General features: G+C 34.6%; 103 protein-coding genes and 1 other RNA gene (1 of these 104 running past the window's edge). 58 read left to right on the top strand and 46 right to left on the bottom strand.

The window, feature by feature from the left end:
• From CF599_RS07020 to CF599_RS07010, 3 genes are all read right to left on the bottom strand, one after another.
• Positions 1-877, bottom strand: partial view of an efflux RND transporter periplasmic adaptor subunit gene (locus CF599_RS07020; protein ID WP_121965328.1) — the 5' portion only. The gene continues 329 nt to the left of window position 1, outside the view; 877 of the gene's 1,206 nt are visible here — the first part of the coding sequence; it begins with the start codon at positions 875-877; its stop codon lies off the left edge, out of view.
• 10 nt (positions 878-887) lie between these two features.
• Positions 888-5,237 (bottom strand): CusA/CzcA family heavy metal efflux RND transporter, encoded by a 4,350-nt coding sequence (locus CF599_RS07015; RefSeq protein ID WP_121965327.1) that lies wholly within the window; start codon positions 5,235-5,237, stop codon positions 888-890.
• A 140-nt stretch (positions 5,238-5,377) separates the two neighbouring features.
• Positions 5,378-5,722 (bottom strand): hypothetical protein, encoded by a 345-nt coding sequence (locus CF599_RS07010; protein ID WP_121965326.1) that lies wholly within the window; start codon positions 5,720-5,722, stop codon positions 5,378-5,380.
• Positions 5,723-5,981: 259 nt separating this feature from the next.
• Here CF599_RS07010 and CF599_RS07005 point away from each other — a divergent pair, with 259 nt between their 5' ends.
• The gene (locus CF599_RS07005; protein ID WP_121965325.1) at positions 5,982-7,382 is read left to right on the top strand and encodes an NAD-dependent succinate-semialdehyde dehydrogenase; all 1,401 of its coding nucleotides are present in this window, start codon (positions 5,982-5,984) and stop codon (positions 7,380-7,382) included.
• Positions 7,383-7,437: 55 nt separating this feature from the next.
• Here the strand turns inward: CF599_RS07005 and CF599_RS07000 are convergent, their stop codons facing one another.
• Both CF599_RS07000 and CF599_RS19490 read right to left on the bottom strand, forming a co-directional pair.
• The gene (locus CF599_RS07000; RefSeq protein ID WP_121965324.1) at positions 7,438-7,914 is read right to left on the bottom strand and encodes a hypothetical protein; all 477 of its coding nucleotides are present in this window, start codon (positions 7,912-7,914) and stop codon (positions 7,438-7,440) included.
• A gap of 89 nt (positions 7,915-8,003) precedes the next feature.
• The gene (locus tag CF599_RS19490; protein ID WP_158221771.1) at positions 8,004-8,159 is read right to left on the bottom strand and encodes a hypothetical protein; all 156 of its coding nucleotides are present in this window, start codon (positions 8,157-8,159) and stop codon (positions 8,004-8,006) included.
• Positions 8,160-8,405: 246 nt separating this feature from the next.
• On the opposite strand from CF599_RS19490, the gene CF599_RS06995 reads away from it, so the two are divergent.
• From CF599_RS06995 to CF599_RS06955, 9 genes are all read left to right on the top strand, one after another.
• Positions 8,406-8,735 carry a helix-turn-helix transcriptional regulator gene (locus CF599_RS06995; protein WP_121965323.1) on the top strand — a complete coding sequence of 110 codons (330 nt, stop codon included), beginning with the start codon at positions 8,406-8,408 and terminating at the stop codon, positions 8,733-8,735.
• Between the two features lie 66 nt (positions 8,736-8,801).
• A complete protein-coding gene (locus CF599_RS06990) occupies positions 8,802-9,287 on the top strand; it encodes a DUF6428 family protein (protein ID WP_121965322.1) in 486 nt (161 codons plus the stop codon).
• A 4-nt stretch (positions 9,288-9,291) separates the two neighbouring features.
• A complete protein-coding gene (gene arsB, locus CF599_RS06985; protein WP_121965342.1) occupies positions 9,292-10,314 on the top strand; it encodes an ACR3 family arsenite efflux transporter in 1,023 nt (340 codons plus the stop codon).
• 837 nt (positions 10,315-11,151) lie between these two features.
• The gene (locus CF599_RS06980) at positions 11,152-11,955 is read left to right on the top strand and encodes a bifunctional 2-polyprenyl-6-hydroxyphenol methylase/3-demethylubiquinol 3-O-methyltransferase UbiG (RefSeq protein ID WP_121965321.1); all 804 of its coding nucleotides are present in this window, start codon (positions 11,152-11,154) and stop codon (positions 11,953-11,955) included.
• Positions 11,956-12,015: 60 nt separating this feature from the next.
• On the top strand, positions 12,016-12,585 hold the full coding sequence (locus CF599_RS06975) for an AAA family ATPase (protein WP_121965320.1): 570 nt from the start codon (positions 12,016-12,018) through the stop codon (positions 12,583-12,585).
• Positions 12,560-13,078 carry a GNAT family N-acetyltransferase gene (locus tag CF599_RS06970; protein ID WP_121965319.1) on the top strand — a complete coding sequence of 173 codons (519 nt, stop codon included), beginning with the start codon at positions 12,560-12,562 and terminating at the stop codon, positions 13,076-13,078. The genes CF599_RS06975 and CF599_RS06970 overlap by 26 nt, the downstream gene beginning before the upstream one ends.
• Before the next feature lie 25 nt (positions 13,079-13,103).
• On the top strand, positions 13,104-13,664 hold the full coding sequence (locus tag CF599_RS06965) for a Crp/Fnr family transcriptional regulator (protein ID WP_121965318.1): 561 nt from the start codon (positions 13,104-13,106) through the stop codon (positions 13,662-13,664).
• Positions 13,665-13,727: 63 nt separating this feature from the next.
• A complete protein-coding gene (locus tag CF599_RS06960) occupies positions 13,728-14,060 on the top strand; it encodes a multidrug efflux SMR transporter (RefSeq protein ID WP_121965317.1) in 333 nt (110 codons plus the stop codon).
• 15 nt (positions 14,061-14,075) lie between these two features.
• Positions 14,076-14,609 (top strand): DUF4269 domain-containing protein, encoded by a 534-nt coding sequence (locus tag CF599_RS06955; protein ID WP_121965316.1) that lies wholly within the window; start codon positions 14,076-14,078, stop codon positions 14,607-14,609.
• A 227-nt stretch (positions 14,610-14,836) separates the two neighbouring features.
• Here CF599_RS06955 and CF599_RS06950 read toward each other — a convergent pair whose 3' ends face one another.
• Positions 14,837-15,316, bottom strand: coding sequence for a hypothetical protein (locus CF599_RS06950; RefSeq protein WP_121965315.1), 480 nt, complete (start codon positions 15,314-15,316; stop codon positions 14,837-14,839).
• Between the two features lie 166 nt (positions 15,317-15,482).
• Here CF599_RS06950 and CF599_RS06945 point away from each other — a divergent pair, with 166 nt between their 5' ends.
• Together CF599_RS06945 and CF599_RS06940 are read left to right on the top strand one after the other, a co-directional pair.
• Complete coding sequence (locus tag CF599_RS06945) at positions 15,483-17,444, top strand: ATP-binding protein (protein ID WP_121965314.1); 1,962 nt, start codon at positions 15,483-15,485, stop codon at positions 17,442-17,444.
• A complete protein-coding gene (locus CF599_RS06940) occupies positions 17,437-18,069 on the top strand; it encodes a response regulator transcription factor (RefSeq protein ID WP_121965313.1) in 633 nt (210 codons plus the stop codon). The genes CF599_RS06945 and CF599_RS06940 overlap by 8 nt, the downstream gene beginning before the upstream one ends.
• 45 nt (positions 18,070-18,114) lie before the next feature.
• On the opposite strand, the gene CF599_RS06935 is transcribed toward CF599_RS06940, so the two are convergent.
• From CF599_RS06935 to CF599_RS06900, 8 genes are all read right to left on the bottom strand, one after another.
• Positions 18,115-18,843: an FAD-binding oxidoreductase gene (locus CF599_RS06935; protein ID WP_121965312.1), complete on the bottom strand. Its 729-nt coding sequence runs from the start codon at positions 18,841-18,843 to the stop codon at positions 18,115-18,117.
• 296 nt (positions 18,844-19,139) lie between these two features.
• On the bottom strand, positions 19,140-19,997 hold the full coding sequence (locus CF599_RS06930) for an AraC family transcriptional regulator (protein WP_121965311.1): 858 nt from the start codon (positions 19,995-19,997) through the stop codon (positions 19,140-19,142).
• A gap of 115 nt (positions 19,998-20,112) precedes the next feature.
• Positions 20,113-20,316, bottom strand: a complete 204-nt coding sequence (locus CF599_RS06925; protein WP_121965310.1) for a hypothetical protein — start codon at positions 20,314-20,316, stop codon at positions 20,113-20,115.
• A 135-nt stretch (positions 20,317-20,451) separates the two neighbouring features.
• A complete protein-coding gene (tpiA, locus tag CF599_RS06920; RefSeq protein ID WP_121965309.1) occupies positions 20,452-21,207 on the bottom strand; it encodes a triose-phosphate isomerase in 756 nt (251 codons plus the stop codon).
• A gap of 1 nt (position 21,208) precedes the next feature.
• Positions 21,209-21,790: a TlpA disulfide reductase family protein gene (locus tag CF599_RS06915; RefSeq protein ID WP_121965308.1), complete on the bottom strand. Its 582-nt coding sequence runs from the start codon at positions 21,788-21,790 to the stop codon at positions 21,209-21,211.
• 24 nt (positions 21,791-21,814) lie between these two features.
• On the bottom strand, positions 21,815-22,891 hold the full coding sequence (locus CF599_RS06910) for an ABC transporter permease (RefSeq protein WP_121965307.1): 1,077 nt from the start codon (positions 22,889-22,891) through the stop codon (positions 21,815-21,817).
• A 12-nt stretch (positions 22,892-22,903) separates the two neighbouring features.
• Positions 22,904-24,004, bottom strand: coding sequence for a BT_3928 family protein (locus CF599_RS06905; protein ID WP_121965306.1), 1,101 nt, complete (start codon positions 24,002-24,004; stop codon positions 22,904-22,906).
• Positions 24,005-24,033: 29 nt separating this feature from the next.
• Positions 24,034-24,579 carry a DUF1599 domain-containing protein gene (locus CF599_RS06900; RefSeq protein ID WP_121965305.1) on the bottom strand — a complete coding sequence of 182 codons (546 nt, stop codon included), beginning with the start codon at positions 24,577-24,579 and terminating at the stop codon, positions 24,034-24,036.
• Positions 24,580-24,704: 125 nt separating this feature from the next.
• Between CF599_RS06900 and folP the strand changes: the two genes are divergently transcribed.
• Both folP and CF599_RS06890 read left to right on the top strand, forming a co-directional pair.
• A complete protein-coding gene (folP, locus tag CF599_RS06895) occupies positions 24,705-25,529 on the top strand; it encodes a dihydropteroate synthase (protein ID WP_121965304.1) in 825 nt (274 codons plus the stop codon).
• Positions 25,526-26,134, top strand: a complete 609-nt coding sequence (locus tag CF599_RS06890; protein WP_121965303.1) for a hypothetical protein — start codon at positions 25,526-25,528, stop codon at positions 26,132-26,134. Before folP ends, CF599_RS06890 begins: the two co-directional genes overlap by 4 nt.
• Before the next feature lie 112 nt (positions 26,135-26,246).
• Here the strand turns inward: CF599_RS06890 and rlmH are convergent, their stop codons facing one another.
• From rlmH to CF599_RS06855, 7 genes are all read right to left on the bottom strand, one after another.
• On the bottom strand, positions 26,247-26,720 hold the full coding sequence (gene rlmH / locus CF599_RS06885; RefSeq protein WP_121965302.1) for a 23S rRNA (pseudouridine(1915)-N(3))-methyltransferase RlmH: 474 nt from the start codon (positions 26,718-26,720) through the stop codon (positions 26,247-26,249).
• A 146-nt stretch (positions 26,721-26,866) separates the two neighbouring features.
• Positions 26,867-27,556, bottom strand: a complete 690-nt coding sequence (locus CF599_RS06880) for a hypothetical protein (protein ID WP_121965301.1) — start codon at positions 27,554-27,556, stop codon at positions 26,867-26,869.
• Positions 27,553-28,164 carry a hypothetical protein gene (locus CF599_RS06875; protein ID WP_121965300.1) on the bottom strand — a complete coding sequence of 204 codons (612 nt, stop codon included), beginning with the start codon at positions 28,162-28,164 and terminating at the stop codon, positions 27,553-27,555. The genes CF599_RS06880 and CF599_RS06875 overlap by 4 nt, the downstream gene beginning before the upstream one ends.
• Entirely contained in the window at positions 28,161-28,814 is a 654-nt protein-coding gene (locus tag CF599_RS06870) for a hypothetical protein (protein WP_121965299.1), read from the bottom strand. Before CF599_RS06870 ends, CF599_RS06875 begins: the two co-directional genes overlap by 4 nt.
• Before the next feature lie 22 nt (positions 28,815-28,836).
• Positions 28,837-29,472, bottom strand: a complete 636-nt coding sequence (locus CF599_RS06865) for a hypothetical protein (RefSeq protein ID WP_121965298.1) — start codon at positions 29,470-29,472, stop codon at positions 28,837-28,839.
• An 11-nt stretch (positions 29,473-29,483) separates the two neighbouring features.
• Positions 29,484-30,125: a hypothetical protein gene (locus tag CF599_RS06860; protein ID WP_121965297.1), complete on the bottom strand. Its 642-nt coding sequence runs from the start codon at positions 30,123-30,125 to the stop codon at positions 29,484-29,486.
• A gap of 20 nt (positions 30,126-30,145) precedes the next feature.
• On the bottom strand, positions 30,146-30,481 hold the full coding sequence (locus CF599_RS06855) for a PadR family transcriptional regulator (protein ID WP_121965296.1): 336 nt from the start codon (positions 30,479-30,481) through the stop codon (positions 30,146-30,148).
• 169 nt (positions 30,482-30,650) lie between these two features.
• Between CF599_RS06855 and CF599_RS06850 the strand changes: the two genes are divergently transcribed.
• Entirely contained in the window at positions 30,651-31,082 is a 432-nt protein-coding gene (locus CF599_RS06850; protein WP_121965295.1) for a hypothetical protein, read from the top strand.
• Positions 31,083-31,259: 177 nt separating this feature from the next.
• Complete coding sequence (locus tag CF599_RS06845) at positions 31,260-31,841, top strand: hypothetical protein (RefSeq protein ID WP_121965294.1); 582 nt, start codon at positions 31,260-31,262, stop codon at positions 31,839-31,841.
• A 240-nt stretch (positions 31,842-32,081) separates the two neighbouring features.
• On the opposite strand, the gene CF599_RS06840 is transcribed toward CF599_RS06845, so the two are convergent.
• A complete protein-coding gene (locus CF599_RS06840) occupies positions 32,082-32,972 on the bottom strand; it encodes a Fic family protein (protein WP_121965293.1) in 891 nt (296 codons plus the stop codon).
• 288 nt (positions 32,973-33,260) lie between these two features.
• Entirely contained in the window at positions 33,261-34,229 is a 969-nt protein-coding gene (locus CF599_RS06835) for a hypothetical protein (RefSeq protein ID WP_121965292.1), read from the bottom strand.
• Positions 34,230-34,378: 149 nt separating this feature from the next.
• Between CF599_RS06835 and CF599_RS06830 the strand changes: the two genes are divergently transcribed.
• The 6 genes from CF599_RS06830 to CF599_RS06800 all read left to right on the top strand — a co-directional run bounded on the left by CF599_RS06830 (position 34,379) and on the right by CF599_RS06800 (position 39,567).
• On the top strand, positions 34,379-35,029 hold the full coding sequence (locus CF599_RS06830; protein ID WP_121965291.1) for a hypothetical protein: 651 nt from the start codon (positions 34,379-34,381) through the stop codon (positions 35,027-35,029).
• A 9-nt stretch (positions 35,030-35,038) separates the two neighbouring features.
• On the top strand, positions 35,039-35,665 hold the full coding sequence (locus CF599_RS06825) for a hypothetical protein (RefSeq protein ID WP_121965290.1): 627 nt from the start codon (positions 35,039-35,041) through the stop codon (positions 35,663-35,665).
• A gap of 166 nt (positions 35,666-35,831) precedes the next feature.
• On the top strand, positions 35,832-36,236 hold the full coding sequence (locus CF599_RS06820) for a DUF2262 domain-containing protein (protein WP_121965289.1): 405 nt from the start codon (positions 35,832-35,834) through the stop codon (positions 36,234-36,236).
• A gap of 117 nt (positions 36,237-36,353) precedes the next feature.
• On the top strand, positions 36,354-37,397 hold the full coding sequence (locus CF599_RS06815) for a hypothetical protein (protein WP_121965288.1): 1,044 nt from the start codon (positions 36,354-36,356) through the stop codon (positions 37,395-37,397).
• Positions 37,398-37,472: 75 nt separating this feature from the next.
• On the top strand, positions 37,473-38,864 hold the full coding sequence (locus CF599_RS06810) for an aminopeptidase P family protein (RefSeq protein ID WP_121965287.1): 1,392 nt from the start codon (positions 37,473-37,475) through the stop codon (positions 38,862-38,864).
• A gap of 235 nt (positions 38,865-39,099) precedes the next feature.
• The gene (locus CF599_RS06800; protein ID WP_254050252.1) at positions 39,100-39,567 is read left to right on the top strand and encodes a hypothetical protein; all 468 of its coding nucleotides are present in this window, start codon (positions 39,100-39,102) and stop codon (positions 39,565-39,567) included.
• A 36-nt stretch (positions 39,568-39,603) separates the two neighbouring features.
• Here CF599_RS06800 and CF599_RS06795 read toward each other — a convergent pair whose 3' ends face one another.
• On the bottom strand, positions 39,604-39,774 hold the full coding sequence (locus CF599_RS06795; protein ID WP_254050251.1) for a hypothetical protein: 171 nt from the start codon (positions 39,772-39,774) through the stop codon (positions 39,604-39,606).
• A gap of 715 nt (positions 39,775-40,489) precedes the next feature.
• Between CF599_RS06795 and CF599_RS06790 the strand changes: the two genes are divergently transcribed.
• The 9 genes from CF599_RS06790 to hisIE all read left to right on the top strand — a co-directional run bounded on the left by CF599_RS06790 (position 40,490) and on the right by hisIE (position 49,166).
• Positions 40,490-41,716, top strand: coding sequence for a DUF6051 family protein (locus CF599_RS06790; RefSeq protein ID WP_121965285.1), 1,227 nt, complete (start codon positions 40,490-40,492; stop codon positions 41,714-41,716).
• A gap of 543 nt (positions 41,717-42,259) precedes the next feature.
• A complete protein-coding gene (hisG, locus tag CF599_RS06780) occupies positions 42,260-43,117 on the top strand; it encodes an ATP phosphoribosyltransferase (protein ID WP_121965284.1) in 858 nt (285 codons plus the stop codon).
• Between the two features lie 15 nt (positions 43,118-43,132).
• Positions 43,133-44,425, top strand: a complete 1,293-nt coding sequence (gene hisD, locus CF599_RS06775; protein ID WP_121965283.1) for a histidinol dehydrogenase — start codon at positions 43,133-43,135, stop codon at positions 44,423-44,425.
• Complete coding sequence (gene hisC / locus CF599_RS06770; RefSeq protein WP_121965282.1) at positions 44,415-45,479, top strand: histidinol-phosphate transaminase; 1,065 nt, start codon at positions 44,415-44,417, stop codon at positions 45,477-45,479. Before hisD ends, hisC begins: the two co-directional genes overlap by 11 nt.
• The gene (gene hisB / locus CF599_RS06765) at positions 45,451-46,542 is read left to right on the top strand and encodes a bifunctional histidinol-phosphatase/imidazoleglycerol-phosphate dehydratase HisB (protein WP_121965281.1); all 1,092 of its coding nucleotides are present in this window, start codon (positions 45,451-45,453) and stop codon (positions 46,540-46,542) included. The genes hisC and hisB overlap by 29 nt, the downstream gene beginning before the upstream one ends.
• Positions 46,539-47,117, top strand: coding sequence for an imidazole glycerol phosphate synthase subunit HisH (gene hisH, locus CF599_RS06760; RefSeq protein ID WP_121965280.1), 579 nt, complete (start codon positions 46,539-46,541; stop codon positions 47,115-47,117). The genes hisB and hisH overlap by 4 nt, the downstream gene beginning before the upstream one ends.
• Positions 47,114-47,827 carry a 1-(5-phosphoribosyl)-5-[(5-phosphoribosylamino)methylideneamino]imidazole-4-carboxamide isomerase gene (gene hisA / locus CF599_RS06755; RefSeq protein WP_121965279.1) on the top strand — a complete coding sequence of 238 codons (714 nt, stop codon included), beginning with the start codon at positions 47,114-47,116 and terminating at the stop codon, positions 47,825-47,827. The genes hisH and hisA overlap by 4 nt, the downstream gene beginning before the upstream one ends.
• Positions 47,821-48,573: an imidazole glycerol phosphate synthase subunit HisF gene (gene hisF, locus CF599_RS06750; RefSeq protein WP_121965278.1), complete on the top strand. Its 753-nt coding sequence runs from the start codon at positions 47,821-47,823 to the stop codon at positions 48,571-48,573. Before hisA ends, hisF begins: the two co-directional genes overlap by 7 nt.
• A complete protein-coding gene (gene hisIE / locus CF599_RS06745; protein WP_121965277.1) occupies positions 48,570-49,166 on the top strand; it encodes a bifunctional phosphoribosyl-AMP cyclohydrolase/phosphoribosyl-ATP diphosphatase HisIE in 597 nt (198 codons plus the stop codon). Before hisF ends, hisIE begins: the two co-directional genes overlap by 4 nt.
• Before the next feature lie 164 nt (positions 49,167-49,330).
• Here hisIE and CF599_RS06740 read toward each other — a convergent pair whose 3' ends face one another.
• Positions 49,331-50,590, bottom strand: a complete 1,260-nt coding sequence (locus tag CF599_RS06740) for a LuxR C-terminal-related transcriptional regulator (RefSeq protein WP_121965276.1) — start codon at positions 50,588-50,590, stop codon at positions 49,331-49,333.
• Between the two features lie 1,861 nt (positions 50,591-52,451).
• Here CF599_RS06740 and CF599_RS06730 point away from each other — a divergent pair.
• The 6 genes from CF599_RS06730 to CF599_RS06700 all read left to right on the top strand — a co-directional run bounded on the left by CF599_RS06730 (position 52,452) and on the right by CF599_RS06700 (position 65,877).
• Entirely contained in the window at positions 52,452-58,241 is a 5,790-nt protein-coding gene (locus CF599_RS06730) for a DUF11 domain-containing protein (RefSeq protein WP_121965274.1), read from the top strand.
• Between the two features lie 32 nt (positions 58,242-58,273).
• Complete coding sequence (locus CF599_RS06725) at positions 58,274-60,793, top strand: hypothetical protein (protein WP_121965273.1); 2,520 nt, start codon at positions 58,274-58,276, stop codon at positions 60,791-60,793.
• A 266-nt stretch (positions 60,794-61,059) separates the two neighbouring features.
• Complete coding sequence (locus CF599_RS06715) at positions 61,060-61,689, top strand: hypothetical protein (protein ID WP_121965272.1); 630 nt, start codon at positions 61,060-61,062, stop codon at positions 61,687-61,689.
• A gap of 23 nt (positions 61,690-61,712) precedes the next feature.
• Positions 61,713-62,960 carry a gliding motility-associated C-terminal domain-containing protein gene (locus CF599_RS06710; RefSeq protein WP_121965271.1) on the top strand — a complete coding sequence of 416 codons (1,248 nt, stop codon included), beginning with the start codon at positions 61,713-61,715 and terminating at the stop codon, positions 62,958-62,960.
• 10 nt (positions 62,961-62,970) lie between these two features.
• Positions 62,971-63,903 (top strand): type IX secretion system membrane protein PorP/SprF, encoded by a 933-nt coding sequence (locus CF599_RS06705; RefSeq protein WP_121965270.1) that lies wholly within the window; start codon positions 62,971-62,973, stop codon positions 63,901-63,903.
• A 15-nt stretch (positions 63,904-63,918) separates the two neighbouring features.
• On the top strand, positions 63,919-65,877 hold the full coding sequence (locus CF599_RS06700; protein WP_121965269.1) for an OmpA family protein: 1,959 nt from the start codon (positions 63,919-63,921) through the stop codon (positions 65,875-65,877).
• 1,079 nt (positions 65,878-66,956) lie between these two features.
• Here the strand turns inward: CF599_RS06700 and CF599_RS06695 are convergent.
• Positions 66,957-68,156 carry a pyridoxal phosphate-dependent aminotransferase gene (locus CF599_RS06695; RefSeq protein WP_121965268.1) on the bottom strand — a complete coding sequence of 400 codons (1,200 nt, stop codon included), beginning with the start codon at positions 68,154-68,156 and terminating at the stop codon, positions 66,957-66,959.
• Between the two features lie 208 nt (positions 68,157-68,364).
• On the opposite strand from CF599_RS06695, the gene ccsA reads away from it, so the two are divergent.
• The 4 genes from ccsA (at position 68,365) to CF599_RS06675 (ending at position 77,303) form a co-directional block, all read left to right on the top strand.
• The gene (ccsA, locus tag CF599_RS06690; protein ID WP_121965267.1) at positions 68,365-71,538 is read left to right on the top strand and encodes a cytochrome c biogenesis protein; all 3,174 of its coding nucleotides are present in this window, start codon (positions 68,365-68,367) and stop codon (positions 71,536-71,538) included.
• 1,002 nt (positions 71,539-72,540) lie between these two features.
• Positions 72,541-74,259, top strand: a complete 1,719-nt coding sequence (locus CF599_RS06685) for a hypothetical protein (RefSeq protein ID WP_121965266.1) — start codon at positions 72,541-72,543, stop codon at positions 74,257-74,259.
• A gap of 26 nt (positions 74,260-74,285) precedes the next feature.
• On the top strand, positions 74,286-75,974 hold the full coding sequence (locus CF599_RS06680) for a hypothetical protein (protein WP_121965265.1): 1,689 nt from the start codon (positions 74,286-74,288) through the stop codon (positions 75,972-75,974).
• 18 nt (positions 75,975-75,992) lie between these two features.
• Positions 75,993-77,303, top strand: a complete 1,311-nt coding sequence (locus tag CF599_RS06675; RefSeq protein WP_121965264.1) for a hypothetical protein — start codon at positions 75,993-75,995, stop codon at positions 77,301-77,303.
• A gap of 110 nt (positions 77,304-77,413) precedes the next feature.
• On the opposite strand, the gene CF599_RS06670 is transcribed toward CF599_RS06675, so the two are convergent.
• Entirely contained in the window at positions 77,414-78,106 is a 693-nt protein-coding gene (locus CF599_RS06670; protein ID WP_121965263.1) for a Sir2 family NAD-dependent protein deacetylase, read from the bottom strand.
• A gap of 42 nt (positions 78,107-78,148) precedes the next feature.
• Between CF599_RS06670 and CF599_RS06665 the strand changes: the two genes are divergently transcribed.
• Complete coding sequence (locus CF599_RS06665; RefSeq protein WP_121965262.1) at positions 78,149-78,832, top strand: RNA methyltransferase; 684 nt, start codon at positions 78,149-78,151, stop codon at positions 78,830-78,832.
• A 79-nt stretch (positions 78,833-78,911) separates the two neighbouring features.
• Here the strand turns inward: CF599_RS06665 and CF599_RS06660 are convergent, their stop codons facing one another.
• From CF599_RS06660 to murQ, 4 genes are read right to left on the bottom strand one after another with little or no spacing between them, the layout of a single operon-like run.
• Complete coding sequence (locus tag CF599_RS06660; protein WP_121965261.1) at positions 78,912-79,709, bottom strand: TerC family protein; 798 nt, start codon at positions 79,707-79,709, stop codon at positions 78,912-78,914.
• Positions 79,710-79,730: 21 nt separating this feature from the next.
• On the bottom strand, positions 79,731-80,114 hold the full coding sequence (locus tag CF599_RS06655) for a DNA topoisomerase IV (RefSeq protein WP_121965260.1): 384 nt from the start codon (positions 80,112-80,114) through the stop codon (positions 79,731-79,733).
• Position 80,115: 1 nt separating this feature from the next.
• On the bottom strand, positions 80,116-80,349 hold the full coding sequence (locus CF599_RS06650) for a DUF6095 family protein (protein ID WP_121965259.1): 234 nt from the start codon (positions 80,347-80,349) through the stop codon (positions 80,116-80,118).
• On the bottom strand, positions 80,349-81,167 hold the full coding sequence (gene murQ, locus CF599_RS06645; protein ID WP_121965258.1) for an N-acetylmuramic acid 6-phosphate etherase: 819 nt from the start codon (positions 81,165-81,167) through the stop codon (positions 80,349-80,351). Before murQ ends, CF599_RS06650 begins: the two co-directional genes overlap by 1 nt.
• Before the next feature lie 222 nt (positions 81,168-81,389).
• Here murQ and rnpB point away from each other — a divergent pair.
• An RNA gene (gene rnpB / locus CF599_RS06640) (RNase P RNA component class A) lies at positions 81,390-81,704 on the top strand.
• A 67-nt stretch (positions 81,705-81,771) separates the two neighbouring features.
• On the opposite strand, the gene rsmD is transcribed toward rnpB, so the two are convergent.
• A complete protein-coding gene (gene rsmD, locus CF599_RS06635) occupies positions 81,772-82,341 on the bottom strand; it encodes a 16S rRNA (guanine(966)-N(2))-methyltransferase RsmD (RefSeq protein ID WP_121965257.1) in 570 nt (189 codons plus the stop codon).
• Positions 82,338-83,129 carry a DUF3822 family protein gene (locus tag CF599_RS06630; RefSeq protein WP_121965256.1) on the bottom strand — a complete coding sequence of 264 codons (792 nt, stop codon included), beginning with the start codon at positions 83,127-83,129 and terminating at the stop codon, positions 82,338-82,340. Before CF599_RS06630 ends, rsmD begins: the two co-directional genes overlap by 4 nt.
• A gap of 131 nt (positions 83,130-83,260) precedes the next feature.
• Here CF599_RS06630 and CF599_RS06625 point away from each other — a divergent pair, with 131 nt between their 5' ends.
• The 3 genes from CF599_RS06625 to kdsB all read left to right on the top strand — a co-directional run bounded on the left by CF599_RS06625 (position 83,261) and on the right by kdsB (position 86,664).
• Positions 83,261-84,694: an ATP-dependent RecD-like DNA helicase gene (locus CF599_RS06625; protein ID WP_121965340.1), complete on the top strand. Its 1,434-nt coding sequence runs from the start codon at positions 83,261-83,263 to the stop codon at positions 84,692-84,694.
• A 208-nt stretch (positions 84,695-84,902) separates the two neighbouring features.
• On the top strand, positions 84,903-85,811 hold the full coding sequence (locus tag CF599_RS06620) for a DUF4822 domain-containing protein (RefSeq protein ID WP_121965255.1): 909 nt from the start codon (positions 84,903-84,905) through the stop codon (positions 85,809-85,811).
• A 100-nt stretch (positions 85,812-85,911) separates the two neighbouring features.
• On the top strand, positions 85,912-86,664 hold the full coding sequence (gene kdsB / locus CF599_RS06615; protein WP_121965254.1) for a 3-deoxy-manno-octulosonate cytidylyltransferase: 753 nt from the start codon (positions 85,912-85,914) through the stop codon (positions 86,662-86,664).
• Between the two features lie 86 nt (positions 86,665-86,750).
• On the opposite strand, the gene CF599_RS06610 is transcribed toward kdsB, so the two are convergent.
• Positions 86,751-87,830, bottom strand: coding sequence for a hypothetical protein (locus tag CF599_RS06610; protein ID WP_254050250.1), 1,080 nt, complete (start codon positions 87,828-87,830; stop codon positions 86,751-86,753).
• 306 nt (positions 87,831-88,136) lie between these two features.
• Complete coding sequence (locus CF599_RS06600; RefSeq protein WP_121965252.1) at positions 88,137-89,210, bottom strand: branched-chain amino acid aminotransferase; 1,074 nt, start codon at positions 89,208-89,210, stop codon at positions 88,137-88,139.
• A 260-nt stretch (positions 89,211-89,470) separates the two neighbouring features.
• Between CF599_RS06600 and CF599_RS06595 the strand changes: the two genes are divergently transcribed.
• The 6 genes from CF599_RS06595 (at position 89,471) to CF599_RS06570 (ending at position 92,710) form a co-directional block, all read left to right on the top strand.
• Positions 89,471-89,980, top strand: coding sequence for a DUF4920 domain-containing protein (locus tag CF599_RS06595; protein WP_371514456.1), 510 nt, complete (start codon positions 89,471-89,473; stop codon positions 89,978-89,980).
• 2 nt (positions 89,981-89,982) lie between these two features.
• The gene (locus CF599_RS06590) at positions 89,983-90,444 is read left to right on the top strand and encodes a hypothetical protein (RefSeq protein ID WP_254050249.1); all 462 of its coding nucleotides are present in this window, start codon (positions 89,983-89,985) and stop codon (positions 90,442-90,444) included.
• The gene (gene mnmD / locus CF599_RS06585; RefSeq protein WP_121965251.1) at positions 90,441-91,106 is read left to right on the top strand and encodes a tRNA (5-methylaminomethyl-2-thiouridine)(34)-methyltransferase MnmD; all 666 of its coding nucleotides are present in this window, start codon (positions 90,441-90,443) and stop codon (positions 91,104-91,106) included. Before CF599_RS06590 ends, mnmD begins: the two co-directional genes overlap by 4 nt.
• Positions 91,107-91,373: 267 nt before the next feature.
• Positions 91,374-91,592, top strand: coding sequence for a hypothetical protein (locus CF599_RS06580; RefSeq protein ID WP_121965337.1), 219 nt, complete (start codon positions 91,374-91,376; stop codon positions 91,590-91,592).
• 142 nt (positions 91,593-91,734) lie between these two features.
• Positions 91,735-92,127, top strand: coding sequence for a DUF4377 domain-containing protein (locus tag CF599_RS06575; protein ID WP_121965250.1), 393 nt, complete (start codon positions 91,735-91,737; stop codon positions 92,125-92,127).
• A gap of 4 nt (positions 92,128-92,131) precedes the next feature.
• Positions 92,132-92,710 carry a GNAT family N-acetyltransferase gene (locus CF599_RS06570; protein ID WP_121965249.1) on the top strand — a complete coding sequence of 193 codons (579 nt, stop codon included), beginning with the start codon at positions 92,132-92,134 and terminating at the stop codon, positions 92,708-92,710.
• 67 nt (positions 92,711-92,777) lie between these two features.
• On the opposite strand, the gene CF599_RS06565 is transcribed toward CF599_RS06570, so the two are convergent.
• Positions 92,778-93,338 (bottom strand): AraC family transcriptional regulator, encoded by a 561-nt coding sequence (locus CF599_RS06565; protein WP_121965248.1) that lies wholly within the window; start codon positions 93,336-93,338, stop codon positions 92,778-92,780.
• Between the two features lie 423 nt (positions 93,339-93,761).
• Between CF599_RS06565 and CF599_RS06560 the strand changes: the two genes are divergently transcribed.
• Positions 93,762-95,282, top strand: a complete 1,521-nt coding sequence (locus tag CF599_RS06560) for an NAD(P)H-hydrate dehydratase (RefSeq protein WP_121965247.1) — start codon at positions 93,762-93,764, stop codon at positions 95,280-95,282.
• Positions 95,283-95,353: 71 nt separating this feature from the next.
• Here the strand turns inward: CF599_RS06560 and CF599_RS19715 are convergent, their stop codons facing one another.
• Positions 95,354-95,950: a hypothetical protein gene (locus CF599_RS19715; protein ID WP_216821870.1), complete on the bottom strand. Its 597-nt coding sequence runs from the start codon at positions 95,948-95,950 to the stop codon at positions 95,354-95,356.
• Between the two features lie 187 nt (positions 95,951-96,137).
• Positions 96,138-98,963, bottom strand: coding sequence for an FAD-binding and (Fe-S)-binding domain-containing protein (locus CF599_RS06550; RefSeq protein ID WP_121965246.1), 2,826 nt, complete (start codon positions 98,961-98,963; stop codon positions 96,138-96,140).
• A 1,060-nt stretch (positions 98,964-100,023) separates the two neighbouring features.
• On the opposite strand from CF599_RS06550, the gene CF599_RS06540 reads away from it, so the two are divergent.
• The 4 genes from CF599_RS06540 to guaB all read left to right on the top strand — a co-directional run bounded on the left by CF599_RS06540 (position 100,024) and on the right by guaB (position 104,261).
• Positions 100,024-101,043, top strand: coding sequence for a quinone-dependent dihydroorotate dehydrogenase (locus tag CF599_RS06540; RefSeq protein WP_121965244.1), 1,020 nt, complete (start codon positions 100,024-100,026; stop codon positions 101,041-101,043).
• 9 nt (positions 101,044-101,052) lie between these two features.
• Complete coding sequence (locus tag CF599_RS06535; RefSeq protein ID WP_121965243.1) at positions 101,053-101,679, top strand: LysE family translocator; 627 nt, start codon at positions 101,053-101,055, stop codon at positions 101,677-101,679.
• A 186-nt stretch (positions 101,680-101,865) separates the two neighbouring features.
• Positions 101,866-102,732, top strand: a complete 867-nt coding sequence (locus tag CF599_RS06530; RefSeq protein WP_121965242.1) for a hydroxymethylglutaryl-CoA lyase — start codon at positions 101,866-101,868, stop codon at positions 102,730-102,732.
• 56 nt (positions 102,733-102,788) lie between these two features.
• Complete coding sequence (gene guaB, locus CF599_RS06525; RefSeq protein ID WP_121965241.1) at positions 102,789-104,261, top strand: IMP dehydrogenase; 1,473 nt, start codon at positions 102,789-102,791, stop codon at positions 104,259-104,261.
• 200 nt (positions 104,262-104,461) lie between these two features.
• On the opposite strand, the gene nhaC is transcribed toward guaB, so the two are convergent.
• The 7 genes from nhaC to CF599_RS06490 form a co-directional block, all read right to left on the bottom strand.
• Positions 104,462-105,922, bottom strand: a complete 1,461-nt coding sequence (gene nhaC, locus CF599_RS06520) for a Na+/H+ antiporter NhaC (RefSeq protein WP_121965240.1) — start codon at positions 105,920-105,922, stop codon at positions 104,462-104,464.
• Between the two features lie 205 nt (positions 105,923-106,127).
• Positions 106,128-106,901, bottom strand: a complete 774-nt coding sequence (locus tag CF599_RS06515) for a hypothetical protein (protein ID WP_121965239.1) — start codon at positions 106,899-106,901, stop codon at positions 106,128-106,130.
• Positions 106,902-106,938: 37 nt separating this feature from the next.
• Positions 106,939-107,760, bottom strand: coding sequence for a 5'-nucleotidase, lipoprotein e(P4) family (locus tag CF599_RS06510; RefSeq protein ID WP_121965238.1), 822 nt, complete (start codon positions 107,758-107,760; stop codon positions 106,939-106,941).
• A gap of 185 nt (positions 107,761-107,945) precedes the next feature.
• A complete protein-coding gene (gene cysK / locus CF599_RS06505; RefSeq protein ID WP_121965237.1) occupies positions 107,946-108,881 on the bottom strand; it encodes a cysteine synthase A in 936 nt (311 codons plus the stop codon).
• A gap of 23 nt (positions 108,882-108,904) precedes the next feature.
• A complete protein-coding gene (locus CF599_RS06500; protein ID WP_121965236.1) occupies positions 108,905-109,732 on the bottom strand; it encodes a serine O-acetyltransferase in 828 nt (275 codons plus the stop codon).
• 542 nt (positions 109,733-110,274) lie between these two features.
• Complete coding sequence (locus tag CF599_RS06495) at positions 110,275-112,089, bottom strand: chloride channel protein (protein ID WP_121965235.1); 1,815 nt, start codon at positions 112,087-112,089, stop codon at positions 110,275-110,277.
• 75 nt (positions 112,090-112,164) lie between these two features.
• Positions 112,165-112,767, bottom strand: a complete 603-nt coding sequence (locus CF599_RS06490) for an ACP phosphodiesterase (protein ID WP_121965234.1) — start codon at positions 112,765-112,767, stop codon at positions 112,165-112,167.
• A gap of 97 nt (positions 112,768-112,864) precedes the next feature.
• On the opposite strand from CF599_RS06490, the gene glmM reads away from it, so the two are divergent.
• Positions 112,865-114,253: a phosphoglucosamine mutase gene (gene glmM, locus CF599_RS06485; RefSeq protein ID WP_121965233.1), complete on the top strand. Its 1,389-nt coding sequence runs from the start codon at positions 112,865-112,867 to the stop codon at positions 114,251-114,253.
• Between the two features lie 79 nt (positions 114,254-114,332).
• Here glmM and CF599_RS06480 read toward each other — a convergent pair whose 3' ends face one another.
• The gene (locus tag CF599_RS06480; RefSeq protein WP_121965232.1) at positions 114,333-115,016 is read right to left on the bottom strand and encodes a TIGR02117 family protein; all 684 of its coding nucleotides are present in this window, start codon (positions 115,014-115,016) and stop codon (positions 114,333-114,335) included.
• Between the last annotated feature and the right edge of the window lie 327 nt (positions 115,017-115,343).

Below are 115,343 nucleotides of genomic sequence, written 5' to 3'. Positions count from 1 at the left end.
TCTCTATATTAGCGTGAGCAATGACTGTCTTCGTACCAGGTTCAAAAGATTTACCGATGCTAAAGATCGTAGCTGTTACCTCTGATTTATTAATATTCGTAAAGTTAAAAGAGACCTTCTGACCTACTTTTATATAAGGCAAATCTTTCTCATAGACCATTAAATCTAAGTGTATCTGAGAGTTATCTACTATCGTGAATAGTGATTGCCCTGCCATAATGTTAGTTCCTATCTTCACAGGGATGGTAGCGATATTACCAGTGATAGGAGATACTATTCTCAGTGACTTAGCTCCTTTAGAACTTGTGACTAGGCTTAATCTATTGCTTAGAGACTGATATCTTGCGCGTTCTATGTTTAGCTCAGACTTCGTCTTTTGGAACGTCTTTTCAGAGTTTACGTTTTCGGCTCTTAAGGTCTGTTGGCGTTTAAACTCAAGCTCTAGGTACTCTAAAGTGTTTTTAGAGATGGTATATTCCTCTTGTAGCTGAATGTATTCAGGGCTATCTATCATTGCTAGAGTTTGTCCTTTCTTTACATAATCACCTAAGTTCACATTGATGTTCGTGATTGTACCGCTTAAGAATGAAGATACATCTGCTTGACTCTGAGCAGGTAATTCTGTGTTACCGTTAATGCGGATGACATCGCTTAGATTCTTTTGAGCTATTTGTCCTAATTGTATTTTAGAAGCAGTGTATTGAGCTTGATTAAGTTCTACTTCTTTTACTCCAGACTCTTCTTTGCCTTCATTCTTAGTAGTACTCTCTGTTTTTTCGTTCTCGTGATCGTGACCAGAATGATCTTCCTCAGCATTCTTACAACTAAACAATAAGATACTTGTCGCTATTGAGATAAATATAATTGACTTTTTCATTTCTCTGATATTATTGGTTTACTAAATAATGTAGGGTATTATGACTTAAATTGTACTGTAGGATAGCATCTAAGTAGTTCATTTGAATAGTTAGTGCTGTTTCTACAGATTGAATATATTCTACATAAGAGATATCCCCATTATTATATGATTTCTTTGCGTGATCCTTGATAAGAGCGGCATTCTTTAACGCATTCTCTTGATAGTAATCGATTACTTTCTCTTGCGCTTTAATAATGTCAAATTGCTGTTGTACACTTTCCGTTAATTGTTTGTGTAAATACTCTTTTTGTACAGTAGCTTGTTCTACCTCATATTTCATCGCTTTAATCTTTGAACTTTGACTTCCAAAGAAGATAGGTATTGAGATACCCACTGTATAGCTAGGTACGCGTAAGTCCTTGCCATAAGTAGTAGGTAAGCCATTACTTCCTGTATAGGTACCTGAGTCAGATTTTATATTATACCCCAAAGAGAAATCAGGTAATAAGTTAGATTGTTCTAGCTTTCTGTTTGCCTCTATTGTTTCTATTTCTTTCTCTGCTAATTGGATCGTATTGTTTAAGTTTAGGTCAAACGCTTTCTCCGCATCGTGCTTGTCATAAGCTATCGCAGGGCTAGTAGGGATAAAGTCTTCTTCTAAATTCAGCAATGCTTTTAGCTTAGATGTTTCGTTGTTGATGATTGTTTTATTCTGAGTAATCATCACTCTTAGCTCTTGTTCTTTAGCAGAAGCCACATTGCTTTCCATTAACGTCGTTTCTCCTGTCTGATAACGCAACTTGGCAGATCTAGAGAAGTCCTTTAATAAATCAGCTTGCTCGTTTAATAACACCTCTTTCGATAGTGCATATAATAAGCTTTCCCAAGCTTGTTTGACAGCATACTCTGTGATAATCACTGTTCCTTCTTGTTGTAAAACAGCTGTTTCGTATGCCTTATTTAGCACTTGTTTTTTCTTCCCGTAAGTAAACGGAGAGAAAGACTGTGAGATAGATAATGTGATATCTTTTTTCTCTTTTGTATCTAAGTAACCAAAGCCTGTTGAAATATCTGTTTTGGCCAAGTCAAAGCTTGTATTGGTCATTTGCTTTTGAGCTCTTGTATTTAACTCAGCAGCCTTGATTCCTTTATTGTTGTCAACGCTTAATTGTAAAGCATCTGCCAATGTCAATCTTCTTACTTCTTGCGCTTGTACACCTAGTCCGATTAGCAATAATAGCGTAGAAGCAATGATTGTCTTGTTCTTCTTTCCTAATCTTAAACCTCTTTCTTCATAGTAATAGATAATAGGTAAGACGATTAAAGTAAGTAGCGTAGCAGACATTAATCCACCGATTACTACAGTTGCTAACGGTTTTTGTACTTCAGCACCTGCACTTGTACTCAGTGCCATTGGTAAGAATCCTAAGGAAGCCACCATAGCGGTCAGTAATACAGGGCGTAGACGTATCTTAGTTCCCTCTATAATTCTTTCGTATAAATCCATACCTTCCGTTTTTAGTTGATTAAACTGTCCTATTAGTACGATACCATTTAGTACAGCTACACCGAATAATGCTATAAATCCTACCCCTGCAGAGATACTAAATGGCATATCTCTCATCCATAAGGCAGCTACACCACCGATAGCAGATAGTGGTATCGCAGTAAAGATCATTAGCGACTGTTTTACTGATTTAAAAGTGAAATATAATAAGACGAATATTAACATCAAGGCTACCGGTACTGCTACCATAAGTCTGTTAGTCGCTTCTACTAAGTTTTCGAATTGACCACCATACGTGATAAAATATCCATCAGGCATATCTAGTTTCTGATCTAGTATAGTCTGAATGTCTCCAACTACACTTTTTACATCTCTTTCTCTAACATTAAATCCAAGTACTATACGTCTTTTACCATCTTCTCTACTGATCTGTTGAGGACCATCTTCATAATCTATATTAGCGATTTGCCCTAGTGGTATTTGTTGCCCATTGGCTAATGGGATAAACATATTTCTAAGGTTATCTATATCTTGTCTAGAGTCTTGGTTTAGGCGTACTACTAAGTCAAATCTCTTCTCTCCTTCATAAACTACACCTGCCGTTTCTCCTGCAAAACCTGCTCTAACGACTTGGCTGATCTCTGATATCTTTAATCCATATAAGGCTAGTTTATCTTGATCATATTTAATCGATATCTGAGGTAATCCTGTTACGCGTTCTAGTTTAGTACTCGCTACACCAGGCACATTAGCAATTAGGCTATTGATCTCAACACCTAGACTCGCTAAGCGATCTAAGTCATCTCCGAATACTTTAATAGCCACATCACTTCTGACCCCTGTCATTAACTCGTTAAAACGCATTTGGATAGGTTGAGAGAATTCTGTACTTACGCCAGGTATTTCTTCCAAAGCTTCTTCCATTAATTGGATTAACTCTTCTTTAGTCTTAGCAGATGTCCATTCCTCTTTTTCTTTTAAGATAACGATCATATCCGCAGCTTCCATAGGCATAGGATCTGTCGGTATCTCAGCACTACCTATCTTTGAGATAACCATCTTCACCTCAGGGAAGCGGTCTTTTAATATCTTTTCGGCTTTAGTAGTTGTCTCTATTTCTTGTGATAGTGAACTACCAGAAGAGATAATCACGTGAGTCGCTAAGTCTCCTTCATCTAGGGTAGGGATAAACTCTCCACCCATACGTCCAAAGACAAATAAAGCAAAGGCAAATAACCCAAAAGCAATAGCCAATACAACTCTCTTCGCTTTAAACGCTCCTTCTAATAAGGGCTTATACCAGCTATATAATTTGTCTATAATCTTATCACTAAAGTTAGGTTTCTCTTTACCTGCTTTCTTAGATAAGAATAGGGCAGAAGCCATCGGTACATAGGTTAATGAAAGGATAAATGCTCCTAGGATAGCGAATGATACAGTCATCGCCATCGGGCCAAACATCTTACCTTCTATCCCTGTCAACGCGAGGATAGGCAAGTACACGATAAGGATGATAATCTCTCCAAAAGAGGCACTTGTTCTGATCTTAGAAGAAGCCCCATATACCTCATTATTCATTTCCTCTTGGGTCAACGTTCTATTCTTGCCTATATGGAGACGATGGACGATGGCCTCTACGATAATAACAGCCCCATCGACTATCAATCCAAAGTCAATAGCTCCTAAACTCATTAGGTTACCACTAACGCCAAATAACTTCATCATCGAGATAGCAAATAATAGGGCAAGTGGGATCACTGAGGCTACGATAAGCCCTGCTCTCCAGTTACCTAATAAAAGTACTAAAACGAATACTACGATTAAGGCTCCCTCTATAAGGTTAGTCTGTATGGTGCTAACCGTTTTATCGATTAGTTTAGTTCTATCAATAAATGGCTCTATAGACACTCCTTCAGGTAGGGACTTCTCTATCTGAGTCATACGCTCTTTTACTGCTTTTACTACTTCTTGTGTATTGGCATCTTTAAGCATCATCACCATTCCGCTGACATCTTCTCCCTTTCCATCTTTGGTTACAGCGCCATAGCGGATACTACTACCGATACGTACCTCTGCCACATCGCGTATAAGTACAGGAGTACCATTATTAGTCTTCACGACGATGCGTTCTATATCTTCGATGCTTTTGACCATACCTACACTTCGGATGAAGTAAGCATAAGGTTTCTTATCAATATAAGCACCTCCTGTATTTTCGTTATTTGCTTCTAGCGCTGAGAATATCTCTAGGATAGAGGTATTCATACTGTTTAGTAAATCAGGTTTGACCGCTATCTCATATTGTTTAAGTTGTCCACCTAAAGTGTTTACTTCTGCCACTCCTTTAACGCCAACTAACTGTGGCTTGATAATCCAATCTTGTATTGTACGCAGATCCATACTGTTGTATTTATCTTCATATCCTTCTTTAGGATATACTACATACTGATAGATCTCTCCTAGTCCTGTACTTACAGGAGCTAGCTCGGGTGTACCTACACCTTTAGGGATGACTTCTTCTGCTACTTTAAGCTTCTCTGATATCTGAGCACGAGCCCAGTATATATCAGTGTTCTCTGTGAATACAACTGTGATAACACTAAGCCCAAATCTACTAATCGAGCGTAGCTCTGTAATATTCGGAATAGGTTTTACCGCTTGTTCTATGGGGTAGGTGATGAATTGTTCTACTTCTTGTGTCGCTAGTGTAGGCGATGAAGTGATAATTTGTACTTGATTATTGGTTATATCAGGCTGTGTATCCATTGGTAAATTCATCAAAGAATATGTCCCAAGAGTGATTAACCCTAGAACAAATAGTCCAATGATAAACTTATTGCGGATACTAAAATGTATGATCTTATCTAACATAGTAGTATTAGTATTTAGAAATTGTTTATTGATCTGTTTTGATAAATGGTTTGTAGAGACCTCAAAACGGCAAGTAATATATAGGTATGCTTATCTGTCCTCTATTAGAAGACAAAAAACAAAACAGATATATAGTAAGATTAAGCTACCAGCTTAGGAGGCTGCCATATAGGGTATTCCATCTTAATGATAGAGTCCTTATAAGGCTGAGGTGTTTTGTGAATATCTTTAGTAGATATAACGTCTATGACATCAATAACATCTGCTACAGTAAGAGATACTGCACAACAAGAACAACTACACAAAGGAGAACATACATCTAAATGATCAATATTAGTATCTGCCTGTGTAAGTGATGTTAGGTGAATAGATTCTGTATGCTGAGAAACAGGCATACCAACATAGCTATCCGCACAAGGATAGAAACTTATCGCTATAAAGACTAGCGAAAGAAGTATGTTTAATATGTTGTTGAACTGTTTCATTAGGACAAATATAGCGCAAATGCGTTTAATGTTAAAATGTATTTGGTTTATATCTATTTCTTTGCAACACTGTTGCACACCTAAAATGGTGTATTTACTAGATACGATAGTATTAAGAGAGAATTATATGAAAATGTTTGAATTGTGTTATTTATAGAACTTTTTGCTTTATTCGGTTATGACTATTAGTTTTAAGATAAGTTTATAACTTACTGATTTTTAATTTAGTATATTAGACAGAACTAAAAAATAATAAATTATGAGTAATCAAATAAAATCAAGTATTAAAACAATCAGCCCTACAACAGGGAAAGAAGTAAAAGTATATCCAGTAATGTCTGCTGAAGAAATAGACAAGATTCTTGCAAAAGCAGATAAGAGTTTTAAAACTTGGGGAAAAACTACAATCAAAGAACGAGCTGCTATCATCCATAAAGTAGCAAATACGTTTAGAGAACGCAAAGTAGAACTAGGTTCGCTTATCACGTTAGAGATGGGTAAATTACTAAAAGAGGGAATAGGAGAGGTACTTCTATGTGCTGATATCTTTGACTTCTATGCTGATAATGCAGAGACATTCTTAGCTGATGAGAAGATCAAGACTCCCCACGGAGAAGCTTTTATTAGCAAAGAACCTATAGGAACTATCTTAAGTGTTCAGCCTTGGAACTTCCCGTTCTACCAAATCACTCGTTCTGCTGCACCTAACTTAATGGCAGGGAATACAATGGTGTTAAAGCACGCTTCTAATATCCCTCAATGTGCAGAGATTATGGAAGTCATCTTTAAAGAGTGTGGATTACCTGATGGTGTGTATACTAATCTATTCGTACCAGGAGCATCTGTCGAAGCGATTATTGGTGACCCAAGAGTAAAAGCTGTTGCTTTCACAGGTAGTGAGCCTGCTGGATCAAGCGTAGCTGCCGCAGCTGGTAAACACATTAAGAAAACAACACTTGAATTAGGAGGTAGTGATGCATTTGTAGTATTAGATGATGCAGATGTTAATAAAGCAATTAAAGGTGCTGTAGAAGGTAGATTATGGAATGCAGGTCAAGTATGTGTATCTCCTAAACGCCTTATCGTAGATAAGAAATTAGCAAAAGCATTTATCGAAGGAGTAACAGAGCAAGTTAAGAATGCTAAAGTAGGTGATCCTATGTTAGACGATACGCAAGTTGCGCCATTAAGCAGTGAGAAAGCTAGAGAAGATGTACTTAAGCAAGTGAATAGAGCTGTAGAACAAGGAGCTAAATTGGTGTACGGTGGGCATAAACTTGACAGAGACGGATGGTTTATGGAACCAACTATCCTAACAGGTATCAAAAAAGGAATGGATGCGTATAGCGAAGAGATATTCGGACCTGTATTTATGATTTATGAAGTAGAGAACGAAGCAGAGGCTATCGCATTAGCTAATGATACAGAATACGGATTAGGAGGAAGTGTATTCACAGAAAACAAAGAACGCGGTATCAAAGTTGCTCGTCAGATAGTGACAGGTATGGTGTACATTAACCACGTAACGGGTATCTCTCCTGAGCTTCCATTCGGTGGAGCGAAGAAGTCAGGGTACGGTCGTGAACAAGCGAAGTACGGTATCCACGAGTTTATTAATGAGAAACTAATCAGAGTTACTGATATAGATCAAGCATATTAGTAGTAAGTATTTTAAATGTTGGGAAGAGTCGTCATATATATGGCGACTCTTTTTTTTATAGTGTTGGAATGATTGTATTAGTGATGTAATCTACTATAATTTCCTTTGTGACTAAAGTGTTTTTTCGATTAATCACAAGATAAATACTTGCTGTCTCACTATCGATATGTTCAAAGTGTAATGGGTTAAAATACCTTGAAATATACTTTTTGTAGACTAAGTATCTCTTTGTGTTGCTGAAGGTATTGTCAGGATTCATCTTATCTCTTTCATCGTCTTTATGTGCTCCTAAAAAACCAAATGAGGCAGCCTTATTATCTTCACTAATACGGATAGCAATTTGTAAGATTGTATTCATTACAAGAAAGAAATTCTTGACATAGTCACTTGAGGAGATGTTTAAATGACTGTGTTTTCCGAATGTTGTATTTGTATATTTATTAGGTGAAAAGCGTTCTGATTTTAAATAGAATTTAGCGATATAAATATTGTTAGGATATTCATACAAACTCACTAAATACACTTGATTCAATATCGTGCTTTTAAATTTAAAAAGGAGGTAATATAGTTTTTCGTCATAATCATAAGTGCGATGTATGAATGAAAAACTATAGTAATTCATTAGAATGTAATGAACTGATATTTACTGCTTCTATTCTGATTGACTTCAGCTTCAGTTAATACTTTAAACGTGTGACTAACTAAAGCAATATCCACCTTTACTATACCTTTATCGGATAGTTTATTGGTTTTTATATTTGTCTTAGTTGCTTTCATAGTGATTTACTAATTATCTAATAATAAGATAGATTGCTTTGTACAAAGGTAATTAAAATTTTGTATTTATTTAGAAGAGTGGAAAATATTGTAAGTAATTCTCAATGTTATCTGAGTATATTTTGAAAAGTTAAAGAGGATGAGTTGTCATTTATAGTAGTAATGTTAAATGACAGATTTATCCCTTATTTTCTTTGCTATCTAAATAATACATCGTAATATTGCGATGTATTAAATAAGGAGACTATGGGAGTTACGAAAGCAGAGTTATTTAGTGAGAAAAAGAATCGCTTAGCCAATATGTTTAAGGTGTTAGCGCATCCGGCGCGTTTGGCGATATTACAGTATATCATTAACCAAAAGGCGTGTATCTGTAATGATTTAGTAGAGGAGTTAGGTCTTGCGCAGGCGACTATCTCTCAACATCTAAAAGAGCTAAAGAACAGTGGCATCATTAAGGGAAGTATAGAGGGCAAGTCAGTATGTTACTGTATTGATGAGGTGGTGTGGAATGAGTTTGCACAAGAGTTTGGTTTATTCTTCGCACAATCAATTCAAAAGAACGAATGCTGTTAGGGCATTTTTTTAAATAAACGTATCGTAATATTACGATTCGTTAAGTAATAGTAAAAATAGAAAAATATGAAATTATCAGAGGTAAAACAGGCATTAACAACAATGCAAAACGTAGTGTTTCAGTTAGAAGATGGAAGTACAGTTCCCGCACACTTTCACATTACGGAAGTCGGACAGGTCGACAAGAACTTTATCGACTGTGGAGGTACTATCCGCAAAGAGCAGAAAGTAAGTTTCCAACTGTGGATAGCAGAAGATTATGATCACCAACTTAAAGCAGAGAAATTACTGCATATAATAGAGTTGTCTGAGAGATTATTAACTATCCAAGATGCTGAGGTAGAAGTAGAATATCAACAGTCAACTATCGGCAAGTATAACTTGGCATTAGATACGGCGAATAACGCATTTATATTGACTAATACACTTACAGTTTGTTTAGCAGAAGATGCATGTGGTATACCAGTGTCTAAAACTAAAGTTGCGTTGTCTTCGCTTAGTGAAACGTCTTGTTGTACTCCTAATAGCGGTTGTTGCTCTGATGAGAAATAAGCGAATGAAATTCTTAGATCGCTATCTGACCCTTTGGATATTTATAACGATGATTATAGGTGTGGGAGTAGGGTACTTTTATCCAGCTATACAAGATGTTATGGCCTCTGTCACGATAGGAAGTACCAATATCCCATTGGCGATAGGGTTAATCGTGATGATGTATCCTCCATTGGCAAAGGTTGATTACAGTCTGTTGCCTAAAGCGTTTAAAGACAAGAAGGCATTGACTTCCTCTTTAGTCTTGAATTGGGTAATAGGGCCTGTCTTAATGTTCATATTAGCTATCTTATTTTTGCGCGATCAGCCTGATTATATGATCGGTGTTATCCTAATCGGATTGGCAAGATGTATAGCGATGGTCTTGGTTTGGAATGATTTGGCAAAGGGAAATAAAGAGTATGCAGCTATGTTAGTAGCCTTAAATAGTGTATTTCAAGTATTGTTTTACAGTGTGTATGTTTGGTTGTTTATCAATGTCTTACCTGCCAAATTAGGTATAGCGAACTATGCTATTAATATAGACATCATAGCAGTAGTACAAAGTGTGTTAATCTATTTAGGAGTGCCGTTTTTGGCAGGATTTTTAAGCCGAAAATACTTGGTGAAATACAAAGGAGAGCAGTGGTATAATCAAAAGTTTATTCCTCGTATATCGCCGTTTACACTATATGCCTTACTATTCACTATTCTGCTAATGTTCTCGTTTAAGGGACAGCAAGTAGTAGAGCTTCCGATGGAAGTAGTAAAGGTAGGTATTCCCTTAGTTATCTATTTTGTCTTGATGTTTGCAGTAAGTTTTTGGATGAACTATCGTATGAAACTACCTTATGATCACAATGCTGCTATCGCTTTTACTGCTTCGGGAAATAACTTTGAATTAGCGATTGCCATTGCCATCGCAGTATTTGGGATTCACTCACCACAAGCTTTTGTGGGGGTAATCGGCCCTTTAGTGGAAGTCCCTGTTTTAATCGGATTAGTGAAGTTAAGCCTCTATTGGCAAAAGAAATATTATAAAGCTTAAAGGCTGAGGTAGAGAAATATCTACTTCAAAAAAAATAGAATATAGACGTAGTACTTAGTTGTGCTACTTTTTTTTTGTTTTCGATAGTTGATCAACTTCAAATTAATAAAAGTACGTGTTAGAATATTTTATAAACCGCCTAACCTCGTGAAGGCACGAGTTAAAAATGATTATGCTTATAGCATTAATTAATATCCAAAATCTATGCAATTGTAGTTTATCTCAATATTAGATCCAACAACCCATTAAAGGAAAATTCAAGATGAACGATAAGACTATAGACGGGCAAAAATTTCTCAGCCCTTGTATTGTCCTAGCATTGTCCTATAAATGTCCTAGGATTTCACAGTAAGGCTTGAATTTACTAGGGGTAAAGGGTGTTTAGGGTATTTATGTAATTTGGAAGATAATTGTTAATGTGTTGTTTTGTAGTTGTTTAGGTTAAATAGGCTTTTAAAAAAATGTACATAAATTTAATAAATGGATGTCTCAGATAACCTGTAGAGGGGGGGTGTCAAAAAAAGTGTTACTTTGGATTGACTGAAAAGTACTTTTTTTACTATTTATGAAGAAGAAAGGTAAAAAAAGGATGTAGAATTTTAATAGATGATTCTATGTATTCAATACTTGTTTTGAGATGTATGATTAATTTGTTTTCGGTCTTTATTGTAGTTTCAACTTGGATTGTGAATGGGAGCAATTGATATATTTTTACTAAACAGCTAGGCTATTATACTAGCGACATTAGTCTCTTGTAAAATACTGTATTTAGATGTGTTAACTATGTGTAGAATTACCTATTTTTAGTGCTTTAAAACTAACGTAAGAATTAGGATGATGGATGCAGAGCACAATTATATAGATGTTAATAAGAAAACTTGGAATGAGAAGGTAGAGATACACGTAGATTCTGAGTTTTATAATATGAAAGAATTCTTAGCAGGGGAGACGTCTCTAAACGAGATAGAGTTGAATCTATTAGGGGATGTTAGAGGGAAGAAGATTCTGCACTTGCAGTGCCATTTCGGTCAGGATACTATTTCTTTAGCGAGAATGGGAGCTGAAGTAACGGGTGTTGATTTGTCTGATAAGGCGATCGCTAAAGGGCAAGAAGTGGCAGAGCAGTTAGGTGTAGATGTACGTTTTATCTGTAGTGATGTGTATCAACTTCCAGAGGTATTAAAGGAGCAGTTTGATATCGTATATACCAGTTATGGCGTGATCGGATGGCTACCTGATATGAATAAATGGGGAGAGGTAGTCGCTAAGTTTGTCAAGCCAGGTGGGAAGTTTGTTTTTGTGGAGTTTCATCCTTTGATTTGGATGTATGATTATGACTTTACCAAGATAGAGTATTCTTATTTTAATGTAGAGGCTATCATAGAAACAGAGAGTGGTACCTATGCAGATACATCTTCTGAATCGGAATTTAATACCGTCAATTGGAATCACAGTATCGCTGATGTGGTGCAGGGAATAGTTAATAATCAATTGCAAATCGCTACATTCGAAGAGCATAATTATTCACCTTATCCGTGTTTTAATCACGTGGTAGAGATAGCACCTAAGAAGTATCAGATCGCGCCGTTCGGAGATAAAGCACCTTTAGTATATGCTATCGTAGCTAAGCAAGGCTTATAAATCTGCGTTAACGAGTTTACAGCCTAAAACCAATTACTGTTAGCAGTGAACCAAAAACAAATGAAAATACCGCCATTTTATATATTTACGGGAGGACCAGGTAGTGGAAAGACTACACTTCTCAATGCTTTGCAGGCTAAAGGATATACTGTAATGGCTGAGGTAGGCAGGGCAATTATCCAACGTGAACAAGCAAAGGATAGTGAAGTGTTGCCTTGGGCGAATAGACAGTTGTTTTATGAAGCGATGTTGGGGCAGTCTATTGCTGATTATAGACAATGTACTACAGATACAGTAGTGCTGTGGGATAGAGGGATTATAGATAGTATAGGATATGCCATTTTAGAAGGGCTTGATGTGAGTGAAGAACAGCATCAGCTAGCCTCCAGTCTCCATTATATGCCTACTGTGTTTATCCTTCCGCCGTGGGAAGAGATTTATACCCAAGATAAAGAGCGAAAGCAGGATATGACTATAGCTATTAATACTTATGAAGTAATGAAAATAACGTATCAAAAATACGGTTATAGGGTAGTAGAAGTGCCTACGGGGACTGTCGATGAGCGTGTAAGTTTTGTGATTAAGATATTAGAACAAGAAGAAGATGAAAGAAATAATAGAGACAGATAGATTAATAATCAGACCCTTAGAAGAGGGGGATGTAGAGGGGATGTATCTCTTAGATAGCGATATACGTGTACAAGAGTATTTAGGTAAGAAACCAATACAAAGTAAAGAAGAGGCTCTTGATACAATACGTTTTATCAGAAAGCAATATGAGGATTTCGGTATTGGTAGATGGGCAGTGATAGAGAAAGAAACGAGTACTTTTATCGGTTGGACAGGATTTAAATATTTAAAGGACGGCCCAGGTGGGGTAGCAGAATATTTAGACATAGGGTATCGCTTTATTTATGACGCGTGGGGTAAAGGGTACGCTACTGAAACTGCAAAAGCTTGCTTGGTGTATGCGGATAAGTATTTGACTGTACTGCCTATACACGCTAGCTCAGAAGTAGGGAATACTGGCTCTAGACACGTGTTAGAAAAAGCAGGTATGAAAGTAGTTGATACATTTTTAGATGAAGGTGTGCCAAATTATTGGTATATTAGACTTGTATAACAATAAGCTATAATCAGGAACCGCTATGAATATGTTGATTAGATTATTCGAGCAATATGGGTATTTATCTCCGATGTGTATAGATGCACTACAGAAAAATATTCAGATCACTTATAAGAGAAAAGGGGAGTACCTACTAAAGAAAGGTCAACTCTCGGGGAGTCTATATGTCTTAGAAGAAGGGTTTGTGCGTGGGTTCTATATGCATAATGATCAAGAGATAGATGTGTGGTTTGCCTTTGAGCAAATGATTATGGGGTCTACTTATCAGATGTATAAGAGCAAGGCATCTCTGGAGTATATCCAATGTATGGAAGACTGTGTGGTATATGCTATTCCCAATCAAGTATTGTTTCGCTTTTACAAAGAGTATCCTGAGCTCAATCTAATTTTGAGGAGAGCGACAGAAGACTATTGTTTGCAGTTGGAGGATAGGGCTTTTCAGTTACAGACGATGTCTGCTACAGAGCGTTATCATCGATTAATAAAAGACTTAGGAAGTGATGTACATCGCATCCCTCTTGGCAACATCGCCTCTTACTTAGGTATTTCGCAAGAGACATTAAGCAGAATAAGACGAATTTGATATATATCAAAATAGTAGCCCTCAAATGAGGGCTATTTTTGTACCCTAATATTAGTGTGATATATGAAGAATTTCATCTTTTTGTTCATAGCGATTTGCTGTGAAGTAGTGGGGACAAGTGCCTTAAAGGCATCTAATGAGTTTACGAAGTTGTGGCCTAGTGTATTGACTATTGTGATGTATGCGGCTGCGTTTTATTGTTTGAGTTTGACTTTGCGCAGTATCCCTGTTGGAGTGGCGTATGCGATATGGTCTGGGGTAGGAATAGTATTAGTAACTTTGGTGGCTATCGTGCTGTATAATCAGAAACCAGATTTGCCTGCGATAGTAGGTTTAGGGCTGATTATAGCAGGAGTAGTAGTAATCAATGTGTTCTCTAAAATGAGTGCACATTAGTAGTTATATAGATAAATGAGTAATATTGATTTTAGAAACCTGACTTATTTAAAACAAGGTAATGTAGTACAACAGATTATTGGTGAGGTACTTGAACAATATCGTATAATGGATACACTTAAGTTTTTTGATCCTGTATTGATAGGAACCTTTCCTATTGATATTGCGATAGAGAGTAGTGATTTAGATATTGCTTGTTGTTTTGAAGATAGGGAAGGGTTTATTCAAGTAGTAGGAATAGCTTTTTCTTCTATGCAAGACTATGTGTTAACAGAGGTGATTATTGCTAGTATACCTACTGTGGTTGTCAATTTTACGATAGCAGAGTTTCCTGTAGAGTTATTCGCTCAGTCTATTGCCGTCGAGCAACAGAATGGCTATAGACATATGCTGATAGAACATACTGTATTACAAGCTAAAGATGAGGTGTTTAGGCAAGAAGTTATCAAGCTAAAAGAATCAGGAATAAAGACAGAACCTGCCTTTGCACAGTTGTTAGGATTAAAAGGAGATCCGTATGAAGCGCTGTTAATGTATAAAAGTAGTTGAGGCTATAAAGAGAAATTGTGGGGACTATATATCTTTCTTTATATTATACCTTAAATCTGTAACTACAATTTATTCTCGTTTAAACGTTATCTGTAGATTTAAGGTTATAAATAAAATTAACCACTAAGGATTGGGGTCTATAGTGGTTAGTTTTTATATACACATCATAAGACAACTAAGAATAATCGATGTGTATATTTTTAGTCTAAAATAATAGTGGTGGTTGGTTAGAAAGTGTATTGTTTAGTGAAGTCTTTACCATCACCTGATAAAGTAGCTTTTTCACTAATAAGTACCTTTCCTGCTTTTTCTATTGTATAGTTAAATGGTAGATCAGCTCCATAGTTGATAATCTGTACACTACCAGTAAGGGCGTGAATAGGTTCTGTTGTTTCGATAACATACGTTTTCGCTCCTGTACCGAAGTCTTTTTTGCTTAAACTAGCAGCGGCTTCATTTGTTTTTACGACACCATTTACTTTCCATACATCTGTTTTACCAGTGATAGTACCTCCTACAAAAGTGATTGATACATAATCTCTATCTTGGTCAACATCAGCAAGCGTAACAGTGATTTTATACGTGTCTTTTTCTTGCTTAAATGGTTCACTACTATTGTCATCACTACTACATCCTGTAGTAAATAGACCTAATGTCAATAAGGTTAGTACACCTAAAAGGGCAGTTTTGAATTTTGGGTTTTTCATAAGTCTTGTTTTGTTTTATATGTGAAATACAAATATCTATAGATTGATATTTTATGACAATAATGGAATACAATGAATCTGTTTCTAATGGTTTACCATTATTTTTTTGTTGCATAATGATGCTTTATTTTTTATGATGATATTTGTATTCTAATTAGTTACCCCCATGTGTAAGAACTTGTATTTACTTTTTGTCCTTATCTTTTTAACCCAATGGAGTTATGCTCAGCAAATATTGCCTCTAGATGAAGAAGGTTATTTAAAACAGATACAACAGCAAATAGATGCTAGTAAAGACGAAAAAATAAGTTTAGAGAATTATCTTCTTCTCTCTGAATTTTATGCACCGATAGATAGTATAAAAAGTAATCAAGCTTTAAAAAAAGCTTTGTCCTCAACACATACAGAACTTTTAGAGAAAGGAGTAATAGCATATTATCAAGGAGTTCACTATGCTAATTTAGGAGATAAAAAAAAGGCAAAGAAGTACTATGAAGTGGCAATAAATGAACTTCAAAAGAGTACACATCATATGGATGTACTTATTAGAAGTTGGTATAACTATGCTTATGTTCAAGTGGAAGATAAAGGGTATGAAGTATTAGTAAAGACACTGACAGAGCAATGTATCCCTTTAAGTGAGAAAAGTGATAATAAACTATATCTAGCATATGCCTATACACAAGTAGGCCTGACGTTTATGTCTGTGGGACAATTAGATAAAGCGGAAGAGTACCACTTTAAGGCATTAGATGTATTAGCTAATGTACCTAAAGAGGGAGTGATACATCTGATTACCTATTTTAATTTAATAAGTAATTATTGTTATCAAGCAGATAGCTCCTCAGCTAAAATTTATTTAGATAAGGCTACAGCACTTTTATCAAAGTATCCTGATTCTAGACAGTATCCTAATTATTATTATCAATTAGCACTATATCATACTACTAGACAAGAGTATCCACTTGCATTAGAGGTTTTAAAAAAAGGAATAGAATTATCTAAGGAAAAGAAACAGCCTAAGCTGACACAGATGTTATATTTCAGGATGTATAATGTCTATTTGATGCAACGTGATTATTTAGGCGCAAAGACTATATTAGAACAGATATTAAAGAATAATATTCTGAGTAAAGAGGCGATGAACAGGAAGATAACGTTTACCCAATTAGCTTCAGTCAATGAAATGATGGGAGATTATAAAGAGGCATATCAATGGATGAAGGAGTCAAGTGTATTAGGAGATAGTCTACAACAACAGAAGTTGTTAGAAAAGATGAATGAGTTGGAGATATTACATCATACAACAGAGAAGGAGCAAACTATTAATCAGTTGATGCAGGAGAAAAAAGAGGATGCTCTGTTAGCAAAGAATAAGAATATGCGTATTCTCTTTTTGGCGATTGGATTTGTATTGAGTGTTGTTATTGCTTTTTTAACGTACTTGAATTATAGAAATCAACAGAAGCTAAATAAGCAGATTAGTCTTAGTCATCAACAAGAATTGCAGAATTTAGAGAACAAGCGTAAGTATGAGGCTTCACAGGCAGTATTAACAGGAGAAGAACAAGAAAGACAACGCATTGCCCAAGACTTGCACGATAGTATGGGAGGGATGTTGGCTAATATTAGAATGTCTATCTCGTCTCTTGAATTAGAACAGTCAGACCCGTTATTAAATAAGATAGATAAGTCTATCTCAGAGATGAGACGCATTTCTCGTAATCTGATGCCAGAGACGTTGAAGAATTTAGGGCTTGAAATAGCAGTAAAAGAATTGTGTGAATCAATGAGCCATAAGCATCTGTGCATTCAGTTTGAAGCGTTTAATATAGGAGAGACTATTCCTTTTCAAACCCAATTAGGATTGTATCGCATAGCACAAGAGGGAATAAGCAATGTTATTAAGTATGCGCAAGCGAATAATGTGATTGTACAGATTAGTCAGAATGAAGATGTACTAAGTCTTACTATAGAAGACGATGGTATTGGGTTTGATACCTCTGATGTAGTGTATGGATTAGGTATTAGTAATATTAAAAACCGTATACAATTAATAGGTGGTACAGTAGAGATAGATTCTCAAAAAGGACAGGGAACAACGATAAATGTAGAGTGTAATGTGTAATAAAGATATAATTACTTTAGCAATAGTAGATGATCACCCTATGATATTAGAAGGGCTAAAATCCTTGTTTCAGGGGTATAGTAAGTATCAGATATTTCTCTTTACGAGAGGAGAAGCTATACTAGATTTTATAAATGAGAATAGAGTAGATGTGGTATTACTCGATATCATTTTGAATGATGGAAATGGTTTAGACTTTTGTAAGAGTATAAAGCAAAAGTCAAAAGATACAGTGGTACTAGGTATTAGCAATCAAGAAGAACGAAGTATAATCTTTCGTTTCTTAGAGAATGGTGGAAATGGGTATATTCTTAAAAATGCAGATTCTAAAGAAATTGTAGACTGTGTGGAACGCGCTATAGTTGGAGAATTGGCATTGAGTAAAAAAGTACAAGAGATCATGCTAACACAACTGTCTCATTCCTTAGAATTACCTCGATTAACAAAACGTGAAAAACAAGTACTACAGGCTGTATCTAATGGGCATACATCTGCTGAAATAGCAGATATGTTATTTATATCTGTGATTACTGTAGAAACTCATAGAAGAAATCTACTGCAAAAGTTCAAAGCAAAAAATATGTTTGAGCTAGTAAAAATAGCGACAGAGAATAAACTGATATAGTCTATTCTCTGTGACAGTTGTTTATTGGTTTAGTTTGCATATTTTTTATAGTCCAACTTTTCCTTCCGCCCAAAAAGGCTGTGTGATAATATTATTAGCAGACACTCCTTTTGCTCTAAGTGCCTTTCTAAACTTCTGTATACTTTTACTATTACCCATAAGGTAAAATTGTCCGTGCATAATCTTATTCCAGCGATAAGTATCTATAGATCCTAGATAATCTACTGCAGGATATACTTCTTTATCATCTGATTTCTCGATGTATTCCATATAAGGTAAATAGTCGTTGGCATATGTTATGGCATTATCACTCAACTCAAGTATACCCTCTAGTTTGTGATTGTTTTTTTTCATTTCTTCTTGTAAGGCTTGGCAAAAACCGATACAAGTATCATCACCATAGAAAAAATGGTAATAGGTGTTTTCATCATAGACATTCTGACCTCTTGGTAGGCTAGACGTTAGTTGTGCCCCGATGGCTACTTCTCTAAAAAAGGTTGTTCCCGGACCTTTTGCTTTCTGATGAAAGAGCACATCGAAGTATCCTTCTTCTTTATTAAAAGCACTAGGTGTATAGTTTCTATATTCTGTATCTGATATCTGCATTAATATCGCCTGTCCTATCTCATATTTTGAATTAGATAGGTTTGCTTCAAAGCGTATTCTCAGTAGTTCAGTACTTATTTGTTCTTTTTGAGTGACTGTAACTGTGATAAACATCTTGCTCCAAGCAGTCTTTACGATCGTTCCTATTAGTTTTGGTATCTTCGGCATATCATTTTTATTTAAAACAAAGGTCTAGATAAACTGATTCTAAATAATAAAACTTTAATAGGAGATGATTGGATAAATAGAGGGAAGGCGCCTTCGGCTTAAATTAAGAATTAGGAATTAAGAATTAAGAATGTTTGCCTTTCAGGCATAATGTACTTAGATAATATTGAAATAGGAAACGAGGAACTGTAGGGGCGAATTGCAATTCGCCCCTACAACATCACAACATCACGCCATCACAAAAAAACAACTCCACAAAAAAACAACCTCACAAAAAAACAACCTCACAAAAAGACTTAAGCTCGCACTGTATCTCTAAATTGTAAAGGAGTCTGATAAGTTAGTTTTTTAAACATACGTGAGAAATAGGTATGATCTTCAAAACCAAGGTTAAAAGCAATCTCTTTAACTGGTTTGTTGGTATAATAAAGTAGGCGTTTAGCTTCATCTAGAATAGATTTCTTTAGCCAATAACTCACGGTATGTCCTGTTGTTTTCTTTACACAATCATTAAGGTGAGCGGTGGTTATGTTCAACTCATTTGCAAAGTAAGATGGCAGGTTTAAGTGCGTCTGATGTGTGATTAGACGTTTAAAGTTACCTGTGATTACAGTGGGTTGAGACTGTGTACCCAATTCTTTTACTGGTTGCGTATGTGTAGTCTGAGAGCAGATGCTATACAGTGCTGTTGAGAACAGACCATTGATGATCTGCATCTTGTGTTGGCTATCTGTAGCGGTATGTTTCTTCATTAATTCAAAAGTAGTAGCGAGCATATCCATCTCGTCTTCTTTTATGTTTAGAAGTTGTTGACTCTCAGGTAGTGTGTATAGTAGATCATTGATGTCGTTAGGTATTCTATACTCTTGTATACCTAATAGATATCCTCTAAAGTCATCACTAATATGTCTAACGTTGTGTATTTGATGAGGTTTGACGATAAGTATGTTATTGCGTAAGGCAGTGAATGTCTCCATCTCACAGTCCATTCTCATCTCTCCATTAGTAATAATAGATATTACGTAATAATCATCTCTATGTGTATGGTTAATGATAGACTTCTTCTGATCTATATGGGTATGATCTTTTACATAAATACCACCTAAAGCTTTAGGAGACTGGCTGTACGTGATAATTTCGTTAGTATTAGTCATTTGTATATCATTTAATAGAATACAAAGGTATGATAATTATTTAGAACCTGTTTAAATAAGTTGTAAAAGTACTATAAGGAAGGAGGGAGGCTATTTAGTGGATTGAATTGTTAGCTTACTTGGCATACATATATCTTACCCACTCTTTTATGTCGTGTGGATATGCGAATAACTCACCATCTTTTTCTACAAAAGTCTTCCCAAAGAAATACCATTGAAACTCAGTAATAAAGTTCTCAGGTATTGTATCTATTGCAATGAAGTCATTTGCTTTTGATAAGTTATTTAAAAAAGTAATATCGTTTCTTGTAACTAACATATTGCAAATGTATAAATAATTTGTTTACTTTCAAATAATAACTATTTGGTATTCAGTTATGTTTGTTGTTTTTTTGTAAATAAAAAAAAGGCCTTAAGTAATCACTTAAAGCCTTTAGATATATTATAATTGCTATTAGTTAGCAGCGTTTACGATAGCGATGAAGTCATCAGCTACTAGAGCGGCACCACCGATAAGACCACCGTCTACATCAGGTTTAGAGAATATCTCTTGTGCATTACTAGGTTTTACACTTCCTCCGTATAGGATAGAAGTATTCTCAGCTACAGACTTGTCGTATTTTCTGTCAATTTCTTGACGGATAAATGCGTGAATCTCTTGTGCTTGTTCAGGAGAAGCAGTCATCCCTGTTCCGATAGCCCATACAGGTTCGTACGCGATAACAATATTACTCCACTGTTCTTTCGTAAGGTGGAATAGACCATCTCTTAGTTGGTTAAAGATAACGTTTAAGAACTGTTTGTTCTCTCTATCTTTAAGTTCTTCACCGATACAGTAGATTACGCGCATATTATGACGTAAAGCAGTATTTACTTTATCAGCTAATACAGCGTCAGTTTCGTTAAAGAAATGTCTTCTCTCAGAGTGTCCGATGATAACAGTCTCTACTCCGATAGCCGTAAGCATCTGAGCAGATATCTCACCTGTGAAAGCTCCGCCTTCCGCTTGGTGCATATTCTGAGCTGCTACTTGTACATTAGTTCCTTCTAAATGAGCTACAGCACTAGCTAAGTTCACAAAAGTTGGAGCTACGATAACTTCAACTTCTTTTCCAGAAGGTAATTTTTCGATTAACTCGTCTAATAGAGTGTGTGTCTCTGCATAAGTCTTATGCATCTTCCAGTTACCTGCAACGATTGAATGTCTCATATTATTGAATTTTTTTAAGTAAGTCTTTAATTTGGTCGAAGTTCTTTTCAGTAGCATTATAGTATGCTATCTTTCCTTCTTTATCAACTACGATATAACGAGGGATCCAGTTTAAGTCTAATGACTTACCGAAGTCACCTTTCATTCCTTTTCCTTCTTTAGAGTAGTATTGTAGTCCTTCTATACCGTATTTCTCTATTGCTTCTTTCCACGCTTCTTCTGTTTTATCTAAAGAAAGGTTTACGAAAACTACATTAGGAAACTCTTTTTTGATTTCTTTCATTGTAGGTACCGCTTTGATACAGTCAGGACACCAAGCAGCCCAAACATCAATAACAATAGCTTTTCCTTTTTGTTGCTCAAGGATTTGTTGTAACGTAATGGCTTTACCATCTAATTCAGCGAACTCTTGTTCTAAAGCTCTTTGAGCGAAAGCAGTTGTATCTTTTACTTGCTCTACCTCAGGTGTAGCAGTAGTTTCGTCAGCTAGAGTAGTTGTAACTTCTTCTGTTTTTTGTGTTTCTTCTTTACAAGAAGCAAATGATACAGCTACAAGAGCGATGGCGATAAGTATTTTTTTCATAGGTTATATTTCTGTTTTATTGTTTTAATTTAACTTGATTCTAGGGTCTAGATAAGCGTATATCAAATCTACTAAAATAGTAATGATTACGAAAGAAGAAGAGATAATAAGTACAGCTCCCATAATAACAGGTAAGTCTAACGTATTTAACGCATCAACTATCTCTTTACCCAATCCATTCCATCCGAAGATATACTCTACGAATACTGCCCCTGCGAGCATAGAAGCGAACCAGCCTGATAAGGCTGTAACTACGGGATTTAAAGAGTTCTTTAACGCGTGCTTATAGATAATCTGTGGAGTACTCAACCCTTTAGCCTTAGCAGTGCGTATATAATCTTGATTAAGGACTTCTAAGAGCGTATTTCTCATTAATTGGATTACTACAGCTAGCGGTCTAATACCGAGTACTACAGATGGCAGTATCGCATTCTTAAGTACTAAGTGTCTTCCTTCGCCGAAGTCATCTACTTCATAGAGACTCCCTGTCATCGATAGCCCTGTATAACTGTGTAAGATATACCCGAATATCCAAGCAAATAGAATAGCACTAAAAAAAGAAGGGATACTCATCCCGAATGTACTGATAATAGCAATAGTCTTATCAAGCCAAGTGTTCTTAAACAAGGCTGATATAATCCCTAAAAACACCCCTACGAATAGGGCTATACAGATAGCTAAAGTTGCTAGAAGTATTGTGTTGGGTAAGGTCTCAGCAAGTATAGTACTTACTTTCTTACCACTCTTCTGAAAGCTTTCTCTTAGGTAAGGTGTTTTTAGCATTAGATTATAGTTGCTAATGCTAAATAACACTGTACCTGTATATTTATTCTCTGTGTTATAGCTATAATCGCCTGCTGTCTGACTATGTACAGAGAGAGGAGATAAATCGTTTAGATATAAGAGATACTGTCTTCCTTTTGGTTGGTCAAAGCCATACTTCTTTTTGATAGCCAGTAGTTGTTCTGAATTCTCATTTTGGTCAAGCATCATTCTAGCAGGATCGCCAGGCAGGACGTTAAACAAAAAGAACACTACCGTAACTACACCAAATAAAGTGAAGAAAGCGTATAATAGTTTTTTTAAAAAGTAACTTAACAAGGGTAGTTGTTCTTATTTTAAGTTTACAGATTCTCTGTCGTTCCAGTGTTTTTTATCTACGATGACACCACTCTCTATCACTACGATACTAGGGTTACCACGTTCGATAGTCTTAAGTGTAGTCCCATCACAAGTGTAATATTCAAAAGGTAGTTTGTGCTTTTTGATTACTTGTTGGATAAGATCAGGACTTGATGCTGTCATACCTGCTACTACATATCCTTTCACGATCGCTTTATTAGCAAAGTCTCTCATCGCTTCTAGACCAGCTTCGTCTGCTCTATTTAAGTCATACGAGATAAGCATTACTAGCTTAGGCTCTCCCATCATCATTGATAAGTGATCTTCACCATCTTTATCCATTGTTAAGTCATGTATCGGAGGTTGGTATCCTTCTGATACGAGTTTTTCTTCTCTTCTAAGGTATTTAGCACCTTCAGGAAGTTTAGTTAATTCTTTATCTGAGAACTTGCGTTCTTCTCCATTTACATCATAGTAGAATGTGATATCATATACAGCACGTGCTGCATCTTCAGGTATATCCATTCCATTCGGAATATTAGTACCTATTTTATATACTCTAAAGTCTTTAAGAGGAAGGTGATTTAGTACCCAGTATCCCATAAAACTACATAGTACTAAAGAAGCTAATAAGATAATACCATTCACTTTAGACGAGAATATCGGTTTAATCACTTGATTATACTTCATAATGATAAGAATCAAGATTAAAAGTACAATATCTTTCGTAAAAGAACCCCAAGGCGTTAATGGTACTGCATCTCCAAAACATCCACAGTCTGTCACTTTATTAAAGTAAGCAGAGTAGAAGGTAAGGAATGTAAAGAACACAATCATTAAGAATAACAGTCCCAATGTCAACTTTCTCATATATCCAAGTAACAATGCTACCCCTAGAATAACTTCAGCAATGACTAATATCACAGCTAAACTTACTGCATACGGTGCAAAGAAAGGAAGATTAAGAACTGCTTCTGAGAAATACTCTTCTAGCTTATAAGAGAACCCCATCGGGTCATTTAGTTTGACTAAACCAGATAGGATAAATAATACTCCTACAAAGATTCTAGATAATTGAGCTATTATTTTCATAATAATTTGATTGTGTTAGTATGGTGGTTTTATTGGTTAGGCAAGTCTAAGTGTATCAATGCGAATACAGAATAGTTCAGCATATCTTGGTAGTTAGCTGCTATTCCTTCAGATACGATAGTTTTGCCTTGGTTATTTTCTATTTGTTTAACGCGAAGTAGTTTCTGTAAGATCAAATCGGTTAAAGAACTTACACGCATATCACGCCAAGCCTCACCGTAGTCGTGATTCTTATCTTCCATCAGTTGTTTCGTTTCAGCTACTTTTTTGTCATAAAGAGCAGTAGCATCTTCAGCAGATAAATCAGGTTGACTAGCTACTCCTATTTCTAGGTTGATAAGCGCCATAATACAGTAGTTTACGATACCGATAAATTCAGGTATTTCACCTTCATCTACTTTGCGTACTTCGTTTTCTTGAATACTTCTTAGGCGTTGTGCTTTAATAAATATTTGGTCAGTCAATGAAGGTAATCTCAGTATGCGCCAAGCACATCCGTAGTCTTTCATTTTCTTAGTATATAAATCTCTGCATATCGCAATTACTTGGTCGAATTGAGTAGAAGTCGTATTCATTTAGTTTATATTTGTGTAATAATTTCTCAAAAATACTAATAATACTAACCCTTTGAAAGGGGTTGAAGTATTTTTGATGTAATTAATAGTATAAAACTACGTAAAAAAGTAACGCATTGCACACAATGACAATAAATTGTAAGGGAGAATTAATTGATTTGAGTACACCTAAAATAATGGGAATACTGAATATAACACCTAATTCTTTTTTTGATGGCGGACAGTATAAGACAGATAGTGCTTTTTTAGGCCACGCAGAGCAAATGATAAAAGATGGGGCAGACTTTATAGATGTAGGGGCTTACTCTAGTAAGCCCAGTGCAGAGTACGTGACTGAGCAGGAAGAGATAGAGCGTATCGTGCCTATCATTGAGTTACTACAAAAAGAGTTTCCTAAGAGGCATTTATCCATAGATACTTTTAGGGCAGGTGTAGCTCGTGCCACAGTAGAGGCGGGTGCATCGATTATTAATGATATCGCAGCAGGACATCTAGACGAACAGATGTTGCCAACTATCGGAGAACTTCAGGTGCCTTATATTATGATGCATATGAGAGGAAATCCTCAGACAATGCAATCGATGACTGACTATACTGACTTAGTGAAAGAAGTGAATGTGTACTTCTCAGAGCGAATAGCAAAAGCTAGAGAGTACAAGATAAATGACCTAATATTAGATCCAGGCTTTGGGTTTGCGAAGACCTTAGAACAGAATTATGAACTAATGGGAAAAATGGAGTTGTTATCTTCTTTTGAATTGCCTATTTTAGTAGGTATATCTAGAAAGTCGATGATATATAAGTTATTTGACATTACACCTCAAGAAGCATTGAATGGAACAACAGTATTAAATACTGTCGCTCTAACTAAAGGAGCACATATCCTAAGAGTTCACGATGTGAAAGAGGCAGTACAAACAAGAGAAATAGTAAAACAATTGAGTATATGAAAAAAGTATTATTATTAATTCCTGCTATCCTGTTATTAGCAAGTTGTAATAAAAAAGAGATGCAGTTAAGTCGTGCAGCTTTTATTGTGGAAGAAGGAGTGGATGATCATTCACCTATTTACTTTGAAACAGGAGAAGATGGGAAGGCTATAAACATCAATGAAGCAAATAGAATAGCGGGTACGAATTATATCGTATCTATACAACGTGATCTTAATGTAAAAGAAGTATTACAAGAGATTAAGCGTATCAAAGATCACAAATACGCTGAGGATAATATGCACAGAGATGAGAAGGGGGTATATCTTAGCTATGCTGATACCTTACATAAACACTTGTCTCTATTCCCTATTAAAGGTTTTGACTACGGATTCGTAGGGCCAACTACACAAGATAAAGTAGTATATCTTAAAGATGCTAATAACTTCTTAGTAGAAGGAAAGGCTGTAACAAAAGACCACTTATTAGAAGCAATAAAGGATAAGGATAGTCTACAGTTAGGAGTGAATAAAGACCTTACATACGAAACTTATCTACAAACTCGTATCTTCTTAATCGAAAAAGAAGTAGCAGATAAGTTCTTAAAGACAGACTTGATTTATTAGTGACGTTGTTTTTTTGTGATGTCGTTAAGTCGTTGTTTCGTGATTCTGTGACACGTAAAGTAATCGTCTCTACCAACTGTCAACCGTTCACCGTAAACTGTTAACCAAAAATCTATTCGTGGTGATAAGGCTCATTGCGTAGGATAGTAAATCCTCTATAGATTTGCTCTATAATAAATAAACGAATCATCTGATGGGAGAATGTCATTCTAGATAATGATATTTTCCCTTTTGCATTTTTGTATACGTCATCTGAGAAGCCATAAGGTCCCCCGATAACGAATACCAAGGTCTTGATACCTGAGTTCATCTTCTTTTGTAACTCATCTGCAAAGCCTATACTAGTGAACTCTTTCCCCTTGTCGTCTAGTAAGATTAATTGGTCAGTAGGACCTATTTTAGACAAGATTAGTTCACCCTCTTTTAGTTTCTGTTGCTCTTCAGACATATTCTTTGCATTCTTGATATCGGGAATAACTTCTAAGTCAAACTTCACATAAAAAGACAAGCGTTTCATATACTCATCCATTAATGTTATTAGAGGTTTACTGTCTGTTTTACCGATTGCAAGTAATTTGATATTCATCTGTCTGATTTATTTTTTGCAAAAGTAGTTTTTTTCTGTAAAACTACCATACTTGTATGGGGGATATGGTTATATCCAGTGCAGAAGTAAGTCCAATAGATGCACTACGAGTTTAGTTATAAATGCTATCATGAGTAAAGTAATGATTAGATTGTTAATAGTTTACTTTTAATACTTTCTTTCTCTATTTTTAGTTGAGGTGATATCACGAAATGGGTAATATATAGCCACAAGATTGTTGTCAGAATACTAGCAGTGGCTAGTATAATAGAATACTTAGAGATAAAACTTATTAGGTAGTAAAAGACATAGAAGCCAGTTATAGGTAAGCTTAGAATAGATAAACGCGCTCTATCCATTAACCATTTCTTACTAGAAAGCTTATTGAGTCTTTTTACCTTGATTACTTCGATTATAAGATAAATTAAAGATAATAGTATGGATACTAACATAATAGTAGAAACAACATCTCTTCTATCAAAGCTTAATGACAAATAATCAATCATCAGGTATAGTACATAGTATAAGCCTGCTGTTAATATTATTTTAGGCCAATGAAGGAAGTGAAGTACTTCTTTAAAGATTAGTGTGGTATAATGATTATATAAGGACTTCTCCTTGTGATTCACCACATCACTAAATCCGTATACACCAAACTTCTTAAACTCTCTGTCTAATGCTATCTCAAAGTCAACAGTATTATCCTCAGCCCACTGACTCTCTATTCCATTGGCTAAGTGATCGACTAGTTCTACTTCGATGTCATAATACTCCACATAGTGCTTTCTGACGAAAGAGTGTAGTGCTTGTATCTGTTCAGTGGTTAGTGTTGTCATACTCTAGATGTATTACGTTGTGTTTTAAGAGTCTCTATGAAATAGTATATTTGTATTAATGTCGCTACTAATGGGAGTCCTAATAACTTATAAGTAACATCACCACTTAAAAACAGGATATAGTAAAATAAGCATATTCCTCCATACGATAGAGACTCTCTTTTTAGGAGATTAATTCTGTAACCTTTGTTTTTATAATTACTTAGATAAACGAAACCTCCTAAAAGTACCCCCAATAGACTAAAAGTAGAGGCAAGAGCATTAGCAAGGTTATATTCTGATATAGTATACTTAAGTAAGTATGGAGTACTAAAGCCTAATGAAATTAAGATAAAGAAACTTAAACTATCTTTCCAAAACCACTGTTTAGCTAAGAATCTAGGAATATTATTATATCTAATCCATAGATGAGGGCGTAGTTCATTATGCCATTTATTAAACGTCTTTTTAAAAGCAGTCTCATACTCAGCCCTCTCATTCATTAACTCCTCCATTTCACAGGCGATATGATCAAGTATTTCATCACGTGTGTCTTGATACTTGATGTTATATTGAGAGATTAGAAAGTCTTCTATTTGTTTTATTTGGTCAGTAGATAGTGTTTTCATAATTGTTGTATTGAAGATGAGGCTTTAGTGTATTCCTTTTGGAGTTTCACAATGAAATATCCAATTGCACAACTCATAAATAACGCAAAGAATAACATTAAAGGGTTCACATAGACTAAAGCATTTGGATGTACATCTATATAAAGAATGAATACCATCACATCAATTAAGAAGAAGCTAAACCAACTTAATACAGTTATTTGTTCTTTACAATAATCCGTTTTATAGTTAACTACTTTTGTTTTAGCATATTTCGTAACACCATATAACATAATATTAGAAGCAGAAAGTAAGAACGCAAGAAATATTAGTGAAATATAATTTGATAGGAAAGAATAAGTACTAATCACACCTAATGCAGTTATACAGAAAAATCCTGTTAACGCTTTTACATCTTGTCTGATAAATGTATTTACTATAAGTCTAGGCGTTTTCTTCATTAGTAGTAATGAAGGTTTTAATTGACTGTGCCACTTAGCTATCGTTAATTTAAACGCTTCACTAAAGTATGCACCCTCATTCATTAACTCTTCCACCTCACAGGCGATATGATCAAGTACTTCATCACGTGTGTCTTGATACTTGATATTATATTGAGAGATTAGAAAGTCCTCTATTTGTTTTATTTGGTCGGTAGTTAGTGTTTTCATAATTAGTGTTATTAGTTAGGAGTTAAGATGGACTTAATTGACCTTTTTTTATTAAGTTTCTGAATAAATAGATATGAAACCAAGTAATACTAAAGTGATACATAACTACAGTATCTATACTTTTATAGTTTAACTGTAGTAAGTCATCTAAAAAGGTCATCAGAACAAATAAAAGAACACTTAAGCTGATTTCCATAACTAATAATCGTTTGTATATATCTAAGTAATATCCTTTTAGTTTTCTAGTATTATACAGTGAAATTGTTGTCACTAATACGGTAATTGTTAGTATTGACACAAAAGCTGTCAAAGCATTTATTTCAAGGATGCTTAAAAAAACTGTGAATCCAACAGATACAATAAAAGTCAAGAGGTATGTAGCCCAATTAGGTTGATTAATAAGTTTACCTATAGGCTGAGCTATAAACTTAGGAATACCTTTATAAATCCCAAAGTATTCAAGTAGTAATCTAGGATGCCATTTTTTAAAGATTTCATCTAGAGCTTCACTAAAGTATGCTCCCCCATTCATCAGCTCCTCTACTTCACAGGCGATGTGGTCAAGTATTTCCTCACGGGTATCTTGATACTTGATATTATATCTGTTGGTTAAGATATCCTCTATTTGTTTTACATGGTCAGAAGATAGTGTTTTCATAGCTAATTCTTTTAAGCAAACTGTTTTACGCGATATTTATTATTATCCCTGAGTAACAATGTAACGTTGATAAAATGATAAAATGCAATTAATGATAGTATATCAAAATCTCCTATATTAAAATCATTATTTATAAGTCTATATGCTTTGAGACCAAGTATGAGTGTAAATAACAATAATATACTTCCAGATATCGTAGCTTTTAGGTTTAAAAAAGAAGCTCTATAATTATGTCTTTTACGGTTCTTTATTAATAGAAGAATAGATAAAACAAATCCTATGAAGCTAATTGAAAGAAAGCTAACTGTTTGTGTTATATTATCTAATTTTAAGATAACTAAGTTTAATATAAAAAAAAGCATTGTAATACATCCTGCAATCCTCCATCTGTTATCATCACTATTATACCAAGTATTGGATATAAAAGAAGGAACATTTTTGTATTTTAAGTCCTTTCTAGGATTTAAGAGAATGTGCCACTTATCAAACACTATGATAAAGGCCTGTTCAAAGCTATGTTCTGTATTACATAATTCTTCTATTTCACAAAAGATGTGGTCAGTTAATTCATCTTTAATATTGTTGAAGCGAATATTGTATCTTGCTATTTCTGCAATAATTAGATTCTGTTGGTCGATAGTTAGTGTTTTCATAGCATTTAGTTTTTAGTAGGTTAAGCTAACTTAGGGTTAACTATGTTCTGCATATTGCGGATAAAGCTTTCAAGCTCTTCCATTTTAGAAGTAGTTTCTTTCACTCCTGATTCTGTTAACTTATAGTACTTGCGGACTCTGCCGTCTACACGTTCTAGTTCTACATCTAAGAAACCGTCAGCCTCTAGTTTATGTAGGGCAGGGTAGAGCGCCCCCTCTGTTAAACTCATCTCACCTTCGGTTACTTCCTTAACCTTTTGAGTAATCTCATATCCATACATTCGCCCATTCTGATCAAGTAATTTCATAATGATGGCATTGAGACTTCCTTTATATAATTGTTGTTGCTTTTTCATACTTAAGATTCTTATGTATGTCAAATGTATAAAAAATATTGATACCTCCAAATCTTAGGTATATACTTTTTAGATACTTTTTATGTTTAGGTGTGTAAATATTTGATTAGTGTAAGTAATTGTTTGAATTGTTTGGTAATTTTGAATAGTGTTAATAAAAAATAAAGTTATGGAAGAGAATAAGAATATCATTGTAGGCCCTAAGGATCCGAAGAAAGAAGAGTATTATTATGATTTGTTTACTTATATGAAGAAGCTAGGAATGCTAGGTCATAAGTACCTAGTCTTAGTGAGATGCCCATTGACAGACGAAAGACTTAAGTATAAAGAGATTCACTTTAGAAGAGAGTATATAAACCAAGTATCAGAGCATCTACATCAGTTGGATTTTGATACATTATCGAAGATTCCAACAGAGCCTGATGATTGTGCATTTAGATTATCGTTGCGTTACACACCATCAGGTAGAGTTTTTGGATTCCAAATATTCGAAGTAAGAGTTGGTTTTGGTGGAGGTTATTTCTCGATGACCCCTGCTGTAATTCTGTTAGAAGAAGAGGGTAAACGAGCTCTAGAGTTATTAAAGCCAATCTTAAAATAACATCTTCGTGTCTATATTATTCTATTGATGTATAAGGTGTTTGTTGTCAGTGTTTTGTTACATACTATTTTAGAAAGAAAAAAAGCAATAGTAGCGCTTAAAAATAAGTTACTTTAATGAGGGCAAATCAAACTTCTTTGTCCATATTTGTACAATCTAAATGATTTTATAAAAGGTATGAAAAGATTAAGTATACTAGTTGTTTTATGTGGAGGACTAGCATTGACTTCGTGTAAGAAAGAAAAGAAGATAGAGACTATCGAACCTCTAGAAGAGGTAATAGAGTTTCAAGAACCTAAGGCAGATGCTTTAGCATCAGACGTGGTGTTAGGAGTAAGTAATTTTATTAAGAATGAGCTTTTGACAGATGCTGATTTAAAGGCAATGACAGAAACTGATCGTCAGTTTAAGTTATATTCGATAGACTTAAATAACGATGGCAAGAAAGAGACTTTTGTAAGCTTATCAGGTTCTTATTTCTGTGGTTCAGGAGGATGTACAATGTTATTATTAGATTCAAACTATAAATTAATAACGAAGTTTACGGTAATGCAAAGCCCTGTTTTTGTTGAACCAACAGTTGAAAACGATTGGAAAGTTCTAACTGTGAAATCAGGTGGAGAGTGGAAGTCGTTAGTATATGCTAATGGAACATATCCATCTAATCCATCTGTGGTTGCTAAAGCCACTTATGATGCACCAAGTGGACACGCTGAAGTTGTATTCGATGAGAAACAACTTGAAGTATATGAGTTTTAACTTAGAATAAGTGTTGAACTAATCAACCTCGAATAGATAATCCTATTCGAGGTTTTTTTTGTTATTAAAGACACAGATAAATGGGGGTGTCATATTTTTACGATTATCTATACTCATTGCCGAGTGCCTGTCCTACGCGTGCAGTGTTGTTGCTGACAGAAGGGCTGTGAGCAGGAATGGTGCTATAAATATGCTATTATTCAGCAAGAAGCGGGAGGGGGGATTGTTTTTATTTAGTAACTAATATTTAATTTCGAAATAGTCTAGGATGGCTTTGTACTGATCTTGAGCAGAAAGACAGGTATCTAGTAGATATTCTTTAATAGTTGACCATTCTTGTAAACCGCGATAATAAAACATTTTGATGTCATCTTCAATAATAAATGGAACAATATTATTCGCAAGACATTCTTTAAACATAATTAGACGACCTACACGACCATTGCCATCTTGGAATGGATGGATTATTTCGAAGTGATAGTGGAAGTCTATGATGTCCTCTATTGATTTGTTATCTATGTTATTATACGAGGTAAGTAGTTCTTTCATTTTACTAGATACTTCCTTTGGCTGACAGGTTTTATTGCCTCCCACTTCATTAGGGAGTTTCTTATAATCACCTACATTAAACCACTCTTTACGTGCATCAGACGTACCAGATTTAAGCATGTAGTGTAGTTCTTTAATAAGTGATTCAGTTAGCTTCACTTTCGCTTTATCTATGATTAGATTTATACAACTAAAGTGATTTGTCGTTTCTATGATGTCATCCACATTCACACTATCCTTAGTAGCACCTATAGTATTGGTCTCGAATATATATCGCGTCTGATCTTGTGTAAGTTTACTTCCCTCTATTCTGTTAGAATTATAAGTCAGATCTATCTGCGTACGATGATAGATACCTCCTTTTAGTTTCATATCTTTTTGTTCTTTTAAGTGATTTAAAAGGAGATTGTTACTAAACTTTCTAGTTTGTGCTTTTTGTGGTATTGGAGCATCTGCTGGTATATTCCAAGTTTTGCCAGTTATAAAAGCCCCTTGTATCTTACCTGTGGTACAGTAGTTACGTGCTGTTCTTTCTGAGACATTCCATTTGATAGCAAACTCTTTAACTGAAATATAGTTCATAGGATTATTCGTGTTTTGCCTATATCGGCAAATGATTGGCTATAAATGTAATTATAAATTTGCCGTTATCGGCAAGTTTATATGTTTAATTATCTAGTTATGTAAGTTTTTTTTGCCGACATCGGCAAGTATAGATAATCTTAAGATCCTGTAATGCTATATAATTAGGTAAGAAGTTAGGAGAAAAAGATTAGTATAAAACAGGTGTATGTCAACGAATAGATTTTATAGTGTGATGTATTAAATAAATAAAGGCTACCTAGTATTGGATAGCCTTTATTAGTTAGGTTATTTCTCTATGATATTTAATTGAAATCTCATAAATAGATTCTTCTGTTCTTCAAACTCTGCAACTGCCTGATTAAAAGAATAATCTTGAGGATGTTTATTTAAAAACTCAGATTTCAGTTTGTTTAGTTGCTGTCCCATAAGCACATCCTTAAATTCGTCAGTAGATTTACTTCCCTTCATATCTAGCCATTGGTTGAATTCTTGTACTTGTTCTTCTAAAGCTTTTCTGTATTCTGGATCAGTAATGTCATTGAGTTTAGTTAGTTTTATTCTAACTTTTGGCAAATCAGCATAAGGTGTCTTTTCTAATAAGAAGGTAAGTTTGTCTTCACTAACTTGCGCGATGAAATCTTTAAATTCTTGCTCTCTATATATTTTATAGATAGTCTCTTGAAATTTACCAGCTTGATAATTGGGGTCATTGGCTAATTGGCGATTATTTCTTGTGATAATAGGATTAGTAAGCCTTAGTCCCTCAGGCATTGGTTCATCTATATTATATTTCCAATCAAAATCTGATTTACTAATGAAGATATTATTAGAGGCTTGAAAAGGGACAAAAATAGTGGTAATGGTATCATTTACTTTTAAACGAATAGAGTCACTTTGAGTTTTTAATGCCCAAGATGCATATTCTTCAGTAGCCCGTTCATCATTCTCATTCATAAATAATTGTTTATAGAATATGTAGGTGCTTTGAGTAGGATTGATAATAGCTTGCCCTTTATTGGTGCGACCGCCATTGTGGAAAGTAAGTTCTTGATTATTGAACTTTAGTTGATGTTTACCATATGCTAGATCTATTTCTAATTTAGTAATAGGAGGTATATCATAGGCAGTATCGTCTATATATACAGTAATTGGATCATTAGTAGGATTATCTATCCAGTAAGGATTAGAACTCGTATTACAAGAAGTAAATAAGCCTGTAAAACACAATAAACTTAGTAGGATTAATTTTTTCATTTTCTATAGTATTTAGACAAATATACGATTTGTAATAAAAAAAGGTATTTAAAACTGTTGATTATCAGTGATTACAAAAGATACAAACATGTGTTTTTATGAATAAAATGTCTGATTTTTTAAATATATTTGAATGGATATAAGGTAATATGGAACAAATATATATTTCGTGTAGTTTCTCTATGCAACAGGAGTTAAGAGAAGTTACAGATAGGATAAAAGAAGAGATAGAAGCTATCGAATATAAGCCATTTGTGTTTATAGAACAGTATACATTCACACTTCATCAGGAGAAAGAGATGATGATTCAGGCAATGAAAGATATTGATGAGAGTTGCTGCTTATTGGCAGAGACAACAGATAAGGGTATCGGGATAGGAATAGAGGCAGGATATGCTAAATCACAAGGAAAGCCTGTGGTTTATCTACGTCAGACTGATGTTTCTCACTCAACTACAATGTTTGGTCTCGCTGATTATCACATCCTTTATAAGAATATAGAGGACTTAGGCATTCAGCTGCGAAATATACTACCTCAAGTCAAATTAGATGTTATGCTTAGGCAGTATATATTAGATTTGTTAATTAATGGACAGCAGACTTTCACTGCTGAGGTATTAGCTTATCTAAAAGAATATAAAGCTCAAGGAGGAAGGCAAGTGAGAGCAATAGAAACATTGACTGCATTGGCGAAAGTATATGATGTAGTGCCTCAGTGGAGAGATAAGGTAGATGATGTATTAGATATGGTGACAGGGTATTGTAGCAAAGAATGGAGAGTTTGGGATAAAAACGAATAGATTAAAAATATGAAACAAACTATATTAGATAGAATAAAGGCTTTAGGTGGTGATATTAGTCAAGTAAAAGGGAAGTCTTTAGCTGAGGATTTAATAGCTATTAGATTTAGTACTGTACTATATCCAAAACCTGAAGATACGCCTTGGGCAGAGGCTGATGATCAAGAGCCAATTTATGGAATAGGAGAGTATGTCGATGGGCATCAAGAGTTGATTGCTACTGATAGACAGGCATTCTTTAATAAGATGATCGCTGACTATTATGTAGATACTGAAGAAGGAAGAGGACAAGTATTTTGGACAGCGCTGCCCTTCACACCTTATAAAGAAGGAACTGAGGATTATGAGGAGTGGAGTAGTGATTTTCTATGTGAAGATGAGGTAGATTTTAGCGAGGTAACTAAAGCTACAGGATTAAAGCATCCTGATATGATTCAGTTGTTTTTTAGTTATGGTTTTCCAGATCATTATTATATTTGTGTTGAAGATCCTAATCAAGAGAATCCCACTCTATTTGGTACAGACCACGAAGTATTCTTTAGAGAAGTGACTAATGAAGGGAGTTTAGAAGAGTTTATGAATACGTTTATGACTCCTGACGAATTAATAGAAATAATAGATAAAGTATTACCTTAAATCTGCAACCACCATTTACTGCAAATAAATTCTACTTTACATAGCTTCAATTAGCTCTAAAACCACACTACAGTGTGCTTTAATCACTAATTTTGCTCTGTTTTGTATAATTCATTTATCGTTTAAATGTTATCTGCAAATTTAAGGTATTAAGCAAACAATAGATATGAAATTAACAGCACAAGATTTTAAGGCGTCTGAGTATGACGAAGAGACATTAGAAATGGAATATACTCTAGGTAACGAGGAGATAAACATTTCATTATACAATGGCAATGACGAGTTAGAAGAGATTCTAAAAGATATAAATGACGTAGTGAGTCAATTAGAGAAGTATGCTGAAGAAGGAAAGAATATCATCGTAGAAGAGCTTTATGACGTTTATAGTGAAAAGAATGAGGGACTGACAGAAGATACTTTTAGAGAAGAGTTAAGCCTGTTGTCTTTATATTTTACAGGAGATACAGAGGTAGAGTTCACCTATGAGGGAGGAGAATACTTCGGAGGGCATTTCTTATCAATAGAGATGGCTGATGGAGAGTTTGAGTCTCACGTAGCTATGAATGGATAGTAGTATAAATTTTTATATAAAAGGCTTGAGGAGTAATCTTCAAGCCTTTTGTTTTTATAGACAGCAGTATATAACTTCTTTTTATGTTACTTTGTACTTGTAATAAACATGTACATTATGAAAGTATCAGAGTTAATCGCTTCTGTTAGTCCAAAAGATAAGAATAAAGCCCTAAAGTTACCTGTGAGAGAATTAGAACAAGAGAGTAAAGGGCATTATGTTGCTTTCGTTGATGAAGGAGAGTTAAGTCATGATGTGCAATTGTTTATGCAGGCTTCTAAAGTAACAGAGGTTGTCTGTGACTGTGCTAATGCTGCGAATCTATGTGTGCATAAAGTAGCTGTACTCTTAGCAATGGAAGGAAATAAAACGACGTCTAAAACCAAAGTTGCTTCTATAACGACTAAGAAAAAGAAGAAGTTAACAGAAACGGAAGAGGTAATGTTACGCATGGATAAGGATGCTATTGCGAATTGGTTAACGGAGGTATTTAAAAAGAATAAACCCTTGGAACAGTTATTCTTACTAACATTTTCTACTGAAGAAAAACAATATACTACAGCGCAAGTACAGGAGATGATGGAGCAGACTATTAAGTCTGTAGCAGGACGTAGAAAAACGTTAGAAGGAGCTAATGTCAAGAAGTTAATGGACTTAATGGCTATCGCTTTAGAGCCTGTGAATCATTATGTAACAGTGAGCCTTAATAAGCCAATTGGACATGAGATATTTGCAACTGTGATAGAAACTATGAATGCTTTTGAAAGACGTATTCGTACCTATAGTAAGAAGATAGAGCTATTCTATGAGGATTATGTCAATTGGTTTGCTTTGACTATTAACAATATTCAGGATAGAACTGTGTGGGAAGAGGTTATTAAAAGAGCTATTTACATAACGTTTGAACATGTTATTGTCAAAGATGTTGAAGGTAGAACATATAATGACGATGTAATAAAAGCGGTGTATCACAATGGTACTAAAGAGCAAAAAGTATTTATTGCTAATGAGTTAGTACGTTCTATTAAAAGCATTAATGTGAAGCGCAATATGTTTGATTTTACCTATGTGTTGTTTTTAAAAGAAGTAGCATTAGATCAAGGGATTTATGATCAAGTGCAAGAGTTCTTTACTATTGACATTTATAACAACAGATTTTAGAAAGTAAAATCTAACTAAAAATAGGAGAATATATTAGACAAAGTTGTTACCTTGGGAGGATAAAACAACAAGACTATGTTTAGTACAGAAACTTATAAGAAAAGAAGAGAATCTCTTCAAAAAAATATACAAGCAAAGGGAATATTATTATTCTTTGGAAACATTGAGAATCCAATAAACTTTGCGGACAATGCTTCACATTTTAGACAGGATAGTACCTTTTTATACTACTTCGGTATTCAAGAACCTCACTTAGCTGCGATTATCGACTTGGATGAAAACAAGACGATAGTGTTCGGTGATGAGATGTCTATGGATGCTATCGTATGGATGGGGCGCCAAGAGACTTTAAAAGCGAAATGTGAAAAAGCGGGAGTAGTGGAAACGAGATCTTATGCTGATTTAGCTATTTATTTGGCTACAGCAATGAGTGTTAAAAGAACAATTCATTACTTACCACCTTACCAATCATTCAACAAGATTTTACTAAGCGAATTACTACATATCTCTATTGCTGACTTTAAACCATCTGTGCTTATGATACAAGCTATCGTAGCACAGCGTGAAATTAAAGAAGCTCAAGAAATAATGCAGATAGAGGACGCTTTAAAAGTGTCTAATGAAATGCACTTGCTAGCGATGCGTATGGCGAAGCCCGGTGTAAAAGAGTATGAAATAGTGAGTGCTATTCAGAATGTAGCAGGAAGTCATAACTGTGAGTTAGCTTATAATTCTATTGTGACAGTAAATGGGGGTATCTTACATAATCACTATAAGATGAATACCTTAGAGTCAGGAAGATTGTTACTAAATGATTCAGGATGTGAGACAGCGATGGGGTATGCTTCTGACTTAACACGTACGTATCCTGTAGATAAGACTTTTACTCCGGAGCAAAGAGATTTGTATAACGTAGTATTAAACTCTTTTGAGGGAGCTAAAGCAGAGCTTAAAGCAGGTGTGAAGTATAAAAACGTACACTTAAAAGCCTGTGAGATATTGGCAGAGGGATTAATCGACTTAGGATTTATGAAAGGGAATGCACAGGATGCAGTCGCTAATCACGCGCATACGATGTTCTTTCAGTGTGGATTAGGACATATGATGGGGCTTGATGTACACGATATGGAAGATTTAGGAGAGCAGTATGTAGGATATACATTAGATGACCCTAAGGATACTAAGCAGTTTGGAGTTAAATCATTGCGATTAGGTAAAGAGTTAAAAGCAGGGCATGTTCTAACAGTGGAGCCGGGTATTTACTTTATTCCTGAGTTAATCGAGATGTGGGATGCAGAGAAGAAGTATGCAGAGTTTATTAACTATGATAAAGTGAAACAATTCGCTCACTTCGGAGGTATTCGTATAGAAGACAACTTCTTGATTAAAGAAGATGGTTATCAATATTTAGGACCTGAATTAATAAGAACAGTTGCCGAAATAGAAGACTATAAAGCTAAATACTAAGAAGCTATAATTTTATTTAATAAAGAGCCAATAAGTTATTAGAACTTATTGGCTCTTTTTAATCTAAAATCAGTGATAGACATATAAACAAAAAGTAATTATATAAGATAACTCTAAACTTATGAAAAAAGCATACAATAGTATGGTTTTAGAAGAAGTGAAAGAGGTATGAAGTAGAATTTCTTTGTAGTATTTGGCTAATGCTGATTCTGGGTTTAAAGTAAACACGAAAATAATGAAAATAGATCAGACTACTGGAAGTGTGCTTTTAGAGGAATTCAATTGTACTATTCACAAAGGGATGAAGTTAGATGAGCTTAAAGAAACAGATTTTTATAAAGCTAATTTTTCTAGTTTTAGAGATGTGAAGACAGGTTATTTTTGGTATGGGTTTAATCATTTTGTTTGGGAAGGGTACCATGTGTATTTTAACCTATGTTTTTTTGGTGATTCCCTTGAGAGTATGTATTTAGGCACTTGGGAACCAACGGATACTACATCTTGGGATGATTGGACAGAAAAGAGCGAGATGAAAGTGTTCGAACGCAACAATGCGTTTATGTGCAAGCTATCAGGAGAGAAAGGAAATAAAAGTAAAGACCCCTATCCACGATGGAATGCTATTTATGAATGGGGAACTTTATGGTCTGTGTATGACCCTAGGAGTGCAAGTAGTATATCAGGTTTGTCTTATAATAAATAGAAGAAAAGTAATAAGTAAAATAGAACTGTTTCTATTTTACTTACTACTTCTTAAAGCCTCTAAATGTTTTATCGGGTCAAAATCTTTTACAATACCACTATCCAAACCCTCTTGAATGGCTTTCTGTAGTCTTTCAACTTTTTTTTCTTCTGTAAGCAATGCAGGTTTTACCTGTATAACCTCTTTATTCTCTTTGTACTTAGTCATCACTTTTACGATTTTTTCAAAGTTACTATTACTATGTTGTTTTAATGTAAAATAGCTGTAATGTTTTTAAAAAGAATGCTTTATAGCATTGAAATCATCTTAACTTTATTAGTTTATGGCAACTTAAATTCAAAAAGACAAGGGTGTAGTAAAATATTATATTTTTAATATGTATATTTGTAAAGTATTGAAAATTAGTGTTCAATAGTTTTTTTGACCAATCTTCTAGGTCAGTTTATATAAAATTTCCGCAATTTATTTTTAGAGCTATATAAAAGGCATCTTTATGCGATCTTGGTTTGGGTGAGTCCATAGTGAGTCCATTATGAGTCCATAGTGAGTCCATTAAAAAGGCTTTTTTAATGGAGTCATTATGCACTTACAATGCTGTCAGTATACATTCATACAAATGCAGATAGTAACAACTTTAGCAGAAGCTATTAATAAGGTGGTTTTGGAGTGGGATAGAGTAAAAAATATTTAATTCTTATGAGTTAGGATCACTGATTTCTAATGAAATAGGCATTAGAATATGAGGCAAATTTACGAAATTAAATTGAATGTAGGAGAATGAGGTTGATCTAAAATCAAGATAACTTCAGTAAATAAACATAGTTGTCTATTTCTGGTACTTTTTGTGTAATAATATTGAACGCTTTTGCGTTAATACTATGCATACATAGTATCTTTATATAAACCTATTAACTAGCCAATTATGCATTACTATCAACTACACGAACAGTTAAAGAACTTATTTCATACTGAAGGAGATTATCTAAAAAGTGAGGAGTTAGGTATTGAACTGTTTAAATATGACTTTGAATCTACACAAGCAGCTAATGTATTATGTGGATCGGATACATTGCATTGTGATATACATAATGAGGATTTTGAAGATACTTATAGTAAGTTGACCACAGATACAGATCATTTGCTTGATATCTCAGATTATGGTGTCAGTGAAAATAAGAAGTTTAAGGTTATTATATTGAAAACACTTACTGAAGAGGTTTCTACAGATGTTATAGTGATGTTTCATGGGCTTAATGAGAAGAAGTGGGATAAGTACTTGCCGTGGGCTTATGAGCTTGCTAAACGCACTAACAAAGCCATTGTACTCTTTCCAATTAGTTTTCACATGGACAGGGCACCATTAGAGTGGTCTGACCGTAAGCTAATGTTTGAAGTTGCACAACAAAGAGCTAAACACTGGCAAGAGAATTCTGATACGAGTTATGTGAATGCAGCATTGAGTACGCGTATGGAAGCTAATCCACAGCGTATGTTTTGGTCAGGATTACAGACGTATTATGACTTTGTACAATGGGATAAAGAGTTGAGAGAAGGGAAATTTTCTTGTGTATCTCCTTCAGCTAACATTGATTTATTTGGTTATTCTATTGGTTCTTTTTTGGCGATTATCCTATTGATGGCTAATCCTAATGGGATATTGGCTAAAGCTAAATTAGTGTGTTTCTGTGGTGGGATGACTATAGACCGTATGTTCCCTGTATCGAAGTATATTATGGATGGTAAAGCAACTATCGCTATGCAAAAAGTCTTTGCTCAACTATTGACTACTAAATTTATAGCAGAACCTAGAATTCATCATTATCAATCAAGTGAGTTACATCCTGGTGAGAGTTGGTTTAAAACGATGCTGAGGTATAATCACTATCAAGAAGAACGCGAAGCTCGTCTAAAAGAATTAGAAAATCAGATCTATTCAGTTAATCTTAAAGAAGATGAAGTAGCACCTGCTGTAGAAGCTTTAAATATGCTAAAAGGACCCTATAGAGATGTGCCTATTGGGGTAGATATATTAGATTATCCTTTTGCATATAGTCATATGGTGCCTTTTCCTTTAACTACTAAAAACGCAGAAGAAGTAGATACTCATTTTAATCTTACGATGGCTAAGATGGCTAATTTTTATTTGTAAAAGAGTGTATTTAACCCAGATTAGGCATTAGCCAAATACTACAAAGCAATTCTACTTCATAGCTCTTTCATTAGCTCTAAAACCATACTATAGTATGCTTGTGTCACTAATTCAAACCTATCTTGTATAATTACTTTTCGTTTATATGTCTATCGCCTAATTTGGGTTAAAGCGAGAAATGTTAAAATATTTTACTGATTTTAAAATACAGTAAATCCCTCGTATTCATTGGGTTTTAGAACAGTTGTTGTTGGTCAATGTTTGAAAAGTGTAAGAAATAAATAAAAATAATTTGTCGAGTGTATGAAATTTATATATACATTTGACTTATCAAATAAACAAAAAAAGACATGTATCTAAGTCAATTACATCATCACCATCATTCTACTTGTACTCTTACGAGCTGGTAATGATTTGATGTATTTGAAACAAAAATATCTAATTATCCCGTTTGAGTAAATCAGACGGGATTTTTTGTTTTTAGGCATATAGCTATTTGATACTTCCTATCGATTTACTCGAGCATTTTAATCTTAAAATATCATGAGTAAATTAAAAATTGCAATCCAAAAAAGCGGACGTTTAAGCGAGAAATCATTAGAATTATTAAAAGAATGTGGAATTAAGTTTCCTAATGGTGGCGGTAAACTTATCGCTGAAAGTAAGAACTTCCCGATAGAAGTACTGTTCTTACGTGATGATGATGTGACTAAGTATGTTGAACAACAAGTTGCTGATATCGGTATCGTAGGAGAGAATGTATTCTTAGAAGCGAATCTTCCTGTCACTATTCTAGAATACTTAGGTTTCGGTAGCTGTCGTTTGAGTTTAGCTGTTTCTAAAGAAGTTGACTACCAAGGCATCAATTACTTTGAAGGCAAAAAGATTGCTACTTCATATCCTTTCGTTTTAGAAAAATACTTAAAAGAACAGGGCATCAATGCTACCATAGAGTTTATCTCAGGAAGTGTGGAGATAGCACCGAGTATCGGCCTTGCGAACGGAGTGTGTGATATCGTGAGTAGTGGTTCTACGTTAATGTCTAATGGGCTTAAAGAAGTACAAAAAGTCTTAGATAGTCAAGCTGTTCTGATCAGTAATACGTCTTTAAGTCAAGAGAAACAAGCCTTATTAGACAAGCTGTTATTCCGTATTAAATCTGTACTTAATGCCAAGGAACGCAAGTATATCTTACTTAACGCTCCTAATGATAAACTTGACCAAATCATCTCTATACTACCTGGGATGAAGAGCCCTACTATCTTACCTCTTGCTGATGAGGGATGGAGTAGCCTACACTCTGTTATCCAAGAAGACCAATTCTGGGATATCATAGATGAGTTAAAGACTCTTGGCGCTGAGGGAATCTTAGTTGCTCCTATCGAAAAGATGATTTACTAAAAACAGAACAGACAAATGATTACAATATATAAACCAACCAAAGAAGAATGGAGAGGACTTACTAAACGTCCTATTATCGCAACAGAGAGTTTAAACGAAAGTGTAAGCACTGTTCTGAAGCAAGTAAAAGACAGAGGTGATGTAGCGATTCAGAACTATACATCTCTATTTGATGGGGTGCAGTTAACGGACTTTAGAGTCAGTGAGCAAGAGATAAAAGAGGCAACTGAACTTGTTAGCACAGAGATAAAAGAGGCTATAGCAGTAGCCGCTAATAACATCAAGAAGTTTCACCAATCTCAATTAAAAACAGAAGAAAAGGTAGAAACGACTGCAGGGGTAAGTTGCTGGAGAAAAAGTGTAGGGATAGAGAAGGTGGGGCTTTATATACCTGGAGGGACAGCACCTTTATTCTCAACGTTGTTAATGTTAGGGATACCTGCTCAGTTAGCAGGGTGTAAGCAGTTAGTACTGTGTACTCCGTGTAATAAAGAAGGTAAAGTAAATGAGGTGATTCTCTATGCTGCCAAGTATCTAGGGATAGATACTATCTTTAAGATAGGGGGAGCACAGGCGATAGCTGCGATGGCTTATGGCACAGAGACTGTACCACAAGTGTATAAGATATTTGGTCCTGGTAATCAATATGTGATGAAAGCAAAAGAATTAGTACAGACACAGGGAGTAGCCATAGATATGCCTGCAGGACCTAGTGAAGTATTAGTGATAGCAGATGCTCAGGCAGATGCAGACTATATAGCTGCTGATTTATTATCACAGGCAGAGCACGGTACAGATAGTCAAGTAGTATTTGTGACTACGTCTAAGCAGAAGATAGCAGAAGTCTCAGAAGCACTTGATAATCAGTTGAAGGATTTGCCTCGTAGAGACTTAGCCGCTCAGACACTAAATAATAGTTTGATGATAGAGCTACCTACATTAGAAGACTGTATTGCCTTTAGTAATGAGTATGCTCCTGAGCACTTGATCTTAAATATAGACAATGCAGAATTATATATAGATCAGATTATTAACGCAGGATCTGTGTTCTTAGGTGCCTATTCGTGCGAAAGTGCAGGGGATTATGCAAGTGGAACAAATCACACTTTACCGACTAATGGATATGCCAAAAGTTATAGTGGGGTATCTGTAGATAGTTTTGTCAAGAAGATAACATTCCAAAAACTAACAGCTCAAGGACTGAAAAACATTGGTAAAACAATAGAAGTAATGGCAGAAGCAGAGCAGTTAATCGCTCATAAAAATGCAGTTAGTATTCGCCTAAAAAAGATGAACGATGAGCAGTAGTATAAATATCTCAGAATTAGTGAGAACAAATATAGCTAAGCTGTCACCATATACTAGTGCTCGTGATGAGTATAAGGGAGATAAAGGGGTGTTCTTAGATGCTAATGAGAATCCGTATGGTACAGTGAATCGCTATCCTGATCCTTATCAATGTGAATTAAAACAAGTGATTAGCGAGATAAAAGGAGGTGATGCTGGGCAGTTATTCTTAGGCAATGGAAGTGATGAAGCGATTGATTTGGCTTACCGCATATTCTGTGAACCCAATAAAGATAAAGCTATTGTGTTCACACCTACCTATGGAATGTATGAGGTCTATGCTAATATCAATGCTGTGGAGTTAATCACACTTCCTTTAGATAAGGTGTTTCAGATAGAAGAGGGGTTAGTAGATCCTTATTTGACAGATGAGAATGTAAAGCTAATGTTTATCTGTTCTCCTAATAATCCGACAGGAAACTTGATAAAGAGAGAGACAATCATTAGGCTATTAAATCAGTTTAAGGGAATGGTTATCGTAGATGAGGCTTATATAGATTTTAGCAGTGAGTCATCTTGGCTAGAAGAGTTAACACAATATAAGAACTTAATCATCTTACAGACCTTGTCTAAAGGATGGGGAATGGCAGGGCTTCGCATAGGGATGGCGTGGATGAATGAGGAAGTGTTATATTACTTTAATAAGGTGAAGTCTCCTTATAATCTGAGTATTATCAATCAGCAAGAGGCAATTAAACTCTTGCAAGATAAAACAGGGTTTGAGCAGAGAATAGCAGTGTTATTAAGTGAGAAAGAGAGAATGATAAAGGAACTAAGTTCGCTGTCTATGACTCGATTTATCTATCCTTCTGAAGCGAATTATCTCTTAGTAGAGTTTGATCAAGCAGATAAGTTGTACCAAGAGTTAATAGAGAAGCAGATTATCGTAAGGAACAGAAGTAAAGTAGTACCTAATACCCTGCGTATATCAATAGGTCAGCCTGAAGAGAATACCCAATTATTAACAGCACTAAAAGCAATACAACGTGAAAAAGAAAGTATTATTTATAGATAGAGATGGAACGATAATCAAAGAGCCTGAAGACTTTCAGATCGATAGTTTTGAGAAGTTAGTGTTCTTGCCTAAAGTTATTTCGAGTTTAGCTAAGATAGCGAGAGAACTTGATTATACCCTAGTGTTAGTGAGTAATCAAGACGGATTAGGGACGAGTTCTTTTCCTGAAGAGACTTTCTGGCCTGTACAAAACTTCATTTTAAACACTTTAGCAGATGAGGGAGTAGTATTCACAGATATTTATGTAGATGATTCTTTTGACTATGAGAATAAACCTACTCGCAAACCTGGTTTAGGGATGTTAGGGAAGTATGTGTATGGAGAGTATGATTTGGCTAATTCGTATGTGTTAGGTGATCGTCAGACGGATATACAACTGGCAGAAAACTTAGGAAGCAAAGTTATTTATATCAATGAGGTAGCAGATGAGCGTGCAGCACTTAGCACAATGGATTGGGAAGATATCTACCAATTCTTAAAACAACAGCCTCGTGTTGGTAAAGAATACAGAAAGACAAATGAGACTGTCATAGATGTAGAAGTTGACTTAGATAATCCTAAGAAGTGCAGTATTAATACAGGATTAGGGTTCTTTGATCATATGTTAGAGCAGGTCAATAGACACGGTAATATAGGGTTAGAGATAGAGGTGAAAGGAGACTTACAAGTAGATGAACACCACACGATAGAGGATACAGCTATTGCATTAGGGACGGCGTTTAAACGAGCATTAGGCAATAAGAAAGGGATAGAGAGATATGGTTTTTTACTTCCGATGGATGAGTGTCTAGCGCAGGTAGCTATTGACTTCGGAGGGAGAGCTTGGCTAGTATGGGAAGCGGAGTTTAAGAGAGAGAAAGTAGGGGATATGCCTACTGAGATGTTCTATCACTTCTTTAAGTCGTTCTCAGATGCAGCGAGTTGTAATCTGAATATTAAGGTAGAGGGTGACAACGAGCACCACAAGATAGAATCTATTTTTAAAGCCTTTGCGAAGGCAATAAAGATGGCGGTTAATAAGACAGAGAATTACAACATACCGAGTACAAAGGGAATCTTATGATAGCGATTTTAAAATATAATGCAGGTAATGTACAGTCAGTACAGAACGCTATACAGCGATTAGGATATGAGACTGTGGTCACGGATGATGTCACGGTGTTAGAAGCTGCTGATAAGGTTATCTTTCCCGGAGTAGGTGAAGCATCATCTGCTATAACTTACCTTAAAGATAAGGGCTTAGACAAGGTTATTATTGGATTAAAACAACCAGTATTAGGGATTTGTTTAGGTATGCAACTTTTGTGCAATTATAGTGAGGAAGGAGATGTAGCAGGACTAGGAGTTTTTGACAATGAAGTAAAGCTGTTTCCTGCAGAGGATATTGTACCACAGATGGGATGGAATAACTTTAGTCAGTTAGAAGGACCGTTGTTTAAGGGGATAAAAGAGAGTGATGACTTCTACTATGTACACAGTTATTACGCTACGTTAGGAGGGAGTACTATAGCAGTGAATGACTATATCTTACCCTTCTCTGCAGCACTGAATAAAGACAACTTCTATGCTGTACAGTTTCACCCTGAGAAGTCAGGTATAGTAGGCGAATTATTACTTAAAAACTTTTTAGAATTATGAGAATCATACCCGCAATAGATATAATAGGAGGACAGTGTGTTCGCTTATCAAAAGGAGATTATAACACGTCTAAAGTGTATAATACTAATCCTGTGGAAGTGGCTAAGCAGTTTGAAGATGCCGGAATTAAGTACTTGCACATTGTAGATCTAGACGGAGCGAAGTCTAATCAAATCATCAATGCAAAGGTATTAGAGCAGATCGCTACGCAGACTAATCTGCAGATAGACTTCGGTGGAGGGATTAAGAGTGTAGCAGATATTAATACAGCGTTTAGCAGTGGAGCGAAGCAAGTAACAGTAGGTAGTATAGCGGCTACGAAACCTGAGTTATTCTTAGAGTGGTTAGGGAAATATGGGAGTGATAAGGTAATCTTAGGTGCTGACTGTAAGCAACGCAAGATTATGACTCAGGGGTGGTTAGACTCTGCTGATACAGATGTTTTAGAATTTATACAAATGTATGAGCAAAAAGGCGTGAAGTATACGATAGTGACTGATATCGAAAAAGATGGTATGCTAAACGGACCTGCTATCGAATTATACAAAGAGATAATAGGGAATAGCAAGGTAAAGCTTATCGCTAGTGGTGGATTAACTACTGTAGAGGAGTTATATACATTAAAGGATATCGGCTGTGAAGGAGTGATAATCGGTAAGGCTATTTACGAAGGAAGAATCACCTTAAAAGAGTTGAGTGAGTTATGCTAAAAAAGAGAATAATAGCCTGTATGGATATACAGGATGGAGAGGTAGTAAAAGGGATTAACTTCGTCGATATAAAACGAGCAGGAGACCCTATAGCTTTAGCTCAACGCTATGTAGTAGAAGGAGCAGATGAGTTAGTCTTTCTAGATATTACAGCCACGATAGAAAATAGAAAAACACTAATCAACTTAGTGAATACGATAGCAAGTGAAATCAATATACCCTTCACGGTAGGAGGTGGGATTAGCACTAGAGAACAGGCAGTAGATTTAGTGAGAGCAGGAGCTGATAAAGTAAGTGTTAACTCAGCAGCTATTAAACGACCTGAGTTGGTTCGGGAGATAGCAGAGGTCTTGGGAAGTCAGTGTGCAGTAGTGGCTATAGATACGAAGTATGAGGATGGTGAGTGGTGGGTTTATAGTGCTGGTGGACGTATAAAAACAGAATTAAAGACTGTCGATTGGGCTCGTCAAGTGGCGGTACTAGGAGCAGGAGAGATATTATTAACTTCGATGAATAATGATGGAACTAAAGCGGGCTTCGCTATAGATATTACTGCTGAGGTAGCAAGGCAAGTGAATATCCCTGTTATCGCTTCTGGTGGTGCAGGTAGTATAGAGCACTTCGAAGAGGTATTTACACAGACTAAGGCTACAGGCGCATTAGCAGCAAGTATCTTTCACTATGGAGAAGTTAGCATACCAAAATTAAAGCAAGCACTAAAAACGAATAACATTAATGTAAGATGAGATTAGATATAGATTTTAATAAAGGAAATGGACTAGTACCTGTCATTATCCAAGATAAGGACTCGATGCAGGTATTAATGCAAGGGTATATGAATGAGGAAGCCTACCAAAAGACAATACTAGAAGGCAAGGTAACTTTCTTTAGTCGCACTAAGAATAGATTATGGACGAAGGGAGAAACTTCAGGTAACTATTTATTAGTAAAAGAGATTAAGACGGACTGTGATCAAGATTGTCTATTGATACAAGTGGAAGCTATCGGAGCTACTTGTCACACAGGGAGTACTTCTTGTTTTGGAGAAACTTCTGATAAGGGTTTTGTCTATTCATTAGAACAAATCATTCACGATCGAATAGATAATAATATAGAGTCGTCATATACCAATCAACTTTTTAAAAGAGGAATTAATAAAGTAGCCCAAAAAGTAGGAGAGGAAGCAGTGGAAGTAGTTATCGAAGCAAAAGATGATAACGATGACCTCTTTAAAAATGAGGCTGCAGATTTATTATATCACTATTTGATCTTGTTAAAAGCTAAGGGGTTTGTGTTGAGTGATATAGAGTCTGTGCTAAAAGAAAGACACCTTAAATAAATACCCAAATACCTGATGATATATTGTATTGCCTGACATTCGGATATTTCCCATTAGAGAGTTAAGTTTCTAAAATATACGAATTTCATAGCGCTATATAAAGTCTAAAAAAACAGACCTGCTTTACTTAAGCAGGTCTATTTTTTTGTTATATACAAGTTTGTTTACCAATCTTTAAGAGCGAACACCTGAGAGCGAGAGCTTACATTTAGTTTTAGATAGATATTACTAATGTGATACTTCGTAGTACTTATAGTAATACTCAGTTTATGAGCTATCTCTTTATTTGTAAGACCATCCCAAATAAGATAGAGTACATCTACTTCACGTTCAGTTAGTTTATAGTTGTTCTTTAGATAATAGGATAGGTCGCCTTGATGATCTTTTAATGTCGAAGCATCATTTATTTTGCTGCTTTGAGCATTTTTTTCATTCAATAATAACTTGTGATAGTTCTTTAGCATCAGTACGTATTGAAACATAAATACACGGTTGCGTACATTGTGTTTTTGTGTTTTACGCACTAATACATAGTTGTTTATAATACTGAAAATGATAATTGCTATAACACATAGTTTTAGAGAGTTCATTGTTTGGTTGTATTCTACTAGAGATTGTGTAACCTCCATATTCGTAAAACAGATACCATATAATAAACATAGCGACAGTAATAGAATTACGTATAAGTAATAACGACTTCTTCGTTTAAGTATACGACTAATATACTGTGTAGCAATAAATAATGCAATAACTGTAATATCTAGAAGCAACAAATGCCCTTCTCCATATATATAGCTAGAGAAGTAGAGTACTAAAGCTATAATAGAGGTGATAGAGTATATATTCAATTCATTTTTATACATAAATCTCTTAGCGCTAAATGGGTAGTACGTAGAGATAAGCATACCTGTGAAGATTAGAGAACCGGCTACGATGGTGGCTCTAAAGAAACTTTCTATAGCCGTTAAGTCTGTGTGGAATAGGTTAAGTACGTCACTATAAATAAAGCAAGAAAAGATCAATACTTGTATTGATAGGTAGCTGATCCATTTCTTTTCTTTAAAAATCTGATAAATTATTAAGCTCGCTATAAATCCTAAGAATGCCATACCATAGAATATCCCTGATATGAAGTAGTTTAGTGAGATGTCTAAGTGATTCGCAAGATTATGATGTAGTGATATACGCGATAGATGTGCTACTGGATAAGTAGATTCTACTTGAGTGATATCAATATTGTTAATTATTGTATTGTGTAATATTTGTGGTGTGAGATCACATAATATAGTAGCAGTATGAACTAAAGAAAAATTAGTTACTATAGTTCCTAATTTGATTAAGCTAGCAATAGAAAAATAGCTTAGTATCATCATAATAGGCACTGTGCTTATAATGATATATTGTTGTTTTTTTTTCGAATCCATTGTATGTTTTTTAACCATAAATAATCTGTACTAAAGCTTCTGTGTAGGGGATGAATAATGTCTTAGCCCAAAACATTATATCAATACATAGCGATAGTATTAATATGCATCTTCTATTTCTGTAGAAGACAACGTGATAAAGAATGTATAATCTTATGTGTGAGTTTAGGTGATTATACCACTATTTATTCTTTTCTATATGTGTAAAAAATAAAAACACTACTGTTTAAAAGATAGATTTAGTTCTAAATCTACTTTTCTAAGAATGTTAAATGTTTTAGAAGATAAGCTTCTAGAAGGAATGGTTAAGTATTCCATTTTATACAGCGTGGGGACGAATAATTTGTTTCTAACTTTTTGGTAGTTAGGTGTGTGTGGATTTTGTGGCATTTTTCTTGTCGTTTTGTTTTGTATATACAAGATATACGTTAAAGCTGTGAATTGTACTATTACAAAGTATAGTTCTTTGTTAAATATTATAACAGTTTTATCTATTAGACCTGTACTTTGGTAGTGCATATTGTGATTAAATAGAAGGAGTTATAACGTAGTGACATTAATTAACAGTTGTATTTATTCTCTATTTAGTTAAGCTACCTTTTATATTGTGATTTTAATAGAGAGTTGGGTAGGTGTTTATTAAAGTTTTAAAATAGGTGGTAGACTTTTTGCTTGTAGTGCAAAAGTATTATTTGTAGGTCTGTGAGCGAAGTTAAGTGACTTTTATGATGTTACTTGATTGTAAGTATTATTTATATAGTAGCAGATATTATAGGTGGTCTAGAGTATGATAATCTTTGTTCTTTAGTGTTTAAACTTCACTGTTAATCTTTCCTTATCCTATACTATCCTTCTTATGTAGTGATTAGAATTTCTTCTTTTTTGTAATCACATTTGTTGCATTTCACCATTTGTAGTATTGTTTAATTACTCTTTTTTCACTCTTCCCGTATGGCTTATAAGAGATAGGGTACTAGTCCTTTTTTAGCAATTTAAGTATTTGATATATAGCTTATTTGTTTTTTGAAACCTCCTTTAGGATAGTGTGATAATGTTTCATTTTAAGAATGTTAACAAGGGTACTAGGTATCAATTTATGATTTAAACCATTCTTAAGTATAGGCTTTTCGATTTTTGGACGAAGTACTTTTGTCTTAGAATTTGTGAAGAACTATAGGTTCAATCTATTTGATGTAATGTGAACGACTTTGATTCTTGTGGGGACAATTATAGAAGAGTTTAGCTTTCTTAGACGTATGTAGATATGTGATGAGGGAGCATTTTATTAAAGAATAGATTACCCCATAGTTAAGTTTCCCAAATTCCCTTACTAACGAATTAATTTGAGTCTGATGCTATATTTCACCGATGTAGTTCATGTCTAGAAGTTTATTAACGAAGCTGTATTTAGCCCAATATAGCCTTCGTGTTTTTAATTAATAATAGCTAGTTGTGATAATGTGGGTCATATTATGACCTATGAGTCTCAAAGAGTAAATCTTAATCAATTATGAAAAAAGTAAGTATGGGAATCAGAAAGAAATAAGAATAAAAGGTTTTAGAAACTAGGTTTTTAAAACTTCGCCATAAGATGGCTTTAGGATATTAAATTAAAGAGTTTAAGACCTTTTATTCGGTAGCATTGCTTCATTAAGTCAATCTTCGTTTAAATGTGTTAACACTAGATAAAACTAGTGTATTATAGTGCATACAGCAACACTCACACTCGCTGTTATCACTATATCTTCTCTCAAAGATAGTATCTCAATCTCATCTTAGTAATTAATGTGACTAGTGCTCTAAACTCACAATCAGAGTAATAGCACAGAGACAATTTAAAAACACAATTAACAAACAACAAATGAAACAAAAAACTACTTTTTCTCTATGGAAGAGGTTACTGCTTTTGCTCGTCCTGTTAGTGCCACTAGTGCAGACTGTGGGGCAGACTAAAAATAGAATATTTGCCAACGAAGCTAAAGGGATAAAACAAGTATCATCTGAAAAAAATGCAGTTGATGGAGATTTAAATACTTCTGCTGATTTAAGTGCTTATGCAGGTTTGGCAGTTGGATTATTAGGTTCTAACAGTGAATTAGATTTAATATTCAATAAAAGTGTACCTAAAAACAATACTATTTTTACAAAAGTAGGTATTGAAGATAAGGGATTATTAAATGCTTTATTGGGTGGAAGTATTGGTAACTTGGTTACAGGATTAGTGGATGGTTTACTTTTAGGCAATCACTACTTCGAAGTATCAGCATATGATTCTAATGGAAGTGAAATTTTAAAAGAAAGTTCTCAAGATGGTTTTAAAAATGCAACTGCAAAACTAATAGAGGATATTAATGGGCATTTCTTATTAGCTATTACTTCAGATAAGGAAATTAATAAATTGAAATTTTCTAATTATAGTAAAGCGGTATTAGGACTTTTATCGGGAACTAAACACTTTTATGTTTATGATTCTTTTTACAATAGTAGTGTTAGTCATTGTGGAAAACCACTAGGGACTTCTTTTGATGGAGGAGGAATTGATTTAAAAGTTTTGAATTTAAAGAATCAAAATTTAAGTCATGCTATAGATAATGATCTTACAACTTATTCACTTGTATCACCAGGAGCATTATTAGGTGTCAATGTAGGTGGTTCAATGTCTCAAATATTCTACTTTCCTACTACATCTAATGAACAATCTAGTGTAAATATAAAACTAGCTGTTGGTAGTACTGGAGTACTAGATTTAAACCTTTTAGGAGGTGTCGAAGTACTTGCTTATAATGGTAAAAGTACTGTGCCTGTATATCAGAAGTCATTATCAGGAGGATTAATAGCTGACCTAAACCTTTTAAACTTGATTAAGGAAGGAAAGACTGTTGATTTAATAGTAGCTCCACAAAAATCGTTTGATCGTTTAGAAGTGCGTTTAAAAGCACCTGTAGGAGTTGATTTATTAGGGAGTTCTGTACGCATATATGACGTAGAACGCTATGATGGTGTTACTTGTAAGAACCCATTAATTAAAATTCCTAACGCAACAGATCAACCATTCGAAGTAGCATCTTGCTCTACATCATTAGGAGTGTTTGACAATGTAGACTTTCCTTACAATGCAATAGATGGTAATAATGAAACTTATGCTACGCTAATTGCAAATAATGGAAGTTTATTAGTGTCTGCTCCTCAAAAGGGGCGTATAGAGATGAGATATAATGCTCCATTAGCAGCGAATAAAACATCTTATATCCGTATTGATGCAGATAAAGGGATGCTTAATGCTCTTTTAGGAGGTACATTAGGTAAGTTAGTAGCTGATCTAGGAGGGCTAGTCTTAGGTAACCATATATTTACAGTAGAAGCATATAATACCGCTGGAACATCAGTATTAAAGCGTTCAAGTTCAAATGGATTTGATGGAGACGCTATTGGTGCTGTAAAATTAGTACAAGATAATATTGGAAGATATTACTTAGCAGTTACTCCCAATCAAGCATATCAAAGTATTGTTGTGTCTAATAGTGTTGGTAGTTTATTGCCAACAGGAGAAATACGTACATTGAATGTATATAATATGTGTACAGAGATAGGAACAGACTTATGCTTTCCTGCTCAATTCACATCGTATGACCAAAAAGGCTTAAGCTTAGGTGTTGCTGACTTAGCTAAAGCAGGAGTTAATAATCCATACTTTGCTATTGATACTAATACATCTAATTACTCAGAGATTAGCAATGGTCTATTAGCAGTAAGTGGATTAGTAAAACAAACCATTTATTTTAATCAACCTTCAAAAGTAGGTGACGAGTTAAAAGTGAGATTACAGTTAGACCCTAAATCACTTCTTTCAGTTGATTTATTAGGAGGGTATAAAGTAGTTACTTATTTAGGAGGTAAACAACAAGAGTCATTCACATTACAACAAGGGTTAATTAATAGTCTAAATCTATTAGACTTATTTAAATCGGGTGGAGTACAGACATTGACTTTTGATACTAAACAAGTATTTGATAGAGTAGATATTCAGGTGTCAACAGTGTTGACTGCTTCAGTTACACCAGCTATTCGTTTATATGATGTAAAGCGTGTAAGTTCTACTTGTCCTGAAAAGGCAACGTTACCACCATTCATAAAACCAGTATGTGCTGCTAAAGTACTAAGTGCGTCTAATGCAGATGATATAGATAATATATTCAGTGAGAACTTTGATGATTATGCAACACTTAATTCAGGTGCTGGACTTTTATTGGGATTAGGTGATCAACATACAGGGCATATCGAATTAGGATATGAAAAAACCATTAAGGCAGGTACTACTTCTTATATCCGTTTTGATTATGACAAAGCTATTTTAGACAAATTAGTAAGTGGAAGTCTTGGTAATTTAGTGTCAGGATTGGTAGATGGATTGCTATTAGGGAATCATTACTTTACAGTTGATGTAAAAGATGCTGCAGGTGTGTCTGTCTTACAAGGAAGTAGTAAAGGGAAAGATGTTTCTTTTAAAAATCAAGGTGATATTCGTATTGTAAGTGATAAGGATGGAAGAACATACCTTGCTATCACTCCTTCAGTAGATTATAAATCAGTGCGTATCACTGATAAGACGAACGCATTGTTAGGTTTATTAGCGAAGCCTAATACGATGAATATATATAGTATGTGTTATGAGAGTGATACTAACTCTTGTGTGCCATCATTTGCAACCTCTTTTGAATATACTGGTTTATCATTAGATGTTACAGGTTTATCAGGAGCAGGAGTTACTTATCCAGAACGTGCTATAGATGATAATACTACACATTATTCAGAGATATCTTTAGGGACAGTAAATATTGCTGGATCTGTAAGACAATATATCTATTTCAATTCTGTAGCTAAAGCGGGTGAAGAGACATTAATCAAGTTTAGAACACAAGGTGGTCAGGTTAATCTTGACTTAATTGGTGCTTTAGAGATTAAGGCTTATAAAGGGGATAAAGAAGTAGATGCTGTATCAAGCACGAATGGATTAATCAATGGAATCAATGTCTTAGACCTATTGACTAATAATAAAATGGTAGAGTTACCATTTAAACCAAGAGCGGACTATGATCGTATTTCTATAGGAATGAAATCATTATTGGGTGTAAATGTTGGAGCAAGTTTACATTTATATGATGTAGTTCGTACGTGTAAAATAGTGAACCCAAATCAAGCATTAGTAGCTTGGAAATCATACAAAGTAAATAACGATGCAACAATCAAAACTGTAAAAGGTGGTGAAGTTGTAGAATACACTATTCACGTACGCAATGAAAGTACTACACCTATTGCTGATTTTATTGTGAAAGATAAAATGCCTAAAGGTGTGAAGTTAAAATCACAAGTAGGCGGAGTTGTAAATACTGATGAAGTTGCCTTTATTCATAAAGGAGCTTTAGCACCTGGCGCTATTACTACATTCACATTTACTGTAGATGTAGCAACTGATTTAACAGGACTTGTTGAAATCAAGAATATCGCTTATGTAGGTGAAGCAGGACAAGAAGCTGGAAAGGAAGTATTCTATCCATCTTATCCACCTGTAGACAATACTAATCCTGTACAACCTGATGGAACTAAAGCACCAGGTACAGTGATAAAAGTAGAGAGTGATACGATGTTAGATAAACCAACTATTGTTTCTGTGGATGTTAATGGAGTTGATAGTTCTAATAATGAAATCTGTATTGGCTCTTCGATTACTTTAAAAGTGAAGGAAGAAGGAGATACTTACCAATGGTATTTTGATGGAGGAGCTATTAGCAATACTGCCGTAGGTAGTGATGATAATACCAATCCAAACTATGGTAAGCAACGTACTTTAATTACTGATACACCTGGTAAATACACAGTAGTTATTACTAAAGGTAGTAAAGTATCTAAAGTTTCAGATGTATTTGAAGTTGTTCAAAAAGAAGCAGCAACTCTTACTATTGAGGGAAGCCAACGTATAAGTGTCAAATTAGATAGTAGCACAGGTAAAGCAGTTATAGCATTGCCAAATGTTCATACTAATGGAACTACACCAGTATGGTTTAATTATGACAATAAGCAAGTTATAGGTAATCAAGTAGAGTTTAATGCTCCTGGTAATTACACATTAACAGTATATAGTGAATTAGATGGTTGTGAAAGCTATGAAAGCTTAATAGTGACTGTATTTGATGATTCATTGTGTCCTCCTACGATAGAGAGAGTATACGCAAGAGGAGGGAAGCTTCCAGACGGTACAGATATGAGTACTAAATGGTACACAACACTTGCTGGTTTTGTTGCAAATAAAGAAAATGCAGTAAATGGTAATCCTACTACACACTCTACTATATCTACTACCATAGCGCTATTAGGTTTAGGAACAACGTGGCAGAACATTTATTTTGATCATCCTGTTAAAGCGGGTACACCAGTGACTATTAAGTTAGGTAAGGAGTACAGCGGATTAGTTGTAGCAGGTGGTTTATCTGTGGTAGGCTTAGATAAAAAAGGAAACAGAATAGGTACTATTAAAGCTGTATCTGGTGGATTATTAGATCTATTGACGGCTGATAATGTATTAGAGTACACATTCGTTCCATCTAATAAAAAGGGACCACAAGAATTCTACGGAGTACAAGTTTCATTAGGAGCATTAGTAGGTGTAGCTCAGTTAGCTAAAGTATATGGTGTTTACTATGATAAATCGGTATCTCAGTTTCCAGAAGGATATTGTAAACCTGTTTCAGATAATGTACATCCTTCAGTATTAGATGTTTTACACGGAGTACAAGATTTAGGTTTAGGAGTAGCGAGTGCTACAGCATCTGTAGTAAATCCTTGGAATGCAGTGGATGATAATCCTGAGACTTATGCTGTGATCAGTAGAGTAGTTTCTGTAGCGAATCAAGCGCATATGAGTGTAGTCTTTAAGCAACAAGCAATGCCAGGAGATGAGCTTAGTATTATTATTGGTACACCTAGTAATCCAGTTCTTGGGCTAGAATTAATCAAAGCATTTAAGATTCAACGCTACTTAGGAGATAAGAAAGTTGGACCAGAGATAGATGGTACGAACGGAGTTAAGGTTATTGACTTAAAACTTTTAGGATTAGGATATAAAAGAAAGTATAAGATGATTATTAAAGAGGTAGATGAATCTTTTGATAGAGTTAAGATCACTTATGCCGATGTATTAGGAGTTATAGGAGAGTTTACTAGAATCTATGAGGTAAGTGTGGCTCCTAAAGTAAACTTAGGTAACGGTTTTGATATTAATGAAGATATAAAAGCTATCTGTGTACAAGGAAACTTAGTAATAACTGCTGAAGACAGCTGTACAGATTATCAAATGTTTACTAAAGAAAGGGATGTGAATCCTGATAATCTAGAAAAACCTATTATTGGAAAACTAGAGACTATTATAGATAAGAATGGTTTGCCTATTAATCAATATACTTTCAAATTACCAAAACAATTAGAAGAAGTTGAAGAAGGTAATGACGATGGTACCCCATCAGGAATTAAGTATAAAGTGATTTACATTCAAACATTCAGAAACGGCTGTCCAGTAGGAAGACGTATACCAGTGAAATTAGATGCTAAAAACTGTTCAGTTAAATCTAACCTTAACATCACACACAAAATCAAATAACAAAACAACAATATTTTTATATATAACAAGACATGAAAAAAATCACATTAATAGCGGCATTATTAGGAACAACATATTTCGCAAACGCACAGGTAGGGATCGGTACAGCTGATCCTGCTACTGCTGCAGAATTAGACATCGTAGCTAAGGCTGGCGATAAAGGTATCTTAATCCCTCGTGTTACATTAACAGCAGAGAATGTATTCGCACCTATTAAAGGAGCTCAAATAGAAAGTTTATTAGTATATAATAACACAGCTTCAGCGACTATGCCTAAAGGTTTTTACTACTGGGTTGATGCTAAGTGGAATAGAATCATTGGTAAAGCAGAACTAGATAAAGTAGTAGAAAACTTAGGAGACAATATTACGAATATCACAAATGATGTTCAAGGACTTAAGAATATCGTAAACTTTATCTTACCTACTAATCCTGGTAATGAAGATCCTACTAAACCAGGACACACTACTATCGTGTATGACCATACTACTGGTGATATGTATGAAGTAGTATATGATGCTACAACTAAAAAATACATCACTAAGAAGATCGACTTACTTAAGATGATCCAAGGGAAAGAAACAAATACTTTCTTTAAGAATATCAAAGATGTAAGTGGTAAAACAACAGGGTATGTGTACTTCAACGAGAAAACTATTGTACAGTGGTTAGAGGCTGATGTTAAAAACACTGTAGATAATATTCCTAACGATGTTAAGGGAGCTATTGAGATTGACGTTAAAGGTACAGTAGTAAATAACTTCAAAGAAATCTTAGAAGCGCCAACTACTATCACTGTAACAACAAAAGAAGGAGATAAAACTTTCACAACAGTTGAGGAGTATTTACAGTATATCTCTCAATCTGCTGAGGGTAACGTGATCTATAAAAACATCAGTACTGACCCAGCTAAAGAAGAGTGGGTATTCCAGTATTATGATAAAACGACAGAAAAATATAAGACAATCAGTCTACGTGATTTAGTAGCTGGTACAGAGACTAAGACTTTCGTAAGAGAAATTGAAGTAAATGGTAAAGTAACTGGATTTGTTTACTTCTCAGAACAGACTATCATTGATTGGCTAGCTTTAGATAAAGCAAATACAGTTGACAATATTCCTAACACTGCTAAAGGTGCTATCACTGTAGATGTAAAAGGAACTATCGTTAAGAATATCCAGGAGATCTTAAAATCTACGACAGAGGTTAAAGAAGGTGGAAAGACTTTCACTACTGTAGAACAATACTTACAGTACATCTCTCAGTCTGCTGAAGGTAACGTAATCTATAAAAACATCAGTACTGATCCTGCTAAAGAAGAGTGGGTATTCCAGTATTATGATAAAACGACAGGAGAATATAAGACTATCATTTTACGTGATTTAGTAGCTGGTGCAGAGTCTAAAACTACGATAGTTACTTATAACAACAAACAATACTATTTATCAGAAGCGTATATCATAGCGGGTGGAGAACTTGATTCTTCTAAATGGACAGCAGTGCCATCAGGAGCTATTCACGTAGATGTAGTAGGTGGAGTGATTAATAATATCGAAGAAATACTTACTACTAAAGGGAATATCACTATTAAAGTAGGTGGTAAGAATATGAGTTTTACTTCTGTAGAAGAGTATTTACAGTACATCACGCAGTTCTCTGAAGGTAACGTAATCTATAAAAACATCAGTACTGATCCAGCTAAACCGAACTGGGTATTACAGTATTGGGATAATGCTAAAGGAGAATATGTTACGATTAACTTAACTGACTTAGTTGCTTCTGTAGAAACTAAAACTAATATCCTTAGAACAGAAATTAAAGCAGATGGTAAACTAGAAACGTATGCAGAAGCAAAGGCTCCAGTAGAAACAGCTGTTAAGAAAGGAGAGATCTTCTATAAATATAATAACGAAGATAAGAAAGAACAATTCATCAATATGACTGCTGATATCATCTCTTCTATTACCAATAATGAGGATGTGAAGAATGCACTGACTAATATCCTAAACCAAGGTGGTAACGTGTACTTCGGTGATGTTAACGGGAAAGAAGTGTTCTATACAATGCAGATTGTAAATGGTAAAGAAGAGAAGACTCCTATCGAATTACCAGCTTCTTTCATCTTAGATATTATCAACAAATATAAGGATATAGTTAAGAATGCTTTAGGTGATCATATCGATAACACGACAACGATCGTAAACACTGGTAATACTTATAATGGTAAGATGGTATTCTTAGCGAAAGGTAAGACTACTGTAGGTAAAATAGAAGGAGGAGAACAGTACCCTTCTCCATTAACTACTGGAGTTGAGATTGACTTAACTAAGATAGCAGGTTTAACTACTATTGAAGATGTATTAACTGTATCTATTCTTAAGAATGGTAAAGTAGTAGCGTCTACTGTAGCAGACCTAGTATCAGCAGGTAATAAACTTGCGTTCGCTATCGGTACAGGGGCATTCTATACAGCATTACCTTATGGAGATTACGAAGTAGTAGTAGAGTTCACAGGTAATTTAGCTCCTATGACTCCTATCACTAAGCCATAATTTAAACCCAGAATAGCGATAGACATATAAACGAAAAGTTGTTATACAAAACAGGTCTGAATTAGAGATAAAAGCATACTGTAGTATGGTTTTGAAACTAATGAAAGAACTATGAAGTAGAATTGCTTTGTAGTATTTGGCTAGTGCTGATTATGGGTTAAAACAACAACAACAAACAACAATTATAATTCTTTTCTAAAAGGGAGGAGCCACAGCCAAACTCACATTATCGGCTCTTCCCTTTTTATTAAATCAAAACTCACATTATGAAAAAAATATATTTAAGCTTAGCCTTTTCTTTCCTTGTATCAGCGGGGTTCGCACAGACTAAAATAGGTGTAGCAGGTAAGAGTACTGCGGATGTAAATGCTAATGCAGTATTAGAATTAGACGCTACTGACAGAGGACTTTTATTACCTCGTGTTGCCTTAACTAAAACAACAGATGCTACTCCACTAAAAGCTCACGTAGCAGGTATGACGGTTTATAATACCATAGCACAGAATGATGTAGTACCAGGTTTTTACTATAACGATGGAACTAAATGGCAACAGATGGTGACGTATGATAATAAAGCCGTGAAGTTCTTCTATATGCCGACTATCACTTTTGATACGAGTGTATTAACAGCAGCAGGTAAGACAGAAACTAAAAATCTATATGCAGAGTATGCTAAACAGTTCTCTATGCAGAGTGGAAATGCAGTAGCGAGTACTAATGCTCCTGATACTATCCCTCATTATCCTGCAGCTACTGATCTATATTATTATGTAACTGACTTTGATCCTACAGTATTTAAGAATATTGTGATTAATGAGAAGGGTGTAATGACTTACGAAATCATAGGTACAGGTACACCTACATCTATTATGAATATTGTATTCGTGGTAAAATAATTAACTAGTAAACGTGATTCACTATGGTAATTAAAAGAACACTCCTAGTAGTTGGTAGTTTATGCTCTGTGGCAACTATGGCACAGACTGTAAACAAGGGAGGGCTATATATCAGCCCTGAAGGGGTAATGTCTACACATTATGCCTTAGAGAATAAAGAAGCAGCTGACTTTAAGAATAACGGTACACTATACGTATATAACGATGTAGTTAATAACGGTGCTTTCTTTGATTATAAAGGAAAAGTAGCGCAAGGTACTACAATATTTAAAAGTGATACACCTCAGACTATCTCAGGTAATACGATCAGCAAGTTTAATAATGTAGTGTTGAATAACAGTACAGAGAACATCGCTTTTAATGTTCTAAACGATGTCGTAATACAAGGGAAAGTGGACTTCCAAGACGGTATTGCTAATATCGATCAAACCAAAGGTTCGTTTACATTCTTAAAAGATGCCAAAGCAGTCAATGCTAGTGATAATAGCCATATCGAAGGTACTGTTGATAAGGAAGGTAATAACGAATTTGTGTTTCCGATCGGAGATAAGAAGTATTATAGAAACGCTACTATCACAGCTCCTAAAGAAGAGAAGGATGTCTTTATCGGGAAGTATAACTTAGATGATACGAACTTCTTCAACTCTCATAAGCACAAGTCAGGTGTAGTAGAGTTAGTAAACGATAGAGAATATTGGTTAGTAGACCGTAGTTCTAACGCGAAGAGTGATGTTATATTGACGCTAGGTTGGCACAAGGGTACTACTCCTAAAGATCTATTAAAGACAGCAGATAAGAACTTGCGCATTCTGCGTTGGGATGCTAAGGACCAGCTTTGGGTTGATGAAGGAGGTATCGTAGATATGGATAATAAAACTGTAACTACACCCACTTCCGTACGTGGATATGGATTCTTTACTTTGGGTACGGTAAATACGGATCTAATATTAGAGGGAGATGTAGTGATTTATAACCTAGTATCGCCTAACGGGGATGGAGAGAATGACTTCTTCTTGATTGATAATATTAATCGCTTCCCGAGTAATAGAGTTGAGATTTATAACCGTTGGGGAGTGAAGGTATATGAGACCAAGAGTTATGACAGTAATAATAACGTGTTTAGAGGATACTCAGAAGGACGTGTTACAGTTAACTCAGGAGAGAAGTTGCCTACAGGTACTTACTATTACGTGATTAGTTACGATTATAATAAGGGTACTGAGTCACGCACGATCAAGAAATCAGGGTATCTACATTTAGAAAACAACTAAGCTTTTAGGAATGACAATTAACAAAACAATAAAAAATATAAGTGTATGTATGTTGACTCTTTTAGGAGCGCAACAAATACAAGCACAACAAGATCCTCAGTTCACACAGTATATGTATAATGCCTCTAATATTAACCCTGCTTATGCAGGGTCTAGAGGTAACCTAAGTATCTTCGGTAATTACCGTACACAGTGGGTAGGACTAGATGGAGCGCCTAAGACTGCTAATTTATCTGTTAATACGCCATTAGGAGATTCTAAATTAGGACTTGGGGTTAACTATATGAATGATAGAGTAGGGGCTATGGATGAGAATAATATCTCTGTAGATTTATCTTATACTATCGACCTAAATCATGAGTATAAATTAGCTTTTGGTTTGAAGGCTACAGCTAACTTATTAAACGTTGATTACACTCGTCTAAACAGTTATAGTAGTAAAGATCCGGTAGCAGCTACGAATATCGAGAACCAATTCTCACCTAATGTAGGAGCAGGTCTTTATATGTATTCTGAGAAGTCTTACTTAGGACTTTCTATTCCTAACTTCTTGACAACAGATCGCTATGATGATAATGAGGTGACGACTATGCGTCAGCAGGCTCACGTTTACTTAATGGGGGGATATGTATTCGAACTTAATCCTAGCTTGAAGTTTAAACCGGCTTTCTTAGCGAAGGCTGTTTCAGGGACGCCATTACAGTTAGATTTGACTGCTAATTTCTTGATTGTAGACAAGTTTACAGTAGGAGCAGCATATCGTTGGGATGCTTCAGTTAGTGCATTAGCAGGATTCCAAATAAATGACAATTTGTTTATCGGATATTCGTATGATGCGGATACGACTAAGTTAGCGAACTATAATTCGGGTTCTCACGAGATATTTATGCGTTTTGATTTGTTCAATAATCGCACACGTATGAATACACCAAGATTCTTTTAACGAAAACTATAAAGTATGAATAAGAAGGTTATTAAGTTTTTCTCAATAGCCTCTTTTTTCTTACTGTCAACAGCAGGTATTGCCCAGACAGGTAAAGAGAAGAAAGCAGATAAGAGCTTTGACTACTATGAGTATGTCAATGCAATCGAAATCTATGAGAAAATCATCAATAAAGGTTTTAAGAGTGTCAATACATTAACCAAATTGGCAGATGCTTATTACTTTAAAGGAGAACTTAAGACTGCACATAAGTGGTATGAAGAACTCTTTAATTTTGCAAAACAAGAAGGAACGAAGCTTCCGTCAGAATATTATTATAGATATGCACAGACACTGCGTTCTATCGAAGATTACAACTCTGCTGATGCCTATTTAAGCCAATTCGCTGAACTAGAGAAGAACGATAGTCGTGGTATCTTATTTGAACAAAAGAAAGATACGTATCTAAAGGAGATTAACTCTATGATACAGCGCTATGATCTAAAGGCACTACCTATTAATAGTGTGTACTCTGATTACGGATCTAGTATATTAGGAGATCAACTAGTCTTCGCCTCTGCTAGAGAAACTGAGAATGGAGGTAAGGTACACAAATGGACAAATGAAGCATTTACCAGTCTATACAGTACCGTTATCGGTAAGGACGGTAGCTTTAGTGATCCTGTACCTGTAGATAAATCAGGTAAGGCTAAAGTGAATGTTGCCTCAGCAGTGTTTACTAAAGATGGTAAGACGATGTACTTCACGAGTAACAACTTTAAGAAGAATAAGAAAGTTCACAATGAAGAATTTTACATTCTACTGAAGTTGTACACGTCTTCTTTATTAGAGGACGGTTCTTGGTCAGAAGCTACAGAGTTGCCGTTTAACTCTAATAACTATAATACGGCTCACCCAGCTTTATCTCCTGATGAGAAGTGGCTGTACTTCGCATCGGATAGAAGTGGTACACTAGGTGAGTCAGATATATTTAGAGTATTTATCGAAGAGGATGGTAGCTATGGTACACCTGAGAATTTAGGCGGTAGAATTAATACAGAAGGGCGTGAGACGTTCCCATTCATATCTAAGGATAACTATCTATACTTCTCATCAGATGGTAGACCAGGTCTAGGAGGATTAGATGTCTATATGGCTAAGATCAATGTCGATAATACATTCGGTAAAGTAGCTAGTGTAGGTGCTCCTATTAACAGCCCTGCAGATGACTTTGCATTCTATATCAATGATAAGAATAGAAAGGGATTCATTAGTTCTAACCGAGATGGTGGAGTAGGTGGAGATGATATCTATTTCTTCCAAGTAGTGGACTGTAAACAGCAGATAGAGGGACAAGTGTTTAATACCACGACTAAGCTTCCTATCGCTAATGCTACTGTAGTCTTATATAATAATGAGTATAAAGAATTAGCGACTATCACTACTGATGCACAAGGACATTATATCACTGATGCGCTAGACTGTAATCACAAGTTTAGACTGAAGGCTAGTGCTGATAAATATTTGACAGCTGAAGTAGCGACGTTATTAGGACGTGAGTTTAACGTAGCGAAGACTGTGAATATAGGCCTAGATCCAATAGAGGAGAAGATAGAGAAAGACGATGACTTGTTTAAGAAGTTAAAGTTAGATCCTATTTACTTTGATTTTGATAAAGCGACTATTAGACCTGATGCAGCTGTAGAGCTAGCCAAGGTAGTAGAAGTGCTTAATATGTATCCTAAACTGAAGATAGACGTGCGTTCGCATACAGATAGTAGAGGAAATGATGCTTATAATATGAAGCTGTCAGACAGAAGAGCTAAGTCAACTGCTGCTTGGATGATCTCTCAGGGAATAGATGAATCTAGAATCACAGGGCAGGGATACGGCGAATCTCAGTTAGTCAATAAGTGTGCAAATAAAGTACCGTGTACGATACTAGAGCACCAAGAAAATAGAAGAAGTGAGTTTATTATTCTAAACATAGAATAACACTATTTCGATTAAATAGGGATTTTTTTTAAAAGCTAGTTTGCTTATTGCAGACTAGCTTTTTTTTTGGCTTTAAAAAGCTGTATTCTAGTCAAGACTACTACAACACCTAGACAAGAGATGTTCAACAAAGAGTCTGTTTTATAGATCAATCTTGAGGTAATATTGAAGGAGTGTTGAAGAGGCAAGTATGAAGTTTTATATTTTTTTTTAAAATAAATGAGTTAGAGTAGCGAGTACACATAATTGAAGAAAAAGTTACTTTTAAAATAAGAGATTTTAGCTGTTTAGAGCTTTTTTTAGGGCTTGCTTACTTTTGAAGTTGAGATTATCTTGACTTTCACCCCCTCCGTTTTGAGCAAACCTCAGTCTTGTACATCCAATTTAAGATTTGTAACTTTGTCACATATTTCAATTTCTAGTTCACTAGAAATCAATGTTTTTAATTCACCTAGGGATTATAGACTATATCACTTATCTCAAGAAAAAAGAAACCCCTTTATTTGCCCATTTCCGTCTATGAAGTTGCTATTTGACTTTGTATGAAAGTATATTGACAGCATCCTGCGTGCATAGTGAGTCCATTAAAAAGGCTGTTTTAATGGACTCACTATGGACTCACTATGGACTCATTATGGACTCACCATGGACTCAGTCAAACCAAGACCCCATAAAAATGCCTTTTTCACCCTGTTAAGATAATTTCTGATTGTTTTTAAATATTAGCCTCGAAGATTGGCTTAAAAAAAGCACTGAATATTTAACATCCAATACTTTGCAAATATACATATTAAAAAATAAGTGTTTTTATACACCTTTATTTTTTGTTATATTCTTAATTTACTGATTTTGATCCTTTGGTTGCTAGAATTTAGATGCCTAAAGCTAGTTTGACAGTCAACTGTTTTACTTGCTTTTATTTTTAGGTAGCGTTTAATTCATAAAGTCAAGAAGACTTTGTTTAATTATGCACTATAAAGGTTAGTTGATTTATAGAAGAGGTATATGTTGTCATATTGTCTATAAGACATAAAAAAAACCACCCATAGAGGGTGGTTTAGGATGAAGAATAGGTTAGACTATTTTTCTATAGCTTGATACGCTTTAAGCGCTTCTTTTAATATTTCAGCAGAGCGGATTAAGTCTTCTTTCTTTAGAACGTAAGCCATACGAGCCTCGTCTAGTCCTACACCAGGTGTAGAGTAGAATCCTGCTGCAGGAGCGATCATTACAGTTTCTCCGTTTAGATCATATTCCTCTAATAACCATTTAGCGAAGTTGTCCGCATTTTTAATAGGGAATTTAGCTACGCAGTAGAAAGAACCGTGTGGCATAGTCACTTGTACGCCTTCTATTTGTTGAAGTGCAGTGATAAATACATCTCTTCTCTCTTTATATTCTGTGATTACTTCATCGAAGTAAGATTTAGGAGTATCAAGAGCTGCTTCAGCAGCGATTTGTTCAAAAGTAGGAGGAGAAAGACGTGCCTGAGCAAACTTCATTGCAGCAGCCATAAGGTCTTTGTTTTTAGAAACGATACATCCTATACGAGCTCCACACATACTGTAGCGCTTAGAGACAGAGTCAATCATAATAGCGTGGTTAGCTAGTTCTGGAATACTCATCACAGAGATGTGTTTATATCCATCATAAGCGAACTCTCTATATACTTCGTCAGCGATTAAGAATAAGTCATGTTTAATAACTAACTCTGTTAACTGCTTCATTTCTTGCTCTGAATATAGATATCCTGTAGGGTTACCAGGGTTACAGATTAAGATAGCTTTAGTCTTAGGTGTGATAAGTTTTTCAAACTCTGCAATAGCAGGTAATGCAAATCCGTCATTGATAGAAGACATTACAGGAACTATGTTTACTCCATTAGAAGTAGAGAATCCGTTATAGTTAGCGTAGAATGGCTCAGGAATGATAATCTCGTCTCCGTGATCCATCGTACTTCCTAATGCGAAAAGTAGTGCTTCTGATCCACCAGTAGTCACGATAATATCAGCTACATCTACATTAAGATTTTGGTCTTTATAGTGTTTTGATAATTTTTTTCTATAGCTTTCGATTCCAGCAGAGTGACTATATTCTAATACTTCGAAGTTAGCATCTTTAACAGCTTGTAGTGCTCCAGCAGGAGTTTTGATATCTGGTTGACCTATATTTAAATGGTATACATGGTGTCCTTTTTGTTTTGCAACCTCTGCAAAAGGTACTAATTTTCTAATTGGTGATTCAGGCATTTGAAGCCCTTTGTTTGAAATCTTAGGCATAGTTTTAAATTTTAAATAGACATAGTAGACAACTACAAAGAATATGAAAAGGAATCATACGTTTTGTAGAATATTACCACAGCAAATGTAACTTATTTTATGTGAAATTATACAACAAATTGATTACTAAATATTAAGTTAAATATACTGAACTACTGACGTTTTTGGTTATTTTTGTTGCACTATTAAAACAACATATTAACATCTCATGGATAAAAAAATAATATCTTTTTTTTCTTCGACTCGGTTAATGGCAGTTCTTTTTATAGCCTTTGCTATTGCATTGGCTGCGGGAACTTTCATTGAAGATCGGTATAACACAACTACTGCACGTATCTTAATATACAATACCAAATGGTTTGAGTTTATTATGTTCTTTTTCTTGATTAACTTTATTGGGAATATTAAGAGATACAGATTATTGAGCAAAGAGAAGTGGGCTACCTTACTGTTACACGTTTCATTTATCTTGATTCTTATTGGAGCATTAATTACTCGTTACATCAGTTTCGAGGGGATGATGCCTATTAGAGAAGGGGAGACTGCAGATCAGATCTATTCAGATAAAACATTCCTTACTGTGATGACTGATGGCGATTATGAGGGAGAAGCACGTAGACGTACTTTCGAAAAACCTCTTCTATTCTCATCTGTAACGGATAATCATTTTAAGCTTAAAGAAGAATTTAATGGTGTTCCTTTTGAAATAGAATATAAGGACTACATCATGGGAGCAGAGGAAGCGGTAGTTGAGGATGCTAATGGAACATTATTCTTAAAATTAGTAGAGTCTGGTGATGGAGAGCGTCATGAACACTATCTTAAAGAAGGAGAAGTTGCTAGTATTCACAATGTATTGTTCTCATTTAATAAACCTACTGATGGGGCTATTAATATCATAAAAGAAGGGAATGACTATTTTATGGATACTCCATTCGGAGGTACATTCATGAGAATGGCTGACCAATCTAAAGGTGATGTGATGGCAGGTACTAAAGCGCCATTAAACTTTAGATCATTATATAATATGGCTGGTACACAGTTCGTACTGCCAGATATGCCTATAAAAGGTAAAATGATTTTGAAATCAGATGGTGATTTTAAAAATAAAAGAAATACTGATGCTCTAGTGCTTACTGTTCGTTCTCAAGGGAAAGAAGAGGAAGTAACACTTATGGGAAAAGGGGGTAGAATGGGAGAACCTCAATCATTTAAACTAGGTGATTTAGAGTTTACATTATTATATGGAAGTAAAGTATATACTACACCATTCCAAATCAAACTAAACAAGTTTATTGCTGAGAAATATCCTGGTACAGAGAGTAGCTATGCCTCATTCGAAAGTCAGGTAACTGTATTAGATGGAGCAGAGAAGTTCGATGCGCGTATCTATATGAATAATATCTTAGATCATAAAGGGTACCGTTTCTTCCAAGCAGAGTTTGACAGAGATGAGAAAGGAACTATATTATCTGTTAACCACGATTTCTGGGGAACATGGATTACTTATATAGGGTACTTCTTATTATATGTAGGAATGTTAGCGATATTATTTGACAAGAATACAAGATTTGGTGATTTGAAAAGAAAATTAGATAAAGTAAGAGAGAAGAAGGCTTCTATGCTTACGATGTTATTATTGTTCTTATCAGTAGGAGCGTTTGCACAACATAATCACGATACACCTATGCGTCCGAGTCAGGTGATGATCGATTCATTAGTGAAGTCTACAGCTGTGGATAAAGAACATGCTGCTAAATTCGGAGAACTAGTGATTCAGGATTTCGGAGGACGTATGAAACCTGTGAATACTTTTGCGTCAGAATTATTGCGTAAGGTATATAAAGGGGAGTCTTATCTAGGGTTAAATCCAGATCAGGTATTCCTATCGATGACACAGTTTACAGTAGCGCAACAAATACAAGGAGCACCTAACTTCTGGTATTATGCGCCGATAGTAAAATTACCAAGAGGGAATGAAAAAGTACTAGAAATATTAAAGCTACCTAAAGATGCGAAGTATGCTGCATTTATAGATTTCTTTGATGACAATGGTAACTATAGATTAGCTAAAGTAGTAGAAGATGCGAATCATGAAACAGTAAAGAATAAGTTTCAAACAGATTTCTTAGACTTAGATTCTAAGATGGCATTATTAAATGCTGCTTTTACGACGCGTATGTTAACGATATTCCCAGTACCTGGACATAATAATGATAAATGGGTATCTCCATTAGAGTTAAATGAAGCAGGACTTAAAGGAATGGATTCTACATTCACTAAGAGTATATTACCTAGAATGTATGTACCAGCTTTATTTGAGGCTAAGGAGACAGGTAACTATGCGAAGGCAGATGAGTATTTACAGAGTTTAAAAACATTCCAGAATGCATACGGTAAAACTGTAATACCATCTGAGGATAAGATTAAATTTGAAATACAATATAATAAGTACGATATATTTAAGACATTATATAGTTACTATATGTTAGCGGCTATAGTGTTATTCATATTTATCGTATCGGAGATATTAAAGCCTAGACGTATTAATCAAACAATGATAAAAATAGGTAGCTGGGCTACAGTTTTATTATTTGCTATTCATACATTAGGGTTAGCAGTTAGATGGTATGTATCAGGACATGCTCCATGGAGTGATGCTTATGAGTCTGTTATTTATGTAGGTTGGGCTACAGCATTGTTTGGGTTGTATTTTGGGCGTAAGTCTGAGTTGACTATAGCGTCTACTGCATTCGTAGCAGGTATGATTCTATGGGGAGCACACTTAAACTTTATGGACCCAGCTATCGCGAATTTACAACCTGTACTTAACTCGTACTGGCTAATCATCCACGTAGCAGTTATCGTAGGTAGTTATGGACCGTTTACACTAGGGATGATCTTAGGAGTAGTGACATTATTATTAATGATCCTTACAAATGAGAAAAATAAGAAGAAGATGGATCTTAATATTAAGGAGTTGACTTATATTAATGAGATGGCTCTTACAGTCGGTCTAGTTCTATTAACCATTGGTAACTTCTTAGGAGGTCAGTGGGCTAATGAGAGCTGGGGACGTTACTGGGGATGGGATCCTAAGGAGACTTGGGCATTAATCAGTATTATGATCTATGCATTCGTTATCCATGCTAGATTAGTACCTGCTATGCGTGGTACATGGATTTATAACGTATTTAGTGTAGTAGCTTATTACTCGATCATGATGACGTACTTCGGGGTGAACTTCTACTTAAGTGGATTACACTCTTACGCATCAGGAGATAAAGTGATCACACCTACTATCGTATGGTGGTCATTAGGATTCGTTATCATACTAAGTGTATTATCTTATATTAAATATAAGAAGTATTTAAAAAAGTAATAGTCTAGACTATATATAATAGAGTATCTAAAAGCTCAGTTTCTGAAAAGAAGCTGAGCTTTTTTTTGTTAATCATTTATCTGTTATTCTAGGATTGAGTTAGGTATTTAGATGGAAGTAATGATACTTGATAGTACGTTGAGAAGTAAAGGTAGATAATCGCTTATCATAAGCACATAGTAGTTGTTATAAGCCATTAAAGAGATAGGTGTTATATTGGGGACTTTATGATGAAATTATCAAATAGTGATATCGTTTAAAACTATGTAAAACGTTATGAAGGTATAGCATAATGCATTAAGATTATGGGTTTTAACTTTCATAAAGTAAGCTTGTTGGGTTTTTGAAGGGTATTTAGTTAAACCCATATTACGCATTAGCCAAATACTACAAAGCAATTCTACTTCATAGCTCTTTCATTAGCTCTTTCATTAGCTCTAAAACCATACTATAGTATGCTTGTGTCACTAATTCAGACCTATCTTGTATAATTACTTTTCGTTTATATGTCTATCGCGTAATCTGGATTAAAGATGGATTTATTTTGAATAAATAGTGACTTACTAGTTTATATAGTCATCTTTTTTGATTATTTGTTAATGTATTTGAGTTTTGTGTGTTTAGTTAAGGTAATTTGGTAGTGTAAGTTTTATTATTTATGTTAGTTGGTGTTTATTACAATATATATTAATTAAATATTTAAATTAATATAATTCTAATCTTGATTTTTATGTATTTAAATAGAGTAAAAGCTACGTTTATTCGTTTAAATCATAGTAATAGTAAATAAATATTTAATTAAGGTTAAATTATATGAATAATAATTAAAATTTAACATTTGATGTTTTGTAAGTTCTTTTTTTTATAACTTTGTGGTAGAAAATGTTTAAAGGTTAAGCTTTGTCTTAATTCTTAAAGCAAGTAATTGGGATTTGATTAACAATATTGGGAAAGATTAATCAGCCTATAATTAGTAAAAACATTTAAATAAATTTTTTAAACATGAAAAAGAAAATTACTACTCTGTTTTTGTTGGCTCTAGGAGCAACTACGTATGCGCAGGTTACACCACCTGATCCTATTGGTATGGGTGTTGGTACAGCATTAGTGCCTAATAAAAGTGCTATCTTGGATGTAGCAGCGAAGAATAAAGGGGTTTTGATTCCTAGAGTTGCTTTAGATAATGTTAAAGTATTTGGTTTAGAGGGAGGTTCTGGGACTGAAAGTATGTTGGTTTACAATAGTACAGGAACTTTAGCAAAAGGTTTCTATTATTGGACTAAGAATGCTGCTCCTGGAGAAGATAAATGGGAGTTAATTACTTCTGAATCTGTTTTAAATCAAAAAATAGAAGATCTTAAGACTTATGTGGACAATGAGATTAAGAAAATTACAAATATAACTGATGGTGCTAATCTTAGTTATTTAGTAGCTTTTAATCCTAAAGGGGGTAAAAATGGTAACGGATCGTTCTCTTATTTAGTTCCTGATGGAAATGGGGGATACACACAAACGGCTTTAACATTTGAAGAATTAATTGCTTTATCAGAGACTAAGACTTTTATCAAAGCTGAGATGCACGAGATTGATAATCCAAATGATAAAACTACGAAGGTAACTGTAGTTAAAGCATATTGGTACTTTAATGAGGAAGCGGTTAATACTTGGATGAAAACAGATGGTAATAAAATAGAAGATATACCATTCGCAGCTCCTGGATTTAAAATCGATGTAGTAGGTACAGTAAGTTCTAACTTAGAACAAGTATTTAATGATAATCGTAAGTTTATTGATAAGTTTATTACTAAGTCAAATGGTAACGTGTATGTAAAGGTAGATAATAATGGTGTTACTAATATGTACTATACTAATGAGGCTGGTGATGAGGTTCTAATAGATTTTAACTCTATAGAGACTAAAACAACTATTCAAAAAACAACCATTAAGGCGGATGGAACTGAAGGTGCTTATGCTGATTCTGAATTAGGTACTCCAAAAGCAGGGCAAATAGTTTTTAAGTATAAATCTGAGGCTAAAGATGCACTGGGTAATCCAGTGAATTTCTTCTTGAATATTACTGAAGAGGTTAAAACAGCTATTACTCATGAAGATGTTAAGAATGAACTTAAAAAGTACTTAACTGAAGGTGGTAATGTTTACTTTGGAGATCACGATGGAGATGCTAAAACACCAGATCTTTTATATAGAGTAGAAGAGGATAAGAAAAACCCTGGAACTTTTATAAACGTTCCAATCGATATTAGTGCGAGTGTTATTGAAGTAATTACTAATAACGAAAAGGTTACTGAAGTTATTAAAGAGAAGTTAAAAGAGGTAGTTGAGAAAAATACTACAACTGAGACAGGCGAAGTAATAGGTAAGTATAAAGTGTTTAAAACTATCGTAACTGTAACTGTCGCTAACGGAACTACTTCTGACGGTGCTGTAGTTGAATATAATACACAGTTTAGTGAAGCAATTAAGTTAGAGAAATTTAGTCGTTTATTAAATGTTGAGATATTAGATGAAAACGGACAAGTGGTATTAACAACTATAACGGATGTTAAGACTGGTACTGTTGCTAATGATAAAACACCAGTAGAGTTTAGATTTGGTGTTGGTAAAATGTATGCGCCACTAGCAGCTAAAAACTATGATGTGATATTGAGATATATTTCTACTGAGGAATTTGTACCAAAATTTCCTGCAACAAAACCTTAATTACTAAAATTTAATAAGAAATCACAATGAAAAAAAGTATATATACAGCATTAGCTTTAGCATTATGTTTTGGAGTTTTTGCACAAGATAAATTAGGAGTAGGTATTAACACAAAAAGAGTTGATAAGAGTGCTATATTGGATGTAGTAGCGAAGAATAAAGGGGTTTTGATTCCTAGAGTAACTTTAAATGACGTTAAAGTGTTCGCTCTTGAAGGAGATTCTAAGACAGAAAGTATGTTGGTTTACAATAGTACAGGAACTTTAGCAAAAGGTTTCTATTATTGGACTAATATTAGTTCAACTGAAGGGAAATGGGAGTTAATTACTTCTGAATCTGTTTTAAATCAAAAAATAGAAGAGGTTAAGAAATATGTAGATACTGAGATTAAAAAAATCACTAATATAACGGATGGTACTAATCTTAGTTATTTAGTAGCTTTTAATCCTAAGGGAGGTAAAAATGGTACAGGATCATTCTCTTATTTAGTTCCTGATGGAAAAGGTGGATATACACAAACGGCTTTAACGTTTGAAGAATTAATCGCTTTATCAGAGACTAAGACTTTTATCAAAGCTGAGATGCACGAGATAGATAATCCAAATGATAAAACTAAGAAGGTAACTGTAGTTAAAGCATATTGGTACTTCAATGAGGAAGCTGTTAATACTTGGATGAAAACAGCTGGTAATAAAATAGAAGATATACCATTCGCTGCTCCTGGATTTAAAATTGATGTAGTAGGTACAGTAAGTTCTAACTTAGAGCAAGTATTTAATGATAATCGTAAGTTTATTGATAAATTTATTACTAAGTCAAACGGTAACGTGTATGTAAAGGTAGACAATGGTGTTACTAATATGTACTATACTAACGAAGCTGGTGATGAGGTTAAAATAGACTTTAACTCAATAGAGACTAAAACTCGAATCTTAAAAACAAAGGTTAAAGCTGATGGTACTGAAGATACTTATGCTGAAACAAGTTTGGGTACTCCTAAGCAAGGTCAAATTATCTTTAGATATGCGGGTGAGGAGAAAGGTAAATATGATTATTTAAATATTACTGAAGAGGTTAAAACAGCTATTACTCACGAAGATGTTAAGAATGAACTTAAAAAGTACTTAACTGAAGGTGGTAATGTTTACTTCGGAGATCACGATGGAGATGCTAAGACACCTGATCTTTTATATAAAGTAGTAGAGGATCCTAAAGGTTCTGGAGTATTTAAAAATATTCCAATTGATATTAGTGCAAGTATTATTGACGTAATTACTAATAATGAAAAAGTAACAGAGGTTATTAAGGAAAAAACTAAAGTTATAGTTGAGACTAATGTTGACGTTCCTACAGGTGAAGTTATTGATGGTAGAATAGTATATAAAGGTACTGCTGTAATAACTGTAAACCATGGTGATGGTTATGATGCAGAGATGGCTGTGAATACATATATTACTGCTAAACCTATGAAGTATGTAATTGATGAAACAACTAAAAAAGGTTCTTGGCTGCCAAATACGGCTGATAACTTTGATAGATTGCTTAAAGCTTCAGTATTGGGTCTAGACGGACAAGTGTTGTTTACAACTGTAACAGAGGTAGTGAAAGGAGCGAAAAATGAGTTTAGATTTGCTTTTGGTGTCGGAAACACATATTACCCATTGCCTAATGCTAAGTATGATGTTGTTTTCGAATATTTAGGAGTAAAAAAATAATAAAAAAAATTAAGCACTATGAGAAAGTATTTAATAACATGTGCTGCTCTATTTGGTATGTCCTATATAGGACATGCCCAAGTAGGGGTTGGTACACTAAGTCCTTCTGAGAGTACTGTCTTAGACATACACGCTAAGGATAGAGGGGTGCTTTTTCCAAGAGTTCATTTGACGAGTTTAAGTGAATTAGATCCAGTAATTGGAAAAAAAGGAGATTTAAAGATTAAAGGATTAATCGTATTTAATATTAACCCTAATTTACAAGATAAAGATCTTGCTGGAAAATCTGAGGGGTTTTATGTTTGGTCTGGTACATCATGGGATAGATTATCTACACGAAGTGAAATCATTAAGTTAATTGAAGATAAGGATGGTGGTCAGTCTATTGTAGATATCAATACAATCCTTAATCTTTTAATAAATCAAACAAAACCAGGCGATCCTTTAAAAGGAACATCTGTTGTACTGTATGATTTTGAAAAAGAGGAGTTTTACACTCTAGAGAAAGACGCAAAAGGGAATGTGATTAAGTCTGAGGTTATTGATTTGACTAATGCAATTCGTAAATCAGAAACCAAAACTGTTATGAACAGAGGTGAGGTTACTGTAGATGGTCAGAAGCCTGATATGAAGGAATCATTAACTTATGATCAAACGAAGTCTAAAAAAGGTCAGATATTCTATGAGTATATGGGCGAAAAAAGAGACAAAGATGGTAAGCAGGTTCCTTATTATTTAGATATTACTGGTGATGTTAAAAACATCATTAATAATAATGAAGATGTTAAGAATATTCTTCAAGAAACTATTAATAAGTTGATTGTTGAAGGTGGGAATGTTTTCTATGGTGATCATGACGATGATGGTAATGCTAAAACAGAAGATGTTCTTTATACTTATGTGATCAATAAAACGACAGGTCAGAGAGAGAGAAAGGTTATTAATTTAACTGAGACACTTCGTGAGGTATTTAAGAATGAAACTTTCATAAAAGAGCTTAAAGAAGCTGTTAGTTATAACATAACAAGCGCTATAACACAAACGAATATTAAGTATGAAGGTAAAGTAGTTAATGTGTTTTCGAGCACAGCTACTGTTAATCCTCTAGATGCTGAAATTGTTGGTGTAGTATTTCCTGATGAAGTAGGTATTAAAGCTCTTAATATTTTTGATATCAAGTTATATAGTTTAGAAGGAAAATTGATAACTGTTGGGATTACAGATATTAAGTATGATAGAGGATTGCTAGACTTTTCTTTAGGTAGTGGTGGGTTATATACACCAATTACTGCTGGTCCATACAAAGTAGTAATTCAGTTTACTAAATAGAAGTAACTTTGAGTAGTAAGAGTTATAAATAAGCTCCTAGATAGCCTCTAGGGGCTTTCTCTTTTTTATAAAGTATAAAGCCTTTAGAATAATCTAAAGGCTTTGGTTTTTTATGAATTAGTTTTTAATTCTTCTATAATGGATTGTATCCCACTAGAGGCCTTCATTGCTATTACTTTAATATCACAAGGAGTTTGTTTAATAGGAGCGGGGTTAAGGTCTATATAATAAGCTTGAGCTGTTGGTTTAGCATAAGATATTAGTGAAGCTGCAGGATATACTTGCATTGAAGTACCTACGATGATAATGATATCTGCCTCTTCTACTAAAGGTATAGCATTCTCTAGTTCAGGTACCATCTCTCCGAACCAAACAATATGTGGACGTAATGTGTGACCTTGTTCATTAATATCATTATCGAGTAAATCTTTAGTCCAGGGATAAACAAACTCTTCATTTTGCTCACTGCGCACCTTCAGTAATTCACCATGTAGGTGTAATACATTCGTTGACCCAGCACGTTCATGTAGGTCATCAACATTTTGTGTTATGATAGTAACATCATAATAATCTTCTAGGTCGGTTAGAAGCATATGTGCTTCATTTGGTAGACAAGTAAGCAACTGACGCCTTCTATCATTGTAGAATTGTAAGACTAGTTGTTTATTCTTCTTCCATCCTTCAGGAGATGCAACTTCCATTACATCATGTCCTTCCCATAGTCCATCAGCATCTCTGAATGTTTTGATTCCACTTTCTGCACTCATTCCGGCACCAGAAAGCACTACTAATTTTTTTTGCATAATATTCTTACCTTTGCATTTGTCTTAAAAATAAATATAATAATGAATATTTCAAAAGAACTATTTCAAGACGTTGAATATTTAGAATACTTGGAATCATTTTTGACGGAGAATAGAGTAGAACGCTTTAAGGAGGTTTTAGCTAATCGTACAAAGCATTTTAGTATAGTGGCTGAAGATGTATACCAATTACATAATACAAGTGCTGTAATGCGTAGTTGTGAGGTTTTCGGGGTACAGGACTTATGTGTTATCGAACAGAAATTTGGTAAACGTATAGATAAAGAGATTGCTTTAGGAGCTGAGAAGTGGGTAGATATCCATAGATATAGTTCAATCCCTGCAGCATTAGAAGATATTCGAAGTAAAGGATATCAGATAGTAGCGACTACTCCACATGTAGATGCTAATCACTTAGAAGACTTTGATATTACCAAGCCATCTGCTATCTTTTTTGGTACAGAGAAGAGTGGTTTGTCTCCTGAGATAATCGAACAGGCAGATGCTTATATAAAGATACCTATGGTTGGTTTTACAGAGAGTTTAAATATATCTGTATCAGCAGCCATTATTATCCAGAACTTGACTACTCGTGTACGTAATTCGGATGTAGCGTGGAAGTTAACTGAGGAGCAGATACTAGAGAAGAGAATAGATTGGGTTAGAAAGTCAATCAAGGATATTGACTTTGTGACTGAGCGATATCTAGAATCTAAGAAAGAGTAACTTAAGTAATACCATATACTTTATAAAACAAATAAATCCCTCTATTAGGAGGGATTTATTGTTTTATATAAATGTAGAGTTAAGCAGATGGACTGCTCTTTTTACGTAACTTCATATTGATAAATTCTACAGCTAGCGAGAATGCTATAGCAAAGTATAGATATCCTTTAGGTACTGCACCTATTTCTTGTCCAGCTAATACAGCATGAGAGAGATGCATACTCTCAGTAGTTAGCATAAAACCAATAAGGATAAGGAATGATAATGCAAGGATTTGTATTGATGGGTTTTTATTAACGAAGTTACCCACTGGCACAGCGAATATCATCATTACTCCAACAGATACAATCACTGCTGCAATCATAATATATAATGCTCCATTAACTCCATTAGTCATCCCTACTGCTGTAAGTATACTATCTACAGAGAAGATAATATCGATCATTAAGATCTGCATTAGGATGTTACCAAATGATTTAACAGCTATCTTCTTCGCATTAGGAGCTTCATCTATCGGATGGTGATCTTGTACATGACCTACTTTCTCATGTATTTCTTTGGTTGATTTATAGATAAGAAATATTCCTCCAGCGAGTAGTATAAGTGCTTGTCCGTTAAAGTCAGCTGAGAACCAAGTCCAGTTAATACTAAAGAGAGGTTTTTTCATAGCGATAAGCCAAGAAACACCAAATAATAAGGCAATACGCATAAACATAGCTAAAAACAAACCTAGTTTGGTTGCCTTTTTGCGTTGTTCTTCTGGTAGTTTTCCAGTAACGATTGAGATGAAGATAACGTTGTCTATTCCTAGTACAATCTCTAGAAAAGTCAATGTTATGAATGCTACGATAGCATCAGCAGTTAAAAATACTTCCATAGTATTTACGTGTGGATTAAATTATAAATCAGCAATTTTTTTAATAGTTCCTCTTTCTCTTCTAGCGTCTCCCACATATCCGTACTCGAAAGTACATTCATCTCCATCTGTTGTTACAATTTTTATACTAACAGGTTTTTTGTCAGCCATAGTTTTAGGGTTTAGTTTTTCTAAAACGAATTCACAATCATTTACCCAACGAATAGCTGCACTGTCTGTTTTTCCTTCAAATGTTTCGATTTCTAAATCTTTTGTGCGTATAAAAGTAGATACCTTTTTCTCTCCATCTATTTCAGCTGTAAATTCAAACTTACCAGTTTGGAACTTAGCACAGTTTCTCTCTTGATTATAACAAGAGGCTAATAAAAGAAATAAAGGTAAAAAGTATAATAGTTTAGTTTTCATATTATTTTCCGAATAGTGATTTAATTATTGTTTGAAGCCCTTTAAAAAACAAGAACATTGAAGTAAGGCAGATTAGACATCCTAATCCTAAAACAGGATAAAATAATGGGTTACCTTGATTCTTTAGCGAACTGTGAATAATGATAGGGCCTAAGAACATTAACGGTAACGTAATCATTAGGTATTTCACCCCTTTATTAAGTAACTTTCGATCTACTTCTGGTTCTCTTTCCATTATTTATTCAATTTAAAATATTCAATTGCAGAACGTACATTTTGATGTTCTTTTAGTAAGTTAGCCGCTATAGAATGCTCGATATTAAGTTCATCCATAATCATCTGTGTGCCTCGTTCTTGTAGCTTGGCATTAGTCATCTTCATATCTACCATCTTGTTGCCTTTTACTCTTCCTATCTGAATCATACTACTAGTAGAGATCATATTAAGGACTAGTTTCTGTGCTGTACCTGCTTTCATACGAGAACTTCCTGTTACGAATTCAGGTCCTACGACTACTTCTATTGGGTAATCAGCGACTTTAGACAAGGGGCTTTCTAGATTGCAAGTAATACAGCTAGTAGTGATATTGTTTTTTTGGCATTGTTCTAATGCTTTAATGACATAAGGTGTAGTACCTGATGCAGCGATTCCAATGACGATATCTTTATTGGTAATATTATATTGTTGTAAATCTTCCCATCCTTGTAGAGGATTGTCTTCTGCATTTTCGACAGCATGCCTAATCGCGTGATCTCCACCAGCTATTATACCGATGACTAAGTCTGGTGATACACCATAAGTAGGAGGGCATTCGGAAGCGTCTAAGATACCTAGTCTACCAGATGTACCTGCACCGATATAGAATAAACGTCCTCCATTATTTAACTTATAGACTACCTGTGATACTGTAGCTTCTATTTGAGGAATAGCTTTTTGTACTGCTAAGGGAACAGATATATCTTCCTGATTTATATTGTGTAAAAGGTCATTGATAGACATTTTGTCTAAATCATTGTAGTTAGAAGATTGTTCTGTGATTTTTATAAAACCCACTGTAATAGTTTTTAAAAAATGTATAGAAGCAAAAGTAATCAAAATACTTTACTAACTGTTAATATTCATAGGGTCTTGTTTATAATTTTAAGCCAAAATGTAGAGGTGTAGAACCAAATATATAATCGCTTTCCGCTTATAGGTCTACCGTATATTTGGGATTTAAGAAAATAATAATACTAAATAGTTTTCGGAGTTGTAATAAATGAACTACTTTTGCGGCGAGCAAACTGCCTTATCGCTACTCTCAGTAATGAGGATAGAGGAAAGTCTGGACACCATAGGGAAGCATAATGGATAACAACCATCCTTGGCTTGCCAAGAGGACAAGTGCAACAGAAAGTATGTACAGGTAATGCTGTAGTGAAACCAGGTAAACTCTATGCGGTGAAATGTCATGTATATTTAGCGTTTGAGGGTGCCCGCCCGATGCTTTAGGGGTAGGCAGATAGAGCTATCGAGTAATTGATAGCCGGGATAAATGATAAGGGAGTACTTCGGTACTTACAGAATCCGGCTTATAGGTTTGCTCTTTATTTTTAAAATAAAAAAAGGACGATTGTAATTAACTACAATTGTCCTTTTTTATTATTTATCATTTCTTCTATTCGTCGTCATCTTCATCCTCCTCTTCAGAGGCAATCTCAAAGAATGTGAATACAGATCCTCCATAGTTCTTCTCAAATGAGAAATGTTCTAAGTGGTTAATAGGCGTGTGTTTAGAATGTTCTATAACAACCATTCCCTCTTCACTTACTAGATTATTTGCAAAAATACCTTTTACTATTGTTTCGAATTGTTCTTGTGTGAAACCATAAGGTGGATCAGCAAATACGATATCGTATGAAGACTGATGTTTCTCTATGAATTTAAATACATCTGACTTTAATGGTGTGATGTTCAACTCTAATTCTTTTGCTGTTTTCTTAATGAAGTTTACACACCCCATATCTCCATCTACACTAATAATAGATTCAGCTCCTCTAGAGGCAAATTCATAACTAATATTTCCTGTTCCTGAGAACAAATCTAATATTGTAAGTTCACTAAAATTAAAGTGATTGTTTAAGATATTGAATAGGGACTCTTTGCTCATATCCGTTGTCGGACGAACAGGTAAGTTTTTAGGAGCAGTAATACGTCTTCCTTTTAATTTTCCTGATATAATTCTCATGAATGGAATAAAATGTAATATTGTTTAGGTACTTGATGATGTAATAATAAATCATCGCTTATAAAAAATTTGTTCTCTACGATATTTACTTCTCGTATGTATTTATAGGCCTCTTCATAATAAGAGTCACCCATATCGATTCTACCCAATAAATGTAATGGAGTCGTTTCGACATCTAAGCTTAGTTGCTCATAGGTGAATAAGATATAGTAAATAAAGTCCTGTGCTGTCTGATATTGAAATGAATTAAAGAAGATTAATTCACCATTCTGCACTATAATTAACTCAAAGTGATCTTTTTGTAAGAAAGCATATACTTCTTTAGTGTCATTTTGAATTGATTTCTTTAGTAATATTTCTAATAATAAAGTGTTGATGTTGTGATATGTAAAGCTGCCAAATTTATCAATTAGATAGTTGTTGATATTGACATAAGGTACATATACATTGTTTATTTTGTTTGCTTCTAACTCATCATAAGCAAAGTAATCAGTAGAAAATACTTTAGTGGTATACTGTAAATAACTTCCTATAGAATCTTCATTAAATAGGTCTCTTGGGACAAATGTATTTAATGCATTGTCGTGTAATACGATTACTTCATCATATTTATCTGATAACTCAGGGTGCTTCTGAAAGAATTTGTCTAATTGTTCTTCTATTGGCCTAGCAGGAGTTATTGCCTCAGATGCAAAGTATGTAATCTCATGAGCTAGTTTGTCTTTGATAGCAAAAGAGAATTTCTTTAATGAAACTTGTATTAAAAGTTTGTGATAAATCTTTGACATCGTGTGTTTAAATATGAAATATAGATAGTTGATTATGTGCAAAATTACACTTTTTTATTGCATTCTTCTAGTCAAGGACTAAAAAGCTTAGTATCTTTGGAAAGTAATATAAAATTTAAGTAAAGAGCATGATGATAGATCAACAGTTTTATAAACTACTGCGTCAAAAATTCCCTTATGAACTAACGTTAAAGCAAGATATCTTTCTTCAGAAGATAGCGGATTTTGTTACTAATGATAGTCAAGATGAGCTTTTCGTTCTAAAAGGGTACGCAGGTACAGGTAAGACTACCCTGTTATCTACTGTGGTAAATGAACTAAGGAGTGTTAATAAATTCTCTATCATGTTAGCTCCTACAGGACGTGCTGCTAAAGTGATTAGCAACTATTCTAATCGTTCAGCTTTTACGATTCACAAGAATATCTATTACCCAAAGCCTAGTAAAGCAGGTGGAACTTTTCAATACACAATGCGTAATAACAGAAACCGCAATACTATATTTATAGTAGATGAGGCTTCGATGATAGGGGATGCTAGTGCAGGTGATACTTCGATGTATCCACATGGTTCTTTATTAGATGATTTAGTGTACTATGTATATTCGGGTTTTAACTGTAAACTTATTCTAATCGGAGATACTGCTCAGTTACCTCCAGTGAATATGACTATTAGCCCTGCTTTAGATATAGATCAGCTTCGATTTAATTACAATATGGATGTTCAGCATATTGAGTTAGATGAAGTAATGCGTCAGGAAGAAGACTCAGGTATTCTATATAACGCTACTGAATTAAGATTAGCGATAGGTTCTTACTTTGCAGATACTTTTCAGTTTCAACTAAAAGGGTTTAAAGATATCATACGATTAGTAGATGGCTACGATATACAAGATGCTATCTATTCTTCTTATTCTAATAGTGGTCCAGAAGAGACTACTTTTATCGTACGCTCTAATAAGCGAGCGAATGCATATAATCAGCAGATTAGGATGCGTATCTTAGATAAAGATAGTGAGATATCAGCAGGAGATTTACTAATGGTGGTGAAGAATAATTACTTTTGGTTAAAGGACTCTCCTGTGACAGACTTTATCGCTAATGGAGATATTATAGAAGTCTTACAGATTTATCGTACCATAGAGTTGTATAGTTATAGATTTGCTTCTGTGAGAATCCGTATGATAGATTATCCAGATATGGCTCCTTTTGATACGATGATAATCTTGGATACCTTGACTAGTGAATCTCCAGCACTGACTTATGATCAAATGAATAAGTTGTATAATGAAGTGTTATTAGATTATGAGGATGAAATAACCAAGTATAAGAAGATGCAGAAGCTAAAAGAGAATGAATACTTTAATGCTTTACAAGTGAAGTTCTCTTATGCGATTACTTGTCATAAATCCCAAGGTGGTCAGTGGGAAACTGTATTTATAGAACAGCCTTATCTGCCTGATGGAATAACAGAAGACTATGTCAAATGGCTATACACAGCGATGACTCGTGCGAAGGATAAGTTGTACTTAATAGGTTTTCAAGATGAGTACTTTCTTCAGGAGTAGGGATTAGAAAGGTGATTTTTATATAATACTTATTGTTGAGTATTTTATTATTATTTATTGTATAATTTTTGTAATTAATTGTATTTGTGTGTTTTGTATTTTAGTTGTGTAAATTATTTATAAACTGTAGTTTTTATTCTTTTAATAGAACCTCTCTTTTACATCATATTTTTATTCTCTTTATTTGACTTAAATAAATGAAAAAAATATGAGTAAAAAAGTTTTTAGCTTATTGAGTATAAGCATTTTGTTGTTAGGTTCACTTGCTACTGTTTCATGTTCTAGTGATGACAATTCTAATTCTATGGAAGTTAAAGAGACAGGGACAGAGATCTTATCTAAGCACACTTGGATTACAACTAAAATAGTTGATAATAAAGGAGTAGATGTCAAGTTAGATGTTATGCCAGGTGCTATGTACGCGGGTTATGCATATTATAATACAGATGGAACTTTTAGAATAGTAGACTTTAAAGATGGGCATAAGATGTATGGTTTATGGTCTTTAAGAGATAATGATACTAAAAGACACTTAGTAGTATATAATTCCAAAAATGAGGTAGCTTATGAGCGAACAGTTGATATGGTGGAATTAAATAATAATGTATTCACCTATAATATTCCAGATGGATCTAATTCTTCTATTATTTATAGTGTAGAGCACAAACCTGTAACTGATCACGCAGAGCCTAAGACTCCTGCAGAAGTATTAGCTAGTGTAGAGTGGAAAACAACTAAAGTATTTGATATTACTAAAGGAGTAGAGGGAGCTAAAGAAATGGATAAAACAGTTGCTCCTGCAGCTAGTTTCTCAGGTGATGCATATTATATAAATAGTAATGGAAAGGCTTATTTCCCTAAAAATAAAGAGGGGAAATTTGCTAATGGAACATTCTTAATTACAGCTTATGGAGATAAGAGTGCTGTTCGTTCGCAAGGAGATTGGTATGTTTCTTTAGATGGAAAAACAAGAACATTAATAGCTAAAAGACCTGATGGTAGTGTAGCATTTGAAAGAACAGTATCTGTTTATGAATTGACAGAGAATAAATTTACGTATGACATAGAAGTAGATGGTGTTTTGCTAAGAGTGGAACATGAGCCTATTAAAAAATAAAAATGATAAAGCCTCTTAATTAGTTAAGGGGCTTTGTTATTTCGGAGAGAGGAGAAATACTAATAATTGTTATCTTTGAGTCATAAAAAAAAGAACAGAAATGAAAGTTATAGCAGTTATACCAGCTCGATATGCATCAACTCGTTTTCCAGCAAAGCTTATGGAAGATTTGGCAGGAAAGACTATTATCCGTCGTACTTATGAAGGGACTTTAGCCACAGGGCTTTTTGATGACGTTTTTGTGGTTACAGATTCAGAGGTTATTTTTAATGAGATAGTTAGTCATGGTGGTAAAGCTATGATGAGTATAAAAGAACATGAGAGTGGGAGTGACCGTATAGCTGAGGCTGTAAAAGATATTGATGCAGATATTGTCATCAATGTACAAGGTGATGAACCCTTTGTGAGTAAGGAGAACCTAGAGAAGTTGATTGCTGTTTTTGCTGCAGATACAGATACAGATAAGAGTATTGACCTAGCTTCATTAATGACTCCGATTGATGAATGGAGTGTGATAGAGAACCCTAATAATGTGAAGGTAGTGGTGGATGAGAGTAATACTGCCCTATATTTTTCAAGATCTGTTATTCCTTATCCTAGAGATAAAGAGGCAGGAGTACAGTATTATCAGCATATCGGAGTTTATGCTTTTAGAAAACAAGCTTTGTTAGAGTTTACAACACTTCCTATGAAGTTTTTAGAAGCTTCAGAGAAGTTAGAGCAACTAAGATATTTAGAGTACGGAAAACGCATTAAAATGGCTGTAACTAGACATCTAGGTATCGGAATAGATACTCCAGAGGATTTAGAAAGAGCAAAGCAGATTATAGCTGCTAACCCGGAATTAAGATAGTCCTAAAATACTATATACAAAAAGAGGCTCGCAATATCTGCGAGCCTCTTTTTTATATTATTGTTTCTTTTTTAGATAGAATACATCTACTCATTTTCATTGTTCTCTTGTGGAGGTGTTTCTGTTGTTGGCGTACTAGTAGGAGTAGTATTACTGTAGGCAGGATTGTATGTTCCGGCAACAGGTACTATTTTTTGTTCTACGGGTACTTTTATTACTGTTTCCCATTCTGCTGCTAGTCTAGAATCAATCACTGATTTTTTAAGTAGTAACACGATTGGTTGATCTGTAAGAACATTTAGTTCTCTATCGCTTATTTCAGTTCTAGTCTTACGCAATGCTTCAGGTAAGAAAGTGTAATAACCATTTAAAGTAGATTCAAAGTAACTTTGTTTTGCTAGTGTATCTATTTTGTATTTCTCTTCTTCATTTAAAAAGATGTGACCTTTAATTGGTAGGGCAAATCTGTATTTAAGGACATCTTGTGTTCTATTATTATCTAAGATTAGATATGAATCTCCTGCTATCTCTATTTGATTTGTTTTGCAGAACTCAGATAAGTCTTTATTTAAAGCAATCAAATCTGTGTTAAGCATTCCTATCGATGAAGAAGCTTCTAGATATAGGTATTGTATACTTGGTGTAGTTTTAATAGCATCGACCTTCACATCAAACTCCTTGTATTGCTTGATAAAGTACACTATAAAAGCATCGATATTCTTGTCTAGACTATTAGTAGCTACTTGATTAGGAGTCCCTTTAAAGAAAGTTGTAAACTTTGTTTTAAGATCTAGTGTCCCACTAAATGTAAATACTATTTCTGTCTTATTCTGATGACCTTTTAATCTCCAGATAATGTTTGATATTTTATTGTCATTTAAGATATCTTGTGATAGACTATCATAAGGATGACTATACTCAGATCGAACGTTGTAAGAGCCTAAGTTTTCTAGCTCTATTTTATAGATACCATTATTAGTTTTCGTAGATTTCATCCAATCTGTCCAGTTATCTAAATCATTGATATAGTTATAGACAATCTCTTTAGGAGCATCAACTGTGAATTTTCGTTCTATTTTATATTCAGGACTTTGTGTCAAAATGAATACAAAAAGAGAAACGAATGCTAGTAAAAATAGAAGGAGGAAATACTTAATAATCTTCATAACAGCTTAAAACAATGTTAGTTTACTTTAAAAGGTTTTTTAAAATAAATAGTGAACCTATGAATGCTAAAAAAGCAACCAATACCCAAAGTCTGTTTTTATAATAGATTCGGTGTAACTTTAAATCTTTTCTATACATCACTATCATTACAATTGTAAAGGCAATAATAAAAAAGATAGCAAACTGCATTTGTCCAGGTGTAAACATAATTATTTTTTAGCAAAAATAGTCAAAAGACTTGTATATTAAACAAAAAAAACGGCAGTAATTCTGCCGTTTTGCAATATGATATGATAAAATCAATATTAGATTTTTTCAGTCCACCCGAAAGTGTCTTCGATTTTCTTTTGTTGGATACCTTGAAGTCCTGTTTTTAATTGGATAGCGAATGAGTTATCATCCGACACTTCAGGTAGTTCGTAGTAATTATCTTGGAAAGCGAATCCTTCGATTTGTCCTACTGTTACAGCTGTACCAGCACCGAAGATTTCTTTTAATTCTCCTTTTGCATGTGCATCGATTAAGTCTTGAACTACGATAGTTTTAACTTCTACGTTGATTCCTTTGCTTTTTGCGATGTCTAGTAAACTTTTTCTAGTTACACCATCTAAGATTCTTTCGCTAGTAGGAGCAGTGATTAATGTATCACCGATTCTGAAGAATACGTTCATAGTACCTGCTTCTTCTAGTTTAGTATGTGTAGCATCATCAGTCCAGATTACTTGTTGGTATCCTGCTTCATTAGCTAATTTAGTAGGGTAGAACTGTCCTGCGTAGTTACCAGAACATTTAGTGTATCCTACACCACCATTTGCAGCACGGCTGTAGTGCTCAGCGATTTGAACTTTTACTTTTCCTGAGTAGTAAGTACGAGCAGGAGAACAAATAATACAGAACATAAATTCGCTAGAAGGACCAGCTACTACACCTTCGTGAGTACCGATCATAAATGGACGAATGTATAATGCGTTACCTTCACCTTGTTTAACCCATTCTCTATCTAAGTTGATAAGCGCTTTTAATCCATCTACGAATCTTTCTTCGTCGATGTGTGGCATAGCCATACGCTCAGCTGATTTGTTAAAACGAGCCCAGTTTTCACGTGGACGGAATAACCATACATCTTCATTCGAATCTTTATATGCTTTCATTCCTTCAAAAATAGCTTGTCCATAGTGGAAAACATTCGTTGATGGAGCAAAAGACATTGGTCCATAAGGTTTGATTTCTACTTGTCCCCATTCACCATCTTTGTAGTGACATACTAACATGTGGTCAGTAAATACAGAACCGAACTTCAGATTTTCGAAGTCTACTGATGCAATTTTTGATGTTTCTACTTTTTGAATAGAAATACCGTTGTTTGATTCTAAACTCATTTCTTATAATGTTTTTTTAATTGTCTGTTTGAACTTATGCTTGCAATGTATTAAAAAAGCAACACATTACAAAATTATCAAAAAAACTACTTAAAAATAGTTTGTTGTTGAAGTTTATCTAAAATGGAGTGATAAATATTGTTTAATCAAAATTTTTTACTGAAATTATAATAATCACTGAAAGATGTGTAGATAAAGTATTTCTTTTTGGTTTATTTTTTTGAGTTAATTTTGGAGTATTGTTTAACTTAACTTTTATCATGAGTAGAATTATAGCTTGTTTAGGTATTTTGGCCTTGGTTGTTACGGGATGTAAAAATCAAAACGAAAAAGAGGTTTCTCCTGTTGTAGCAGAAGTGAAGACTTACGAGTATTTTGGCGATAGTATTGCGATGACTGAGGTCTTATCTAAAGATGCTATGTTTAAAAAGTATCAAGAGTTAAAAGAAGGAGATACTATTAAAGTGCAATTCGAGACGACTATAAAAGAAGTTTGTCAAAAGAAAGGATGTTGGATGAATGTTGACTTAGGAGATAGTAAGGATGGTTTTGTGCGTTTTACAGACTATGGTTTCTTTGCTCCTATGAATGCTGCAGGGCACGATGTAGTAGTTGATGGTAAGGCTTTTGTAACAGTGGTTTCTATAGATGAGCTAAAGCACTATGCTAAAGATGCCGGTAAGACAGAGCAGGAGATTGCTGCTATAACTGAACCTAAAGTGACGTATGCGTTTACCGCTGATGGTATTGCTATCGCAAAAGATAAGTAGTTGTGAGAGGTATATTATCAGTATGCTTAGTATTAGCGCTATTAACTACCTTATATTCCTGTAAGAAAGAGGTCAATCCTAAAGAGACAGATATTCAGACAGTATCTAAAGACTCAACTTCCTTTAAGATGTATGAGATGTCTCCCTTAGCTTCTTTAATGGAAGAAATGCATGCACAAGGGGTAGTGCTTAAAAATAAAATAGAACAAGGAGATACAGATCTTGGAGCATTACCTGAGAAACATAAAGAAATCCGCACAGCTAGAATGACTGACCCTAGTGATGCAGATATGTTTTTTGAATATCAAGCGCAAGAGTATTTACGATTAGAACAGATCCTATACGAAAGTGTAGAAGGAGATAAAAAAGAACAGTTTAATAATATGATTAATTCTTGTCTAGCGTGCCATCAGAAGAAATGTGGTGGTCCTATTCCTAGAATTAAAAAACTTTTAATTAATTGAAAAGAAAAGTAATTACTACTTCAGATGGATCTACCTCTATAGAGATGGAAGAGTGGGGGGAGACCTATCACTCGATTCATGGGGCTATTCAGGAGGCTAGACACGTATATATAGAGAGAGGGTTTGATAAGATAGCTACCCCTGAAATTAAAGTATTAGAGATGGGCTTTGGTACAGGGTTAAATGCTTTTTTAACGCTAGTAGAAGCTCGTAAGAAAAACAAGGTTGTAGAATATCACAGTATCGAAGCTTATCCTGTAACAGAGGAGGAAAGCAAGGCTTTGAATTTTGAAGCACTATATGATATATCAGAAGATGAACAGTTGTTTAACCAAATGCATCAGTGTACATGGGATACAACGCATCAGATTACATCAGCATTTAAACTTCATAAGATACACAACACTTTTGAAGAAGCGGTTGTGAATCAAGAGTTTTTTGATGTAATCTACTTTGATGTTTTTGGATATCAGTTCCAACCTGATTTGTGGTCAGTAGAGATTTTCCAAAAGGTATATGATGCACTTAAATCAGGAGGAGTATTAGCTACTTATGCTTGTAGAGGACCTATTAAAAGGGCTATGAAGCAAGTAGGGTTTACTACCGAAAAAGTACCCGGACCTCCAGGTAAAAGAGAGATGTTAGTCGCATATAAACAATAAGACACTAGAGCCTGATGAGAAAACCTTATCAGGCTCTAATTATTTTAGGATATTGATAAAATTATATTATATCAATGAAGATGAGTTATTTATTGTATTTCATATTGAAGATAATGGATGTTTCTTGATTTATATAGGTTAAATGTTTATTATTACAATATTAAGTATATGTGATTTGTTTTATTTTAAGGTTAAGATTAATTATTTGTTTTTTATTTTAACATAAACAATGTAAGTTTGTTCATAGAAAAAGAAAAAATAGTAGCTATGAATAAACGAATGATGTTTGAACACAATATACATGTGCTTAGAAATGTCAGCTTTGATTCAGTATTGTTCTCTAAAGAATTAGATAAAGCAATACATACATTATTACCTTATGATGTAGAACGATTAGTTAATTGGGTTAATGAGTTCTTAGAAGACAAACCCCAACTTAAAGCGGAATTAGATAAAGAAATATTTGAAGAACTTACCTATGCTTAGGTAAGTTTTTTTTTGTTTATATCTTAGCTTGACCTGTGGTAGTAAGAGGCTAGTAAAAGATGGATTAGTCATAAAGTAGCAATAAAAACGCCATAATGTGGTTTTAATATCTATTTTTACGGAAGAAGAAAAAACATAAAGAATGAATAAAGTAGTTTTAGTACTAGCTATGTCACTTATAATCTTTGCTTCATGTAAAGAAGGAAAGACTGAGGAATCAACAAATCAAGAAACAGAACATACTGAAATACCACAAGTAGGTAATGTAGACGAAGTAGATGATGTAAAGGTACTGTATGTCGCATCTAAGCTAGATGACTGCGCAGGTATGGCTCCTAAGAAATGTATGATGGTGAAAGAGGAAGAAGATGCTCCTTGGGAAATTATGTATCAGGAGATAGAAGGGCTTAAGTATGAAGAAGGATATGAATATAAGATAGAAGTAAAAAGAGTCGAAATTCCTAATGCACCTGCGGATGCTCCATCATTTAGATATGTATTAGTAAGCGAAATATCAAAAGTAAAAAAGAATTAGTGCGATGAAAGATATTGTTTTAACGGATGACAGAGTAATTCTAAAACCTTTAGAAGCATATAACTATAATGATCTAGTGTGTTTCATTATTGAAGAACCAGAGATATGGAAGTTTGCAACTGTAGGTGTTAACGGGGCTGAGGATATGAGAGAGTATATCACTAGTGCTCTAGAAAGCAGAGATGCAGGAAAAGCTTACCCTTTTATTGTATATGATAAGATCACAGAACAATATGTAGGATCTACTCGATTTTATAATATCGACCATAAGAATAAATCCCTTCTGATAGGATATACTTGGTATAGTAAGAAGGCTCAGGGTACAGGTGTTAATAAACATTGTAAGTATATGATGTTTAAGTATGCCTTCGAAGTAATGGGGATGGAGAGAGTAGAGTTTAGAGTAGATAATATAAATGAACGAAGTAAAGTAGCTGTGCAAAGTATAGGATGTACACTAGAAGGCGTACTTAGAAGTGAAATCATTATTCACTCAGGACGTCGCCGTGATACTGCTATTTATAGTATGCTAAAAGATGAATGGCTTGACCATGCTAAGCAAGATTTAGAGAGTAAATTATAATCAATCTAGAACAAATAAAAAGACGAACTTTTATGAGAGTTCGTCTTTTTTATTAATTGTCTTTTGATTAAATTTTGTCTATTACTTTTCGTCTTTCAGCCCCAGTAGCTTTAAAGTGTGTAGGAGTTAGTCCTGTTACTTTTTTAAACTGTTTACTTAAGTGAGCGACACTACTGTAGTTTAATTGGAATGTAATCTCTTTTAAACTCAATTCATCGTATACTAGCAGTTCTTTTACCTTTTCTATTTTTAGGTGGATAAAATACTGCTCTATGGTCGTTGATTCTAATTGAGAGAATAATAAACTTAGTGCATGATAATCCATTTGCATTTTCTCTGCTATATATGCTGATAATGGTACCTGAAGATTAGCATCATGTTTTTGTACTAACTCGATCAGTATTGTTTTGATCTTATCTACTGTCTTGCTTTTTTGATTATCTAGCAATTCGAAACCTATTTTTTGAAGTTTACTTTCGATAGCCTTAAGTTGAGCACTTGTAAGTTCTTCTTTGATATCTACTTCTCCTAGTTCTATTTTGACAGGCGTAAATTGAGCTTCTAATAGCAGATTGTCTACCGCCATTTTACATCTTTCACACACCATGTTTTTTATGTATAGTTTCATTCGAGTACTTGATTAAAACTCAAAGATAGTAAATGTCAGTTGATAGTTAGTTATATATCCCTATTTACAGTGCATTGTACTGTTTAACTCAGATTCGCAATAGGCATATAAACGAAAAGTAATTATACAAAATAGCTCTGAATTAGCGATTCAAGCATGCTGTAGTGTGGTTTTAGAGCTAATGAAAGAGATATGAAGTAGTATTGCTTTGTAGTATTTGGCTAATGCGTAATTTGGGTTTAATGCTTTTTATAGTTAATAAGTATTTTTTTGATACTTATTCTATGTAATTTATAGTACTAGATATGCTTATTAAGATGTTCTTTCACAGTTAGATAATTCAGTGTTAGATTAGGATAATTAACGGTTTTCAATACTTGTAATTGCTATCTTTACTTATGATGATTAACTATAAATAACCATATGAAAATTTTCACCACTGCACAGATGCAAGCGTTGGATAAGGAAACTGTTGCCAACCAATATATTTCTTCATTCAAATTAATGGAGAGGGCTACCAATAAAGTCTTTGAAAAATTACAGACAAGATATAAGCTTTATCAAACGTCGTTTGTTATTTTCTGTGGAACAGGAAACAATGGAGGGGATGGACTAACCTTAGCAAGATTACTAAAAGAGGGAGGGGCAATGGTGAAGGTATTCTTAGTGCAAACTAAGAAATACAGTCCTGATAATGCACAGAATCAAGACTTACTTGAAGATAGAGATATTAATATAGAGAAGTTTACTACCAAGAGCAAGTTGAAGGTAAAGAAAGATGATGTAATTGTAGATGCTTTATTTGGTATTGGATTACACGAACCTTTAGAGGAAGAGTGGCGTCCTATTTTTGACTTTTTAAACGAGACTCCTTGTCTAGAACGCATCGCTATAGATATGCCATCAGGATTAATGGCTGATATTAGTACGCCTAAAGATGCTATCGTATTTAAAGCTGATGTAGTCTATACATTCCAGTTGCCTAAGACAGCATTATTATTGTCTGATGCAAAAGAATATGTCAAGGAATTAGAAATCTTAGATATAGGGTTAGATCTAGATTATATTGAGAATACGAAGTCTGATAACTACTTCGTGGAATCAGAGAAAGTAAAGGGGCTTATTAAAGTAGGAAGTAAGTTTAGTACTAAAGATGACTTCGGACGTGTATTATTAATCGGGGGGAGTAAAGGAATGATAGGAGCTGTTAATCTAGCTTCAAGAGCGGCATTATATACAGGTAGTGGAGTCGTTAGTGCGTATGTACCAAGCTGTGGAAATACAATAATGCAAACCGCTCTGCCAGAAGTAATGTGTAATACTTGCGATACACAAGATTTTATTACTACATTCCCTTCTATAGAGATGTATAATGCAGTAGGAGTAGGTTGTGGTATCGGGCAACACAAAGAGACAGCAACTGCTTTAGTCGCTTTTTTAAAAGCAAATAAGGAGAATAAATTAGTCATAGATGCTGATGCACTTAATATTATAAGTGAACATAAATGTCTAGATAAAGTACCTGCGGAGAGTATATTAACTCCTCACGAGAAAGAACTAAAACGCTTAATCGGAGCGTGGGAGAATGACTTTGATAAGATAGAAAAAGTAAAGGCATTAGCTAAGAAACACAATATCGTCTTTGTCTTAAAAGGAGCGCATACCATCACAGTAGCGCCTGATGAGACTGTGTACTTTAACTCTACAGGCAACTGGGGAATGGCGACAGCAGGAGCAGGGGATACACTTACGGGGATGATCACTTCTTTAGTAGGACAAGGTTATACAAGTAAGGAAGCTGCTATCATAGGTGTGTATTTACATGGGTTAGCAGGTGATATAGCTGTAGAAACGATACATCCACATAGTTTAGTAGCCTCTGATATTAGTAAACATATTAGTGATGCATATAATCAATTGCGTCTCGTAAAAGGGGATAGGTAATAAAGTATAGAATAAGTAAAAGCCCATATAGAATAACGTCTATATGGGCTTTTTATATAAAATTAAGATGCTTATACCTCTAGTTTTTTTAACCATTTATGAAGCATAATATCAAGACTAGTTTTACCATTACGATCATAGAATTCTAAAAAATTAAAGAGTAGTGATCTAAATACCTTCTTGCCTTTTTCTGTTAAATGCTTTTTATGGTACGTCATACGAATAATTCTATCTTTCTTATCTAAAGGATACTTTTTGAGCAATTTATGTTCAAAGCAAAACTTTAGAAAAACAACATTTTTGTCATAAAACTCTTCAAGAATAGTAGCTCCAGGACTCGTGTAAGTGATATCATATACAAAGTCATTTCCATCATAAGCATTTTGATAAATAGCATCTAACGATTCTACTTCACGTCCAATGGGAATAACATACATTAAATGATGCGCTTTCTTATCAACATAAACTTTTATGAGTTCAGGGTTGTCTAACAAACTACCTAAGAACTGATTGTTCTGCAAACACAACTGATTGTCATATAAAGCACCAAAAGCATTATTGTTACATGATAACCACCAGTTTCCATTATACATTGGTGTAAATGTTAATCTGCGTTCTTGATTATTTAGTTTATTGTAAATATCTATAAGGAATTCAACTGATGTCATATATTATATATGTTTATATTGCTTATTACTGACTGCTTATCATAATCTTTATCAATAGAATGGGATCCTTCGTTGCACTCAGGAGGACATAGCGAGTAGAAGTACTAGCTGTAAAAGCTGTTGTAATCACACCTATTAACCACGCACCGTAACCACAAACTGAAAATTCCTAATTCTCAATTCTTAATTACTTAGTTACTTCATCTATCAAGTAGAATATTGACTTAAAGTTGACTCCACCGTATTCTGTTAGACCGATCTCACAAGTACGACTTGTAGAGAATGCATCTTTTGCGTCAGTAGGTATTTGTTCTTTTAAGTGTCTATTACCGTGCTTGTTTAACTCAGGGAAAGTAAAACCTCTATCTCCCGCAAAACCACAACAGTTGCTATCTATGTAGTTTACTTTCTCCGCGCATAGTTTAGTTAGTTCTAAAAGTTTTCCTTCTAGACCTACTTTCTTTACAGAACATACAGGGAATACGCTAATCTCTTTACGAGGCTTGGTGACTGGTAATACTGGCATCACATAGTCTAACATAAACTCAATAGGATCGTGCATCTTTAGTTTTCCATCTTTATGCGCTTCGTAGAACGTATAGAAACAAGGACTCATATCAAATAACACAGGGTATTTCCCATCTTCTGAAGCTTTAAGTAACGCTAGCTCTAATTCAGAAGACTTAGTTAGCCCTTCTTCCTTAAAACCTTTACTGCTAAATGGCATACCACAGCACATTTTATTTACTTGCTCCGGATAGATAATCGTGAATCCTGCACGTTCAAGTAACTCCACTGTTTTAGCAGTTAAGTCATCATCAGACTTAGGGTAGTCTTTTGATTTTCCCATAGTTCTGTTGATACACGATGGGAAGTAAACTACTTTTCGCTCTTGCCCTTCATTAATGATAGATTCTGTTATCTTGTGTTTATTGCCTTTAGGCATTGCTACATTCCACTGAGGTATTTTGTTAGCTGATATCTTACGCATACCACTTGATACACTTGTCATTACTTTGTTGCCTAATAAGTTCTGAAACACACCTACTGTATTCAGTGCCTTACGACCCATAGAAGTTACACGATCCATATTCTCTACGAAGTACTCTGCATTCTTTCTATCCTTATCTGTTATGGCGCTATGGCGAATATCCTTAATATACTTTCCTGTATCTATCTTTACCGGACAGGCGATAGCACATAAGCCATCTGTAGCACAAGTCTCGTCGGCATAGTAGTGTGCACTGTTTACTAAGTTTTCTAGTTCTTCTGTGTTTTTACCTAAGTTTTTAAGTCTAGCTATCTCTCTACCAACTACGATACGCTGTCTTGGCGAAAGCGTTAACCCTTCAGAAACACAGTGTGATTCACAGAATCCACACTCGATACACTTGTCTACTATCTCATTCGTGGCAGGAGATGGTTTAAAATTCTCTAAGTGCACATTTGGATTTGTATTGATAATAACACCAGGGTTGACTAAACTATGTGGATCGAAGATAGCTTTAACCTTTAACATAATGTCATATGCCTGTTTACCCCATTCTTTTTCTACAAATGGAGCCATATTTCGACCTGTTCCATGTTCTGCTTTTAACGATCCATCAAATCGATCTACAACCAATTCAACTAGTCCATCCATTAAGCGAGCATATCTATCAATCTCTTGTTGTGTAGAGAAATCTTGTGAAAATACTAAGTGTAAGTTTCCTTCTAATGCGTGACCAAATAATACAGCATCATCATATTTTAATTCTGCAAATAATGCTTTCATCGCTATACAAGCATCTGCTAATTTCTCAATTGGGAAGGCGACATCCTCGATAATACAGGTTGTTCCTGTTTTTCTTAATGCTCCTGTAGTAGGTAGTAGTCCATTACGAGCCTTCCAGTTAAAAGCGTATTGTTGAGGTTTTGATGTGAACTCAAATGGTGTGTATGTAGGAATAGAAGTGATAGCGTCTCTGATCTGTTGTTGTTTAGTAGACATTTCTACTTCATTTTCTGCTTGTGCTTCTACTAACAGAATACACGCAGTATCAGGCAATGTTTTAAAATATGCAGGTGCTAATGCTTCGTCTTCAATAGACTTGATGCTATTTCTATCTAATAGCTCTACTGCAGCGACAGGGCTTTTCTTTAACAATGGAGCTGCTTGACAAGCTTTCTCTATTGTTTCAAATATCATTAATGTACACGCCTTGTGCTTATAGTTGATCACTGTGTTATAAGTGATATCAGAGATAAACGCTAATGTTCCCTCTGAGCCAATCATAATGTGTTTAATAATTTCAAACGGATCGTTGTAATCTATAAAGGCATTTAGGCTGTATCCTGTAGTATTTTTGATTTTAAACTTGCGTTCTATACGATCGTATAATGTGCGGTCAGTATAAATAGCATCTCTAAGACGTTCTATTTCTTTGATAATCTCAGGGTGCTTCTTAGTGAATTCTTTTTTGCTTTCTTCACTTGCAGTATCTAATACAGTACCATCGTAGATAACGATCTTGATATCTGCTATGGTATTATAAGAGTTCTGAGCAGTACCACAGCACATTCCACTAGCATTGTTCGCTGCGATACCACCGATCATTGCGGCGTTGATTGACCCAGGGTCAGGACCTATCTTACGACCATAAGGAGCAAGGATAATATTCGCTCTTCCACCGATGATACCCGGTTGAAACTTAGCTTGTAATCCGTTGTTTAAGATCTCATATTTTTTCCATTTATGTGTAGCTACCATTAGTACAGAGTCTGTCACAGCTTGTCCAGAAAGACTAGTCCCCGCTGCTCTATACGTAACAGATACATTGCACTTCGTAGCTGTCTTTAGTGTAGCTACAGCTTCTTCGTGATTGTGTACTTGAACAACAATCTTAGGAACTAGCTTATAGAAACTCGCATCTGTCCCATAAGCTAATAGCTGTATAGGATTAGTGATAATTCTCTCAGTATCTATATGGTTAGCTAGTTCATCCTTGAACTTCTGATATGGTAATGGTAACATAGTATAATCTTTTTTATCAAGCTACAATTTACAAAAACATATCTAGAGCAGGGCAGAGATATGTTTAGTTTATAGTGGGTTTAAATAAGGTGATTTTAGTAATTGAAATTATTACTACATTTAACAATACGGCAAAAATACGATTACTAAAACTCTTTTTTTGAGAGAAGGGCACTTTTGGGCAAAAATGACCTAAAAAGGGCAAAAAAGACCACTTTTGGCCTGAAATGGGTTCTTTTTTAAATTGTAATATATTGAAATTAAGTGCTTTATGTGGTTTAATACACCCATTCCTTCGGAAGGGCTTTGGAAGAATGCAGTAATTGTTCGGAAAGAGGGCCTGTTTTCCGAACAACTACAAAAGCCTTCCAAAACTCTTCCCGAACAAATCCATCATTGTACCCTTCTCATCCCTTTGTTTATAAAGGATTGTAGTCTATTTATATTTTACGACAAGTCTCCTAACTTTAAGTCGAGATAGGAAAAATTAGGCAAAAAATGGCAAAAAGTGGACTTTTCTTCCCCTTTGCTTAAAATTCCAATTTTAGTATCCCGACCTTTGCAAGTGTCTTGAAAGAGGTGAATAAGCAGAGGTTTCTTCCCGTTATTTGGAATACTATTTTATTGGGCAATGCGTGAGGTATTAGTGAGGTACGCTTGCTGAATCAGACCTCCTGAGCAGGAATTGGGCAGGGATACTGCAGTTATTCAGGAGATATCAGCAAGGGGATTTGTCATAGATGAAGAGAGGAGTGTACTATGTAATGCTGTGTAGTTCTTGTTTATATTATTTTGAAAGTAAGATATGTGGTATTGAGTTCAAAAAACAGTATTGAATAACAGGAGATTATTTGTAAAACAACCCTATCTGACGATATTCTTTTAATCTGTTATAATAGAAAAGTTACTAAGCGTTTAGGATAGAATATGAGGTTTTAATGTATTGAATTTTATTGATTTATTGTTTTACTGCTCTTTGTTAAAGAGTGCTATGAAATGAGGTGTTAAAACACTACCTTTGCACGAAATTTAGACACACAACAACACAAAGTAATCACGTATGTATAAAAGCATTATAAAGCCTATACTATTTAGGTTTGATCCAGAGAAAGTACACCATTTTACCTTCGGTGCTCTTAAGTTCGTTAATCGTATTCCTGGCGTATCCGCACTGATACGCGCTAACTGTCAAGTTGAAGATTCTCGATTAGAAAGAGAAGTTTTTGGACTGAAGTTTAAGAACCCAATAGGTTTAGCAGCAGGTCTAGATAAGGATGCTAAGTTATACAAAGAATTAGAGAACTTTGGTTTTGGGTTTATAGAGATAGGTACTTTGACTCCTAAGGGACAACCAGGTAATCCTGTAAAGAGATTATTCCGTCTAAAAGAAGACAATGGTTTGATCAACCGAATGGGGTTTAATAACGGAGGAATCGAAGAGGCTATAACTCGTCTAAAGAAAAATAAAGGAACGCTTATCGGAGGTAATATCGGTAAGAATAAGGTGACTCCTAATGAACAAGCGAATGAAGATTATGAGATTTGTTTTGAAGCATTGTTTCCTTATGTAGATTACTTCGTGGTGAATGTTAGTTCACCTAACACACCTAATCTACGTGCGTTACAAGATAAAGAGCCACTTAAGGCATTACTGCATGGTCTGCAAGTAAAGAATAATCAAAAGGATGCACCTAAGCCTGTGTTGCTTAAGATAGCACCAGATTTGACTGATGAGCAGTTGTTAGATATTATTGAAATAGTAGCCGAGACTAAGATAGCAGGTGTAATCGCTACGAATACAACAATAGATAGAAGTAACCTTAAATCGATACATCAACAAGAAACGGGTGGACTTAGTGGAAAACCATTGACTAAACGCAGTACTGAGGTGATTCGCTTCTTATCAGAGAAGAGTAATAAGGCATTCCCTATTATTGGAGTAGGAGGGATACACTCAGCAGAAGATGCTATAGAAAAATTAGAAGCAGGAGCAAGCTTAATACAGCTTTATACTGGCTTTATCTATGAAGGGCCTAGTTTGATCAAAAAAATCAACAAGGCATTATTATCTAAATATTAGAATTATATTATGTCAACAGAAGTATTGTATACTTTTTTTATTACTTGTTTTTTACTGATTATTACCCCTGGACCAGATATCTTATATGTGGTTTCTCAGAGTATTACTAGAGGCCGTAAGTACGGATATGCTGTAGTAGTAGGACAGGTGGGAGGTTTGTTGTTTCACTTGTCGTTATTTGCTTTTGGTATTTCGGCTTTGATTACACAGAGCGAGATTTTGTTTAAAGGAGTGAAGTTATTTGGAGCCTTATATTTGTTTTGGTTGTCTTATAAAGTATATCAAGAGGAGAATGTTATCGCGATAGATGAGAGTGGTGGTGGTGCTAATGACAAGACCTTTATGGGATTTGTGAGAAAGGGATTACTGATGAATGTATTAAATCCTAAGGTGATGATGTTCTTCTTAGCTTTGTTTCCAGGTTTTATTACGGAAGCGGCAGGTAATGTACAGAAGCAAGTATTTATACTAGGAAGTGTATTTATCACAGAGGCTGTAGTGATCTTCTTTATCATATGTAGTATAGCAGCGAAGCTTACTGATTACATGAAGAATAACAAGTCTGTCAATGTGTTTTTAAAGTGGATGCAAATTGTGGTATTTAGTGGATTGGGGATTTTCTTATTAGTAAGTTAGAAGAATTAAGATCTCTATTTTATAAATAAATTATATGAAAAGGTTCTAAGGATGATGTCTTTAGAACCTTTTTTTAATGGATATGATACAGAGAATCAACTAGATATTTTAGAATAAAAGTTTTGGGAATAAAATAAGGAGAAGGGCGTTGTAAAATTGTGTGTTTTCTGCTATATTTGAATTTATATGAAACCAGCAGTTAAGATTATAGAATGTCCTCGTGATGCTATGCAAGGCATCAAGATGTTTATCCCTACCGAGAAAAAAGTACAGTATATACAGTCGCTTTTAAGAGTGGGATTTGATACCATAGATTTTGGTAGCTTCGTATCTCCTAAAGCTATTCCTCAGATGGTGGATACGGCTGAATTATTAAGTCAATTAGACTTGAGTAAGACACAGAGCAAACTATTAGCTATTATCGCAAACACAAGAGGTGCAGAACAAGCTGCGGAACATAAAGAGATTAAGTATCTAGGATTTCCATTCTCTATCTCAGAGAACTTCCAGATGCGTAATACACATAAGACTATTGCAGAGTCTATTGTGACGTTAGATGAGATATTAAATATAGCAACGAAGACTGATAAAGAAGTAGTAGCCTATCTATCTATGGGCTTTGGTAATCCTTATGGAGATCCTTGGGATGTAGATATTGTAGGAGATTGGACTGAGAAGTTAGCGAAGATGGGAGTGAAGATACTTTCACTGTCAGATACAGTAGGTAGCTCTACACCAGAGGTAATAGATTATCTGTTTAGCAATCTTATACCGGCTTATCCAGAGATAGAGTTCGGAGCACATCTTCATACGACACCAGATAGTTGGTTTGAGAAGATAGATGCTGCTTATAAGGCAGGGTGTCTTCGCTATGATGGGGCAATTAAAGGATATGGAGGGTGTCCAATGGCGAAGGACGATTTGACAGGGAATATGCCGACAGAAAAAATGCTAAGTTACTTTACTGCAAACAAGGTAGATACTAATCTGAGCGCAATGTCATTTGAGAGTTCATACAACGAAGCACTAAAAATATTTAATTTTTTCCACTAAAGTTTTTTATTTAGTGGAAAAATAGTAAATTTGCGTGCAATTCAACGACATTGCACATGAAAGCACACACAACTAAAATCATCGGTCAAGGACTTACTTACGATGATGTATTATTAGTTCCAAACTATTCGGAAATACTTCCAAGAGAAGTAAGTTTAAAATCAAAATTTTCAAGAAACATTACCTTAAACGTTCCTATCGTATCTGCTGCTATGGATACTGTTACGGAAAGTGAGATGGCTATCGCTATGGCTCGTGAAGGAGGAATCGGAGTGATTCACAAGAACATGACAGCTGAAGAGCAAGCGAAAGAAGTTAGAAAGGTTAAAAGAGCGGAGTCAGGTATGATTATCGACCCTGTAACTCTTCCTCTAACAGCTACTGTAGGTGATGCTAAAAAAGCAATGGCTGAATTTGGAATCGGTGGTATTCCAATCGTTGATGACAACGGTATTCTTAAAGGAATCATTACTAATAGAGATATGCGCTTCGAGAAACAAAACGATAGAGCTATTACAGATGTAATGACTAAAGATAATCTAGTAACTGCAGCTGAAGGTACTACTTTAGAGCAAGCAGAAGAAATTCTTCAAGAGAAAAAAATCGAGAAATTACCAGTAGTAAATGCTGACTATAAATTAGTAGGGTTAATCACGTTTAGAGATATTACTAAACTGACTTTAAAACCAAACGCTAATAAAGATAAGTTCGGTAGACTACGTGTAGCTGCTGCTTTAGGAGTTACTGCAGATGCAGTAGATAGAGCACAGTTATTAGTTCAGGCTGGTGTAGATGCATTAATTATCGATACAGCTCACGGACACTCTCAAGGTGTAGTGGGAGTGTTAAAAGCAGTGAAAGCAGCTTTCCCACAGATCGATGTGGTAGTAGGTAATATCGCTACTCCAGAGGCAGCATTATTCTTAGTAGAGAATGGAGCTGATGCTGTAAAAGTAGGTATTGGACCTGGATCTATCTGTACTACACGTGTAGTAGCAGGTGTAGGGTTTCCTCAGTTCTCAGCTATTATGGAAGTAGCAGCTGCGTTAAAAGGAACAGGTGTACCAGTTATCGGTGATGGAGGTCTACGTTATACAGGAGATATTCCTAAAGCGGTAGGAGCAGGAGCTGATTGTGTTATGTTAGGTTCTATGTTAGCAGGTACTAAAGAATCTCCAGGAGAGACTATTATCTTCGAAGGTAGAAAATTCAAAGCATATAGAGGTATGGGATCTGTAGCAGCAATGAAACAAGGATCTAAAGATCGTTACTTCCAAGATGTGGAAGATGATGTGAAAAAACTTGTACCAGAAGGTATCGAAGGTCGTGTTCCTTATAAAGGAGAACTTAACGAGAGTATGTTACAGTTCATCGGAGGACTTAGAGCAGGTATGGGATACTGTGGTGCTAAAGACATCCCTACGTTACAGGAAGTAGCTAGATTCGTTCAGTTAACAGCTTCAGGTATCGGAGAGAGTCATCCTCATAATATCACTATTACTAAATCTGCACCTAACTATTCTAGATAGTAATTGGTTTACAGTTATCAGTTAACGGTTTACAGTTAGTAGAGACGCAATACTTTGCGTGTCAGCTAAGATATAAAATAACAAAAGGCTATTTCGTGAGAAATAGCCTTTTGTGTTTGATATAAGTTCTGTATATTATCTAATGCCAAAGGCACTAATTCTTAATTGAAACACCGTAGGCACAGATTCCTAATTCCTAATTATAACTTGACTGCATCTGCTAGTTTGCGTATTTTAATATTTAAAGCTACATATGTAAGTGATACAAAAGGAGAAATAATATTAAAGAATGCATAAGGTGCATACGTCATCGTATCAATACCTAGTACTCCTGCGTGATAAGCTCCACAAGTATTCCAAGGAATTAATACAGAAGTAACTGTACCAGAGTCTTCAAGTGTTCTGCTTAAGTTCTCAGGAGCTAGTCCTTTTTCTTTATATGCTTTAGAGAACATCTTGCCAGGTATTACTATTGATAGATATTGTTCAGAAGCTGTTAAGTTAACTACTACACAACTCGCCATTGTACTAGCGAATAATCCAAATACTGATTTGGCAATACTAAGTAATGTTTCTGTTATTTTCTTTAATGCTCCGATAGCTTCCATTGCTCCACCAAAGAACATTGCACAGATAATTAGCCATACCGTATTAAGCATACTCTTCATGCCTCCTGCTTCGAATAGACTATTTAAGCTTTCCATAGGAGATAAAATAGCGATATCTGTAGTGATGGCATTCATAAGCCCTCTGTATGCTGTAACAGGTGTTAGAGTCGTTCCTTCACCTACAAGTGCTACCGTGTCAGGTTGGAATATTAGAGCGAATACTGCACCTAATAATGTACCAAATAATAGTGCTAGTATAGGTTTAACCTTTTTTAGGATGATACCAATCACAATCACAGGAACAAGGAATAGCCATGGAGTGATATTAAATGTGTTTTCAATGGCTGTCAATGTTGCAGTCATATCAATACTCTCAGGCACATCTAGATTAAAGCTAATAACAATAAATATAATTAATGTAAGCACATAAGTAGGTATAGTGGTAAACATCATATATCTAATATGTGTGAATAGATCTGTACCTGTCATAGCAGAAGCTAAGTTAGTCGTATCCGATAGAGGAGATAATTTATCTCCAAAGTAAGCACCAGAGATAACAGCTCCACCTACAAGCCCCATTGATATACCCATCGCATTACCTATTCCTACAAGTGCAATACCTACCGTAGCAGATGTAGTCCAAGAGCTACCTGTGGCAAGAGAAATAATAGAACAGATGATAACGGTAGCAGGTAAGAATATATGTGGTTCTAGTATCTGTAGACCATAGTAAATCATCGTAGGGATAACACCACTCAATAACCAAGTCCCTGATAAGGCACCTACAAGTAATAAGATGTATATAGCACGGGTAGTCTCTCTTACATTCTTAGTAATCTTTTTGATGATGTCTTCGTAGTCTACTTTATTATATAGTCCAACTCCAATCGCTATAAGTCCTCCGATAAGTAGAACAAATTGGTTAGAGCCTTTTAAGGCAGCGCTTCCATAAACGAAAACATTAGTACCTAGTAGAGCAATTAGCACCACCATTGGAATTAAGGATTGAAACAGAGTGACTTTCTTTGGTTTTGGTTTTGAATCAGTATTCATGATTGTGTTTAAGGTTTATTAATGGAGTTCAATATACACATAAATCAATAAAAACTGATATTTGTCATATAATTTTTAATGCAAAAGCACATAATGACATTTTATTGCTAAATATGTAAAGGCTAGAGTTGATGAATGTGTATAAAAAAAGCCCCATAAAGTTAATTATGGGGCTTTGGTATTCGAAAGGTAAATAGTTTTACCGTTATTTGTTATATGTTACTGTAACAGGTAATGTACTCCCTCTCATTTCATAGTTGTAAGTAAGAGACAGTTGTCCGTTTCTAACTCCATTGATTGTACGAGGTGTATAATTTTTATCTTCAAATGTGATTACATTTCCTTTAATTGTACCTTTAGTTACTTTAGTATCTTTTAGTTTAAAGTATTCTGTTAATACAGCTTCATTTTCCGTAAGAACTAATTGATCTGCTTTCTCGACTGCATTATCACCAGGCATTTCTATGTAATTATGTGTCATTTCTCTATCTCCTAACTTATATGATAGTTTATCAGATGACCAAGTTCCTATGAATTGAGTAGGGTTAGAACTACCATAAGTTACTGTAACTGGTAATGTAGCACCTCTCATTGTGTAGTTATATGTTAGGGATAGTTGACCATTAATAATTCCATTGATTTTGCGAGGTGCATAATTAGGATTATCAAATGTAATCGTATTCTTAGTTACTGTTCCTGTAGTTATTACAGGATTTTCTTTGCCGATAAAGTACTCAGTTAATGTAGCTTTGCCATTAAGAATAACAAGTTTGTCAGTTTGGTACACTGCGTTTTCTCCAGGCATTTCTGTATAATTATGTGTCATCTCTTGAGTTCCATAAGTATAAGATAATTTGTCTGCGTACCATGTACCCTCTGCGTCAAAATCTGAGCGTAAAGGCTCATTATCATCACTAGAGCATGATGTGAAAGATAGGGTAGCGCCTACGAAAAGCACTAGAGCTATTAGTTTCTTCATTTGTATATTAAGTTGTTAGTTATTTGTTGTCTTGATGTTATTTAAAACCTTTTACGCTTTTGTTGTAGATTTTGTCTTTGTCTTCTTTAGTAAGGTCTTTTTTGTATTGGAATAGTGCCGCTTCCCAATCTCCGTAACCTGTGTTAGGTAACACGATAAATTTCTTACCAAAAAGTTCTTGATTAGACTTTACGTTTTGAAAACGTTCTTCTTGTGTCTTTTTATCAAAAGCAGTAGAGAAGTCAGATAAGTTATCCCCTAGTAACATCACTATTTCGTGAGTTTCACTAAGTTTTTGGCGTCTAGTTTCTTTACTTGATTCAGCTGTTCTTACGATTACATGAGCTTCGTCAACAAAAGGGTAGTTGTATTTAACCAAGTTTTTCATTGTACCTGGTTTGTCATTTTGGTTTCTATTCGTGATATAGAATACTTCAACACCTTTAGATGCCGCATAGTTAAAGAATTCCTGACTACCTAATAAAGGAATAGCTTCTCCTTTTTTAGTCCATTCAGTCCAAGTAGCTTGATCATAAGACTTTCCTTCTCTTGCTGTTTGTACAGCGTATGGAGAATTGTCTAGGAAAGTTTCATCTATATCCGTCACGATAGCAATAGGTTTACTGTGTTGTTCTGCAAGGATGCGATCTAGTTGTAAAGTAGCGATATTGAAAGCTTGTGCGCATAAAGCTTGATATTCAGCTGCATTTTGTTGGAATACTGCTGCATACAATTTACCATTTACTTCAATGTTATTTAATGCATTATCTGATGTAGTTGATGTTCCTTGAGGAACCGACTTACAGGCAGTAAGAGCTGTGAAGGCTAATCCTGCAATAAGAAAAGATTTTTTAAGCATGATATGTTTTATTATATTCTGTTACAAATACAAAAGTACAATATTTATCCGTAATTAAGTGGTGTTTATCTAAGATGAAGTGGCGAAAATGGTGCTATTAGTACTAGTGAATAATGACTTTTATGGATGCGAAGAGTATAAAAAAAGAGTGTCTCCGTATGAAGACACTCTATATAATATTTTGATTATTTTATTTCAGCAGCTTTCTCATCGAACAAGTCGCTAACAGACCAGTATCTTTCACCAGTATCATAGTTAAAAGTAAGGATTGTAGCTCCTTTCTGTATCTCAGGTAGTTTCTTAGCAATAGCTGCTAAAGACGTACCTGTAGAAACACCCGCTAAAATGCCTTCTTCACTAGCAATTCTATTAGTATATAGATAGGCTTCCTCTTTCTCAATGGTAATAATACCATCAAAGATATCTGTGTTGACTACTTTAGGTATAAAACCTGCACCAATACCTTGTAGAGGGTGAGGACCTGGTTTACCACCACTTAATACAGGAGAATTCGCAGGTTCTACAGCATATACTTTTAGGTTAGGGAATTTCTCCTTAAGAACTTCTGCTACCCCTGTAATGTGTCCACCTGTACCAACACCTGTGATTAGGTAATCAATACCTTCAGGGAAATCATTAAGGATTTCTTGAGCAGTAGTTTTACGGTGTATTTCAGGGTTAGCAAGATTATTAAATTGCTGAGGTACCCATGCATTATCCATTTGCTCTGCTAATTCAGTAGCTTTAGATACAGACCCAGAAGTACCTAATTCTTTAGGTGTAAGAACAAACTTAGCACCATAGGCAGCCATAAGTTTTCTGCGTTCGATACTCATAGATTCAGGCATCACTAGGATAAGTTTATATCCCTTAACAGCACAAGCCATCGCTAGACCTACACCAGTATTACCAGATGTTGGTTCAATGATAGTTGTGTTTTTATTTATTAATCCCTTAGCTTCAGCATCTTCAATCATTGCTAATGCTATACGATCTTTTAAGCTACCACCAGGGTTTTGCTTTTCTAATTTGATCCAAACATTTACATCACTAGGGAAGAGTTTGTTTATTTTGATATGAGGTGTATTACCGATAGCCTCAAGAATATTGTTTATTTTCATGACTTTTATAATTTTAAGTTCTACTAAATTATGAAATTTATTGGTTCTGGGTAATCTTCTTGGTCTTTTGAATAACTTTTACTTTTGCTATATATTATTGAATTAGGTTTTACACTTCTTGTTAACCATACATTACCACCGATGACAGTATCGTGCCCGATGGTAGTCTCACCACCAAGAATAGTTGCTCCGGAGTATATAATAACGTTATCTTCTATATAAGGATGCCTTCTAGTATTTGCTTTGTCTTTAGATACAGAAATAGCTCCTAAAGTTACTCCCTGATATATCTTTACATTTTTTCCAATTACACAAGTTTCACCAATGACAATACCAGTACCATGGTCAATACAAAAGTGTGAACCAATACTAGCAGCAGGGTGAATATCTATACCTGTTTTACTATGTGCATGTTCTGTCCATATACGCGGAAGGAGTATGACATTCTGGGTGTGTAACTGATGAGCAAAACGGTAGATGGAGATAGCATAGAACCCTGGATAAGCAATATATACTTCTTGTAAACAGGTTGCAGCAGGATCATTATCTAATATTGCTTGAGCATCAGATTTAAGCGTAAAAAATATTTGAGGTAAAGCACTGAAAAAGCCATCAGCAATCTTCTGTGATTTCTCAACATTATTATTAATATTAAAAACAATAGAGAGTAACTCTATTCTTAATGTAGCTAAGCGAATATTAATAGATTCTTCAGATAGATATTTCTTGTCTTCTAATTGAAATAAGAAGTGAAATAATGTATCTGTGAATTTCTCTATTCTGTGTTTGTCTAGGAATGATTGTGAACTTTCATTCTGTGTTAGTAGTTCTCTAACGAAATCACTTTGCATGAATATTTCTAGTTTGAATTAATTCAGTAGGAATTCTATAGTAATACTAGTAGTTTTGAGTATCTTATATTAAAAGGAATGCCTGCTTTGAATATTTAGTTTTTGAAAACACACACTATTAATTTTGTTTAAAAGTGCGATTGTACTGTAAATGTAAGGATTGTAATAGAAAGGATATAGTATGTTTAACAAAAATTTGATGTTATATAAGATTACATTAATATTAGTGGTTTACTCAGACATATAATGACAAAGTATCTATTTGGGATAATAGTTGTTAAAAACTAAAAATAGAACTTTTAACTCTACAATATTATATTATCTTTGTTAGAGAATTACAAAGGCGAAGTAATTCAATCAGTTATGTGTTTTGTTTCTGAAATAGATTTTTTATTTAATTTCTTTTGAGCTGGCTACTTAAAAAGAGATTTGGTTTTGTTGTTTTGTTGTTCTATTTCAAAATTTGTGAAACAAAGTAAAATACATACTAAAATAAAGAAGGCTTCTCGAAAGAGAAGCCTTTTTTGTTATAAGTTGTTTTCTTATTCTAATAGTAGTGACTTTAGGTTCTTACGATAAGCTTCCATCAGTTCCGCTTTCATAATATACCCTATATATTTTTTGTTTTCTTGAACAAGGACGAACTCTAGGTGATTAGTCTCTAGTGTTTGCATTATTATTTTAGTAGAATCATTTTTAGACACAACGATGGCTGTATCTATTAGATCTTTTATGGGAGTGAACTTAGTTTGAAAGCCATTAAAAATAATAGGGCGTACATTATCTAAGTTTATAATACCAACAATCTTTTCCTCTAAATCTATAATGGGAATAAAAGTTTGTTTGGTATGAGCGAAGATATCTACTACTGAGGCAGTAGTATCTTGCATAGTCAATGTCTTTATTTCATTTTTGATATAATCAGTAGCTATAATTGTATTTAAGATATTAGAGTCCTTATCAGAAGTAAAGACCATACCTGTAGTTGCTATTGATTTGATATCCATAGAGTACTTTTCCATATGCTTAGAAATAGCAAAACTAATAGAAGATACGATAAGTAAAGGAACCATTAGTCCATATCCTCCTGTTATTTCTGCGATTAAGAATATTCCTGTTAACGGAGCGTGAAATAACCCACTTATGACTGCTGCCATCCCAACTACCGTAAAGTTCTGTACAGGTATATCTTTAAGACCTACTAACTGTAATAGTTTTGATAATGCAAAACCTAAATAAGAACCTACAAATAACGATGGTGCAAAATTACCTCCATTACCACCACTTCCCATTGTTAGTCCTACTGCATATGTTTTTACTAATGCTGCTCCTGCTACAAATAAAAGTAACACCCACTGATTACTAGAAAAGTCAGCTAGTAATGTGTTATGTAAGATTGCTTGAGGTTTATCGCTAGTTAGTACTTTAATGCTTTCATATCCTTCTCCAAATAATGTAGGAAATAAGAATATCAGAACAGCTAACATTGATGCTCCTATCAATGCCTTCTTGTATGCTCCAAAGCGGAGATTAGAGATATAGTGTTCTGTTTTTCTAAACATTCTAGCGTGGTAGACACAAAAGAACCCAGATAGTATCCCTAATAAGATATAGTATATCGTGTTGCCCGTGTCAAAAACTAATTGATTCTTAAACGACAGTAAGATGTCTTCCTTTATAATAAGGTTAGTGACAATAGTACCTGTGGCTGCAGAAATCATAATAGGAATAAAGGCAGAAACAGATACATCAACTAAGATAATCTCAATAGCAAATAACACACCTGCTATAGGAGCATTAAAGGCTGCTGATACCCCAGCTGCGACACCACATCCTAATAATAGTATCCGGTCTTTATAGTTTAGCTTGTAGTTCTGAGCATAGTTAGACCCAAAGGCAGCCCCTGTAATAGCAATAGGAGATTCAAGTCCAAGTGACCCTCCCATACCTACAGTAAGTGAACTCGTGATAATCTGTGAGTACATCTGCTTACGTGGCATTATACCAGATTTTTTGGCTACTGCTATCATAATCTGATACGTACCTTTCTCTATAGAACCATTTAAGAATTTGCGAATAATAAATACAGTTAGTAAGATACCTATGATAGGTAGGATACTATTCATATAAGGCAAGTGAGAGATATTATCAATATAAGTAGCAAGCTTAAATACGTTATGAGCAAAATACTTTAGGACAGTAACCGCAACAGCAGAAGATGCACCTACTAAAACACAAGATAAATATAAGAATTGCCGATTGCTCAAGATGGACTTCAGAAAGAATAGAATTCCTTCTGAGTACTTGAATACTTGATTAGCGTAATACTTTATTTTCTTTGGACTTTTCATTTTCATAATGCAAAAATAGTGTAAAAGGTGAGCCTTAAACAACAGTAAGCTAATTTTGTTTTTATAAAAACTAAAGATAACTTATAACTTTAATAAGTAACGATCTGTTTGTTTGAAAAGTACTAAGTGATCTTGTAATTCTTTAAAAAATGCCGTAAAATGTGTTTCGAATACTTTATAGTGCTCTAAAAGTTCTGTTGTGCCTAATGCCATTTTAGACGTTCCCTTCGATCTTCTATCCATTTGAGTCAAAATATACTTTAAGCCTTCGATAGATCTATATTTCATAAGCCAATCTTCTTTTAACATAATGTGTAGGAACAATTGTACTCTAGGAGGTAAAATGTCAAAATTGTCTTCTAGGGATGTATAGAAGGTCTGTGTATATTCTTCTAATGGAATATCACAGTAATCATCCCAATTCTTAGCGAGATAGTGATCATAGTACATATCGATTAATACAGCTGCATAATGGTTGTATTGAGGGACTATAAGCTTTTTACTAGCTCTCCATATTGGGTGTGCATCTGTATAAGTATCTATTTCTCTGTGTAGGATAACACCTTGTTGGACTCTAGGTGGGTAGTTTAAATAATCTTTTCCTCTAATACTATCTGCTACGAAGTTCCCTATTTTAAGTAGAGTGTCATTTTCAGAAAGGAATATATGTGCTAAGAAGTTCATAATATAGGTTTGTTTATAAACATACGCTATTTTCTAAACTTGTTCAAGCTCTCTCGCATATAATTATTTATCTTTGTGCTACTAAAAATATGTAATTATGACATTGATTAAATCTATATCAGGTATACGTGGAACTATAGGTGGTAAAGTGGGAGATAACCTTACACCAATAGATGCAGTAAAATTTGCATCTGCTTATGGAACCTTCCTTAAAAACAATTCTCAAAAAGAAAATCTAAAAGTAGTTATCGGTAGAGATGCACGTATTTCAGGACCGATGATTCATAATTTAGTAGTGAATACGTTAATAGGACTAGGTATCGATGTAATAGACTTGGGGTTATCTACTACTCCTACAGTAGAGATAGCTGTTCCTTTAGAGAAAGCAGATGGAGGTATTATCCTAACAGCTTCTCATAATCCAAAACAATGGAATGCTCTAAAACTTCTAAATAGTAAAGGAGAGTTCTTAAGTGGAGCTGAGGGACAAATCATATTAGAGTTAGCGGATAAAGACGCATTTGATTTTGCAGATGTAGATAATCTAGGAAAAGTAGTGTTTAAGAATGACTATATGGAGATCCATATAGAAGAGATATTAAAGTTAAAACTAGTAGATGTAGAAGCTATTAAAAAACGCAAGTTTAAAGTAGTAGTAGATGCTGTTAACTCATCAGGAGGAATTATTATTCCTGCCTTATTGAGAAAACTAGGAGTAGAAGTAGTTGAATTATACTGTGAGCCAAACGGTCACTTCCCTCATAATCCAGAACCTCTTAAAGAACATTTAGGAGATATCTGTGCTTTAGTGAAGAAAGAGAATGCAGACTTCGGTGTAGTAGTAGATCCAGATGTAGATCGTCTAGCTTTCATTTCTAATGATGGAGAGATGTTCGGAGAAGAATATACATTAGTAGCCGTAGCGGATTATGTATTAAGTAAGACTCCAGGTAATACAGTATCTAACTTATCATCTTCTCGTGCTTTAAGAGATATTACTACTAAACACGGTGGTACATATAATGCTTCTGCAGTAGGAGAGGTGAACGTTGTAGAGCTTATGAAAGCAACTAATGCTATCATCGGTGGAGAAGGTAATGGTGGTATCATCTATCCTGAGACGCACTATGGACGTGATTCTATCGTAGGGGTAGCTTTATTCTTAACACATTTATCTAACTTAGATATGACTGTAGCAGAATTAAGAGCTTCTTATCCTCAGTATTATATGAGTAAAAATAAGATAGAACTTACTCCTAAGTTAAATGTAGATATGATCTTAGAGCAAATAGCTGAAAACTATAAGAATCAAGAGATATCTACTGTGGATGGTGTGAAGATTGACTTCCCTTCTTCGTGGGTACACTTGAGAAAATCAAATACAGAACCTATTATTCGTATTTATACAGAAGCAGGTACACAAGAGGATGCAGATAGTCTAGCTTTGCGTATGATCGAAGAACTAAAAGTAATCGCAGGAATCTAATCAAATAAAGAGATTTATAAACAATAAAGGGAACCTATTGGTTCCCTTTATTGTTATATTAGTTTACTAATAGTAAGACTTATTCGTATTTTCTAAAGATTCCTTCTTGGAAGGGTGTCCATAGACAAGCTCTCATCTTAGCTAGCTTTAGCCCTGAGTTAGCCCAACTGTTACATGTGTGTAAAAAGCTATAATTACCTTCTCCTTCATAGAATGAATCATCCATACCATATACCTTATCTGTTACGATATTGATGACTTGTCCATTAGTATCTCTTTTAAAAGAAGCACGTGCATAATCTATTAAGGCTTGGTACTGTTTTTTAGAAATAGTTATCTTACGTGTGTCTTCCCCTTCAGTTATAGTTGGCAAAAACGTAGTATGCATAGCTGTAGTTCCTAATCCAAAAGCAGCATTTACTGCTATATCTAGTTTAACGTGTGCCCAATCTTCTACATCTAAGAAGAATCCCTTATCACCCCAGCCCAGTGCTACATAATTATAGTCTGTGCGTTGACTTTTAGTATGCTCGAACTTTAGTTCCTCACTCCAGTCTATAAGCTCTGATTTAATAGGAAATACATAGTCTGTGTGCATACCATTAGTATGGATGTACATAGTGATTTCGCTAGGTTCACTTTGCTCTTTATTGACTGTAATACTAGACAATCCTCTAGCAGCTAGAAAGTAAACGAGAATAAAGATAATAAAAGTAATGACTAGCATTAGTATTACTTTAAGTGACTTCTTGATATATTTCATAAATGTAGTTTTAACCCAGATTATGTTGTAGACATATAAAAGAAAAGTAATTATACAAAATAGGTCTGAATTAGTGATAAAAGCATACTGTAGTATGGTTTTAGAGCTAATGAAAGAGCTATAAAGTAGAATTTCTTTGTAGTATTTGGCTAATGCGTAATGTGGGTTTAATATAATTAAAGCTAATTTATAACTATTTACGGTAAGTATGGATCAATCTCAAAAGTTGTGTGTGAATTAAAAACTACAGATCTTTGTAATGATAAATAATAAACGTGGAAAACTATATTGAGTTTATAAAAATGATTTTACCTGAGTTTTTAGTAG

The sequence above is a fragment of the Myroides sp. N17-2 genome (assembly GCF_002286775.1).
Classification (GTDB): domain Bacteria; phylum Bacteroidota; class Bacteroidia; order Flavobacteriales; family Flavobacteriaceae; genus Flavobacterium.
This window is presented reverse-complemented; position numbering and strand designations above follow the sequence as displayed.

What these genes read in the sequence shown, in the direction of transcription:
- CF599_RS07015 (WP_121965327.1), bottom strand. Translation starts at nt 5,237, where the DNA reads ATGTTAGATAAGATCATACATTTTAGTATCCGCAATAAGTTTATCATT.
- CF599_RS07010 (WP_121965326.1), bottom strand. Translation starts at nt 5,722, where the DNA reads ATGAAACAGTTCAACAACATATTAAACATACTTCTTTCGCTAGTCTTT.
- CF599_RS07005 (WP_121965325.1), top strand. Translation starts at nt 5,982, where the DNA reads ATGAGTAATCAAATAAAATCAAGTATTAAAACAATCAGCCCTACAACA.
- CF599_RS19490 (WP_158221771.1), bottom strand. Translation starts at nt 8,159, where the DNA reads ATGAAAGCAACTAAGACAAATATAAAAACCAATAAACTATCCGATAAA.
- CF599_RS06995 (WP_121965323.1), top strand. Translation starts at nt 8,406, where the DNA reads ATGGGAGTTACGAAAGCAGAGTTATTTAGTGAGAAAAAGAATCGCTTA.
- CF599_RS06990 (WP_121965322.1), top strand. Translation starts at nt 8,802, where the DNA reads ATGAAATTATCAGAGGTAAAACAGGCATTAACAACAATGCAAAACGTA.
- arsB (WP_121965342.1), top strand. Translation starts at nt 9,292, where the DNA reads ATGAAATTCTTAGATCGCTATCTGACCCTTTGGATATTTATAACGATG.
- CF599_RS06980 (WP_121965321.1), top strand. Translation starts at nt 11,152, where the DNA reads ATGGATGCAGAGCACAATTATATAGATGTTAATAAGAAAACTTGGAAT.
- CF599_RS06975 (WP_121965320.1), top strand. Translation starts at nt 12,016, where the DNA reads ATGAAAATACCGCCATTTTATATATTTACGGGAGGACCAGGTAGTGGA.
- CF599_RS06970 (WP_121965319.1), top strand. Translation starts at nt 12,560, where the DNA reads ATGAAAGAAATAATAGAGACAGATAGATTAATAATCAGACCCTTAGAA.
- CF599_RS06965 (WP_121965318.1), top strand. Translation starts at nt 13,104, where the DNA reads ATGAATATGTTGATTAGATTATTCGAGCAATATGGGTATTTATCTCCG.
- CF599_RS06960 (WP_121965317.1), top strand. Translation starts at nt 13,728, where the DNA reads ATGAAGAATTTCATCTTTTTGTTCATAGCGATTTGCTGTGAAGTAGTG.
- CF599_RS06955 (WP_121965316.1), top strand. Translation starts at nt 14,076, where the DNA reads ATGAGTAATATTGATTTTAGAAACCTGACTTATTTAAAACAAGGTAAT.
- CF599_RS06950 (WP_121965315.1), bottom strand. Translation starts at nt 15,316, where the DNA reads ATGAAAAACCCAAAATTCAAAACTGCCCTTTTAGGTGTACTAACCTTA.
- CF599_RS06945 (WP_121965314.1), top strand. Translation starts at nt 15,483, where the DNA reads ATGTGTAAGAACTTGTATTTACTTTTTGTCCTTATCTTTTTAACCCAA.
- CF599_RS06940 (WP_121965313.1), top strand. Translation starts at nt 17,437, where the DNA reads ATGTGTAATAAAGATATAATTACTTTAGCAATAGTAGATGATCACCCT.
- CF599_RS06935 (WP_121965312.1), bottom strand. Translation starts at nt 18,843, where the DNA reads ATGCCGAAGATACCAAAACTAATAGGAACGATCGTAAAGACTGCTTGG.
- CF599_RS06930 (WP_121965311.1), bottom strand. Translation starts at nt 19,997, where the DNA reads ATGACTAATACTAACGAAATTATCACGTACAGCCAGTCTCCTAAAGCT.
- CF599_RS06925 (WP_121965310.1), bottom strand. Translation starts at nt 20,316, where the DNA reads ATGTTAGTTACAAGAAACGATATTACTTTTTTAAATAACTTATCAAAA.
- tpiA (WP_121965309.1), bottom strand. Translation starts at nt 21,207, where the DNA reads ATGAGACATTCAATCGTTGCAGGTAACTGGAAGATGCATAAGACTTAT.
- CF599_RS06915 (WP_121965308.1), bottom strand. Translation starts at nt 21,790, where the DNA reads ATGAAAAAAATACTTATCGCCATCGCTCTTGTAGCTGTATCATTTGCT.
- CF599_RS06905 (WP_121965306.1), bottom strand. Translation starts at nt 24,004, where the DNA reads ATGAAAATAATAGCTCAATTATCTAGAATCTTTGTAGGAGTATTATTT.
- CF599_RS06900 (WP_121965305.1), bottom strand. Translation starts at nt 24,579, where the DNA reads ATGAATACGACTTCTACTCAATTCGACCAAGTAATTGCGATATGCAGA.
- folP (WP_121965304.1), top strand. Translation starts at nt 24,705, where the DNA reads ATGACAATAAATTGTAAGGGAGAATTAATTGATTTGAGTACACCTAAA.
- CF599_RS06890 (WP_121965303.1), top strand. Translation starts at nt 25,526, where the DNA reads ATGAAAAAAGTATTATTATTAATTCCTGCTATCCTGTTATTAGCAAGT.
- rlmH (WP_121965302.1), bottom strand. Translation starts at nt 26,720, where the DNA reads ATGAATATCAAATTACTTGCAATCGGTAAAACAGACAGTAAACCTCTA.
- CF599_RS06880 (WP_121965301.1), bottom strand. Translation starts at nt 27,556, where the DNA reads ATGACAACACTAACCACTGAACAGATACAAGCACTACACTCTTTCGTC.
- CF599_RS06875 (WP_121965300.1), bottom strand. Translation starts at nt 28,164, where the DNA reads ATGAAAACACTATCTACTGACCAAATAAAACAAATAGAAGACTTTCTA.
- CF599_RS06870 (WP_121965299.1), bottom strand. Translation starts at nt 28,814, where the DNA reads ATGAAAACACTAACTACCGACCAAATAAAACAAATAGAGGACTTTCTA.
- CF599_RS06865 (WP_121965298.1), bottom strand. Translation starts at nt 29,472, where the DNA reads ATGAAAACACTATCTTCTGACCATGTAAAACAAATAGAGGATATCTTA.
- CF599_RS06860 (WP_121965297.1), bottom strand. Translation starts at nt 30,125, where the DNA reads ATGAAAACACTAACTATCGACCAACAGAATCTAATTATTGCAGAAATA.
- CF599_RS06855 (WP_121965296.1), bottom strand. Translation starts at nt 30,481, where the DNA reads ATGAAAAAGCAACAACAATTATATAAAGGAAGTCTCAATGCCATCATT.
- CF599_RS06850 (WP_121965295.1), top strand. Translation starts at nt 30,651, where the DNA reads ATGGAAGAGAATAAGAATATCATTGTAGGCCCTAAGGATCCGAAGAAA.
- CF599_RS06845 (WP_121965294.1), top strand. Translation starts at nt 31,260, where the DNA reads ATGAAAAGATTAAGTATACTAGTTGTTTTATGTGGAGGACTAGCATTG.
- CF599_RS06840 (WP_121965293.1), bottom strand. Translation starts at nt 32,972, where the DNA reads ATGAACTATATTTCAGTTAAAGAGTTTGCTATCAAATGGAATGTCTCA.
- CF599_RS06835 (WP_121965292.1), bottom strand. Translation starts at nt 34,229, where the DNA reads ATGAAAAAATTAATCCTACTAAGTTTATTGTGTTTTACAGGCTTATTT.
- CF599_RS06830 (WP_121965291.1), top strand. Translation starts at nt 34,379, where the DNA reads ATGGAACAAATATATATTTCGTGTAGTTTCTCTATGCAACAGGAGTTA.
- CF599_RS06825 (WP_121965290.1), top strand. Translation starts at nt 35,039, where the DNA reads ATGAAACAAACTATATTAGATAGAATAAAGGCTTTAGGTGGTGATATT.
- CF599_RS06820 (WP_121965289.1), top strand. Translation starts at nt 35,832, where the DNA reads ATGAAATTAACAGCACAAGATTTTAAGGCGTCTGAGTATGACGAAGAG.
- CF599_RS06815 (WP_121965288.1), top strand. Translation starts at nt 36,354, where the DNA reads ATGAAAGTATCAGAGTTAATCGCTTCTGTTAGTCCAAAAGATAAGAAT.
- CF599_RS06810 (WP_121965287.1), top strand. Translation starts at nt 37,473, where the DNA reads ATGTTTAGTACAGAAACTTATAAGAAAAGAAGAGAATCTCTTCAAAAA.
- CF599_RS06800 (WP_254050252.1), top strand. Translation starts at nt 39,100, where the DNA reads ATGAAAATAGATCAGACTACTGGAAGTGTGCTTTTAGAGGAATTCAAT.
- CF599_RS06795 (WP_254050251.1), bottom strand. Translation starts at nt 39,774, where the DNA reads ATGACTAAGTACAAAGAGAATAAAGAGGTTATACAGGTAAAACCTGCA.
- CF599_RS06790 (WP_121965285.1), top strand. Translation starts at nt 40,490, where the DNA reads ATGCATTACTATCAACTACACGAACAGTTAAAGAACTTATTTCATACT.
- hisG (WP_121965284.1), top strand. Translation starts at nt 42,260, where the DNA reads ATGAGTAAATTAAAAATTGCAATCCAAAAAAGCGGACGTTTAAGCGAG.
- hisD (WP_121965283.1), top strand. Translation starts at nt 43,133, where the DNA reads ATGATTACAATATATAAACCAACCAAAGAAGAATGGAGAGGACTTACT.
- hisC (WP_121965282.1), top strand. Translation starts at nt 44,415, where the DNA reads ATGAGCAGTAGTATAAATATCTCAGAATTAGTGAGAACAAATATAGCT.
- hisH (WP_121965280.1), top strand. Translation starts at nt 46,539, where the DNA reads ATGATAGCGATTTTAAAATATAATGCAGGTAATGTACAGTCAGTACAG.
- hisA (WP_121965279.1), top strand. Translation starts at nt 47,114, where the DNA reads ATGAGAATCATACCCGCAATAGATATAATAGGAGGACAGTGTGTTCGC.
- hisF (WP_121965278.1), top strand. Translation starts at nt 47,821, where the DNA reads ATGCTAAAAAAGAGAATAATAGCCTGTATGGATATACAGGATGGAGAG.
- hisIE (WP_121965277.1), top strand. Translation starts at nt 48,570, where the DNA reads ATGAGATTAGATATAGATTTTAATAAAGGAAATGGACTAGTACCTGTC.
- CF599_RS06740 (WP_121965276.1), bottom strand. Translation starts at nt 50,590, where the DNA reads ATGGATTCGAAAAAAAAACAACAATATATCATTATAAGCACAGTGCCT.
- CF599_RS06730 (WP_121965274.1), top strand. Translation starts at nt 52,452, where the DNA reads ATGAAACAAAAAACTACTTTTTCTCTATGGAAGAGGTTACTGCTTTTG.
- CF599_RS06725 (WP_121965273.1), top strand. Translation starts at nt 58,274, where the DNA reads ATGAAAAAAATCACATTAATAGCGGCATTATTAGGAACAACATATTTC.
- CF599_RS06715 (WP_121965272.1), top strand. Translation starts at nt 61,060, where the DNA reads ATGAAAAAAATATATTTAAGCTTAGCCTTTTCTTTCCTTGTATCAGCG.
- CF599_RS06710 (WP_121965271.1), top strand. Translation starts at nt 61,713, where the DNA reads ATGGTAATTAAAAGAACACTCCTAGTAGTTGGTAGTTTATGCTCTGTG.
- CF599_RS06705 (WP_121965270.1), top strand. Translation starts at nt 62,971, where the DNA reads ATGACAATTAACAAAACAATAAAAAATATAAGTGTATGTATGTTGACT.
- CF599_RS06700 (WP_121965269.1), top strand. Translation starts at nt 63,919, where the DNA reads ATGAATAAGAAGGTTATTAAGTTTTTCTCAATAGCCTCTTTTTTCTTA.
- CF599_RS06695 (WP_121965268.1), bottom strand. Translation starts at nt 68,156, where the DNA reads ATGCCTAAGATTTCAAACAAAGGGCTTCAAATGCCTGAATCACCAATT.
- ccsA (WP_121965267.1), top strand. Translation starts at nt 68,365, where the DNA reads ATGGATAAAAAAATAATATCTTTTTTTTCTTCGACTCGGTTAATGGCA.
- CF599_RS06685 (WP_121965266.1), top strand. Translation starts at nt 72,541, where the DNA reads ATGAAAAAGAAAATTACTACTCTGTTTTTGTTGGCTCTAGGAGCAACT.
- CF599_RS06680 (WP_121965265.1), top strand. Translation starts at nt 74,286, where the DNA reads ATGAAAAAAAGTATATATACAGCATTAGCTTTAGCATTATGTTTTGGA.
- CF599_RS06675 (WP_121965264.1), top strand. Translation starts at nt 75,993, where the DNA reads ATGAGAAAGTATTTAATAACATGTGCTGCTCTATTTGGTATGTCCTAT.
- CF599_RS06670 (WP_121965263.1), bottom strand. Translation starts at nt 78,106, where the DNA reads ATGCAAAAAAAATTAGTAGTGCTTTCTGGTGCCGGAATGAGTGCAGAA.
- CF599_RS06665 (WP_121965262.1), top strand. Translation starts at nt 78,149, where the DNA reads ATGAATATTTCAAAAGAACTATTTCAAGACGTTGAATATTTAGAATAC.
- CF599_RS06660 (WP_121965261.1), bottom strand. Translation starts at nt 79,709, where the DNA reads ATGGAAGTATTTTTAACTGCTGATGCTATCGTAGCATTCATAACATTG.
- CF599_RS06655 (WP_121965260.1), bottom strand. Translation starts at nt 80,114, where the DNA reads ATGAAAACTAAACTATTATACTTTTTACCTTTATTTCTTTTATTAGCC.
- CF599_RS06650 (WP_121965259.1), bottom strand. Translation starts at nt 80,349, where the DNA reads ATGGAAAGAGAACCAGAAGTAGATCGAAAGTTACTTAATAAAGGGGTG.
- rsmD (WP_121965257.1), bottom strand. Translation starts at nt 82,341, where the DNA reads ATGAGAATTATATCAGGAAAATTAAAAGGAAGACGTATTACTGCTCCT.
- CF599_RS06630 (WP_121965256.1), bottom strand. Translation starts at nt 83,129, where the DNA reads ATGTCAAAGATTTATCACAAACTTTTAATACAAGTTTCATTAAAGAAA.
- CF599_RS06625 (WP_121965340.1), top strand. Translation starts at nt 83,261, where the DNA reads ATGATAGATCAACAGTTTTATAAACTACTGCGTCAAAAATTCCCTTAT.
- CF599_RS06620 (WP_121965255.1), top strand. Translation starts at nt 84,903, where the DNA reads ATGAGTAAAAAAGTTTTTAGCTTATTGAGTATAAGCATTTTGTTGTTA.
- kdsB (WP_121965254.1), top strand. Translation starts at nt 85,912, where the DNA reads ATGAAAGTTATAGCAGTTATACCAGCTCGATATGCATCAACTCGTTTT.
- CF599_RS06610 (WP_254050250.1), bottom strand. Translation starts at nt 87,830, where the DNA reads ATGAAGATTATTAAGTATTTCCTCCTTCTATTTTTACTAGCATTCGTT.
- CF599_RS06600 (WP_121965252.1), bottom strand. Translation starts at nt 89,210, where the DNA reads ATGAGTTTAGAATCAAACAACGGTATTTCTATTCAAAAAGTAGAAACA.
- CF599_RS06595 (WP_371514456.1), top strand. Translation starts at nt 89,471, where the DNA reads ATGAGTAGAATTATAGCTTGTTTAGGTATTTTGGCCTTGGTTGTTACG.
- CF599_RS06580 (WP_121965337.1), top strand. Translation starts at nt 91,374, where the DNA reads ATGAATAAACGAATGATGTTTGAACACAATATACATGTGCTTAGAAAT.
- CF599_RS06575 (WP_121965250.1), top strand. Translation starts at nt 91,735, where the DNA reads ATGAATAAAGTAGTTTTAGTACTAGCTATGTCACTTATAATCTTTGCT.
- CF599_RS06570 (WP_121965249.1), top strand. Translation starts at nt 92,132, where the DNA reads ATGAAAGATATTGTTTTAACGGATGACAGAGTAATTCTAAAACCTTTA.
- CF599_RS06565 (WP_121965248.1), bottom strand. Translation starts at nt 93,338, where the DNA reads ATGAAACTATACATAAAAAACATGGTGTGTGAAAGATGTAAAATGGCG.
- CF599_RS06560 (WP_121965247.1), top strand. Translation starts at nt 93,762, where the DNA reads ATGAAAATTTTCACCACTGCACAGATGCAAGCGTTGGATAAGGAAACT.
- CF599_RS19715 (WP_216821870.1), bottom strand. Translation starts at nt 95,950, where the DNA reads ATGACATCAGTTGAATTCCTTATAGATATTTACAATAAACTAAATAAT.
- CF599_RS06550 (WP_121965246.1), bottom strand. Translation starts at nt 98,963, where the DNA reads ATGTTACCATTACCATATCAGAAGTTCAAGGATGAACTAGCTAACCAT.
- CF599_RS06540 (WP_121965244.1), top strand. Translation starts at nt 100,024, where the DNA reads ATGTATAAAAGCATTATAAAGCCTATACTATTTAGGTTTGATCCAGAG.
- CF599_RS06535 (WP_121965243.1), top strand. Translation starts at nt 101,053, where the DNA reads ATGTCAACAGAAGTATTGTATACTTTTTTTATTACTTGTTTTTTACTG.
- CF599_RS06530 (WP_121965242.1), top strand. Translation starts at nt 101,866, where the DNA reads ATGAAACCAGCAGTTAAGATTATAGAATGTCCTCGTGATGCTATGCAA.
- guaB (WP_121965241.1), top strand. Translation starts at nt 102,789, where the DNA reads ATGAAAGCACACACAACTAAAATCATCGGTCAAGGACTTACTTACGAT.
- nhaC (WP_121965240.1), bottom strand. Translation starts at nt 105,922, where the DNA reads ATGAATACTGATTCAAAACCAAAACCAAAGAAAGTCACTCTGTTTCAA.
- CF599_RS06515 (WP_121965239.1), bottom strand. Translation starts at nt 106,901, where the DNA reads ATGAAGAAACTAATAGCTCTAGTGCTTTTCGTAGGCGCTACCCTATCT.
- CF599_RS06510 (WP_121965238.1), bottom strand. Translation starts at nt 107,760, where the DNA reads ATGCTTAAAAAATCTTTTCTTATTGCAGGATTAGCCTTCACAGCTCTT.
- cysK (WP_121965237.1), bottom strand. Translation starts at nt 108,881, where the DNA reads ATGAAAATAAACAATATTCTTGAGGCTATCGGTAATACACCTCATATC.
- CF599_RS06500 (WP_121965236.1), bottom strand. Translation starts at nt 109,732, where the DNA reads ATGCAAAGTGATTTCGTTAGAGAACTACTAACACAGAATGAAAGTTCA.
- CF599_RS06495 (WP_121965235.1), bottom strand. Translation starts at nt 112,089, where the DNA reads ATGAAAATGAAAAGTCCAAAGAAAATAAAGTATTACGCTAATCAAGTA.
- CF599_RS06490 (WP_121965234.1), bottom strand. Translation starts at nt 112,767, where the DNA reads ATGAACTTCTTAGCACATATATTCCTTTCTGAAAATGACACTCTACTT.
- glmM (WP_121965233.1), top strand. Translation starts at nt 112,865, where the DNA reads ATGACATTGATTAAATCTATATCAGGTATACGTGGAACTATAGGTGGT.
- CF599_RS06480 (WP_121965232.1), bottom strand. Translation starts at nt 115,016, where the DNA reads ATGAAATATATCAAGAAGTCACTTAAAGTAATACTAATGCTAGTCATT.